This is a genomic window from Bacillus chungangensis (assembly GCF_030812995.1).
In the GTDB taxonomy this organism is placed as follows: domain Bacteria; phylum Bacillota; class Bacilli; order Bacillales; family Bacillaceae_C; genus Bacillus_CF; species Bacillus_CF chungangensis.
Map to the genome: position 1 here is coordinate 115,343 of NZ_JAUSTT010000006.1, position 81,648 is coordinate 196,990.

Annotated in this window: 64 protein-coding genes, 5 pseudogenes and 1 other annotated feature (1 of these 70 running past the window's edge); of the genes and pseudogenes, 28 read left to right on the forward strand and 41 right to left on the reverse strand. The window is 37.8% G+C overall.

Going from position 1 to position 81,648, the window contains the following annotated elements; translation table 11 throughout:
• Positions 1-18 (reverse strand) — a binding site (T-box leader); it reaches 246 nt to the left of the window's first position.
• A 642-nt stretch (positions 19-660) separates the two neighbouring features.
• From J2S08_RS06555 to J2S08_RS06580, 6 genes are all read right to left on the reverse strand, one after another.
• Positions 661-1,404, reverse strand: a complete 744-nt coding sequence (locus J2S08_RS06555) for an SIS domain-containing protein (protein ID WP_307227838.1) — start codon at positions 1,402-1,404, stop codon at positions 661-663.
• Between the two features lie 13 nt (positions 1,405-1,417).
• Positions 1,418-2,695, reverse strand: coding sequence for a PTS ascorbate transporter subunit IIC (locus tag J2S08_RS06560; protein WP_307227840.1), 1,278 nt, complete (start codon positions 2,693-2,695; stop codon positions 1,418-1,420).
• A 132-nt stretch (positions 2,696-2,827) separates the two neighbouring features.
• Positions 2,828-3,115 (reverse strand): PTS sugar transporter subunit IIB, encoded by a 288-nt coding sequence (locus J2S08_RS06565; RefSeq protein ID WP_307227842.1) that lies wholly within the window; start codon positions 3,113-3,115, stop codon positions 2,828-2,830.
• A 14-nt stretch (positions 3,116-3,129) separates the two neighbouring features.
• Positions 3,130-3,576 (reverse strand): PTS sugar transporter subunit IIA, encoded by a 447-nt coding sequence (locus J2S08_RS06570; RefSeq protein WP_307227844.1) that lies wholly within the window; start codon positions 3,574-3,576, stop codon positions 3,130-3,132.
• Positions 3,577-3,585: 9 nt separating this feature from the next.
• A complete protein-coding gene (locus J2S08_RS06575) occupies positions 3,586-5,796 on the reverse strand; it encodes a BglG family transcription antiterminator (RefSeq protein WP_307227846.1) in 2,211 nt (736 codons plus the stop codon).
• A gap of 15 nt (positions 5,797-5,811) precedes the next feature.
• Positions 5,812-7,272: a potassium/proton antiporter gene (locus tag J2S08_RS06580; protein WP_307227848.1), complete on the reverse strand. Its 1,461-nt coding sequence runs from the start codon at positions 7,270-7,272 to the stop codon at positions 5,812-5,814.
• Positions 7,273-7,731: 459 nt separating this feature from the next.
• Between J2S08_RS06580 and J2S08_RS06585 the strand changes: the two genes are divergently transcribed.
• Positions 7,732-7,971 carry a WYL domain-containing protein gene (locus J2S08_RS06585; protein ID WP_307227850.1) on the forward strand — a complete coding sequence of 80 codons (240 nt, stop codon included), beginning with the start codon at positions 7,732-7,734 and terminating at the stop codon, positions 7,969-7,971.
• A 65-nt stretch (positions 7,972-8,036) separates the two neighbouring features.
• The gene (locus tag J2S08_RS06590; RefSeq protein ID WP_307227852.1) at positions 8,037-8,156 is read left to right on the forward strand and encodes a DinB family protein; all 120 of its coding nucleotides are present in this window, start codon (positions 8,037-8,039) and stop codon (positions 8,154-8,156) included.
• Between the two features lie 283 nt (positions 8,157-8,439).
• On the opposite strand, the gene J2S08_RS06595 is transcribed toward J2S08_RS06590, so the two are convergent.
• Positions 8,440-9,432: a polysaccharide deacetylase family protein gene (locus J2S08_RS06595; RefSeq protein ID WP_307227853.1), complete on the reverse strand. Its 993-nt coding sequence runs from the start codon at positions 9,430-9,432 to the stop codon at positions 8,440-8,442.
• A 352-nt stretch (positions 9,433-9,784) separates the two neighbouring features.
• Between J2S08_RS06595 and J2S08_RS06600 the strand changes: the two genes are divergently transcribed.
• The 3 genes from J2S08_RS06600 to J2S08_RS06610 are packed head-to-tail and all read left to right on the forward strand — an operon-like array spanning position 9,785 to position 13,211.
• Positions 9,785-11,050, forward strand: a complete 1,266-nt coding sequence (locus J2S08_RS06600; RefSeq protein WP_307227855.1) for a hypothetical protein — start codon at positions 9,785-9,787, stop codon at positions 11,048-11,050.
• Between the two features lie 57 nt (positions 11,051-11,107).
• A complete protein-coding gene (locus J2S08_RS06605) occupies positions 11,108-11,806 on the forward strand; it encodes a response regulator transcription factor (RefSeq protein ID WP_307227857.1) in 699 nt (232 codons plus the stop codon).
• Positions 11,796-13,211 carry a sensor histidine kinase gene (locus J2S08_RS06610; RefSeq protein WP_307227858.1) on the forward strand — a complete coding sequence of 472 codons (1,416 nt, stop codon included), beginning with the start codon at positions 11,796-11,798 and terminating at the stop codon, positions 13,209-13,211. The genes J2S08_RS06605 and J2S08_RS06610 overlap by 11 nt, the downstream gene beginning before the upstream one ends.
• Before the next feature lie 824 nt (positions 13,212-14,035).
• On the opposite strand, the pseudogene J2S08_RS22735 reads toward J2S08_RS06610, so the two are convergent.
• Together J2S08_RS22735 and J2S08_RS06620 are read right to left on the reverse strand one after the other, a co-directional pair.
• Positions 14,036-14,314, reverse strand: a pseudogene (locus J2S08_RS22735) (MFS transporter); the annotation flags it as partial.
• On the reverse strand, positions 14,311-14,820 hold the full coding sequence (locus J2S08_RS06620; RefSeq protein ID WP_307227862.1) for an ArsR/SmtB family transcription factor: 510 nt from the start codon (positions 14,818-14,820) through the stop codon (positions 14,311-14,313). The gene J2S08_RS06620 and the pseudogene J2S08_RS22735, both read right to left, overlap by 4 nt.
• Before the next feature lie 833 nt (positions 14,821-15,653).
• Here J2S08_RS06620 and J2S08_RS06625 point away from each other — a divergent pair.
• The 3 genes and pseudogenes from J2S08_RS06625 to J2S08_RS22465 form a co-directional block, all read left to right on the forward strand.
• Positions 15,654-15,907, forward strand: a pseudogene (locus J2S08_RS06625) (ribonucleotide-diphosphate reductase subunit beta); the annotation flags it as partial.
• 662 nt (positions 15,908-16,569) lie between these two features.
• A pseudogene (locus J2S08_RS22460) lies at positions 16,570-17,334 on the forward strand (MCP four helix bundle domain-containing protein); the annotation flags it as partial.
• Positions 17,329-18,276, forward strand: coding sequence for a methyl-accepting chemotaxis protein (locus J2S08_RS22465; protein ID WP_370875644.1), 948 nt, complete (start codon positions 17,329-17,331; stop codon positions 18,274-18,276). The pseudogene J2S08_RS22460 and the gene J2S08_RS22465, both read left to right, overlap by 6 nt.
• A gap of 144 nt (positions 18,277-18,420) precedes the next feature.
• Here J2S08_RS22465 and thrB read toward each other — a convergent pair whose 3' ends face one another.
• The 3 genes from thrB to J2S08_RS06645 are packed head-to-tail and all read right to left on the reverse strand — an operon-like array spanning position 18,421 to position 21,700.
• Positions 18,421-19,344, reverse strand: a complete 924-nt coding sequence (gene thrB / locus J2S08_RS06635; RefSeq protein WP_307227866.1) for a homoserine kinase — start codon at positions 19,342-19,344, stop codon at positions 18,421-18,423.
• Positions 19,341-20,402: a threonine synthase gene (gene thrC / locus J2S08_RS06640; RefSeq protein ID WP_307227868.1), complete on the reverse strand. Its 1,062-nt coding sequence runs from the start codon at positions 20,400-20,402 to the stop codon at positions 19,341-19,343. Before thrC ends, thrB begins: the two co-directional genes overlap by 4 nt.
• Positions 20,399-21,700, reverse strand: coding sequence for a homoserine dehydrogenase (locus J2S08_RS06645; protein ID WP_307227870.1), 1,302 nt, complete (start codon positions 21,698-21,700; stop codon positions 20,399-20,401). Before J2S08_RS06645 ends, thrC begins: the two co-directional genes overlap by 4 nt.
• Positions 21,701-22,190: 490 nt before the next feature.
• On the opposite strand from J2S08_RS06645, the gene J2S08_RS06650 reads away from it, so the two are divergent.
• From J2S08_RS06650 to J2S08_RS06660, 3 genes and pseudogenes are all read left to right on the forward strand, one after another.
• Entirely contained in the window at positions 22,191-22,940 is a 750-nt protein-coding gene (locus tag J2S08_RS06650) for a CPBP family intramembrane glutamic endopeptidase (RefSeq protein WP_307227875.1), read from the forward strand.
• A gap of 225 nt (positions 22,941-23,165) precedes the next feature.
• Positions 23,166-23,264: pseudogene (locus J2S08_RS06655) on the forward strand (TrmB family transcriptional regulator); the annotation flags it as partial.
• Between the two features lie 205 nt (positions 23,265-23,469).
• Complete coding sequence (locus J2S08_RS06660; protein ID WP_307227877.1) at positions 23,470-24,300, forward strand: hypothetical protein; 831 nt, start codon at positions 23,470-23,472, stop codon at positions 24,298-24,300.
• A gap of 56 nt (positions 24,301-24,356) precedes the next feature.
• On the opposite strand, the gene J2S08_RS06665 is transcribed toward J2S08_RS06660, so the two are convergent.
• From J2S08_RS06665 to J2S08_RS06705, 9 genes are all read right to left on the reverse strand, one after another.
• Positions 24,357-26,405: a thioredoxin domain-containing protein gene (locus J2S08_RS06665; RefSeq protein WP_307227879.1), complete on the reverse strand. Its 2,049-nt coding sequence runs from the start codon at positions 26,403-26,405 to the stop codon at positions 24,357-24,359.
• 167 nt (positions 26,406-26,572) lie between these two features.
• Positions 26,573-27,295 (reverse strand): 7-carboxy-7-deazaguanine synthase QueE, encoded by a 723-nt coding sequence (gene queE / locus J2S08_RS06670; protein WP_307227881.1) that lies wholly within the window; start codon positions 27,293-27,295, stop codon positions 26,573-26,575.
• Positions 27,295-27,720, reverse strand: a complete 426-nt coding sequence (queD, locus tag J2S08_RS06675) for a 6-carboxytetrahydropterin synthase QueD (protein WP_307227883.1) — start codon at positions 27,718-27,720, stop codon at positions 27,295-27,297. Before queD ends, queE begins: the two co-directional genes overlap by 1 nt.
• Entirely contained in the window at positions 27,717-28,391 is a 675-nt protein-coding gene (queC, locus tag J2S08_RS06680) for a 7-cyano-7-deazaguanine synthase QueC (protein WP_307227885.1), read from the reverse strand. Before queC ends, queD begins: the two co-directional genes overlap by 4 nt.
• Before the next feature lie 620 nt (positions 28,392-29,011).
• Complete coding sequence (locus J2S08_RS06685) at positions 29,012-30,709, reverse strand: CotH kinase family protein (protein ID WP_307227887.1); 1,698 nt, start codon at positions 30,707-30,709, stop codon at positions 29,012-29,014.
• A gap of 16 nt (positions 30,710-30,725) precedes the next feature.
• Complete coding sequence (locus J2S08_RS06690; protein WP_307227888.1) at positions 30,726-31,418, reverse strand: DUF4956 domain-containing protein; 693 nt, start codon at positions 31,416-31,418, stop codon at positions 30,726-30,728.
• A complete protein-coding gene (locus J2S08_RS06695) occupies positions 31,418-32,131 on the reverse strand; it encodes a polyphosphate polymerase domain-containing protein (protein ID WP_307227890.1) in 714 nt (237 codons plus the stop codon). The genes J2S08_RS06690 and J2S08_RS06695 overlap by 1 nt, the downstream gene beginning before the upstream one ends.
• A 252-nt stretch (positions 32,132-32,383) precedes the next feature.
• Positions 32,384-33,853 (reverse strand): sensor histidine kinase, encoded by a 1,470-nt coding sequence (locus tag J2S08_RS06700; protein ID WP_307227892.1) that lies wholly within the window; start codon positions 33,851-33,853, stop codon positions 32,384-32,386.
• Positions 33,850-34,530: a response regulator transcription factor gene (locus J2S08_RS06705; protein ID WP_307227894.1), complete on the reverse strand. Its 681-nt coding sequence runs from the start codon at positions 34,528-34,530 to the stop codon at positions 33,850-33,852. Before J2S08_RS06705 ends, J2S08_RS06700 begins: the two co-directional genes overlap by 4 nt.
• 206 nt (positions 34,531-34,736) lie before the next feature.
• On the opposite strand from J2S08_RS06705, the gene J2S08_RS06710 reads away from it, so the two are divergent.
• The 3 genes from J2S08_RS06710 (at position 34,737) to J2S08_RS06720 (ending at position 37,318) form a co-directional block, all read left to right on the forward strand.
• Positions 34,737-35,561: a GNAT family N-acetyltransferase gene (locus J2S08_RS06710; RefSeq protein WP_307227895.1), complete on the forward strand. Its 825-nt coding sequence runs from the start codon at positions 34,737-34,739 to the stop codon at positions 35,559-35,561.
• Positions 35,562-35,796: 235 nt separating this feature from the next.
• On the forward strand, positions 35,797-36,576 hold the full coding sequence (locus J2S08_RS06715; RefSeq protein WP_307227897.1) for a helix-turn-helix domain-containing protein: 780 nt from the start codon (positions 35,797-35,799) through the stop codon (positions 36,574-36,576).
• Between the two features lie 40 nt (positions 36,577-36,616).
• Positions 36,617-37,318, forward strand: a complete 702-nt coding sequence (locus tag J2S08_RS06720) for a transglutaminase-like domain-containing protein (RefSeq protein WP_307227898.1) — start codon at positions 36,617-36,619, stop codon at positions 37,316-37,318.
• Positions 37,319-37,780: 462 nt separating this feature from the next.
• On the opposite strand, the gene J2S08_RS06725 is transcribed toward J2S08_RS06720, so the two are convergent.
• Together J2S08_RS06725 and J2S08_RS06730 are read right to left on the reverse strand one after the other, a co-directional pair.
• On the reverse strand, positions 37,781-38,671 hold the full coding sequence (locus tag J2S08_RS06725; protein ID WP_307227900.1) for an alpha/beta fold hydrolase: 891 nt from the start codon (positions 38,669-38,671) through the stop codon (positions 37,781-37,783).
• Positions 38,672-38,904: 233 nt separating this feature from the next.
• Positions 38,905-39,804 carry an SDR family oxidoreductase gene (locus J2S08_RS06730; protein ID WP_307227970.1) on the reverse strand — a complete coding sequence of 300 codons (900 nt, stop codon included), beginning with the start codon at positions 39,802-39,804 and terminating at the stop codon, positions 38,905-38,907.
• A gap of 491 nt (positions 39,805-40,295) precedes the next feature.
• Here J2S08_RS06730 and J2S08_RS06735 point away from each other — a divergent pair, with 491 nt between their 5' ends.
• Positions 40,296-43,466 (forward strand): bifunctional cytochrome P450/NADPH--P450 reductase, encoded by a 3,171-nt coding sequence (locus J2S08_RS06735; protein ID WP_307227902.1) that lies wholly within the window; start codon positions 40,296-40,298, stop codon positions 43,464-43,466.
• A 310-nt stretch (positions 43,467-43,776) separates the two neighbouring features.
• Here the strand turns inward: J2S08_RS06735 and J2S08_RS06740 are convergent, their stop codons facing one another.
• Positions 43,777-45,561, reverse strand: a complete 1,785-nt coding sequence (locus J2S08_RS06740) for a S9 family peptidase (protein ID WP_307227904.1) — start codon at positions 45,559-45,561, stop codon at positions 43,777-43,779.
• 175 nt (positions 45,562-45,736) lie between these two features.
• Positions 45,737-47,506 (reverse strand): M3 family metallopeptidase, encoded by a 1,770-nt coding sequence (locus tag J2S08_RS06745; protein ID WP_307227906.1) that lies wholly within the window; start codon positions 47,504-47,506, stop codon positions 45,737-45,739.
• Positions 47,507-47,982: 476 nt separating this feature from the next.
• Between J2S08_RS06745 and pssA the strand changes: the two genes are divergently transcribed.
• A complete protein-coding gene (pssA, locus tag J2S08_RS06750) occupies positions 47,983-48,498 on the forward strand; it encodes a CDP-diacylglycerol--serine O-phosphatidyltransferase (RefSeq protein ID WP_307227908.1) in 516 nt (171 codons plus the stop codon).
• A 77-nt stretch (positions 48,499-48,575) separates the two neighbouring features.
• On the opposite strand, the gene J2S08_RS06755 is transcribed toward pssA, so the two are convergent.
• On the reverse strand, positions 48,576-49,262 hold the full coding sequence (locus tag J2S08_RS06755; RefSeq protein ID WP_307227910.1) for a hypothetical protein: 687 nt from the start codon (positions 49,260-49,262) through the stop codon (positions 48,576-48,578).
• A gap of 1,591 nt (positions 49,263-50,853) precedes the next feature.
• On the opposite strand from J2S08_RS06755, the gene J2S08_RS06760 reads away from it, so the two are divergent.
• Together J2S08_RS06760 and fosM are read left to right on the forward strand one after the other, a co-directional pair.
• Complete coding sequence (locus J2S08_RS06760; protein ID WP_307227912.1) at positions 50,854-51,270, forward strand: NUDIX hydrolase; 417 nt, start codon at positions 50,854-50,856, stop codon at positions 51,268-51,270.
• A 167-nt stretch (positions 51,271-51,437) separates the two neighbouring features.
• Positions 51,438-51,860 carry a FosM family fosfomycin resistance protein gene (fosM, locus tag J2S08_RS06765; protein ID WP_307227914.1) on the forward strand — a complete coding sequence of 141 codons (423 nt, stop codon included), beginning with the start codon at positions 51,438-51,440 and terminating at the stop codon, positions 51,858-51,860.
• A 397-nt stretch (positions 51,861-52,257) separates the two neighbouring features.
• Here fosM and J2S08_RS06770 read toward each other — a convergent pair whose 3' ends face one another.
• Positions 52,258-55,458 (reverse strand): bifunctional cytochrome P450/NADPH--P450 reductase, encoded by a 3,201-nt coding sequence (locus J2S08_RS06770; protein WP_307227916.1) that lies wholly within the window; start codon positions 55,456-55,458, stop codon positions 52,258-52,260.
• 87 nt (positions 55,459-55,545) lie between these two features.
• On the reverse strand, positions 55,546-56,112 hold the full coding sequence (locus J2S08_RS06775; RefSeq protein WP_307227918.1) for a TetR/AcrR family transcriptional regulator: 567 nt from the start codon (positions 56,110-56,112) through the stop codon (positions 55,546-55,548).
• A 550-nt stretch (positions 56,113-56,662) separates the two neighbouring features.
• On the opposite strand from J2S08_RS06775, the gene J2S08_RS06780 reads away from it, so the two are divergent.
• The 3 genes from J2S08_RS06780 to J2S08_RS06790 all read left to right on the forward strand — a co-directional run bounded on the left by J2S08_RS06780 (position 56,663) and on the right by J2S08_RS06790 (position 59,782).
• Positions 56,663-56,935, forward strand: coding sequence for a CD3324 family protein (locus tag J2S08_RS06780; RefSeq protein ID WP_307227920.1), 273 nt, complete (start codon positions 56,663-56,665; stop codon positions 56,933-56,935).
• A 625-nt stretch (positions 56,936-57,560) separates the two neighbouring features.
• The gene (gene norA / locus J2S08_RS06785; protein WP_307227921.1) at positions 57,561-58,733 is read left to right on the forward strand and encodes a multidrug efflux MFS transporter NorA; all 1,173 of its coding nucleotides are present in this window, start codon (positions 57,561-57,563) and stop codon (positions 58,731-58,733) included.
• Between the two features lie 512 nt (positions 58,734-59,245).
• Positions 59,246-59,782 carry a GNAT family N-acetyltransferase gene (locus J2S08_RS06790; protein WP_307227924.1) on the forward strand — a complete coding sequence of 179 codons (537 nt, stop codon included), beginning with the start codon at positions 59,246-59,248 and terminating at the stop codon, positions 59,780-59,782.
• A gap of 380 nt (positions 59,783-60,162) precedes the next feature.
• On the opposite strand, the gene J2S08_RS06795 is transcribed toward J2S08_RS06790, so the two are convergent.
• Positions 60,163-60,369 (reverse strand): zinc ribbon domain-containing protein, encoded by a 207-nt coding sequence (locus J2S08_RS06795; protein WP_307227926.1) that lies wholly within the window; start codon positions 60,367-60,369, stop codon positions 60,163-60,165.
• A 345-nt stretch (positions 60,370-60,714) separates the two neighbouring features.
• Entirely contained in the window at positions 60,715-61,719 is a 1,005-nt protein-coding gene (locus tag J2S08_RS06800; RefSeq protein ID WP_307227928.1) for a stalk domain-containing protein, read from the reverse strand.
• A gap of 713 nt (positions 61,720-62,432) precedes the next feature.
• Between J2S08_RS06800 and J2S08_RS06805 the strand changes: the two genes are divergently transcribed.
• The gene (locus J2S08_RS06805; RefSeq protein WP_307227930.1) at positions 62,433-62,807 is read left to right on the forward strand and encodes a nucleoside 2-deoxyribosyltransferase; all 375 of its coding nucleotides are present in this window, start codon (positions 62,433-62,435) and stop codon (positions 62,805-62,807) included.
• Between the two features lie 12 nt (positions 62,808-62,819).
• On the opposite strand, the gene J2S08_RS06810 is transcribed toward J2S08_RS06805, so the two are convergent.
• Positions 62,820-63,155 carry a L,D-transpeptidase gene (locus J2S08_RS06810; protein WP_307227931.1) on the reverse strand — a complete coding sequence of 112 codons (336 nt, stop codon included), beginning with the start codon at positions 63,153-63,155 and terminating at the stop codon, positions 62,820-62,822.
• 85 nt (positions 63,156-63,240) lie between these two features.
• Here J2S08_RS06810 and J2S08_RS06815 point away from each other — a divergent pair, with 85 nt between their 5' ends.
• Positions 63,241-63,885 (forward strand): HD domain-containing protein, encoded by a 645-nt coding sequence (locus J2S08_RS06815; protein ID WP_307227933.1) that lies wholly within the window; start codon positions 63,241-63,243, stop codon positions 63,883-63,885.
• Between the two features lie 167 nt (positions 63,886-64,052).
• On the opposite strand, the gene J2S08_RS06820 is transcribed toward J2S08_RS06815, so the two are convergent.
• Together J2S08_RS06820 and J2S08_RS06825 are read right to left on the reverse strand one after the other, a co-directional pair.
• Entirely contained in the window at positions 64,053-64,724 is a 672-nt protein-coding gene (locus tag J2S08_RS06820) for a deoxynucleoside kinase (RefSeq protein WP_307227935.1), read from the reverse strand.
• A gap of 4 nt (positions 64,725-64,728) precedes the next feature.
• Positions 64,729-65,364: a deoxynucleoside kinase gene (locus tag J2S08_RS06825; protein WP_307227937.1), complete on the reverse strand. Its 636-nt coding sequence runs from the start codon at positions 65,362-65,364 to the stop codon at positions 64,729-64,731.
• A 293-nt stretch (positions 65,365-65,657) separates the two neighbouring features.
• Here J2S08_RS06825 and splB point away from each other — a divergent pair, with 293 nt between their 5' ends.
• Positions 65,658-66,683, forward strand: a complete 1,026-nt coding sequence (gene splB, locus J2S08_RS06830; RefSeq protein ID WP_307227938.1) for a spore photoproduct lyase — start codon at positions 65,658-65,660, stop codon at positions 66,681-66,683.
• Positions 66,684-66,916: 233 nt separating this feature from the next.
• Positions 66,917-67,282 (forward strand): carboxymuconolactone decarboxylase family protein, encoded by a 366-nt coding sequence (locus J2S08_RS06835; RefSeq protein WP_307227940.1) that lies wholly within the window; start codon positions 66,917-66,919, stop codon positions 67,280-67,282.
• Between the two features lie 206 nt (positions 67,283-67,488).
• Here J2S08_RS06835 and J2S08_RS06840 read toward each other — a convergent pair.
• A pseudogene (locus tag J2S08_RS06840) lies at positions 67,489-67,784 on the reverse strand (hypothetical protein); the annotation flags it as partial.
• Positions 67,785-68,309: 525 nt separating this feature from the next.
• Between J2S08_RS06840 and J2S08_RS06845 the strand changes: the two are divergent.
• From J2S08_RS06845 to J2S08_RS06855, 3 genes are all read left to right on the forward strand, one after another.
• Positions 68,310-69,122 carry a formate/nitrite transporter family protein gene (locus J2S08_RS06845; RefSeq protein WP_307227942.1) on the forward strand — a complete coding sequence of 271 codons (813 nt, stop codon included), beginning with the start codon at positions 68,310-68,312 and terminating at the stop codon, positions 69,120-69,122.
• Between the two features lie 223 nt (positions 69,123-69,345).
• Complete coding sequence (locus J2S08_RS06850) at positions 69,346-70,131, forward strand: enoyl-CoA hydratase-related protein (RefSeq protein WP_307227944.1); 786 nt, start codon at positions 69,346-69,348, stop codon at positions 70,129-70,131.
• A gap of 14 nt (positions 70,132-70,145) precedes the next feature.
• Positions 70,146-71,189: an enoyl-CoA hydratase/isomerase family protein gene (locus J2S08_RS06855; RefSeq protein ID WP_307227946.1), complete on the forward strand. Its 1,044-nt coding sequence runs from the start codon at positions 70,146-70,148 to the stop codon at positions 71,187-71,189.
• Between the two features lie 47 nt (positions 71,190-71,236).
• On the opposite strand, the gene J2S08_RS06860 is transcribed toward J2S08_RS06855, so the two are convergent.
• The 7 genes from J2S08_RS06860 to mmgD all read right to left on the reverse strand — a co-directional run bounded on the left by J2S08_RS06860 (position 71,237) and on the right by mmgD (position 80,956).
• Positions 71,237-72,682, reverse strand: a complete 1,446-nt coding sequence (locus J2S08_RS06860) for a CoA-acylating methylmalonate-semialdehyde dehydrogenase (RefSeq protein WP_307227947.1) — start codon at positions 72,680-72,682, stop codon at positions 71,237-71,239.
• Positions 72,683-73,567, reverse strand: a complete 885-nt coding sequence (locus tag J2S08_RS06865) for an NAD(P)-dependent oxidoreductase (protein ID WP_307227949.1) — start codon at positions 73,565-73,567, stop codon at positions 72,683-72,685.
• Between the two features lie 12 nt (positions 73,568-73,579).
• A complete protein-coding gene (locus J2S08_RS06870; RefSeq protein WP_370875643.1) occupies positions 73,580-75,280 on the reverse strand; it encodes an acyl-CoA dehydrogenase family protein in 1,701 nt (566 codons plus the stop codon).
• Positions 75,281-75,462: 182 nt separating this feature from the next.
• Positions 75,463-77,229 carry a sigma 54-interacting transcriptional regulator gene (locus J2S08_RS06875; protein WP_307227953.1) on the reverse strand — a complete coding sequence of 589 codons (1,767 nt, stop codon included), beginning with the start codon at positions 77,227-77,229 and terminating at the stop codon, positions 75,463-75,465.
• Between the two features lie 128 nt (positions 77,230-77,357).
• A complete protein-coding gene (gene prpB, locus J2S08_RS06880; protein WP_307227955.1) occupies positions 77,358-78,266 on the reverse strand; it encodes a methylisocitrate lyase in 909 nt (302 codons plus the stop codon).
• Positions 78,267-78,297: 31 nt separating this feature from the next.
• Positions 78,298-79,734, reverse strand: a complete 1,437-nt coding sequence (gene prpD, locus J2S08_RS06885) for a 2-methylcitrate dehydratase (protein WP_307227957.1) — start codon at positions 79,732-79,734, stop codon at positions 78,298-78,300.
• A gap of 103 nt (positions 79,735-79,837) precedes the next feature.
• Positions 79,838-80,956 (reverse strand): citrate synthase, encoded by a 1,119-nt coding sequence (gene mmgD / locus J2S08_RS06890; protein WP_307227959.1) that lies wholly within the window; start codon positions 80,954-80,956, stop codon positions 79,838-79,840.
• Positions 80,957-81,648 lie beyond the last annotated feature (692 nt).

Genomic DNA, 81,648 nt, shown 5'->3' on the forward strand with positions numbered 1-81,648 from the left:
TCTCATCATTGCTTTTGAAATGATTAAATTAATCCACTCAAATTTAATTTATTTTGTTTAGGAGTATATCACATATTGAACTGAATTTGTTCTAATTTTTAAAATAATAATTTATTTCAAGTTCTAAGCTTATTTTAGGCATAAAAACAACCTGATGTTGTTTTAAAATAAGTTTGATTAAAACAAAAGAACTGTAAGTGAGATTATCCCTTTAAGTAGACAGTGTAAAAAACCATTTCTTTAAGAATGGTGATACACTTTACTTGAAGGAGATTTTTTGATGGGGTGAACAAAAGAGCTGTCGAGGAAATTTATTATATAATTACAAGCGATTCCAAAAAAGACTAAGCAGCCACCTCGCACCGATTGAGTTTCGATGCCCGATGACTGCTTTGTCTTTTTATCTACTTGACAAGGGTAAGACCATTAGATTTAACTAGACATCATTTACGTGATGAACGAAAGAAAGCAGTCGAGTGATCAAACACATTTATTAATTTTTAGGCCAAATCAAACTATTTACCGCCTGAGAAAATCAATGTGAAAAAACGATACCACACTAAAAATGTCAAAAGAGTCAAAAAAAGGTAGAGAAAAACGTCCATTTTTCTCTACCTTTTTAATCTAGGGACCTATGAAACAGACCCAGGTTTTTTCGTTTTAAATATAGGTAATTCTATCCTTATATTCATTTATAATACGTTTATTAAATTCATCGCCGCCGTCAACATTGGCACTATGAAAAACGGGAGGAATAAAGCCCGATTTTATTAATTTTTCTACTGTTTCAATGACGATCGCATTTGCGATTACAGCGCCAGTTACTGTTGAAGTAGGGCCCGTTTTTTGTTCCATTCCTTCTACCTGAATAGCAGCATCTTCAAAATCACCTTGATTGTCAATGACGATATCCGCTATTTCGTACAATTTTTTTCCGCTTGTATGACGAGACGTTACTTGTGAAGAATAGGTCATATTTGTTAAGGCAATTACGGTAACACCTGCTTCTTTTGCTGCTAACGCCATATCGATCGCTGCCGCATTTCTGCCTGAAACAGAGTGGATAAGAATCGTATCGCCTTTTTTGGCATTCACGGAATCGAACATGACTTTTCCGAAGCCTTCTACTCTTTCAACCTGGGATGTTAAAGTAACAGGTTTTGTATTAAGCATCAACGTCGGATTAAAAATTGGATTAATAAGTGCAAGTCCCCCAGTTCGATAAAACATTTCTTCTGCAATTATTCCCGCATGCGACGCCCCAAATGCATATAATGTACCGCCATTTTTTATCGATTGAACAAATGCATCCGCAGCTTCTTCAATTTTAGCCATCTGACTTTCTTTTACTTGTTGAAGCATTGCCTCAACATGTTCAAAATACTGATTTGCGTATTTTCCCACTATTTACAGCTCCTTAACTAAATAATTGTCCAAAAAATCCTGAAATGATTGCCCATAATGATAAATCATTTCCACCAAACACGATGATCCAATCAGATACTGTACCTTGCAAGAATGGGATCGAGAACCCGACAAGAAGGATCATGACAACTCCAGCCACACTTGAGCCGATAATTGCTCCTCTTAATCCGCCGGTTCCGTTACCAATAACAGCGGCCGTTCCAATTTCAAAGAAACAAGTAATTGTAAGTGGAACGATGGCATATGCAAATAAGCCAGTCGCACCGACAATGAATAGTGTAATCGTTGAAGTCACCATTGAGACGAGAAATCCAATGATTACAGCGTTAGGAGCGAACGGAAAAATAATTGGACAGTCCAATGCCGGAACAGCATTTGGAATGATTTTATCTGAAATCCCTTTAAATGCAGGGATAATCTCAGCAAGCATCATTCTAACACCTTGCAATAAAATGGTTAATCCAGCACCAAACAGAACGCCCTGCATAAGAGCGAAAGTCACTAGACTTTTATCTTGTCCGAACACTTCTTTTGCTTGATCCATGCCAATTAATAAGCCCATACCAAGGTAAACTAAAAACATTACGAGAGAAGATGTAATCGTGATTTCTCTCAAAAAATCAATTTGTTTCGGAAATTTTAAATCTTCCGTAGATTTATTTTTATTGCCGAAAACCTTGCCGAGCCAACCTGATAATAGAGATAAGCCTATAGTAGGGTGGCCAAGTGTAAACGAATCGTCGCCAATAACCTTGCGTACAAATGGTTTGATTAATGCAGGAGCAACGATAATATAAATAGCTGTAAACAATGTAGCAAAAACAACAATCCCAGTCCCTGTCATCCCGCTTTCAACTGCAACCGCTGTAAAAATAAACGGGAACCAGAAGAGCATGTGACCAGTTAAAAATATGTTTTTTAATGGAGTAAAGCGAGCTACAAGTACGTTAATTAAAAATGCTAATAGCATCGCCAAACCAACCTGACTTCCGTAAGTACTGAGGAATTTGTCAGCTCCTATCGGATTTAGCTTCGTATCAGCAGGAATCTGATAGAACACATTAAAGGCCTCTGACAAAGGAAGGATCGAATTAACAAGGATATTCGTCCCTTGTGTTAAGATCACAACCCCGATAATCGTTTTAAATGTTCCACTGGCAATTTCTGAAAACGGCTTACGTTGAATAATTAGTCCGAGTGCAGCAATAATCCCAAGAAATAAAGCAGGTTCACGTAGTATTTGATTGATTATAAATTCCATTATTTGCATTTTTCATACCTCACTTTAGTTGAGATGTTTTGTAAAGAGGCTATTTAAACGAAGGACAAGAAAGGCAGCACCTCGTTTCGAGACTATCAACTGCCAACTGCTCTATTTGTCCTTCTTTCGGAACACACCCACTTAAAGGAGCTTTTCTACCTCTGGCAACCCTTTTTCTCTTATTTCATTTTTATCAACGAAGTTGTTGATGATTACTACTGGGACATCGACGCTAGCAGATAGCTTATCGCCAAGTTCATTTGACGTGAAAATGATATCTGCTGGGGTTGAGCTCGCAGATCCAACGTCGGCTGTTTGGACGTTAGCAGCAATATTGGCTTCTTTTAAAATTTCTTCGATTTTCATTTTTAATACCATTGAAGAACCGACTCCAAATCCACAGACTGCAATAATGTTTAATTTTTTCATGCAACATACACTCCTTATTTCTTTTTATTGTTTAACATTTCATATACTTCATGCTTGTTGCCACTCTCTGATATCTGCTTAATAAGATCTGCATTATCAAGCAGTTCAGCCAAGTCAGTCAATTGTTTTATATGACTATCACTTTCTTTTGCGCAAAATGAAAACACAATATGAACTGGGTCATTATGTTCGCTCCCGAAGTCAACGGGTTCTTTCAGCGTAATCAAGCTAATATCGTTCTTTAATACACTTTCTCCAGGTCGTGCATGTGCCAGCGCAATATGAGGAGCAATGACGATATAGGGGCCAAGGTTATGGATAGCTGCTACCATTTCATCGATATACGCTTCTGTTATACTATTGTTATCTAGCAGCAAAGCTCCTGACTTTCTAATCGCTTCTTCCCAATTTTGCACTTCAACCTTGACCTGTATATTTTCCTTTTTTATAAATGACGTCATATTTATCACCTAGCTGTCAGTATTTAATAAAAGAATATCTTTCTTGTTTTGAGCATTTTTTATTTTTTCTTGATTGGTAGACCTTTCAATAATTTGAATCAGTTTAAGAAAAAGCGATGACTCTGCTTCCATGGAACATATAACGAAAATGACTTTCACCATCACTTGTCCAGAGTCTCCAAACTTGATAGCATCACTTAACTGCAATAAGCTAATGCCATCACGTAACACTCCTTTTTTAGGAGACGCATGTACAACAGCGACTTCCGGAATGAAAACCATATATGGCCCCAGCTCTTCAACTGCTCTAATCATGTCATCCACATATTCATCTGAAATATATTGATTGTCTAATAGCGGTTTACTGGCAAGTTTAATTGCCTTCCTCCATTCGTCTATAGACTTGTTTAATTGAATATGCTCTTCTGGAATGATCATGGCCATTTCAAGATCATCATTTTTCATGCTTTCATGTTTCGTTAACGCTAATACTTGTTTCTGGTATGCTTTTTTGAAAGTCTCTGCTTGCAACTTAGCAATATCCTCAGAATCAAGCAATGGGTTTACTCTTAGTACTTTTCGATCTGATTCAATAGGAACAGTAGCCACAATAAAATCAATTGACTCGTCTAAATAATTTTTATAATTATTCGTATTAACTGGACCAACTGTTTTTATTTCCGGAAGCATTACTTTCATTCTCGTCGCTAAGAGCGATGAAGTCGCAAGACCTGATCCGCATACAATGAGAGCTGTTGGCATAAAGCCTGAAAAAGAGTAACGTTCATAACTAGCTCCTAAGTGCATGGCGATATACGCAACCTCTTCATCTGGAAAATACAAATGATACTTTTTTTCGATTGGAAGAAGGCTTTTGCGCGTAATTTCATAAATATAGCGGTATTTAAATTTTACTTGTTCTGTTAAAGAGTTTTCTATCTTTTGGTTATTTTTTAAGCGATGAAGCGCTACTTGCAAATGAATCATTAAACCATTTACAAATTCAAGATCTTTGGAAAAATCTATCCCAATCAGAAGCTTTACTTCATTAATGAAATCGTGAGTAATTCGATAAAAGCTTTCATTTTGGATGTCTTCATTTAAATCAAACACTTGTGTCAGACATGATGTTACTTTTGTACCTTTAATCTGCTTCGTTAAATAAGAAAGCTCATCCACATGAAGTGATACACAGAATACTGATTTGTACAATCTATTGATGAGCGAGGATTCTTGCGTTTCCAAAATCCCCTTTCTTTCCATAAATGGATATTGAACAAGTTGGCCCTTTTTTATTCGATTAAATTGAAAGCAAATGGACATCAATAACTCTTCCCTTGCATGATCACTAAAATACGTTTTTGTTTCCTCTTCATACAACCCGATGAAGACATCAGCATTTTTTGTTACATCTGAGGGAAAAAGCTGTTTAACATATTTTCTTAATAATGTAGAAGATGCGGCATCACTATAAAGCAAAGAAAAACAATTGCGAATATCAAGTTCATTGCCATCAATTGATAAGCCATGAGATGGTTTTTTCACTAACATAATTCCTGTACGCTTAAAAAACATTTCTGTTTCAGCCATCAGATGGTATACAGTTGATTTGCTTAATTCCAACCTGTCACTTAGCTCATCTAATGTTGTTTTATCTCTAATAAGCATTTCAAATGAGATAAGCAGGATATTCTCTTCTTTCGTGGCAATCGTGTTATCTAATAGTACTAATTTAGATTCTAATCTCGCTTTTTCTTCTGTTGATAATTTTAGGCAAACACCCTTTCTTGGTTTTCTGACAAGTCCAATATCAATTTCCTTTAGGAAGCCTTGTATAAAATCAAGGTCATACCTAATGGTTCTTTCTGATACTTTGAATTTCTTTGCCACTGATTGGATATTGATAAAATCTTGCTGCTTCAAAAGGAATGACAATATATCTAATTGACGATTTGTTAAAGAGATCAATTGATCACCCCTCTTTCTAATTTCAATTGTATCCGCTTTAACCGTTCCCGATAATAGTAAAAGCTGTCCACATATGCGGCAAGAAATCAAAGAAGCAGTCTTTATGGCGAAAACCTGCCTTGAATCAGCCGACTTTTTTAATCGGGCATCCGTATTTATTTGTTTATTTTGCACATTGATTTTACAATCTATAACTAGAACAAATGAAAGCACAAATAGAGCAACTGCCTTATGAGACAATTGCTCTATCATTTTCTCTACCCAATTTCATGAAACTTCTTGAGATTGCTCAGACTGAAATAGCCTTTTCACTTGTTCCCTTTGTGTTTTTGCTACCAATACATATAGAACGTCTTCAGAAAGAATACTCGTATCTCCCTTTGGAAAGATGAGCTTGTCTTTTCGGATAATGGCAGTAATTAATGAGTCATAAGGAAGTTCGATATCTTTTAACATTTTATTTGCAATCGGAGCTCCTTCCTCTACTGTCAATCCCATCATTTCGTTATTTGTTTTACCGATAGAAATTAATTCTAAGCTATGTGGAACAGCGGTTTTTGTACCTTCCGTTAGTCCTAAATAATTTGCAAGCGGAGATATAGTCGCCCCTTGTAAAAGTGCGGAAGTAAAGACGACGAAGAATACGACATTAAAAAGCAATTCGCTGTTTTCTATACCTGCAATCATTGGATAAGTAGCCAAAACAATTGGCACCGCCCCACGTAAACCCGCCCATGAAATGAGAATCTTTTCTTTCAAATCATATTTAGAGAAGATCATACTAATAAACACACCGAGCGGCCGTGCAACAATCATTAATAAGAATGACAGAAGCAGTCCTTGCCAAGCGATTTTAATTAATTGAGTTGGGAAGGAAAGAAGCCCTAGCAAAATAAACATTAAAATTTGCATCATCCAAGCAAATCCTTCGTTAAAACGAACAATTGAATATCGATATGTTAAGTCTGAATTTCCCACTAAGATCGCCATCACATAAACAGCTAGCAGTCCACTAGCATGTACGAATGACGTAACTGCAAAGGTTAATACGGCAAATGCAACAGAAAAAACAGGATACAGACCAGAGGAGTCCAAATTAATTTTGTTAATAGCCCATACGGTTATTTTTCCGAAGATTAAACCAAAAACAAGACCTATACCCATTTGCCAAAAAAAGTTCAGTATCATATTCATTACTGAAGCTTCTGGCACTTGTATTAATTGGATAAAAGAAACAGTTAAAAAAATTGCCATTGGATCATTTGAACCTGATTCTGCTTCCAACGTAGCTGTAAGTTTACTGCGGATATTTTTTTCACCTAAAGCAGCAAAAACTGCGGCAGCATCCGTTGATCCAACAATTGCACCAAATAAAAGCCCCTCTAACCATGAAAGACCTAGAATATATTTTGCGAAAAAACCGATTGTGAATGTCGTAATTAAAACCCCTATTGTAGCCAATGTAGCTGAAGGGGCAATCACTTTTCTCATGTTTTTCCACTTTGTATTTAAGCCGCCATCAAACAAAATGACAATAAGTGCAATTGTCCCAAATAACTGGGTCAGTTTTGCATTATCAAAGTATATGTATCGATTCAAAACCATACCAACAACAACAAAAAGCACTAACGATGGCAACCCAAGACGTGAAGAAAATTTGGCGGTTAGGACACCGGAAATTAATAAGATAGAAAAAAGTAAAATCGCTTGTTCAACACTAAACGTCAAATAAAATCACTCTTTCTATTTCGTATTTTCCCCCTTTTTTGTCATGCGAAGACTTTTAGGTCTACGATCACAAGGAGAATCCATTTTAAAACACCTCCTTCAGTTTTTTAAACTTTTCTTTGTCCGCAGCTAATCTCAGACAATGCTTATTTGATTAGTGCCAAGCATCAGAAAAAGTTTCATTAACCAGCACTGTTCAAAAAAGTGCCTTCTTTTTCGAGGATGTTGCGATCTTGCCTTTGTTCCACTTTTATCCATAGCTAATAGAAGTTTCACTATATATTTATTATATATATATTTGCCTGGAATTCATAATTTTTATAACTGTTATGATGCCATCATTACTCGAAAAAAATAGGCCGAAACAGATATGATGAGTACATATAAAAGAGGATAACATTTTCCTCCTGTAGAGGATGAACTGTATATGGAAATTCTATTTTATTGGGGGAGTCCAAGGTGTCCAAGACACAGCGCTTAATTGAACTAATGATGACAGTCAATGCAAAGAATTCGGACGGATTAACAAAGAGAGTGATTCAGCCAATAGGCCTGTACAGCTGCAGCGGCTTTTGGTATTGCCCTGCATATTGCTTTAAACGCAAAACTTTTCGTTTGTTCCGAGCGGATCGCATCCATCATGCAGAGCGGACGATAGACGAACAAAAAAAAAGACATACATTATCAATCTGTTATTGATTGGATTACGATGTCTGAGAAGGATTGTTCAGATGCAGTTCCATTAATAGTAGAATTAACAGAGTTTGACGCAAGCAAGGTGGCTAACGGAAACAGTTACCCATCTCTTCCATCACCGTACTCAATTTTTTACATATTTAAAGCAAACTGGACGCGATGTCAGCATGGATAACCTTTATGTATGAAAAAATGACATTCATTTCCTTTGTATCGTCTACAATGCTAATCACCCTGACTGAAATAAAAGCTGGTGGGATTTTACAGCTGCTAAGAAGGAATATCGTGCACAATATGGCTATCCTTCAACAAGACCTGCTCTTCCTTAGCATGAGGGGAAAAACATATAAAATTTAATAAAGTGATTGAAGAATATGGAGTAAACGAAAAGGAAGTTTTTACCCTTTTTTCAACGTTCTTAAAGTATAAATCAAGCCAGCTTCTCTCAGAATGAGAGCATGGCTTGATTTATCAAAATTGTACTGGAGGCATCGATTCTGTAATTTTTTTCATTTCATAGCCGTTTTCGGAATAATATTTCAACAGTTGTTCAAGGTGTGCGAGCGTCGTCTCTTTTTCATGCAGCAAGATGACTAGCTCATCCTTTTGAGCAGTTTCCTGATCATGAATCACTTTATTAACATATTCCTCATTTCGATATTTCCAATCAAGAGAATCAAGATTCCAATCCCACATTTTGAATCCAGCTTGATTGACTGCGTCCAGATAATGATCTTTCATGTGTGGTTTTGATCCATAAGGAACTCGAATTAAATTTGTCTTCACTCCTGTTAATGCCTCGATTTCTGATTGTCCAGCAAGCATTTCGTCTACGACCGTTTGTGGAGATTGATAAATTTGTTTGACGTCGTGAGTTACTCCATGCATTCCTACAGCGTGGCCATCGTCAACCATTTGTTTTACTGCGTCTGGGTATTTTTTAATATTTGGGGCAAGCATGAAAAATGTTGCTTCGGCATTATATTTTTGTAATAATTTTAAAATCCCTGTTGAATTAGCAAATGGCCCATCATCAAAAGTTAAATAGACGATTTTTTGCTCAGCTGTTTGTTCAGTGGCCTTATTATTGTCACTTCCTGCTGCTTGCTTTCTTTCATTAGCAATACCTGCTTGATTCTTTTGTTCATTTTGCTTCCTTGCAAAATGAAGCTTTTGGCCAAGACCGGCATCGATTTTTTCTCCTTCTACAAGCAATGCTGCCTTCTTAGTATTAGAGGAGATAGATAGTATTGTTCCAAGAGACCATCTTGGCATTGTAAATGGTATGTTTTCAGGATGAAGATCGTTTTGTTCCGTTTCTTTTTTCGATTTTTCCGCACTCGTATTTGCATTTGCTACATTCGGGTCTTCCGGCTTTGAGTACATTGTCCAAGCAAATAAAAGCAATAAGAGAAGGACAACTCCTATCAATGCTTTTTCATAGATGTTTATTTTTTTACGCATAGAGTCCCTTTTCAACTTTTTTCATCCCTTCAAACTATATGTCATCAGTATTTACTTAGGACTGTGATGTCCACTTCTCTAAAGCGTGCAAGCTCCATTTAATAACATTATATTTTCATAGAAAAAATTGGATACTGGATTCATATTACAAATATGTAACAATGAACTTTCCACTCTAATAGATTTGGTAAACTGATGCTGTCAAAATATATCGTAACGTGTCACAGCTAAAAAAGGGTTACATGTTGGTAACAATTTTTGCAGAAGAATTGTAACTAATTTGTTACACACTTTGACACCCTTCTTTTATAATAAGACTTACAGGATTTTTCCTCAAGGAGAAGATATTAGAATGAGAAAAAAGGTTTACGTCTTTATCTATCAACTATTTTTAATCTTGCTCTTATCTGGTTGTTCTTTATTTGAAGGCCACTCATCACTTCTGACACCGCCTTCGTTAAATGATCAGCAGGCAGAATTAAAAACAGTTATTTCGAAATATTTGCCAGATCAGGCCGAAATGCTTACTCCCTTAGACATGAAAGAAGCTCAATCTATTTTTCTAGAAGATCTTGATGGTGATGGTCAAGAAGAAATGATCGTATTTTACAAAATGACGAATCGTGCTGAATCGATGAAAGGGATCGTTCTAAAGAAAAAAGATAAAGTTTGGAAAAAGATAGCTGAATTTGACGGAACAGGGTTTTTTTTAAGTGAAGTGCAATTTGTTGATTTAAACAACAATGGTCGAAAGGAGATTGTTGCAGGATTTCGTTTTAGTGAAGAATTAGATGATAAAGGCTTGCTTGTATACGATATTTTTAGTGATGATTCTCCAAAATTGTTGTTAGATAAACCATATACCTATGTAGTGATTGACGATTTTCAGCAGCAAAAAAACAATGAACTCGTTTTAATTAAATTTGACAGAAATAGTTTAAATAAAATGGTGCTCTATCGCTATGCCCATGAGCAGATGACTGAAATTGCAACACTAGAGTTAGACCCTTATGTAGATGGCTACTTACAGGCTATTAGCGGACTTATTACAAAGAATCAAAAGGGAATCTTCCTGGATGGCTACATAGGTGCACATTCTGGCTTTACAAATGTTATAACGATAAACAATGATACACTAACAAACGTCTTTGATTCAGAATCAGAAGTAACCTTTAAACCATATGCCACGAAAAGTGAAGATATCAATGGAGATGGGATCTTGGAAATCTCACTTCCAACAAAGCCAATTTCTAAAAAAGAACGTTCCTATGCTGAGACACCATATTATGAAACTTATTACCAATTAACAGATCAATTTGATTTACAAGCAATTGCACGGCGTTTTTTCAATTATGAATTTTTGTATGAAATCCAGATTCCTGCTACTTGGCCAGACCAGATTAATATAGAACGCTCGGAGGATAATCGATACATTAAATTTATTGATGTATTGACGAATGAAGTACTGTTTGATATTTATGCAACTGAAAAAGAAAAAGAACCAATTGGAAGCGAGTGGCATGTATTAACCGAAACTTCTTCTTATCTCTATATATCAAAAACAGCAAATAAAGACACGAAACAACTGTTTCAATTATATCATCCATATGATCAATAGTTTCGTAGATACTCGTCAGCGTACTCTCGATTTTGACAAATAGGAGTGTTATAAAAAATGGATACCATTTTAATTGTTGAAGATGAAGAAAATATTCGCGGATTTCTTCATGTAAATCTGAAAAGGTCTGGATTCAATGTACTCCAAGCTGCTAATGGCGAAGATGGTGTGGAGATGGCAAAGAAGCATCAAGATATTGCTGTCATCCTTTTAGATATTATGCTGCCTGGCATAGACGGTTACGAAGTGTGCAGCTTGATTAGAGCGGTTAACACAAAAGTCGGCATTATTATGCTTACAGCTAAAACACAAGAAACGGATAAAATCCAAGGGTTGTTGGATGGAGCAGATGATTATGTAACAAAGCCTTTTAGTCCAAATGAACTTATTGCTAGGATTCAATCGCTATTAAGACGCATTAAAAATGAGCAATCAAACGAACCAGCAGCAGATGACATGATTTTAGATATCAGGAGAAAACTAGTTCAAAAGAATGGGGAAATGATTGAGTTAACCCCAACGGAAGCGGCACTTCTAGCTTACTTTATTCAAGCTGAGGGAATGCCTATTAGTAGAAATGATTTACTCGATGAAGTATGGGGATTCCAATTTGCTGGCGATCCTAAAATCGTCGATGTGAATATTCGCCGTTTGCGTCAAAAGATTGAGGATAATCCTTCTGACCCACGGTTGATTGAAACAATTTGGGGTTATGGATATTGTTGGAAAGGTAAAGGGAGTATGAATGAGTATTAAAAAGAAGCTCCTCCTTCAACATTTACTTATTGTGTCGTTAACAGTTGTTTTATTGGAGACTGTTTTTTTTCTCGGTTTAATTACCTATTATTACACGGGGGCAGCAGATATGTTAAAAAATCATGCTGTCAGCTCTGCTCATTTTGCTAATCGTTATTTAGAGTTATCAGGTACACCGCTCCAACAGTCTTTGCCGAAATTAAAGGAACATTTTCAAATTCCACAGGCAGAAATGCAAGTACTGTCTCCTAATGGCAATATTCTGTATTCGACCGTTGGCTTCTCACAGCATGATCAGATTAAGACACCTGACATGAAACAACTTGATGCATCCCAAGCTAATAGTTGGATTGGGAAGGATGAAATGACTCATGAGCGAATTTTAGCTGTTGCAATCCCCTTGGAGGATCAAGGGTATCCCGTAGGCATTTTAAGATACGTTGCATCATTAAAAAATGTTGATGCGATGGTAATAAAGCTCTGTACGTTTGCCGTCTTGATAGGAATTTCCATTATCCTGATTGTGATGCTGCTCAGCATCACTTTAGCCAATTCCCTTACAAAACCGCTTCTTGAAGTCACAAATGCTTCTAAACAACTTGCTAAAGGTCATTTAGAAACAAGAATGAATGAACACTATCGTGGTGAATTCGGGGTTTTGGCCAAATCATTTAACGAAATGGGCAGCGAGCTGCTGCGGCATGAAAAAATGAAAAATGAATTTATATCTTCCATTTCCCATGAACTCCGTACTCCGCTGACGAGTATCAAGGGCTGGAGTGAAACAATCATGACTGGCAATCTAGAAAAAAAAGAAGAAACAAAATCTGGCTTACAAATCATCTTGACAGAAACCGACCGTCTTATTGAAATGGTTGAGGAGCTGCTTGACTTTTCTCGTTTTACAAATGAAACAATGAAGATTCAACGCCAAACTTTTCTAGCAGCGCCGCTTCTTCATTCTGTCACCAAACAGTTTGAAAAACAGCTTCTTGCTAAAAAACAAAAGATTGAACTGCAAATAGATGATGCTCTTGAGCTCTATGCAGATCGAAATCGAATCAAACAAGTATTTATTAATATAATCGATAATGCCATTAAATATAGTGAACAGCCAGGAACCATTACCATTACATGCCGACAAGTAAAACAAGCTTTTGTCTGTGATTGTACTGATCAGGGGATAGGGATCAAAACTAGTGACTTAGGAAACATTCAAAAAATGTTTTATAAAGTCAATGAGAACTCTCCGGGAGCAGGGCTGGGCCTTGCAATATGCCAGCATATTCTTCAGCTTCACCATGGCAAATTGACGATTACAAGTTCATATGGGAAGGGAACAACGATTTCTTTTACCATCCCCCTCCTCTCTTCTTCTTTTAAATCGAGTGGAGGGAGTGATTAGCTCCCGTCTCCGGGTAGAAAAGCCGCCGATTTGGCGACTTCCCCCCACACAGAACCCGACGTGCGGATTTCCCGCACCGGGCTCTTAAGAAATTGCTTCACAGTATTGCGTATATTATATGGAATTGAAAGACGCTTTAAGAGGAAAATGCACTTAATCTTATTAAACTTTTCCATGTTATATAGCTCTTTCGACTTCTACTACTTAGCATTCTTTCCCAATAGCGCTCTTAGGTATCCCCCGAAGATTACCAGCTATTCCATAAAATTATAGTGACTTCTAAGAATTTGATTTATCTTTTCAGTTTGGTCTTTTATTAACTAATGTCTGGTTCCCGAAGTACTTCTTGATTTTACCTACACTTTTCATAAATCTGGTCTTTTCGATTTTCCTACCTACCATGAAATTTTCTTTTTGAATGAAGCTTATGTTTCCCTGTCTCAGAGTACTATCAGTTAGTAAGAATTCCATTAAGCCATCGAGCTTATTCGGGATTCTATATGATTTGTTATTCTCCTTTAAGATTAAATTGAGAATTGTAAATATTTTTTACACTTTGGGTTATTTGTCTAATTAACTTCAAGACTAGAAAATTGTTTAACAAATGTTGATTCGGTTATATCCTCCGTCTTCGGTAAACTACGAGTAGTCTTGTCAACCACCCAAAATATACCCACAAGGAAAACAACAATTCCGCTAAGCGAAATAACGAATATACTGCCAATCATTACTCCTAAACTCCCTCCTATCAAGGAACCAATTGGCATAGCAGTCCCGCTTAAACTAAATGATGCAGAAAAAACCCTACCTAATAAATGTTTTGAATAATGTGCTATGGGAATGAATAATAAGAGTATCGATTGAATACTTTGCGTAATAATTAGCAACGGACGAATAGGTAATCGATCAATTAATGGTCCAGATATAAACTGAATAAACCTAGGTAAAATCGTAAGGAAACCAGCAAGCCCTGTATAAAACGTAGATCCTCCCAAATCATAAACAAGCCACATAGCCGCCACTGTGTATAAACTATCACCAATATTTGAAATGACTCTTCCGAAAAACATAAATGAAAAATTTTTGTTTAAAAAGATTTTCATGTAGTCCCCCCCTCTTTATCATCATTCTTAGTCGAAACAATTTTTACTCCGATACTATACTCCCGGTATTCTGTTTTTTCTCGACTTACTGAGGATTTTTGTATCCATTTCTCGAGAAAGGATTTGAACTCCTCCGTCATTTGTTCCTTTTGATCAGAAGAAAGATATAAGCGAATACTTAGTGCTGTTGATTCGCTAGCATTAAATCCCTCTTTTAAAACTGGATCAATAGTTTCTGAATGAATTGAATTAAACCATTTTCCTCTTGATTTGTAGTATTTTTCAGTTACTCCACCCACTTTTTTTTCTTCTACAAGTTCTAGTAGGCCACCTTCGTATAACTTTTTTATGTGATAATGAATATTTCCACCTGATTGACCTAACAATACCGCAACTTGTTTTGCGGTTTTAGGACTGTCTATTAGTTTGCTAATAATTTTTATTCTAAGTGCATTTCCCAGAAGTTTCGCTTGTTCAATTGAAATATTCATTCGTTTATCGTTCATTGATCTTTCACTCCTTTATTGATCTAAAAAAACAGATCAACAATCTAAATTATTAGATTGTAATGATATAAAAAAAAGACATACATTTATTTAGAGAACCCAGCAGAAAATTAAGTTTATTACACTTAACTCATATATGCTTAAATTTCACCGTTTCCTCCATTAGGAAGGTTTTCATGTTTCTACTTCACCAAGTGTTATGTACGCAAAGTGGCAAATCTCCTTAAATAATTCAGCCATTCTTGGACGTTCTAGAAGTAGCAAATACTATGGCTTTTGTTGACTTCTGACAGTTCAATAAAAGCTCAAACATTTGCTCACGGTAAGTGTATCGTATATCTATCAGACCTTCAAGGGGTAAAAACATATTCTTTTCCCCATGTCCTCGTTTCATCTACTCTATGCCCCTTTGGCAGTAAGGACTTTGTTGTATCGCAGTCTCATCCAAGGGAATCTAGTCTAATATGAAGTTCGTGTTCCTCGCTACTGAAATTTGCTACTGCCTTTCCTTCAGATTCTAAGTCGCCCTAGACACCCTTGTCTTAAGTTAACGGTTACTACGTTCGGGACTTGAACCTTATAGAATGTGTACATGCCTAGCACACAAAGAAAAAGCGTGATAAATCTATCACGCTTTTTCCACAAGGTAAAAGGGGGCATGACTCATTTTATATTGTAAGAGGGGGTAATGAGTCATTTTCTTTATTGATAATGATTTTCAATTTCATTATACAAATTCCATTTCCTCCTGTCAACCCCTTTTAAAAAAGTTATTTTATCATTTTGTATTTATTTGTTTAATCTAATTGAGACTATTTAAACAGATTCTATTCTTGAATGCTTTAATGATTATGCTCGCACAGCAGGAAGTAATTCATTACCATTCTTACTCCTATGTTCTATCCAGCCTTGTTTCGCTTCAAGAGCAAGAAGAAGTATTTTCTTACTGGAAAGCAGAACCGATACTTGAAAAACGAAACCAATTTATAACGAACGGCTACAAGCTTTTGCATTAGAGCCAAATGTAGAAAATCTAATTAAATCTATTGTGTATAACGTTGTGTTAGAAGGACGCTTTTTTTACTCTAATTCCCAAGGTGGCGGAATAAAAGATAATTTCTATGATCCACCTAACTGGCTGTATCGTCTCCCCATCAAGTAAGAGGTTGGAAGTGCGTATTATCTCTTCTAACCTCTCAAAGACTTCGGTATTCGCTAGATGCTTTTTTTAGATCCCTCTCATGATGTGTAATCTTTTTTTGAGAATAAAGAAATCGAAAGACATAGGCAAAAATAGCTATAAAAACCCGTTTATTTTGTTACATTTATGATTTTTTAACAAAATGTACTTGGCCACAAGAATTAAACAAGGTAAGATAGTAATAGGATCGCATTTATTATATTAATATAATTAGGAATTTCTTCTCAGAAGCGTTTGACAAAAAATAGCACCCATTAAGTTTTTATCGTTTCCTGTGTCAAAATGATCATTTTTCACATGCCATTAAGGAGGAGAGATCACCATCATTCTTCTTATAAAAAATAAAATAAGAATACTTTAAGACGATAAATAAAGTGAAGCATTTGGGTTTTCCCTTGCCTTCCTGGGATCAGAGTAGAACAGAGGATTAGATCGCTGCTGCCTAGCTTTCCTTGTCCTGATGCAGCACCTTTGTGATCTACTTTATAAGCTTCAATCAGTAGAATGAAAGAGAAAGTACATAGCATTTATCACAGAGTGGAGGAATTGTGTTGAAAGTAAAAAGTAAAATAAGTGTCGCTAGCAAGCTGATATGTGGCTTTGGAATGGTGCTATTATTATTAATCATTATTTCAGTATTCTCAGTCATGCAAATTATGAAGATCAATACGAACTATACTAAATTAATAGATGACCGTTTCACGAAGCTCGTGCAAGTAGAAGAGATCAGAGAAGAGGTAATCAAGCAATCGAATGCGATTCGCGGATATTTGTTAACTGGTGAGCAATTGTATTTAGATAACTATAATGAATCGATCGAAACATATCAAGATACTTTAGAGGCATTCTCAACGTCAATATATTCTGACAAAGGACGAAAATTACTCGTTGAACTTGAAAATGCGCAACAAGAATATGAAACTCGCCTTAAAGAAGCTGTTGCTTTTAAGAAAACAAATAATCGAGAAGCATATATAGGCCTTGTCCAGAATGAGATTAGAGATGGGATTGCACGTTTTACTGAATCTGCAGACAATTTGGTTCTCTTTCAAGCTGAGATTTTAGAGAAAGTCGTAGCAGAAGAAACAGCAAGAACAAACACTGTTAAAACGACGGTTATCATGATAAGTATTGCTGCAATTGTAATCGGACTAGTATTGGCTCTTCTGATTAGCCGGCAAATTTCTATTCCTGTTGTAAAAGTATCAAATGCCATGAAGAGAATGGCAACTGGGGATCTTACAATTGAAAAAATTAAAGTTAAAAATCGTGATGAGATAGGTGAGCTTGCTTCTTCTCTTCATTCCATGGCTAAAGATTTACGCAGCGTTGTCAAACAAGTTGCGAATTCAAGCAGCCACGTAGCAGCCGCTAGTGAAGAACTCTCAGCTGCTTCAGAGCAAAGCAATTCAGCAGCAGAACAGGTCGCAATTATTTCACAAAAAAGTGCAACTGGCTCAGAAGTACAAATTCAAGAATTTAATATGGCTACCACTTCTATACAAGAAGTAGTCTCTGGCATCGAACATATATCAAAAGCAAGTGAAGATATGCTTGATTCGACTGTTGATGCTTTAGATACATCTAACAAAGGAGAAGCAGCGATTGAAAAGGTCTTTCACCAGATGAATGCCATCCACTATTCAGTAGAGCAAACAACTGATATTGTTCGTTCTCTTGACGAACATTCACGAAATATTAGCAGTATTATTTCCTTGATTACTGATATTTCGGATCAAACAAATCTGCTTGCTCTCAACGCTGCTATTGAAGCTGCACGCGCTGGAGAGCATGGTAAAGGTTTTGCAGTCGTTGCTGAGGAAGTAAGAAAGCTAGCAGAACAATCTCGCCATTCTGCTGACCAAGTCATTAAGACTATTGTTCTCATTCAAGAGGAAACAGAAAAGGCCGTTCAACTTATGGAAAAGGATAGTCAACAAGTCCAACTAGGCATGACAGATACAAGTGAAGCAAGAGATTCCTTTAACGACGTCGGAAATGCTATTAAATCCGTAACAAATAAAGTCCAGGAAGTTTCTGCTTCAGTCGAGGAAATCAATGCATTAACAGTGCAATTAATGGGAAATATGCAACAAGTAAACGAAATTGCTCAAAATGGACAGCAGAACGCTCAAGAAAGCTCTGCTGCTGCAGAGGAGCAATTGGCAACGACGGAAGAAATTTCTGCTTCAGCACAATCCCTAGCTCAATTAGCAGAGCAATTGCAATCAGTTATTTCACGTTTCAAAATTTAATATGGAAAGCATTCGTCTTTTATTTCGGGCGAATGCTTTTTGCAATAGAAACTTGATTTGTAACTTCAGCAATTAAGAATGCCCAGTTCGGCATCACAATGAACTGGGCTTACAAATTAGCGTCTTTTTAAGATGATAAAAATATTAGCTGAATCGCTCGTTAGTCGCAAACACTTCAACATGTGTCCCTTTCGTGTCAATCGTTAGAAAATTGACTTGACAGGCTGGAAATGCTGCACGAATTGCTTCTGCCAACGACTGTCCATGTCCTTTGGCGGCAAATGTTAAAATAGTTGGACCTGCTCCACTGATCGCACTGCCATATGCCCCATTTTCCTTTGCGAATGCTTTCACGTCCAGCAATTCAGGAATAAGCTGTGTCCGATAAGGCTCATGATAAAGATCACTTTCCATCATTTTCCCTGCAGTCTCAAAGTCTCCTTGCATAAGTGCAGCAATCAACACATTAGCAATAGCACTTCCAGCAATTGCGTCACCGTAGGCAATGTTCTCCGGCAAAACCTTCCTCGCATCTTCAGTCTTCAGCTCATAGGCTGGTATTGAGACAACGACATCTAAATTTATTGAAGGAACTTGTATTAAATGCAATTTTTCCTCTGCGCTTGCATGGTAGTTACCAATCACCATCCCACCTAATAAGGATGCGCAAATATTATCAGGGTGCCCCTCAATTTCCGTCCCTAACAATAATTTTTCCTGCATTGTTAAAGACAAACCACAAACCGTGTTGACAAGCTCAATGCCCGCAGCAATCGCAGCTGCACTACTGCCAAGTCCCCTTGCTAATGGGATGTCACTATATAATACTACTTTGCAAGCAGGCAATGTCACATCATAGCGATCAGCTGCTAGTTTAGCAACTTGATAGATTAAATGCTTCTTTCCCGAAGGCAAACCTACTAATACTGGCGATTGATGATGAAAAGACCATTCATCGGCAAGTGTAACATCGATTGTCAAGTACTTGCTCAAAGCAAGGCCAATCGAATCAAATCCTGGCCCAAGATTGGCAGAGCTTGCTGGGGCTGTTATTCTCCATGCGTTCAAGAGTGAACAACCCCTTTAATATAATCAAAGACGGCTTCTTCATCATTTGGTAAAAGAATCGGCTCTGTTTTAATTTGTTCTATTGCCGTTTGTGGATCTTTCAGTCCGTTCCCAGTTAAAACTGCAGCTACTACACTTCCAGGAGAGATATCTCCATTTCGCCGTTTTTTAATCACACCTGCGATCGATGCACAGGAAGCCGGCTCTGCAAAGACACCATCTTTTTGGGCAACTAGACGAAACGCTGCTAAAATTTCTTCGTCCGTAACAGAATCAATTTTTCCTTCCGATTCTACACTAGCCGCCACCGCTTGTTTCCAACTTGCAGGATTGCCGATCCGAATCGCCGTTGCAATTGTTTCAGGAGTAGAAATGATTTCATTTTTTACAATCGCAGCCGATCCTTCTGCTTCAAAACCAAACATGCGCGGCAGACCGGTTTGCTTTTTATCATGATATTCTTTAAAGCCTTTCCAGTAGGCAGTAATGTTCCCAGCATTTCCAACTGGTATTGCCAACACATCTGGTGCTTTTCCTAGCTGATCACAAACTTCAAATGCAGCCGTTTTCTGCCCTTCGATTCGATAAGGATTAACCGAATTTACTAACGTAACAGGCGCTGTTTCACTTAGTTTACGAACCATGGCCAGTGCATCATCAAAGTTCCCTTCAATCGACACAATTTCTGCCCCATATATCATCGCTTGAGCTAACTTTCCAAGGGCAACTTTTCCATGCGGTATGACAATAACTGCCCGTATGCCTGCGCGAGCAGCAAATGCTGCTGCTGCTGCTGACGTATTTCCAGTAGAAGCGCAAATCACCGTTTTGCTCCCTTCCTCTACTGCCTTTGCAACTGCCATCACCATGCCGCGGTCTTTAAATGAACCTGTCGGGTTGGCTCCTTCCACTTTTGCATATAATTCAATATCCAGCATCTTCGAAAGATTTTCCAAGTAAATAAGTGGAGTGTTGCCTTCATTTAAAGTTAATAAAGGTGTTTGATCCGTTATTGGCAAAAATTCTCGATATGTTTGAAGCAATCCGTTCCATTTCATGATTGACTGGCTCCTTCCACGCGATAGCAACTTTTTAATTCAGTCACAACATCTAAATCGTTTAATTGTTGAAAAATGACATCGAAATCACCTTGTGCTGCCCGATGTGTCACTATAATAATTTCAGCTAATTCTTCTCCTTTTAATGGAAGCTGTAATATTTTTTCAAAGCTTACGTTATTCGCTGCAAATAATTGCGTAATTTCTGCTAAAGCACCGACTTTTTCTTTCACATGCAAGCCAATATAATATTTCGCATACTTTTCATCCGACTGTTTAAGCTTCTTTTCAAATTGCGGCAAAATAGCATTACGTCCATTAACACCAAGGCGCATATTTTTTAGCACCTTCACGACATCCGAAACAACAGCGGTTGCCGTTGGCATACTGCCTGCACCAGGTCCGTAGAACATTGTTTCGCCAACCGCTTGACCATATACATAGACAGCATTAAATTCGTTTTGCACGGAAGCTAGTGGATGCGATTCTGGTAGAAATGCCGGCTGTACACTAATCTCTGCCCCATCTTCATCACGATCTGCAAAGCCGATTAATTTCATCGTATAGCCAAGCATTTTTCCATATTGCAAATCTGTTTTTGTCACCTTACTAATTCCCTTTACTACGACATCTTCTAAATCGATGTCCATGGAGAATGCAAGGCGAGCAAGAATCGTCATTTTCCGCGCTGCGTCTAAACCTTCAACATCAGCAGTTGGATCTGCCTCCGCAAACCCTAGCTCTTGTGCATTGCGAAGCGCAGTATCATATGAAAGACCTTCTTGATCCATTTTTGTTAAAATATAGTTTGTTGTTCCGTTTACGATCCCCATGACTGTTGTAATATGGTCTGAACCAAGTCCATCCGCCAAGCCTCCCAACACTGGAATGCCGCCAGCTACACTTGCTTCATATAAGAGATCGCAGCCGTTTCTACTCGCAATTTCCTCCAGCTCAGAACCGTATAGAGCAATTAAGTCTTTATTTGCAGTCACAACGTGTTTCCTTGCCTTTAATGCATCAATGATATAGGTGCGTGCTTCCTCTACACCGCCCATCACTTCTACAATGACATCTACATCAGCATCGTGGATGACATCATTTGCATCTTGAGTTAGAACCGTATCGTCAATCTCCACATCTCTTTTTTTATCCGTATCACGAATTAATACCTTTTTTATGTTGACTGGACAGCCAACTTGATGTACTAAACGTTCCTGATGATTTTGAATCAGCTTCACAACCCCTGATCCTACTGTTCCTAAACCAAGCAGGCCAATCGAAATTTTTTCTTTCAAAGCCTCTCACCCCTGTGTATTTTTAGAAAAGACAATTGTTTTTATATAAAGGACATTATAAACTACTTTGAATACTGATACAATAGTTATTTTACATGTAAGCGATTTTGTAATATAGGATTGTCCAAAGGTGAGAGATTAGTAGTGTAACGTGCTATCATTCATACCTCTGATTTCTTGAAGGATAGCGTCCTAAAAACAAAAGAAAATAGTACCCTTCTTTTTAAAAACGTTGGGGTGGCATTCTACTAAAAATATTGGCTAATCAATATTAAAGCTTAGTAAAAAAGAGGCATTCTTTCATTGTGTGGCTTTTTTTGCTCAAATTTAATGTTATTGATTCATGTTTTCACATCCAATAGACAATGATTACTTTTATACCATAAGAAATAAGTTTGAAAAATCCACTTGATCTTGACGCTGCGTTAAGAAGTATGCTTTGTTTAGCACAGCTGTGGCAAAGTATATTTTTAAGGAGTGTCGCATTCTAATGGAAATTAGTTTTTGGTTATTTATTGTATTTTTAATATTATTTGAGCCGATAATTGGTTATTTTATTTTTAAGAGATTTAAAAGAAATGTAAAAACAAGTCCGGGATTAAGAATAAAATATTATTTTTATATAATAAAAGGACTATGGATACCGACCGTTTTTATTTTCTCTTTGGTTGCTTTTACTGACTTAAAATTACATCACATAGGACTTGCCTTACCTACAATTAATACAGATACATTAGGGACTTTAACCACTTACATAGGATTTAGCGTCGGAATTCTCTACCTTTTACTTCTTTTATATTATGGAATTAGCTATAAATATAGTAAAAAAGCAAGAGAAAAAATCAATCAAGCAAATCAAAAGCAGAAAAACGAAGTAGCCTATGCGGAGATTTTTCCGGTAACACCAAAAGAAAAAAAGGTGTGGAACTATGTTTCTTTAACAGCTGGAATTACAGAGGAGATTATCTACCGGGGATTTTTAATATATGCCATTCTATTCCTGTTTCCTGATATGAATATATGGCTTGCTATACTCATCTCTTCCGTTTTATTTGGACTTGCACATTCATATCAAGGGTTTACAGGTGTGATAAAAACAACAATTATTGGGTTGTTTTTTACAATTATTTATATAGGATTAGGCTCCATCCTGCCATTAATCTTGTTTCATTTTTGTATTGATTATATAGCGAAATTTGGAGAACATGATCAAAATAACGCTACAAAAACCGTTCAATAAGTTGAACGGTTTTTTACTATGGACAAAGCGGAAGATTCGTTAATCGTTATTTGCTGATAGTTTTTAATATAATTTCATATAAATTCTTTTTTCCACTTGTATCGAGTATTTTCTCTAAATAGACGGTCAATATTATTATCCTTCATATAACCAAGAGAGTACATTCTAAAAATACAAATAATTCTTTATTTTAAATTAGAGTCTAACTTTATTTCAGGAGACATGATGTTACAAAAATTTGGATTCTCACAATATGAAAGCCAAACATTTGAAGCTGCACTCTCAAGCAATGAACCACTTGATGCAACAACAATTGTTAAATATGGTAAAAATGTATAGCCTTTTACAGCCAGATAGTTTCAATCAAAAAATTCCATTAAGGTTTATTCCATACAAATTGAAAAAGATGATAATAAGCAATCAATATCATTTTAAAAAATCCGATAAATAAAATGAACGAATTCAATTACTCTTTATATGAGGGTAGTGAATTAAGTTTAATAAAAAATAGGTTAAGGAGGTGTAAATTATGTATGTATCCTTTTCAGCGAAAAATGCTTCATCCTTTATAACCAATGACAAGCATGTATTCACACGTCATCAAACAAAAGCAGTAAGTCCACAAGCGAACAACAACAAACAAGATAAAGTCATCATTAGCAGCTTCGCACTTAAGAGCTTTGGCAAAAAAACGAATAATATGATGCTTAAACGTTTAATGGAGCAAAAGCAAGCTTTAATGGAGAAGCGTCATCAATTAAATGAGGATGATATAAGCCCAGAAATATTAAAAGAGAAAATCGAAGCTATTAATGAACAAATTCGTTCCTTGGAAAATGAAATGCAAAAAATACAATTAGAGGAACAACGAAAAGCTTTGGGTGTAGATGAAGAAAGCAATAAAGAAAAACAACAGCAGCAGATAAAAAACGAAGACAACAGCCCAAATGAGAATAAAACGTCAAAAACAGATTTCTTTGTTTCTCAAACAATGAATGCTATTGTTTCAGCAAATAGCGAAATGGCAAAAATCGACGGTGTCAAAAAGGCGCAACATACACTCCGATCGGAAGCAAAAAGCTCGGGTGGCCAATCTAAGGATCTTGATAATGCCGATGAATTAAATGCTAAAATAATGGAAATATGCAGTGACGCTAACAAAAAGTTATCAGAGAATATAAAAACACTAGAAAAGACAAATGACGAACCTCCCGAAAACAATCCAACAGAGGCAAACGATTCTACTGAAAAAATGGCCGGAGACCAGAAGCATCAATCTAGACAAAAACAGTATTTATACAAAGATATCTTGAAAGATAACGTCGTTTCAGTTGGAACAAAGGTTCATTTTTCTGCTTAATAAAAAGTTTAGGGGCTGAACCAAATCAACCTTGGGACAGCTCCTACATTTTTACGTTAAGAAGATTGTAATGCGTCTATTGCTGCCTGCAGTGAAGCATGCGGTTGTTGGCACATATAATGCTCACAAATGTAAACAACAAATGGCTTATCCATCGTGATTTGATCATGCCAATAAAAAGATTGATTATCCTGCCTGCTTTCGGCTGTCGCTTCGATCCAAACTGCAAACGGTTGATATTGTGCATGAAGTTCATTTAGAAAAGTCTGCCGCTTTGTTTGATCGTAGCCAGTTACAACGATTTCCTTTCCCTCCGCATAAGTAGCCATTAACGCTTCCATCAAGGAAAGCAAGCCGCTTGGATATGCATCCAATTCCTGTTGAAAAGCACCAAACAGTTGCTTTAAACTTCCCTTTGGCGTTTCCTCTCCAGTTAATTTAGATAAGCGCCATAATTGAAGGGCAGCAACATTATTTCCAGATGGCATCGCATCATCAAAGCTTTGTTTCTCGCGTGTAATAAGGACTTCAGCTTCTTTATCTGTAAAGAAAAAACCGCCGCGTTCATCATCCCAAAAGCGTGAAAATAACTGTTCTCTTAATTGAAGCGCTTTTTGTAAATGGCCGATAGACCCAGTTGCTTCATACAACTCTATATAGCCCCATAGCAAAAAGGCATAATCATCGACATAGCCATGAAATTTTGCTTCCCCATCACGATAGCGAGCAAAAAGCTGGCCCTCCTTCCAAAGCTCCTTTTCAATAAAAGCAGCTGCCTTCTCAGCAGCATCAATGAAGTCTGGCGCTTGAAACACTGCTCCGGCTTTGGCAATTGCTCCAATCATTAGTCCATTCCAAGCTGTTAAGATTTTATCATCCAAGTGCGGATACACTCGTTTCTCTCTAGCCTTCAGCAATTGATGCTTTACTACTTCGAGTTTGTCTTTCAAATTGTCATCATGAATTTGGGTATAAATGAGATTAGGAATATTTTTCCCTTCAAAATTTCCTTCCTCGGTGATATCGTATACATCAGCAAACAATTCCCCATCTTCATCCCCAAGAATCTCAACGACTTCTGCTTTCGACCAAACGTAGTATTTCCCTTCCACTCCTTCACTATCAGCATCTATAGCAGAATAGAAGGCGCCCTCTGGACTCATCATTTCTCGCTTAATAAAAGCAATTACTTCAAACGCAATTTTTTTCCAGCGCGGCTCTCTTGTTAATTGGTATGCTTCTGTTAAAACATGAAGCAACAATGCATTATCATAGAGCATTTTTTCAAAATGGGGCACAAGCCATTGTTCATCTGTTGCATAGCGGGCAAAACCACCGCCAATATGATCATAAATCCCACCATTCACCATGGAGTGAAGTGTTTTCTCCACCATTGTCAGGGCCAGTTCTGTTCCTGTCCAATGGTGATAGCGAAGTAAAAACAATAGTTTGTGCGGCGTTGGAAATTTTGGTGCTTGGCCAAATCCTCCATAAATGCTATCAAACTGCTGCGCCACTTGCTGGTAAGCTTGATGGATCACTTTTTCAGGAATTTCAGCAGCTGTCGTTCCTTTACTCTGTTCTGTTAACGAACTTGTGATTTTATCAGCGAAGGCTGCAATTTTTTCCTTTTCCTGCTCGTATTTTTCGTGAAGCTGGGTAAGCACATCCATCATTCCAGGTCTTCCATATTGACTATGCTTAGGAAAATACGTTCCTGCATAAAACGGTTTTTGCTCTGGCGTTAAAAACACCGTTAAAGGCCATCCGCCTTGGCCAGTAAGCATTTGGCAAACAGTCATATAAATAGAATCGATATCGGGGCGCTCCTCTCGATCAACTTTAATCGCAACAAAATGTTTATTTAAGAGCTCGGCTACTTCTTCGTCCTCGAAGGATTCTTTTTCCATAACATGGCACCAGTGGCAAGTACTGTAGCCAATGCTTAGAAATATTGGTTTATTTTCTTTTTTTGCTTTTTCAAATGCTTCGGATTCCCATTCGTACCATTGAACAGGATTATAAGCGTGTTGAATTAAATATGGGGATTTCGAATTAATTAGGTGATTTGCTTTCCGATCCTGTTTATCAAAGAATTCTTTCATCAGGAAGCACCCTTTCGTGGTTAAATTAGGTAAATTCATCTTTTACCTTCATTATACCCTTCTATTCAAACGAAATTCCAACGAGGATCGTTTTGTGACAATTGGTTATAAAACAAGCTTAACAAATCAATAATAGAGTCAATATACTCGTTAGATCCAATCATTTTTTAAACTCCTCTTTTATTCCCCCATACTAAAGTATGTAGTTGAGGTAGAACTTTACTATCATTCATTTCTTTACAGTTCAAAGTCTTTTCTATTAACCATTGATATTTTTTTAAAAGATAAGGAATAAGCTTATCATTATCTTTTGTGTTCACATATCCATTTCCTACTTGAAGATAAAATGGTACTGAGGGAAATAGAATATGAATATTTTTTGCATATGAAAAGTCTTCATCATTAAATACTACTACCTTTAAATTTACATTTTCTCTATTATCCAATTTCCGGATTATCTCCGATAACTTTTCATAATTTGTTCTCATTCCAGAACTTGGCGGTTTAGGAGATATCGTAATATCATCAATACTGTATAACCAATCTTGCCATTTACTCCCTTGCGTCTCTATAGCTATTCGATATCCATGTATTTTTAACAAATGAACTAAATGCCCCATTTGAGGAAGTAAAACAGGATTTCCTCCTGAGATAGTAACATGAGAAAAATTATCTCCCCCAATTTCTTTTATCTTCTTAAATATATGTTCTGAGGTCATCATTTTTATATATTCTTTACCTGAACCATCCCACGTAAATGAAGAATCACACCAATCACATGAATAGTCACAACCAGCAGTCCTAATAAACATGGTTTTTACACCAATTACGGCTCCTTCACCTTGGATAGTTGGGCCAAATATTTCAAGAACAGGTATAAGCTTCTGCATTAATTAACACCCTTTTTAGGTCTATAAACAACATAACTAGTAGGGGTTTCTCTGACAATAACCTGTATACATTTAGGCTTATTAGATTCTTGATCTAGATAATCTTGTATTGATTTCCATATTACTCGTGCTACAACTTCAGTAGATGGATAGTTTAATTTATTAAATTCCGGGAAATCGTTCAATAGCTGATGATCATATTTTTTATGTACGATCTCCTTTATTTTTTTAAAATCAACTAAAAAACCTGTATGGTTTAAATCATTGCCAACTATAGTTAAATTAAGAAAATAAGTATGCCCATGGACATTTTTACACTTCTTGGCATCGTCGTGAGGAATATAGTGTGCAGCTGCAAAATGAAAATCTTTGTTTAACTCGTATTGAAATTGATGGATGGGTTGAGGATAAAATTGCTGTATCATATAAAATCCCCTTTCTTCATCATAAAATCTTCATATCCTTTTTTTCTTAGTTCGCAAGATGGACATTGACCACACCCTTCTCCCTTTATCCCTTCATAACAAGTAAGAGTTTTATCTTTCACATATTCCAGCCTTCCTAATTGCTCTGCTAGTTTCCATGTTTCTGCTTTATTTAACCACATCAAAGGTGTGTGAATAACAAACTGATTATCCATTGATAAATTTAGAGTTACATTTAAAGATTTTATAAAAATATCTTTACAATCAGGATAACCGCTAAAATCTGTTTCACAAACTCCTGTAACGATATGATTAGCGTCTAATTGTCTTCCTAAAATTGCAGCGTAAGATATGAAAAGTAGATTTCGTCCTTCAACAAAAGTTGAAGGTAACCCATTCTCACTCTTTGAGACTATCATTTCTCTTCTTGTTAGGGCATTCGGTGATAATTCATTTAACTCATGTAAATTTATAACTCGATGATTAATTCTTAAGTCTTTTGCGATTTCCTCGGCACAGCTTATTTCATCAATATGTCTTTGTCCATAATTAAAAGTAACTGCCGTTACATCATTGAAATGTTCTAGTGCCCAAAATAGACATGTTGTACTATCTTGTCCTCCACTGAAAACTACAATAGCATTCCTTCTCTTATTGCTGTGAGCAGTCAAAAAATCAACTCCCTTAAATAGTTATTTTACTAGAAGGAACTTTCAGATAAATAATATTAGTATATTTTAACATTAATAGTAATAATTTCATTATAGATTAATTCCAATTTTTGTTCAATATTAATTTTATACTAATAACCTTAATGATGAAAACAAGTTACATAGATAAAGTGAAACTTCCATGAGTGGGGGTTTTCTCTCATCCCCCACTCATAAGAAGTAGAACAAAGGCTAAGGTCGCAACGTCCTCGAAAAGGAAACCGCTTTTCTTCGTGCGATGTATCGCTGCCGAAGCTTTCCTTGTCCTGTTGCAACGCCTTTGTGACCTACATCCTCGAAAAAGAAGAGCACTTTTTCTTCGTGCGATGCTGATTCAAGGAGCTTTCCTTATCCTGTCGGCCCGAACCAATTGGACATTTGACTTTCAGTTATCCTCCACCTAGCGCTTCTGATTCCTCTTACTCTTGAGGTGGAGGTCTTACTGCCAGTTAGATGTTGGATAAAAATACTGAAAACGAAATCACAATATATCCGCGACAATGTCGTTGCATCTGTGGTAGAAAAGCGTTTAAAGGACGGGCTGTCCCAATAAGCAAGTCCCTTAAACGCTCAGATTATTTTCAAATACTTCTTTTTTTATAAGTGTTCACAAAAATAATCGCACCGATCAGCAAAGTAAGCATGATGCCCGTGATGACCGCTTCTTTTGCACTATTTTCAACTGCCTGGGCATCCATCTCATTTCTGTTTCCAGGCCCTTTCCCATTGAAGTCTGGCCTCCCTCCTTCTCCAGGATTCGGCAGCTCCCCATCTTCAAAGTTTGGTCGCTCTTTACTTTCGAAGTTTGACTGCTCTTCGTCTCCGAAGTCTGGCCTCTCTTTATTTTCGAAGTTCGACTGCTCCCCGTCTTCGAAGTCTGGTCTCTCTCTATTTTCGAAACTTGGCTGTTCTCCGTCTCCAAAGTCTGGTTTTTCTCCGTTTTCGAGGTTCGGCTGTTCTTCTTTCCTGACGTTTTGCATGCCAGCAGGTCCCCCAAAGGAACCTTTTACTCCTTCGCCGTTTGCATAAGAAGGCAATGTTCCATCTAATTGTTGTTGCAGATTTTCCACCCGATCCCGAACAAATGAAACAAGGCCGGGTATCCTTTGAACATCATCAGATAAAGATTGTTTAAATTCCTCATAAGTGTAAAATTTGGTCGGGTCCTGTTCGACCGAAGTGTCTATCATTGCAGCAATCTCATCAACCCTTGACTCAAACCGCTCAGGGGAAAGATAGCCTTCGACAATCTGTTTGATGTAATCATGGTACTTTTCCTTATATGTTTCATTTTCGAGCAACTTTTTAACTAAAGGATAGTTAGAAACGGAGCCTATTGTCGGTTCGTCTATTAACATAGCGATAAGATCCTCCTTGCTGCCCCCGAATCCCCCGAAGGACATGTTTAAGTCCCATGGTATCATAGAGAAAACTCCATCCTCTTCATAAAGATAATAATTGTGATGAAAGTTTCCTTGATAGCTATCCAGGTTGGCTGTTGCTGTATTAACGGCAAGATAGCGCAGCACACTGTCTACATTTAAATATTTTTCGTAGTCTGATCCATTATTGAGTTCATTTATCATCTCCAGAATATTATCATTGCTGGAAGATTTTGATTTTTGATTAAGGCCGGTATATTCATTGATATCGTCTCCTTGCCACAGAAGATCACTACCCTCTCCATCCGGCTTGTAAAGAGCGCCATACGAGGTCTCGAAATTTCTGTTAAGAAAGGATTCGTTAATTTGTTCTACAGCTAGATAAAGCCCAGCCAAATTGTCATTAATATACACGTTGACAAAAGAATATTCCGGAGTAGGAAGCCCCATTTCCTCCATTAACTCGTAGGTTAAATACTCTCTCATGAATGATGGATCGCTGAAATTGTTATTCAGATTAATGGTGGTAAGACCAAAAAGATTTTGGCTGGAAATATACTCGTCAAAAGATATTTTCAAACTATATCTGTCCGATTCCGAATTAGCAACACTCGTCAAACTAGAATTTCCCTTCGTTCGAATGCCGACATTCGTTAATTCTTCGTTATTGTAGCGAACAGAAGCTGCTTTATATTCTTCTTCTAAAGGATTATCTAGCATGTCCTGATAGTCCTTCTCGTCTATCGTTATGCTTACATCGATTACTTTATCCTTTGGAAAAATGGTCTCTGTAATAGTTGTGACGTTCATTTCGGAGTCTTTACTGCATCCCACTAAGAGAATCGTCCAAATAAAAATGAGAACCCCAATCTGAACGATTGATTTACCCTTCATCATTTTTTATACCTCCAGTTTAGGATACATAATCACCATTGTAGCTGATTAATACCGCATTTTTCACTCCGGCTATTTCTGAAATATGATTTACAAAACGCGGTTCATTATTTGTTAGTCGGAGTTCTAACGTAATTTCGATATCGTCATGAGTCACTGTTTTCTGTTTCACACTGTGTCTCTTCACCATATTATTTATATTTTCATACAGTTCTTTTTCTGCTTGATCGCCTTCACAATGGACAACGAGCAAATAAGGTGTTTCAAAAGATGCTTTTTTCATAAAAATAAATAACACTAAACCGATGACGATTGAACTAAGAATGGCTAACGTATAAAATCCTGCTCCGGTCACAATTCCTACAGCAACCGACCAGAATAAAAATATCAAATCAGTCGGGTCTTTGATCGGCGTTCTGAAACGTACAATACTTAAAGCGCCAACCATCCCCAAAGATAAAATCAGATTCGAGTTGATCGCCATAATCATGAGCGACGTAATTAACGAAAGGCCAACCAGTGAAATATTAAAGCTTTTTGAATACAGAACCCCGCTGAAAATACGTTTGTAAAGCACGTATATAAAAACGCCGATGGCAAAAGCTAATGCTAATGTAATAACCATTTGCAACAAACTGATATCTGATTGAAAATTTTCTAGAAAACTGTTTTTTATCATATCTGAAAAGCTTATTTTCGTATTGCTATCCATTATTGATCCTCCCATATATTTGATTTCGTAAACTTTCTGCAAATAACATATTTTGATGCAGATTGCCTTTTCAAACCTTCAAGCTGTAAGGCCGCTCTAATGTATTCAGGAATATATTCATCATACTTTACTTCCATAATAATAAAATTTTCATCAAGCGCTTGGATGACCACGAAATCATGATGCAACATATCTGTTGCATTTAACCCTGTTTGTAAATTCTTATCAAACGTAATTCTCACATTCCCGGTCCAGGCTACATAGGCTTCTCTTTCATAATCAACAATTACTTTCGGTCGTAAAAGACGGTGCTTCATTTCAAGATACATCTCAAATAACAATGGTTTTTCTGGAATATTGAACACCTCGATATCGCCATTCAATAAAGAATAGAGCATGTCTTTAGAAATCTCTTCTTTCACTTTAGCGATACAATTGTCTTTTTTGATTTTTTTTTCTAATTGAATGAAATGATCCTGCAAATTATATATTCGTATTCGCCACTTCACCCTGTTTCTTACACCTCCCAACTTGTCATGAAGCGCTTTGTTGTTGATATCGTCAAAGTATAAACTACGTATATGGTATTGACCTGATAAGCCAGCGTGCTTATCATGCTGCATTAAGCGTCTCAGACGTTGACGAATAATGAAATATTGGTGGGTGTTCATATAAAATTTCAATTCTTGACGGTATTGAAGCTTTTTTTGCAATTTCTTCACCTTCCTTTTGTCTTTCTAAGGACAGTATAGAAAGACGAGATGAATTTACAGTGAAGGCAGAGTGAATTTTAAGAGAAAGATAGTGTAGGGGATCTCTTACCCGTAATAGAGGGGATTTCAAGCATAGGGCGCAACGTCCTTGAAAAATGTATTGTCGGTCGTCCCGATTCAATCGGACGCTTCTTTATTGAAAAGATGCATGAACTCGAAAGCATATTAAAAAAAGACCTGGTTATCAGGTCTTTACGTAAAGTAAATTTCAAACAGCACACCTTCCGGCACATTTCGAATCGCGTATTGCAGTTTGTGCATATCGAGAATTTTTTTGACAATATACAAGCCGAGCCCACTGCCTCCCGTTTTTCGATTTCTTGATTTTTCGACTCGATAAAAGGGCTGGAAAATCTGCTCAAGCTGGGAAGGATCGATGTGCGCCCCGGTGTTCAAAATTTGAAGTAGTTTTACTCGATTAATTTGCTGCAAAGATATGCTGACCGTTTCCCGTTCTCCTGAGTACTTGACTGCATTGCTTAATATGTTTGCTATTGCACGGGAGATTAACTTTTCATCCGCTTGAACATAAAGATTCGGCTCGACGTCTATGATAAACTCCAGGTTCTTAATATCACGGAAATATAGAAAAGTCTCTAAATGATGATGAATCACCGAAGATAAATTTACGTTCTGTATCTGCGGCTTAAAATCAAAGCTTTCTAGCTGAGAGATGTTCAGTATTTCGTGAACCAACTTTTCCATCTCCCTCATAATTTCATAAGATTGCTGCAAATATTTATCCCGATCCTTATAAGTCCCGACTTCGTATATCATCCCCTCAAGCTGTCCGGATACAGCGGTTATTGGTGTTTTTAATTCATGAGAAATGGTCGCAATAAACTCACGCCGCTTTGCCTCTTGCTCCCGCTCTTTCTGGATGTCATCCTTTAGCTGCTTGTTTGCTTGCTTTAGTTCACTCATACTTTTTTGCAAGTTGCCCGCTAGTATGTTCAAATTGTCGGATAGCTCCCCTAATTCATCTTTTGAACGAATGTTCGATTGTATGGAGAAATTAAGCTTCGCCATTTTTCTAGCGATTTGGTTCAGATGTATGAGTGGTTTTGAGAGCAATTTAGAATAAATCCAAGCTCCGATCATGGCAATAACGATGATAACAATCGACATATACGGCAAAAACATCAGGATTACCTTGGAAGCTTCATCAATAGGCTGTACAGGTGAATATACAAAAAGCATGTATTCCGATGATTGATCAGCAAATTGAATCGTTTCTGTAATTGAAATAAAATCCAGTCTGTTCGATTCATTATTAGCAGGTTCCTCTTGTCTTTCCGGGCCGTCCGGTTGGAAAGGAGCACCTCCAGGAGGTTTGGGAACGGGCATCATTTCGTCGATAAACGCTCGATCCATAGGCGTTGAATGAGAAGGATAAATCATTTCTCCTTCATGATTACGCATGACGACACGCACGTTATTTGTAAATTCAAACTCCGTTAAAAACGTTGCCGCGTTTTCCAGATCCTCATCTGCTCCGTCTTTAATCAGCGTCTGAACCTTGTCATGCAAATTCGCTTCCTTGTATTTATAGTAATAATGAGGCAGAAGAAAATATAGGGTAAGGTAAAGGATAAGTGCGGATACAATAAGCAATGCTGACGTAATGCAAAATATTTTAAAGGCAATTCCTTTTTTAATCATCCGTTCTCCCTTTCTATCATATACCCTAATCCTTTCACCGTTTTAATATAAGGAAGACTAAGTTTTTTACGTATATTTTTGATATGAGCATCGACAATCCTGCTATCCCCGTAATAGTCATACCCCCATATTCTTTCCAACAGCATTTCTCTCGTCATCACTCTGCCTATGTTTTCCAGCAACGCCTGCAAAATTTCAAACTCTTTCACAGTCACATCGATTAATTCATCTTTAACATAAGCTTTATAGCTATCCAGTTCGAGTCTGAGCTTTTCAAAAACGATTTCATTCAGCGGATTGACAATGTTTCCGCTCTTGGTTCTCCTCAGCACCGCCTCAACACGCTTTACCAAGACATTGAATGAGAACGGCTTGGAAATAAAATCATCAGCCTCCAGCTCAAACGCTTTTAATTGATCCTTCTCCTCGCTTAAAGCAGTCAATATAATGACCGGAACGGATGATTTTTTGCGAATCATGTGACATAACGAAAAACCGTCAATATTAGGAATCATGATGTCTAGAATGACTAAATCATAATCAGTTTGCTCAAGCATTTGCCATGCTTGCAAGCCTTGATCCGCCACATCCACCTGATAAGAATGGGAGGCAAGAAATTCTTTAATCAGTTCCTGAATATACACGTCATCCTCTACAACAAGAATACGGTATGACATGGTTTGGACCCTTCCTTCTGCTTTTATCATCTTTGTTGGTGCAAACATATTCCTTTTTATGATGGTTGCCTGCCGTCTGAACAATTATACAAAAGCAATATGAAGTATATATGAATTGAGGGAAAATCTTTTTTATTTAATAGAGGATTTGCTAATGATCTTATAGAAATAGTCATAGGTGATTTTATTTTTGGGAGTTGTTATTGATGATTTGTGAGTTGAGAAAGAATGAATTTTGTAAATGCAAACCACTTGTCAATGAATATGGTCATTTAGAAGTGAAAGCGATTGTAGAAGGAAACAATCCAGGTAGAATATTCGTTGATAACGAAGCCGCTCCAAAAACAGGGCTTATATGGTTTGGAAATTTAGATGGATTTGTTTTTATCGGGGATCCAAACAACGAATCCTTTCATCAATATATCAATCGTTATATTGACGATGTCATTGCACCTGATGCAAAAAAACTAGGGTTAGAGTGGTTTGAAGGGTTTGGGAATGATCAATCTTGGAATAAGACCATTGAAAAATTATTTAAACATCGTCAATTTGACGTCTCTAATCAGAATGTTTATACACTTCAAAAAGAAAAATATCGATTTGAAAATGAGCCGTTTATCAGCGATAAATACGAAATTAAAAAAATAACAAAAGAAATGATTGCATCTCCATACATCCATAACCTAGATTTTCTAGACAGGAAATTAGTAGCATTTTGGGCTTCTCCTCAAGCCTTTTTCGAAAAAGGAATTGGCTATTGCATTATGTATCAGAATGAAATTGTCAGCAGTTGTTTCTCGGGATTTACTGCAGATAATGTTCACGGGATTGACATCGAGACTGTAAAAGAGCATCGGGGTAAAAAGCTCGCTCAAAAGCTCGCTCATGTATTTGTAAAGGATTGTATTCAACATTCTTTCGTTCCATATTGGGACTGCATGGAAGTAAATATACCATCTAATACCGTTGCAGAAAAGATAGGCTTTTCGAATTTATTTCATTATAAAGTATATGAATTCCCTTTTAAATAGATTTGTTTCTTAATTTGTATGAAGTCGCTTTTTTGCGACTTTTTTCTTTTCTATTATCACTCCGATAGAACGCTCTAAGAATGACCAATTATATAAGGTTTTCTTCACGTATCGCTTTTATAAAACTCTTCAGGAGGCCATGATAGGGCTTTACTTCTCTTCTTAATGTTTGTATAATTCGGGTCGATGCAAAGTTTACTACTTAGAGACGGTTTAAAGGAGGCTATTCGCTTCAATGATTCATTCTCCATACGAACTCATTCTATTTTCTTGCAAGGATCACATTTCGTTCCTCACAAACAAAGTAGATACAGGATATCATAACCATCATTATATTCAAATAACGATAGGGCTTGAAAAAAATTTTGACATTACAATTGAGGAAGTATCCTTTATGGTAGACGGTATCATTCTTGACTCCAACAAAAGTCATAAATTACACGGTCAAAAGGAGTGGCAATTGTATCTTTTAGTCAATCCGGAATCTATCTTTGGTGAATTATTAAAGCGGACGTTCTTGCAAGAAAATCATTATTATATATTAGAAAAAAAACAAGCAAATCAAGTACAGCAACTAGCAGCTCAAATGCTGTTCTCGATAACAAGTCCTATTGAATACTACAAATTTATAACAAAATGTAAACAAATATTAGGCCTTACCGATTTTGGAATCGAACATATGCTAGATGACCGTATTCAAGACGTGCTTACTTACATCGAAAAGCATCCATTACATAGATTGTCTGTTAAAGACCTCAGCAAGATGATTTATTTATCAGAAAGCAGGTTGTCTCACCTGTTTAAAGAAGAAATGGGGATTGCCTTATCAAGCTATATTCTCCATCATAAATTAGAAATGGCTTTTCACTTTATTTTTAGCGGCTTCTCCATTACTGCGGCAGCGCTCGAGGCTGGCTTTAACAGTTCCTCACATTTTACGCGCAGTGTGCGAGACAAGTTAGGGATGCCGCCGCGTATCATTACACAGAATAGCAGATATTTGCAAGTAAAATAACGCTGTTGCCCTTATATTTAATTTAAAAAGGGTGATTGGAATGAAACGATATTTGCAAGCGACGAAATTGGTAGATTTTAATCATCAATCTATTCAGTATTTGATTGCAGAGAAACAATGGAAACAAATCAAGGACGATGAAAAAATCAGACAAATATATGATTATGTACGTAATGAAATTAAGTTTGGCTATAATAGACGTGATGATATTTCTGCTTCAGAGGTTTTAAAAGACGGATATGGACAGTGCAACACAAAAAGCATTCTTTTGATGGCTCTATTACGGGGAGCAGGCATTCCTTGCAGAATTCATGGGTTTTATATTGACAAGAGAATGCAAAAAGGAGCGCTTACTGGAATCACTTATTTATTTGCTCCAAAGAAAATTGTCCATGCATGGACAGAGGTTTATTTCAACCATGAATGGCAGGCACTAGAAGGTGTAATCATTGACGATTCCTTTCTCGATCAAGTAAAAGACAAGCTCTGCAGTTTTAACGATGGACACATTGGCTACGGTATTTCGATAAAAAACAAAGAACAGATCAATCTTTGCTGGCAAGGTGAAAGTACGTATATTCAAAGCTTTTCGATTACAGATGATCTCGGTTATTATGATAATCCAGATGATTTTTTTGCAAACTATCACAATACGAATGGGTTTATCAAACAGTATCTTTTTAATTTTATGCGCAAAAGAATCAATAAGAGACTCGATTTGATTCGAGACGGTAAATGGTAAAAGAAATGCGACGTAATGAATGACATCCTTTAAAATAAAAGGGAGGAAACAGGAAATAATGTATGAAGAGCTGTTGAGGAATTCACGAGATTATAGTCTCATCTTTTTCGTTTGTAAAATGAACTCCCGAAGCTTCTCTCTACTTGCCGATAAGTGGGGACTCTCATCCCCCACTTATGTTTGCTGAACCAATCAGATCTTCCGCTTGCGATTCTAACTCTTTAAATTAGGAGCATATTGCTAGTTAGATTGGGATAAAAGCAGAGCGGAATGTATTGTAAAGTTCATTGTTTTCACCATCGATTTCAATATCCATTTCTTGTTTTTATCAGAGCGATTTCTGATTCTTTAATCTCTCCATCCTTTTCTTTTTTCGGAATTTTAAAAGAAACTTCATCAATATTACCGTTTGATCAATCTCTCTTCCCTCTTTGTTTTAAATGCTGAATAGAAACAGTAACTTCACCGTTCTTTTATAAAATCTGTTACAACCTCCCTATATCGGTCTGGCTCCTCGCTATGAAGCATATGGCCGCATCCTTTAAATTCTACTATTTTTCCTTTTTTAACCTGATTATATTCGTTTATGTGCTTATCACATGTAACAGGATCGTATTCTCCAACGAGCAGCAATGAGGGCACATGTAGCTCGGATAAATATGGAATAATAGATTCGAACATTCGACCTTCCTCTCGTAATTTTCTTAGGTGTACATCTGTCCTTTCAGAGAACGCTTCCCATTCTTCATCTGTATAAACAGAATCGTCTGTCGCTACTTGATTAGGTGAATATATTTTTTCTTTTTCATCTCCCAATATTTCTCCTAATCGCAAGTAATGATCAAAAAGTTCTTCTGTACGATAGAAGCCATTTGCATATTCTTCGCATTCATGGAAATGTTTCTTATCACCCTTAGAGAGAAACAACTTCCCTGCACATTTCAATAGATTTCGAGCAGTCCATTCAAAATCAAATGTAGGATTCTCAAAGACTACTTTTGAAACAGACTGAGGATAATATTTCGTGTAGACTAAAGCCAAATAACCACCAAAAGAATGGCCAATAATCGCCCACTCTTTTATTCCAAGTTGAAGCCTAATATCTTCACAGTCTTCGATAATATCCATCATTCCGAATGATTCATCATCACCTATTCTTTCAGAGCGCAAAACCCCTCGCTGATCAATTGCGATCACTTTTAATTCTTTTGAAAGCCTGCGTGCTTGATAGTAAACAAACTCATAGCAGCTTTCTCCAGGACCTCCATGCAAGAACAATACCGCTGGCAAATGATTTTGGCCAAATATCTCTACATGTATTTTCTTTCCTCGAACAATAAGATGACTAGTCATGTACTCTACCTCTTTTAAAAATTTTATTTCCTTCAACAATATTAAGTATAACCGATCAGTAAGAAATTTCGCTGCTTTTCATTATTAATAAAATAGAGGACTTCCAACATACAAAACAGGATGCCAATAAACAAATAAAAGTAGATAATAACCCTCAAAATTACCAATATGCAAGTCCCTCTATAGCAATTTCACATAAGCAAAGAACGATAAAACAGATGTATCCATTCTTATTAAGTTTCTGTCATGATACCGCCATTCACATGCAGTACTTGACCAGTCACATATGACGAATCATCAGATGCCAAGTAAATATAAGTAGGAGCAAGCTCAAACGGCTGGCCGGCTCTTTTCATCGGAGTGTCCCATCCAAATGTTTTTACATACTCAGCGGAATAGCTCGATACAATTAACGGCGTCCAGATTGGTCCAGGCGCTACTGCATTCACCCGTATTCCTTGTTCCACTAATTGAAGAGACAACGAACGGGTAAAGGACACGACAGCACCCTTGGTTGAGGAATAATCTACTAACAAAGGTGCGCCGGCATATGCTGTAACGGAAGCAGTGCTAATAATGGAGCTTCCCGGCTTCAAATATGGAAGCGCAGCTTTCGTCATAAAGAAAAGCGGGTAAATATTGGTGCGGTACGTGTTTTCCAATTGTTCGGTCGTGATATCCAAGATGCTCTCTTGGGGAAATTGTACGCCCTGATTTAAGACGAGAATGTCAATTTTTCCGAAACATTGCAGCGTCTTCTCCACTACTTCATATGAAAATTGCTCATTTCTAAGGTCACCCGCTATTAACAAACAGCGCCGGCCATAGCTTGAAACCATTTGCCTTGTCGTTTCAGCATCTTGATGCTCATATAAATAGGCGATCACTACATCTGCACCCTCTTTTGCAAAACCAATTGCCACCGCCCGGCCAATACCACTATCCCCACCTGTAATAATCGCAACCTTGCCATCCAATTTTCCGCTGCCTTTATATAGCGGATTATCAGAGATCGGCTTCGGCACCATCAAGTACTCGAGACCAGGCTGTCTTTCTTGATGCTGCGGCGGGAAGGTAACAGGTATGTTCTTACACTTTTTCTCATAACCATAATAAGGATACAATGGGATCATCATCAACATTCCTTTTTTAATACCAAAGATATGCACCCAGAAATGAAAGGTTCTTGGAGACGTCTGTAAGAAACGATGAGACGTTTAGGGCAGCCTCGTTTTAAAACGAAAGGAGGTTTTATTGCTGCGGACAAAAAGTATAATTGAAAGAAGTTATCTGCCATCTCGTTCTTTGATTACCCATCACTTTTAGGTAATGGGTAACTGACTGGATGTCAGTTTCTTCTTTTTAAAGCAATAAAAAAGGATCATTCAACCTTTACCGCTCAAAATATGAATAATAATTGCATTTGAAGAAAAGTTGAAGATTAAACATATTATACTATCTTTTTTCGGAATGATTGTCATAATAGACTTTCCAACACTCAGTAAGTGGGGTCTTACTGCCAGTTAATAGGAGAAATAATCCTATTTTAAATGATACATCTAATGATTTCATACATAAATGAAAAATAGCTTAGAATAGGAACTTTTTGAAAGGATGTTTTTTAATGAAAAAAGACTGCAATATTCCAAAGCCAAAAACGTTTGGTCCACTTGGCCATTTGCCTTTAATAGACAAGGATAGGCCAAGTCTTTCACTTTGTAGACTTGCAAATGAGTACGGTCCGATTTTTCGTTTTGAAACTCCTGTTGGTGATAGTGTGATTATTTCTGGTCATGAATTAGTTGCTGAAGTTTGTGATGAATCTCGTTTTGCCAAAAGTATTAAAGGTCCTCTAGAAAGAGTTCGCGCCTTTGCAGGCGACGGATTATTCACAAGTTGGACGCACGAGTTCAACTGGCAAAAAGCCCATCATATCCTTCTTCCAACATTTAGCCAACAGGCCATGAAAGGATACCATTCTATGATGGTTGATATTGCCTCGCAACTCATTCAGAAGTGGGCGCGGCTTAATCCTAATGAGAGTATTGATGTACCAGAGGATATGACTCGACTTACACTTGACACGATTGGTTTATGTGGGTTTAATTATCGTTTTAACAGTTATTACAGAGAGACCCCTCACCCTTTTATTACCAGCATGGGACGGACACTCGATGAAGCGATGCGTCAAGGCCAACGTTTAGATTTCCAAGACAAACTAATGGTGAGAACAAAACGACAATTTAAGCACGACATTCAATCGATGTTTTCATTAGTGGATAATATTATTGCAGAACGAAAGCTACATGAAAATCAAGGTGAACATGATCTCCTTTCACTTATGTTAACTGGAGAAGATCCAGAAACAGGCGAAAAACTAGACGATGAAAATATTCGTTATCAAATTATCACTTTTTTAATAGCTGGACACGAAACGACAAGTGGTTTACTATCGTTCGCTATCTATTTTTTATTAAAAAACCGTGATAAGCTGGAAAAAGCTTATCAAGAAGTCGATCAAGTTTTAACAGATTCCATCCCTACTTATAAACAAGTGCTTAAACTTAAATATATACGTATGATTTTAAATGAATCTTTGCGCTTATGGCCAACAGCTCCAGGTTTTGCTCTTTATGCGAAAGAAGATACGTTGATTGGTGGCAAGTTTGCGATAAATAAAGAGGAACGCATTGGAATCCTTATACCGCAGCTTCATCGAGATAAAGATGCATGGGGAGATGATGCAGAAGATTTCCGTCCTGAGCGGTTTGAAGATCCTAGTAAAATTCCTCATCATGCTTACAAACCATTTGGAAATGGTGTTAGAGCTTGTATTGGTATGCAGTTTGCTCTTCATGAAGCAACTTTAGTAATTGGAATGATACTCCAACATTTCGAACTAATTGATTATACAAACTATCAGTTAGATATAAAACAAACGTTAACGTTAAAACCAAATGAATTTAAGATACGCGTTCAACCACGAAATAGACCAATCACCCATACACTTCATCCAGAAACAGAAAAAGAGGAGAACTTAAAACAAGATGCTAAACCAATGGTTGATTCTCATCAAACGCCATTGCTTGTACTTTATGGATCGAATCTCGGTACCGCTGAAGGGATTGCGAGAGATCTTGCAGAACGCGCTAGATATTTAGGATTTCAAAGTAAAGTGGCGGCACTCGATCAATATGTCGGAAAGCTTCCTAATACTGGAGCTGTACTAGTGGTTGCCCCCTCTTACAACGGATACCCACCTGACAATGCTGTAGAATTCGTTCAATGGCTTGAAAATATAGAAGGTGGAGAATTGAATGGTGTGATGTTTTCTGTATTTGGATGCGGGAATCGCAACTGGGCGAGCACATATCAACGTATTCCTCGATTGATCGATGAACAATTGGCTGCAAAAGGAGCAACACGTATTTCCCCAATTGGTGAGGGTGATGCCAACGATGATTTTGAAGAGCACCTTGATGAATGGAAAAATCGTCTATGGAAAGAGGCTATAAACATTTTTCATTTAAAAGTCAATGAAGACAAAGAGCAAAAAGTAAGTACTCTTACCGTTCAATATGTAAGCGGACCAGTTGGCACCCCTATTGTCCAAACATATGATGCTTTTTTAGCACGAGTTGTTGAAAATAAAGAACTTCAGACAGAAAAAAGCAATCGCAGCACCCGTCATATTGAGATTGCTCTGCCAGAAACCATTGAATACCATGAAGGTGATCATTTAGGTGTTATTCCGCGGAATCGAGAAGAATTAGTCAATCGTATTTTATCTCGATTTAAATTAAATAAGAACGATCATTTAATTCTTAATGGCGGTGGCCGTAATGTCGCCCATCTTCCAATAGGATATCCGGTCAGTGTTTATGATCTACTTGCCAACCATGTTGAATTACAAGAAGCCGTAACTCGTGCGCAACTTCGTGAACTAGCATCATTTACAGTTTGTCCGCCTCATAAGAAAGAATTGGAAGCTTTATTAGAAGATAAGACGTACAAGGATGATGTTTTGCGAAAACGTGTTACAATGATTGATTTACTTGAACAATACCCAGCCTGTGAATTGCCTTTTGAACGTTTTTTAGAGCTCCTTCCGTCTTTAAAACCACGCTATTATTCTATTTCCAGTTCACCGCATGCTGCAGCAGATCGTCTTAGCATTACAGTTGCGATTGTACATGCGCCTGCTTGGAGTGGGCATGGTGAATACGAAGGGGTTGCTTCAAATTATTTAGCTCAATGTCAAGAAGGAGATGATATTGCTTGTTTTGTTCGTCATCCACAATCTGGATTTCAGTTGCCGGACAATCCTGAAACACCGATGATTATGATAGGACCAGGAACAGGAATTGCACCATTTCGAGGCTTTTTGCAAGCTAGACATTTTCAGAAAAAACAAGGAATGAAACTAGGAGAAGCTCACCTTTATTTTGGATGCCGCCACCCGAAACAAGATTATCTCTACCAAGCAGAACTAGATCAGGCAGAAAAAGAAGGAATTGTAACAGTTCATACAGCGTTTTCTCGTTTAGAAGAACACCCTAAGACATATGTTCAAGATTTAATGAAAAAAGATGGCAGTCATTTGATTCATTTACTGGACGAAGGGGCTCGGCTCTATATATGTGGCGATGGAAGCCGGATGGCTCCAGATGTGGAGGAAGCATTGTGCAGCGCTTATCAAGAAGTCCATACAGCTAGTGATCATGAAGCAAGAAATTGGCTAGCTGATCTACAGCATAAAGGACAATATACAAAGGATGTTTGGGCTGGGATATAACGCTTCGATACAGTGAAACTTCCATGAGTGGGGATTTTCTTTCATCCCCACTCATAAGAAATAGAACAAAGACTAAGGTCAAAAGCGTTCTCGAAAAAGGAAACCGCTTTTTCTTCGTTTGATGCTGATTCAAGAAGCTTTCCTTATTCTATCGTACCCGAACAATTGGGCATTTGCATTTCAGTTATCCCCCGCCTAGCGTTTCTAATTCCTCTGATTCTTTAGATAGAGATCTCGGGATAAACATACTATATGTTTTAAATTAAAAAAGAGTAGAATGCGATATAGACATTCTACTCTTACAATTTGCTTACTGATGTTTCTCCAAGAATTCTAACATTTGTTGATATACTTTGATTTCATTCTCTTTTTTCGAGAAGCCATGGCCTTCATCTTCCAACACTAAGTATGATACATCTCTGCCTTTTTCACGTAAAGCTGCGACAATTTGATCTGACTCCTCCTTTACGACCCGTGGGTCGTTTGCACCTTGTATAACGAACATTGGTTTCACCATTTGATCTAAATAGGTGATTGGAGAGTCTTTCGTTAACCTTTCTTTGTCGCGTTCAGGATGCCCAAGCCATTGTTCCATCATCGGCTTCCAATGGTCTGGCACCGATTCAATGAATGTAAACAAATTAGATGGGCCAAAGATATCGACACATGCTTTAAAGTATTCAGGATGACGGCCAGCCAGTAATAGTGTCATATAGCCTCCATAGCTGCCGCCGACTAAAAATAAGTGATCTCGGTCGGTAATTTTTTGCTCAAATAGCCACTCAATTCCAGCAACACAATCGAGACGCGGCCCTTCTCCCCAGTCTCTCTCTACTAGTTTCGTAAAGGCAGCTCCATACCCTGTACTTCCTCTAAAGTTTGGAGCAAAAATGGAGTAGCCTCTATTTAAGAAGCATTGAAACATCGAACGAAAGAACTTTCTTTCCCCGTATTGTGGACCTCCATGCGGCCAGAAAATCATATGGCCGTTGTCATAATCTGGCTTCGCCTTGAATAAAAGCGCTTCTATTTCCATTCCATCAAAAGAGGAATACGTAACAACTTCGGGTTCTACCATCTCATCTCGTGACACGCCAAGCACTTGATTATTCGTTAGCTGTTCCCAAGATTTACTATCTTGTGTACGGAAAATATTGACTGGAATCGTTGCACTTTTACCTAATATGTATACTGTACTTGAATCGGCCACTTGGATTTTATCAATAATATCAATTGGGCTGGATAGCTTCTCCAATTGTTTCGTTTTTACCTCATAGCGATATAGCTCGTCTTGTACACCGTTTTCCGTAACAAGATAGAAAATTTCCTTCTGTTTGTCCCACTCAATAGCCTTGATGCTTTGCTTATCAACGGAAACGACTCGGGAAATTGAACGTTTCTCAAGATCATATTTGGCAAGATAATCGAACTCTTCTTCATAGTTTGTAACGAAAAAAATCGTCGTTTCATCTACGAAGACAGGGTTAGAAACAACATGCACTTTTTCAGGGTCAGGAGTTAAAGACAGCCATTCTTCCCCGCTTTTTACATGAGCAGTCATATAAGTGTTTGCAAATATTTGCATAAAAACGTGATGATTTCCTTCATCAGATACAGCTAGTAAATAAGTAGTCCTTTTTTCTCCTTCATGAAGAAGTATATCTTCGCCTGTCTCTAAATCTCTCACTCTCGTATTTAAAAACGATGGATTATCTTTTGACGTCATGTAATAAAGTTTTTTTCCATCTTTCGTCAGCTTTGCAAAATAAAACTTATCTGTTTTATCTCCAGTGATTAGCGGCTGAGGAATTCCACCTTCTGGAGGAAGCGCGTATATTTGATAATTTTCGTCCCCATCATGATCAAAGCCCGCTAGAACGAAACGATTTTCAGGGTCCATTTTTATAAAGTTGCAGTTCTCTTCTTTATGAGAAAATTGATACGGGTAATTGTTTGGAAAATCAATTGCCCATAAGTTCATGCTGCCATTCAGGTTAGAACTAAATATCAGGCGTTTTTCATCCTTGCTAATGGTAAAATCACCAATATTATACGTTCTAAAATACTGCTCAACTGTTGGTTTTGGAAATTGCATCGTTTTTCCCCCTTCTCATTTTTATTAAATTCTGACAAACACATGAAAACAGGTCTGTTTTTTTTTACATACCAGTCGCATGATTTAAGTTAAAAGCTTTCCCATATATATGAACTAGCACGATGGATAATACTAGATTATACTAATTCATTTTTTATTTCTATTGAAAAGTGCGTTATACAAGGTCATCGCTTAATGCAAGAAACTGGTGAACATTAGCATATAAGCGCTCTAATGTCTGTTCCCAAAAGATAGGCTCTTGAAGATTAACAGCAAAGTATTTTTCCCCTAACGCTTCTATAGTTAGTTGTGATGCGTCTTTGAATATCGTTTTTAATTGTTCACTGCGATTATTTTTATTTTTTAAAAAATCATATATTCCTATGCTTAATAAATGAGCAACTGTATATGGATAGTGAACAAAAGGCATCCGTGTCATATAAAAATGACGAAGAGCAGCCCAAAATGCAGGTTCAAAATTGTCAAGAATGCCGCCATATGCTTCTTTTTGTGCTTGTACCATCAGCTCATTTAATTGTGCAACAGCAACAATCTTTTCTTGACGCTTTTGATAAAAGGAACGCTCAAATAAATAGCGGACATGTCCATTTAAAAGAATTCCAACATCCCGTATTAGCAGATTATTTAATATTTGTAATTTTTCTTCTACACTTTCAACTTTTTGCAGAGCAGCATCCATAACAATCGTTTCTGTTAGAGTAGAAGAAATTTCAGCTATCGTAGGCGGGATATTTTGCAAAAACATCGGCAATTCATATAAATGAAAGTAATGATAAGCATGGCCAAGCTCATGGGCAAGCACACCTGTACTTGCTAAGTCATGTTGAAAAGTCATCATGATTCGCGGCTCTTTCCACTTTGGAAAAGATGCACAGAAAGCGCCAATTGTTTTGTTTTCTTTACTTCCCGCATCAATCCAATTTGATTGATAGGTATGCTCAACAAAATCTGCCATCTCTGGAGAGAATGACTGAAGCTGCTGTTGTATAAATCCTATTGCTTCTTGGAAAGAAAGCTCTGTGTTATTTTTATTTGCGATTGGGAGAGGTGCGAATTGATCAGACCAACAAATAGAATCTGCGCGCAAAAGTTGTTTTTTTCTTCGCAAATAGGCTAAAAGTGGCTCTCTTTTAGCTGAAAATGTATCCCACATCACTTCAACCGTTTTTTCTTCAATTCGATTTTGTAGAAAGCTATCTTCCATTATAGCGGTTGAGTTTCTTGTGTTCTGTACTTGTAAACGGAAGCCAGCGATATGATTTAACGCTTTAGCACAAAGATCAGCTTGCTCCTCCCAGCCTTCCTTCCATTTCTGAAAATAAACAAGCCGTTCCTTGCGATCAGCACCGTAATAAACTGTTTTTACGCCTTTTGCAGCAGGAATTGTTTGTCCATCTACATGAAGGACTACTTTACTTGCAATCGCTGTATAAAGATCACCCCATGCATGTAATCCATCGCCTTCAACCATTTTAAAAGCATGCTCTGCTTCAAGATTGCCTTTTTTCGCTTGCTGCTGTAAACGCATTTGAATGATCGGTGCAACTGGAATCATCTCTTCATCTTGCAATACTTCCTCTACTAACTTACTAGAAAGTTGAACAAGAATATCTAAAGCAGTTTGACAATTTTGTTCCAATCCAGCTAATATGTTGATTTCTCCTAAAAGCTGACGAGCTTGTTCATCTGCAGTATCATACGATGTTAGACAAATAGCGACTTCATAAGCTTGGTACCATTCTTTTAATAGCGCTTGACTTTCTAAGATGAGTGTCTTTATTTCTTCGACTGTAACCGTTTCAAGTCTTTGCTTTGCTTCTTTCAAAGCTGCTTCCAGTTTCTTTGCTGACACGACTGCACGTTTCACATCATCATGTAGAGAATGGTATTGAACTTTTTCTTGTAAATCCCATTGATCCCCCATCTTCATGCTCCCTTCAATAAAGTTTGACTATCGAAACATCTTTTAGTCTGTTTATTCACATATAATGAGCTTAAATATGCAGTTTGAGAACAGATCATGTCTTCGTTCTTTTTAACTATTTTGATTATGACATAAATGTTCCTCTAATGAAACTTATTGCTTATCAATTCGTATATAAAGAGAAACTTTCAAAATATGGACAGTAAATGCGGTATAGACATCACGAAATACAGAAAAATGGATTTATGTCCAACTCTACTGGAGGTTGAGCAATCATTGTTTCTCTCATCATTAACTGATTGTTGGGGTTAAAAACAACCTCGTACATACTAATTCTGCCGAGCTGAACAAATTGGACATTTACTAGTTTTGAAGTGAGAAGTAAAAGTCAAAGGCAAGAGCGGCTCATTTCTCACTTCTAGGACAGTTTGATGTGGGATACATATGTCATATAATAATACGGAGGATAATGACCAATGATAGCAAAATGTTTGCCCTCTTTTTTTACGATTGGAAATCTATTTGCAGGGATTGTCTCCATTCTTTTTATTTATAATGGCAAAATGAGACAAGCAGTCCTACTCATCATATTGGCAATGGTAATGGATAGTGTAGATGGTTATGCAGCAAGAAGGTTGAATGCAGAAAGTGAGTTTGGAAAAGTATTAGACTCACTATCCGATCTCGTCTCTTTTGGCATAGCGCCAGCGTTTCTTATGTATGTAACGATCATTCATGAACTGCATACGGCAGGAATCCTGTTAACTGCTCTTTTTCCAGTGTGTGGAGCATTGCGTCTGGCACGTTTTCATACACAGGAAAGTGCGCCTAATACCTTTATTGGAATGCCTATCCCAGCAGCAGGATGCATATTAGCCATAGTTGCTCTCTTTACGCCTATGATACATAAATGGGAACCGATTCTTTTTATTCTCCTCCTCTCTTATCTCATGATAAGCAAACTTACTTTTGTCAAATTAATTAAGGAATAGATGAGGATGGGAAATTCTCGCCAGGTGGGAACATAGCTCCACCTGGCAATACTCATGTAACAAGGCTTACATATGCTCTAACTTTTCTCAAATACAGTCTCTATGCTAATACGTCCGTTATCATCCAATGCTATTTCGAACTTATCATCAACGATCACTTGAAGAGGAAACGGTTTTGATATAAGATCGGAAAAAATCCAGCGTCTTCTTAGGGGCGCTACAATCAAATAAACCCCGTTTTTCCCCATAAAGTTCAACTGTTTATCCACTATTTCTTCATTATTTATAACCGGTATCCCATGACGAACTAGCTCCTCTGCGGTGTCAACAACATGTTCAGTCGGGATGCCGATTTCACTTATTCCTAGACAAGCTTCAGCGGTATAAGCAGCAAAACGATCATTTTGCAAATCGTGGCGTGCGATAAATTCCATGATGTTCCCAGCTGGATCTAAAAAATAAAGAGAATGAGCTTGTAATTCCTGAAAAAAAACTTCGTCTTCTCCATCTTCCACTTGTAATGAAACATATTGTTTTATCCATTTCTTCGCTTCTTGGAACTGATTTTGGGGAATATTGATTGCCACATGATAGTAAGGATCTCCATAAGCTAAAGTTTGTTCAAAGATAAGCTTGCTCTCACCAATTGGTATCATAAGCTGCTTATCTCCTATTTCCTTGCATGAAAAACCTAATAATTCACCATAAAACTCTTTTAAAGCTTCCAGCCGTTTTGTCTTTAATCTTAATTCTTTGATGATCATATTCATCACTCCTCGTAATGATGTTATTTCTTTCATTTTAAAAAAGTCGAAAGTAGATAACATTAGACAAAAGGCTGAATCACCATCATTCTTTAGATTCGGATACAAATCAGTTTATTGAATAAGGGCAACATGATCGATCGTTAAAATTCTTATCGCAAGTCCGTTTACAATACTTGGCGATGACACGGGAGAAGTTCTAACCAGCAGCTTATTAACAATTGAAAAATAGAAGATAAAAGTGATAAAAATGGAGTTTGATTAAAACTTCAGTAGTAAATGAATGGAGAGAAATATATAAGACAAAAACACTAATGATCATAAACTTTTCTTGATCAGGAGATCATGCAAGTATGCAGTAAAAAGTATTGAAGCATAGAAGTTCAATACCAAATTACTGCTAGCTTCCTTCAAAATGTTAGTAATTTTTGGCCGGTGAAATAAATACCATTTGCAAGATCGCTAATTTTCGTTTTAACTTCTTTTAACAATCAGGATACTTACATATTTTGTATTACGAACTCATTCGAAACGTTTTTTACTTGGTGCTTCAGTTTTTTTCTTCATACAGATAGCAATTATAAAATTGACCCTATTATAAATTATATTACCAATAATAACATATAAAGGATTACCTTTATTAAGAATAAAAGCAAATATGGGACTCCATTTTGTTGTATGGTCACTAAGAAACTACCAAAAAAATCCTAAAGGGCTGATTAATTTGATTATTTTTTTAGAAAACATAAAGGATTTATCCTTTTTGTTAATATTTATTTCTTGCTTTGTTTATCGTAGGCAACTCAAACTAGCTAGGTGGGAAAGAAAACTTTCTAAAAGTGAAATGATAATATATATAATCACTTCGATTGCACTTCCTGTTTACGCAGTTGCTTATCTTACTCTTCTTTTGGGAACGTAGAATACATCTCTCTACGTAATATTAGAGCGACTTAAAGTACAAGAAAAACATGTAAATGCTTGTGGTTTCATTTAATTGATATACGTTTTACCAAAAATATCCTATCTTTCTATGATATATTAATTGAAATAAGCTTTTGGAAGTGTTTATTATGTCTATTACGGATTCGAGAAGATTTAGAGAAATAACGAATAATTGTTATAAACTGTAAAGGAAAATTTATTTATTTTTAATGGGGTGAAAATAATGATTTATAGTAAAACAGAAAAAACAAAGGTACTCTAAAAGATTATGTTTATAAAAACGACTCTTTTGAAGATCTTGTTTGCTATGGTATTATTAATCCAATGAAATAAGTTGTGCTGACAGGGACTTTAGCTTCATAAATAAAGGAACCTCCTCGAGACGAGGTTCCTTTATTTTTATTCTAGAAATCAAAATATTTAAACTTAGCGAAAAAATAAATTGTATTTAATAAGCGCTTTTATAACTCGTTAGGCTTTTTGCAATTATTATATTTTATCGAAGGCTCCTTTTCTAAAAAATTGTTCCTTATAATAGGAAACTGTTACTCTATCTATTGATTCGACATAAACGAAAAGACAGGATAATTTGATAACATTGTCGAATATTGTATAACCAAATGAAGAATAAGGAGATCAGATGATCATGCAAGGGTATAATGTTCTGATGATATACAGTAAAGATATGGATCGGTTGCTAATGTGCAAACGATTAAAGAACCCTTATAAAGGATTAAGCAATCTGGTTGGCGGAAAAATCGAAAGTGGAGAAACTGGGATTGAAGCTGCTTACAGAGAACTATTTGAAGAAACAAACATTTCAAGAGAAAATGTTACTTTGTATCATCTAATGGATTTTAAATACTATATGCAGCATTGCTATGTTGAAGTTTATGTCGGCAAATTGAAGTGTAATGTCGCCATTTCAGGGGATGAAAATGAATTATATTGGTCTGATTTAAATCAAGATTTTTTTGATATGACCCTATTTGCAGGTGAAGGTAATATTGGGCATATGATTGAACAAGTGAAGATGAGCAAAAGTATATTTCTAACTGATTAAATACTTTCCTTATTAAGGATGGACCAATAGTTCAATATAAAACCGCCTTTTCTACAGGGCGGTTTTATATTGAATAGAATCATATTTTTATGTTTTCCTACTCCTCATATAATTTTGACAGTACAAAACGTTTATGTTATGCTCTCATCAAAAAGGCGTGATAACGGTTGAAAATAAACGGAATAAACCATTTGCTTTTTTCAGTGTCCGATTTAGATAAATCAATATCATTTTATCAGCAAGTTTTTGGTGCAAAACTGCTAGTGAAAGGAAATAAGACGGCATATTTTGATCTTAACGGCCTTTGGATTGCCTTAAACGTAGAAAAAGACATTCCTAGAAATGAGATACATCAATCTTACACGCATATTGCTTTTACCATTGAAGGGGAGCATTTTGATGAAGTGTATCATACATTAAAGGCGTTAGATGTGCACATTTTATCAGGACGTCCTCGTGATGAACGCGATAAAAAATCAATTTATTTTACCGATCCAGATGGCCATAAATTTGAGTTTCATACCGGTACACTGCAAGATCGTTTGCATTATTATAAACAAGACAAAATGCATATGACTTTCTATGATTAATTCGGCCAACACGAGATCTTCTTGCTAGCTAGTTGAAGTCCTACCGACTTATAGCTCCTAGATACAGAGCATACTTTCAGCTACATTTCTTCTATAGCCTAGACTATTCTACGATTGTTGAATATGTAGGCTAGGTTTCTCAGAGCTTCCGTAATCGAAGAGGGCTTTGCCTGGTCTTCAAAAATTAACAGATGATGAACTTTGTCGAGTGGGAATCGTTCTCTTAGTCATTGTGATGGCGCCTATTTTGTTGAAAGAAAAACTACTTTCACTTAAAAAAGTGATAGTGATATTTATCTGTAGATAGCAATACGAACTTCATATCTTAAAGGTCGCTTTAAAAAGCGCCCTTCAATATATAATATTATGGTAAGTCAACAATTCAATCACTTGCAAATTATTCATCCATAGAAACAAGCTTTCCCCCTGCCCAAACATCTTTGACGTATCGTCCTTCGACCTCGAGACGATCCAGCCATGTTTTGGCTTCTGCTTCACTAACACCATAAACAGCTTGATAAGATCTTTGCAAGGTTGCCTCTACATCTGGAGCCATCTTACTTCCGTCTCCACACACATAGAATCGTCCCCCCTTGTCCAGGATTCGAATTAATTCTTGCTCCTGTTGATGCATCAGATGTTGAACATAAGTCTTCGAGTGACCTTTTCGTGAGTACGCTTTGTATACGGTTGCAATCCCCTCTTGTTGAAACTGTTCTAGTTCCGCACGGTAGATATCATCCGCTTCGTTGCGGCAGCCGAAATAGAGGTGTGCGGTGCCAAGTTGAACGCCTTCACGCTTAAGTTCCCGGCGTGCCTGGAGAAACCCGCGGAACGGCGCGATCCCCACTCCCGGTCCTACCATAATAATTGGAGTTCCCGGATCTTCAGGAAGCTGGAAACCAGACTCTGGCGTACGAATAAACATCACGATGGAATCTCCCGGTTGTATGTCAGCAAGATAGTTGGAAGCAACTCCCCTGTATTCATTTAGGCCGCTCCATGCAGGTGCGCGCACCACGCTAACTGTAACGCTCACCTGTTTCGGCTGTAATCGTGGAGAACTAGAAATCGAATAGTATCGAACTTTAAGAGGCGGTAAAAGCTCCAAAAAGCGTTCGAATGATAGTTCGCAGGCCTCGTATTTTTCTAACAAATCAAGCATCGAAATTCGTTTCTGAAGGATATTCAACTTGTATGCTGTTTCCTCCAGCAAAGCTGTAAGCTCCTGCTGATGGGGAGGGCATTCGGTCAATGCTGCAAGCTCCCGTATCTGTGCTCGAGTTGCGACCCCCTGCAATTCCACGCTGCGGCTCAGCAGATCGTATAGCTTTACGGGACGATCCAGCGGCAGATGGGCTGTACTCAGGCGAGACGCTTTTAAAATGACTTGGTCGTTGCTATTCAATTCAAATCGTTTCAAGACACGTTCAACGAGCTCCTTCCGATTTAGAGGAAAAACCCCTAAATGATCCCCCTCTCGATACGATATGCCTTCCGGAAGTTTCACTTCTATATGGCGCGTACTGCGCCCGCTCCCTTCTTGTTGAAGCTCGCGGTTGTCAAGCACCTTGGCATAAAGAGCATCGTACGTTTCGGCAAGTGGCGTTTCGCTCGCACTACTGACATAGTGCATGGACAGAGCAGGGCTTTTTGATGTTGTCTTCTCACTGAGGCTCAGTCCTAATGCGTCCATGACCGTAGGCCATAGCTGCTCCTGCCAGGTCTCCACCTCTGTCTCGAAATCACCGCTGACATCCCCCTCGCCAAGCGTAAATAATCTCTGGGCTCCTTTGGCTGTCAACTGCTCATCAATCCATTTTGGAACACTCTGATACGTACTGGCCCAGTTGCGATCGCCGCAGCCAAAGACACAATAACGAATACCTTCTAATTCACCTGGCTTTATTTCATGCAGCCACTGAACGAAAGCGCGTGCATTATTTGGCGGTGTGCCATTATAGGACGCCGTGACAATATAAATAACGCCCTCTGCAGGCAAGTTGCCTGCATAATCATTCAGTGGCGCTACCTTGCTTCGGAAGCCTTGGAAACGTGCTGTATCTGCCAGCTCGCGAGCAATCCCTTCCGCCGTTCCAAGATCGGATCCGTAAAGCACCAGCAAAGGGGTATCATGACGTTCCACCAGATTCAATGCGTCTCGCTCAACCGCTTTGTTCTCCTCTGTTTGCGTTTTCCTCCCGTTTCCTGACGTGAAGAAATAGCCTTTCTGCATATTGCGAGGACGGATTTGCATGGTGAATCCATCTGGCTTTAACGTAAGCGTTTCCATTATTTTCAGTTTATAATTCGTATGATCAATGATTTCAAAATTTTTCAGAATCAGTCCCAACATCAGTGTTGCCTCTTGAAGAGCAAACTGCTGGCCAATACATGCTCGTTGACCGATTCCAAATGGTTTATAAGCATCATGGGGGATTAGACTCGGATTTTCAAATCTTTCCGGCTTGAATTCTTCAGCATCCTCTCCCCACGCAGACACATCTCGATGCAACTGTGGAATCAACACTACGATTCGTTCCCCTTTTTTCAATGCGTATTTCCCTGCTACCGTGGTATCCTCTTTCACTTGTAAATTGAAAGCCGGCGCAGTAGGCCACAGACGCAGCGCCTCATCAAGAATCATCCGAATATATTTCAAGTTTTTGACCTGAGCATAAGATGGAACCGAATCCGTTAGAACACGATCCACTTCCTCATACCCCTTTTGAAGCTTATCGCGGTTGTTCAAAAGAAAATACAGTGCAAAAGATAGTAATCCACTCGTTGTCTCGTGTCCGGCAATCAGAAACGTAATGATCTGATAACGAATATTTGCAACATCCAACGCTTCTCCCGTCTCCGGGTCTTTTCCTTTCAACATATGGGCTAACAAGTCAGACCCCTCCTGATGATCATGGGCCTTGCGGTCAGCGATAATTTTATCTACCATTGAAAACATAAATTCTATATCTTCTTTAAACTGGCGCCGAGACTTAACCATAATGATATCTTGAATTCCAATCCGCTGGGCTTGGCTCATTGCTTCACTCAAAGCTCGAACCATACTGGCGACGAATGGATGTGAATCTTCGCGGTAAAAACTATTAAATCGATAATTGAAACCGCATAACCCAATCGTATCTAATGCCAGCCGCGTCATGTCTTCCGGCACGTCTACACATTCATCAGGATTCAGACGCGACCACTTTTGAATAAGCTGCATCGCCAAATCCAACATCATATCAAAATATCCACGCATCGCCGTTCGGCTAAAGCTCGGGAGTAAAATATTGTGGGCTTTCCTCCAATTCATCTCTTCTGTTTCGGACGTGAACAAGCCATCCCCTAAAAAGGCTCGGACCTTTTCTAATATTGTTTTATCAACGACTTTGTCAAAACGTGATGAGTCGCTAAGCTCTTTTACCAATTCATATCCCGAAACAATCAACAAATCTCCAAAAGGCAATTTCATGCGGAAAATATCACCTAATTCATTTGCGAGTTTAATAAACGATTGGACAGGTTTTTCCGTATTTATGTGGGGTATGTTTCCAAGCGGGCCATACGTTTTAGGCTGTGGAATTGCAATAGTCATTCTCCTTCTCCTCCTCTTTGTTATCATTATTTCCTATTTTATCTAGGAATGAACGTTCATTCCTATTGTGCTTTAAAAACGATCGAGTCAATGGACTCTGATCGCATTCCAACAACATTCCTCCACGTCTGCAAGAAGTTCGTCTGTTTCCTCCAACACTCCTGATCTAATTGTTTCAAATAGTTTTACAAGCGCGCCATAGAAAATAGAAATCAACGCGTTAGGCGGCAATGAGGAAATAATGCCTTGCTGCTGTCCTTGAACTAAAAAATGACGAATAAAATCCATACATGCTTCGAACAATTTTAGGCTTTTTTCGTCCAGTAATCGAGGATTTAAGTGCGAGTCAATGAACGAAAACGCTTCCCTGTTCCCTTTTGCAAAGTGGATTGTTTGAAAAAAAATGTGATGAAATTGCTGGCGTACTGATTCGGATTCTGGAAAACCTTGTGTAATCGTTTGGAAAAATCGCTCTACACATTCCTGAAACAATGAATTTAACAGAACCTCTTTATTTTCGAAATATCGATAGATGGTTCCGGCCCCTACTTTCGCAGTGTCCGCTATCATGGGTACGGTTGTCGCATCAAAGCCGCGTTCTGTAAATAGTTTTAAAGCTGCCAGCAAAATATCTTCTCTCTTATTAGTAGCCATCAAACTCACCCTTCATGCGGAATGAACTTTCATTCCCCTGTATATTATACTAATGATTCCCAAAATTCAAGGGTTAAATATATTCCATAAATACCCTTATGATATAGTTTCATCGAAAAAAAGATAGACGATAAAATCAAACGACTATGAAAATCTAAGAAAACAAGAGAAATCGAGAGATTTCACTTTGTATATTGAGGGAATTGAATGAAGAAATAACATTGTTTAAATTACCTTTTCATGCTTAAATAGAATTTGTTTTGTGTTTTGTCTGATCTTTTTATGTTCGTCTATAGAAAGAACATCTAAGCTAAAACAGTTCATTCAATATAACAGATTTCATTATGAATAGAAATTAAAAGGAGGTGCTTACAGATGAAGAATCACTTAAGATTATCCGGAACAACTTCTTCCACTCATGCAAAGCCTATTATTGGAAAGGCGATACTTTGCATGGGGCGAAACATGTAGTTTTATCGCTGAACAAGCTTTTCTAATATTTTGGCTTTGCACCTTATTTATTTAATATCAAAATAAGGAGCGGGCAAAATTGAAGTATATAAATGCAACCAAAGTTTTACCTGAAAAGCTAATATTGGAAATTCAAAAATATGTTCAAGGGGAAACCCTTTACATTCCTAAGCAGGAAACCAATTATCAGAAATGGGGAACTACAAGTGGCGGAAGACGGCTACTTGATCGTCGTAATGCCGCTATCAAAGCGTCATTTATCAGCGGCAGCAGTATCCAGCAACTGGCTGAGGAATATTACCTCTCAACCGAAACCATTAAAAAAATTGTTTATTCACATAAAAAGTACTAGTGCTTGAGTATTTAATTACACTAACGGGTAAGGAGCATCAAAATAATCAAACTTTTTTATAAAAGCAAAAGCAAGCTATCGTTTTGATCTATCTTTATTTAAAACGACAGCTTTTTATATGCTGTAATATCAAGAGTTTAGAGTGATTTTTAATCAAACTTTATTCTAAACCAACAAATACGTCAAATAATGAACTGTCAGAAGAAGTCTGTTGATTATACATATCAATCATCTCCTTTTGAAAAGGAAATTCAATTTTCTGGAAACTACACATGATTATTTTGAAAAATATTGATTAATATGAAGAAAGCTGAGTTTTTATAGATGTTTTAATCCAATTAGTACTCAGTGTCTATTATCCTGCCTTTTTTCATTTCTCCAAGAAACCAACTATAATAAAGTGAAACTTCCATCAGTAGGGATTTTCTGTTATCCCCCACTGATAAGAATCGGACATTTGACTTTCAGTTTCCCCCCCACCTAACGCTTCTGATTCCTCTTACTCCCCGAGGTGAGGGTCTTACTGCCAGTTAGATGTGGGATAAAGTCAAGTGAGCGATCAAGTGTATAGTTACTATAGGGTTTACCCTAAGTGAAGCAATTTAGTATATAAGGAGTTGTACAAATGGGTAAGAAACAAGGAATGACACTGACCATCTTACTGATGAACTTATTTATTGCCTTTTTAGGAATCGGCTTGGTCATACCAGTATTACCAACGATTATGAATGAGTTAGACATCAGTGGCACAGTTGTCGGTTATTTAACAGCAGCATTTGCGTTAACACAATTAATTATTTCGCCATTCTCGGGAAAAGCCGCCGATAAATTTGGGCGTAAAATTATGATCGTGCTAGGTTTATTTATTTTCGGTTTCTCGGAATTATTATTCGGAATGGGGAAAACGATTGAGGTATTATTTTCATCACGTATTTTAGGTGGTGTTAGTGGGGCGTTTATCATGCCTGCTGTGACGGCATTTATTGCCGATATTACGACTATGGAAAAACGTCCAAAGATGCTGGGCTATATGTCTGCAGCAATTAGCACCGGCTTGATTATCGGGCCTGGCATCGGTGGTTTCTTAGCGGAAATCGGCACGCGTGTCCCATTCTATTCGGCGGCGGTGCTTGGATTTATCGCTGCGATTTCATCGATTATTTTACTTCGTGAGCCAGAGCGTCAGCAGGAGGAAACGGCAGACAAATCACCGATAGCGGGGAAGAACGGCTTGAAGAAGGTATTTATGCCAATGTTCTTAATTGCCTTTGTGGTGATTTTCGTATCATCCTTCGGTTTAGCAGCGTTTGAGTCGTTCTTCAGCTTATACGTTGATCATAAATTCGCATTTACTCCGTCGGATATTGCCATTGCGATTACAGGTGGTGCAATTATAGGTGCTATTTGTCAGATCGTGCTATTTGAACCATTAATGAAACATATGGGCGAAATCAATTTAATTCGTTGGGCATTAGTACTCTCTGCTATTTTAGTGTTCGCGATGACATTAGTGAGCTCCTACTGGACAATTATGGCGGTGACATTTACGGTATTCATGGGCTTTGACCTCATTCGTCCAGCCGTGACAACATATTTATCACGCATCGCCGGCAACGAGCAAGGCTTCGTTGGTGGCATGAACTCTTTTTTCACCTCACTAGCCAACGTATTCGGTCCAATCTTAGGTGGTATCCTGTTTGATATTGATATTAACTATCCATATTATTTCAGTGCGGTTGTTATTGTTATTGGCTTAGCAATGGCGATGTTTTGGAAAGAGCCGTTGAAGGCGAACTAATAGTAATGAGTTTTATATTTAACTTAGAGAAAAATTCCAATAGGTTTATCTCAGGTAAGTGTATATATGATATGTACTTAAAGTAAAGGTTAGTGAAAAATATTTTTTTGATTAGAACATCTTTACACAATTCGTGATCTTTAAAAGTAGAATGAAAAGTAATAATAACAGCATAAATTGAGAAAATATTTGGTGGTGCATTTTGTTATGTATAAAACAATTATTAATTGTTTTAGGTATAGCATAGCATAATAGTTTTATGTAATATCGAAGTAGGATTCATTTTTTAAGTATTACATAAAATAACGATTTGGAGAAGATTTTATATGATTAAAGGAGAGAGTCTGTATACTTACCTGTTGCTTTAAAACAAAGTTGAACTGTCTTAAAACACCGTTTTTAAGACAGTTTAACCGTTTATAAAAAAGATGTAGTGAAATAAAATTCCCATTCGATTAAGGTTAAGAATATTTATACATATGAATACTATCATCATGAAGGAGAAAGTTAAAATGAAATTAGAGAGTGAGAGAATTTATTTAAGACCTCTTTGCGATTTAGATGCACCCATTATGTTAGAAAATACATTGGATAAAGAAATACGTTATATGACTGGAACCAAGCCTAAATTTACATTGGAGCAAATTAAGACACATATAAATAATATAGATAACGATCCGAGTCGCTATGATTTCGCCATCTGTTTAAAAGATACTGACGAAACGATTGGGGAACTATCGATTTTCGATATTAATGAGGAAGACAGAAAAGCAGGATTTAGAATATCAATGAAGTCCATTGCATTAACTGGAAAAGGATACGGAACTGAAGCTATCAAAATAGTTTTACGTTTTGTTTTTGAACAACTAAAATTAAATCGTTTACAATTAGAAGTGTTTAGCCATAATTTACGTGGAATTAGAGCGTATGAGAAGGTTGGATTTGTAAAAGAAGGAGTCCTACGTCAATCTTTATATTATAATGATACGTACTCGGATGAAATTATTATGGCAATACTTAAAAGTGACTATAAAAATATGCTACTATAATACTTCCCCATATGGGGCAATGAAATGAAAGGTATATTTTTAAATATGATGATGATGGTGCCTTTGGGTTTCTTATTTCCAATAATGAAGTAAAAAGGTGCTTTAAATACAGTTGTTATCTCTTCTCTTTAGTTTAACATTGAAAGTATGATGAACCGACTTTTCTAGCTATACTTCATTAACTAACATTGTTTACATATGATTCCTTTTCACTTTTTTTACTTAAGGTTATTAGTATGTGATATACATCACAAAGAGGAATACGAGCTTCATATTTGTATTCCTCTTTCCATGCACAAACAGAATAATAAAGTGTTTTTTAAACACGTTGACATGTAGTAGGAGTAGTGCCAAATATACTTAAGATCCATTAAAATGTTTTATCCGCCAAAGAAAAAGTCCAGTACGTTAGAAGCAGTTGAAGATTGTTTATGATAAAACTCAGAATAACCACAATTTTTACAATAAACAACAAGAAATTGATTATGTTGTATATCAAACATTTTGGACAAACCTGTTCCAGTCATTGCTACTTCTTTTTTTGCAGCATTTCTACTTCCACATTTGATGCAGCCTCTTTCACTCATAATAGCTTATGCTCCTTTCTCTTTATCACTTTATACGATTTATTAGCTATTTTGTTTCAAAAGAGAAAAATTATTTTAACCTTTAGTAAATAATTAGAAATCTCAATCTAAAAACGAGACATCTCTGGCATAAAGAGTATTTTTTGTGCTGGATATTTTGTATTCTAATGAAACTCGGAGAAAGGGTATTGTTATGATTTGTATAGGTTGGCAGAGCATATAGAACATTGTTCAAAACAACTGCCTCTTTTTAGCCTGACTTTTTAAAACAGGAGCAGCGAAGCTAAATAGTTAACTTCGCTGTGAGATTTCAATCTCTTTCTACAGAGGAACTAAAAATACTTTTTAAAAAATATCAGAAAGAATGGAATAGGAACTACCTGAGAGATGCCTAGTAATATACCAACCTTCTTTCCCATTTATAAACAGCTTTTCTACTAGAAAAGTTTCGGAACCGATTGTTGAACCAGCTGAAGTTATTTCAGGATACGTGATCGTATATTCGACTGCCTGATCACTATGTTTTATTTCCTTTGCTATCGTAATCTGTCCAATCCATGGACTAGACATACCAGTTACCCAACTAGACTGATTTTGCTCCATCGCCGCTTTCTTCAGCTCAGGAGAAAGCGCCGCATACTGTAATGCTCCACTTCTCGTTTGCTCTCCTCTTCCCCATAGTTTCACCGTATCTTCTGGTGTCGAAGAGATGAGCGCTTCCTCGATCATATGAAGACAGGTTTCAATTTCTTCACGATTAAAAGATCGAATAGAAAGTTTATGATTTTGCTGATCATACGTCACTTCCGCCTTAAATAATTGCTGAAGCCAGTCTGCAAGCACATAAATACGATCATCATACATTTCAAAATCATTGACTGCATAAGGATCATCATTCACAGAAAATGTAATCGGTTTTTTTGTTCCGGATGATCGATCCTGCCCCTCTAAGTTCAGTGTTAAAACCCGATTAGGCAAAGTTGGCAACACGATTTTTTTTGCACTTTCCGTTAGTGGGAGTCTTTCTGCCTCCTTCTCTTCTGAGCGCAATGTAAGACCATTAATATACGAAGATAGTTTCATATATTGATCAATGCTTTCATCTGTTTTCATCAAGACTGTTCTCGTATCAGAGTCCCATTTTATCGATTGGACACCAAGTTGTTCTGCAGCCCAGCGAATCGGGATCATTACCTCACCTTGAACGATATGTACCCCAACGGGAGTAGGTACGACTGCATCGTTCACTTCAATCTTTAAAGGTTCCGCTTTAGATGCATCTGCAGATGGGACGTTCCATGCAATGATTGTCAAAAAAATACTTAATCCAATCATCCATACTTTTTTCATCAAACCAACCTTTCTATTTTCATTTGCCAATGTTCATGCATCACTCATTTCGTGTTTTTATCGTATCATAATTTTCCATTTAATGTGTATGATAAAAAATTTTTTAAGATTTAATTAAGATGTCAGTCCCTCTTGCGTAAAATAAAGTGAAACTTCCATCAGTGGGGGTTTTCTCTCATCCCCCACTGGACAAGAAGTAGAACAAAGGCTAAGATCGCAACGTCCTGTTGCAACGCCTTTGTGACCTACGTTCTGTAGGCCCGAACCAATCGGACATTTACTGGCCGTTATCACCCACCTAGACTGCTTCGATTTCTCTCACTCTTAAGGTGGGGGTTTTACTGCCAGTTATATGTGGGATAAAGATGTGATAACACTCGTTTTTAGAAAAAAATCTGAGCCTACAGAGACTGGAATTTTTCATCCTGTGACACTCATTGTCTAGCGAATGGGACATGCTGATCTAATAATCTTCTTTACGTATGATAAAATGTAAGAAAAAGATGGAAGGGAGAATGAATAGGTTGAAATTTTACATTGCTTCAAGTTTTCGAAATAAAGTGAAACTTCCATGAGTGGGGATTTTCTCTCATCCCCTACTCATGGTTAGTTGAACCAATCGGACATTTACTGGCAGTTATCCCCACCTAGACTTCTTCGATTCCTCTTACTTTTGAGATGGGGGTCTTACTGCCAGTTAGATGTGGGATAAAGTGTCTGTTAAAAAAATGGCGGAATTTTTTAAACTCAATGGCTTTGAACATACATATGATTGGACAAAAAACGATAGACTTAAAAGTTTAAAAGATCTTCGTACAGTCGGAGAAAAAGAAAAAAATGCAGTGAAACAATCAGATTTCTTTATCATGATGTTGCCGGCTGGGAAAGGCAGCCACATTGAATACGGAATTGCGCTCGGACTTGGAAAAAGAATATATCTTTACTCTCCTGATCAAGATATCTATGACTTTGAAAAAACTTCTACTTTTTATCATCTTGAAAAAGTAACAGCATTTGTCGGAACAATGGAAACATTTCTTGACGAAGTGATCATACTTGAAAAAAAGCATGCTCATATCACTTTATGATGATCCATCCCTTTATGGATGAATATGCACTGGCGTCCCAATTGGTACAAGTTTAGAGAGTTCTAAAACATCCTTGTTATACATCCGTATACATCCACGGGAAACGTCTTTTCCAATTGATGAAGGACGATTTGTTCCATGGATTCCATAATGTGGTTTAGAAAGCCCCATCCACATGACCCCAAATGGTCCTCCAGGATTAGGCGCTTTATTTACTATTGTATAGGTTCCAACTGGAGTCGGGGTTAGCATTTTTCCAACACCGATTGGATATTGCTTTACTACACGCCCATCTTTCAAAAGCGTCAACGTATGCTTTAAGACAGAAACATCAATTGTATATGCCAAACAAACCACCTCCCTAGCGTATTTTATGTAGAATATATGATGAAGTGAAAATTGAATTTCGGCGGCAAGGAAAGGATTGATCAATTTGCAAAAAGAAGTTGTTATTTTAAAAACGAAACAGTTTGTTTTTCAAGAATTAAATGAGGAGGCAAGCGGTCACGATTGGTGGCATATCGTCCGAGTAGCGAAAATGGCAAAAACCATTGCCCTTAAAGAAGGAGCAGATCTTTTTATCTGTGAAATGGCAGCATTGCTTCACGATATTGCAGATGAAAAATTGAATGAAAGTGAAGAGGCAGGCTTGCAAAAGGTTGAAAAATGGTTGGAACCTTTTCAGCTGGAAGCAGCTGTTAAAGTACAAATCATGACAATTATTGCTACTATCTCCTTTAAGGGCGGCGAAGAACTTCCAGTTGAATCGTTGGAAGCAAAAGTGGTTCAAGATGCTGATCGTCTCGATGCAATCGGCGCCATCGGCATTGCTCGAACATTCGCCTTTGCCGGTGCAAATAAACAACTCATCTATGATCCTCAAATTGAGCTGAAAACAACAATCACAAAAGAAGCATACCGAAAAAGAAATTCAACAGCCATTCATCACTTTTATGAAAAACTGTTAAAGCTAAAAGACTTGATGAATACAGATTATGCAAAAAAAGTCGCAGCCGAAAGACATCAACGTATGGAAAGCTTTCTAGAGGATTTTTTTAACGAATGGGAAGGTAAATGAGCTGCAAAAAAATTGGCTGTTACATATTCTAAACAATGCAATATATAGCTATCTTCTTTTTATTTATTCTAAAGCTAAGGAAATATAAGCCGAAGAAAGTTGCTACTACCTACATCCGAAAAATCGCAAAAATAAAGGTCTGTCCACTAGACATGGACAGACCTATTTTACTTTTTTCTTAGTTTCTCTGACTGTGTAAGAAAATAGCCAATTTTTTCGATGATCGGTTCAATATCTTGTTCATTTTTCATTAAATCATAGTCTTGAATATTTAATCGTAAGACTGGACAAGCGTTAAAAGAATTGATCCATTTTTCATAGCGGTTATACATTTCTTCCCAATAGGCGCTTGGCGTTGCTTGTTCCATCGGTCTTCCTCGCTCTTGGATGCGCTTTATGATCACATCTAATGATCCTTCTAAATAAATAAGAAGATCTGGATGCGGAAAATATGGCGTCATGACCATTGCTTCAAATAGATTGCTGTATGTATCATAATCAACTTTAGACATCGTGCCTTTTTCTACATGCATGCGAGCAAATATGCCCGTATCTTCATAAATGGAACGGTCTTGGACAAAACCGCCACCATATTCAAATATACGCTTTTGTTCTTTAAAACGCTCTGCAAGAAAATAGATTTGCAAATGGAAACTCCATTTTGTAAAGTCTTGATAAAATTTATCTAAATAAGGATTTTCGTCCACTTTCTCAAAAGATGTTCGAAAATCCAATGCTTTTGCAAGACATTTTGTCATTGTGGATTTGCCAACTCCAACTGTTCCAGCAATCGTAATGACCGCATGCTTTGGAATGTTATATGTTTCACGAAGGTTCATTGCTTCACGTACTCCTTTTATCTAATGCTGCTTCAATCGATGCAATCACTTTTTGCAAATCACACTTGTTTTGAACAAAATCAAGCTCATCTCCATTAAAGTGCACAACTGGAACTGCCGGCTCTTTTTTAGAAAAATTAGTAAAAAACGTTTCATAATCTGCTGATAATTGCTCTAAATAATGTGGGTTCATATCCTTCTCAAATTCTCTGCCTCGTAAAGCAATCCGTTCTTGCAAAGTATCTATACTCGCATAAAGATAGACAATTAAATTTGGGCTAGGCAAGTCGGCTGTTAAAATCTCATAAATCTGCAAGTACTTCCTATACTCTTCCATCTCTAACGTTCGTTTTGCAAAAAGCAAATTTTTGAAAATATGATAGTCAGCGACAACACCCTTATTTTGTGCCAAAACATGTTGCTTTAAATCACGTAATTGCTTGTACCGATTGCAAAGAAAAAACATTTCTGTTTGGAAGCTCCACTCATCAATGTTTTCATAAAATTTATCTAGAAAAGGATTTTCATCGACAATTTCTTGTAATAAGTGATATCCAAAATGTTTGGATAATATGGTCGCAAGGGCTGTTTTTCCAACGCCGATCGGCCCCTCAACAGTAATAAAAGGAATCGTTGTCATCGCTTGGCACCTCCCTCTCTTTTCATCTGAAACTTTCCTCTATATAGGTTTAAAAAGTGCCTATGCAAAAGTCTTCGCACACTAATATGAACATAACAGATAGATTCTACAAAGTGATCATTGATATTTTACCATAAAAAGTACAGCTGGATGAGCAAAATATCCACAAATATGCAACGAAAAAAGAGCATGGCAATGCAGTGATATATGGATATATTTACCCAAAAAAGTACCATTGTTTTAGAGTATTTCTTTACCTCCTAGGAAATATTATTGAAGAGGTGAATTTGCCATTGAAGCCATTTGTTCCACAACTCGTTTATATTGAACCGCGTGCACTGGCTTATCCTTTAGGAAAAGAATTACTTGAAAAATTTCAAAAAATGAACATAGAAATTCGTGAAACGACTTCACATAATCAAATTAGAAATTTACCAGGTGAACATGAACTGCAAAAGTATCGTATTGCTAAATCAACAATGGTGATTGGAGTAAGAAAGACACTGAAATTCGACACATCCAAACCTTCAGCAGAATATGCGATTCCATTGGCAACTGGTTGTATGGGGCACTGCCATTATTGTTATTTACAAACAACTTTAGGGGCAAAACCATACATTAGAACGTATGTCAACTTGGAAGAGATTTTTGAACAAACGAATCATTATATAAAGGAACGCAGCCCAGAAATAACCCGTTTTGAAGCATCGTGTACATCCGATATTGTCGGAATTGATCATTTAACCCATTCTTTAAAGAAAGCGATAGAATTTTTTGGTGCAACAGAGCTCGGCCGTCTCCGCTTTACAACGAAATACGAGCATGTCGATCACTTGCTTGATGCGAAGCATAATGGCAACACGAGATTTCGTTTTAGCCTTAATTCTGCCTATGTAAAGAAATACTTTGAAGCTGGAACCTCTACAATGACTGAAAGAATACAAGCAGCAGTCAAAGTACACAACGCTGGCTACCCGTTAGGCTTTGTGTTAGCACCTCTTTATATCTATGAGAATTGGCAGATGGAATATAAAGAACTTTTTCTTGAATTAGAAGCAGCCTTTTCAACAGCAAAGAAAAATAATATCACCTTTGAGCTCATTCAGCATCGCTTTACAAAACCAGCAAAGAGAGTCATTGAAAAAAGATATCCAAAGTCGAAGCTGGAAATGAATGAGGAGGAAAGAAAATATAAATGGGGACGCTATGGAATCGGCAAGTATGTATACCAAAATGACCAAGCTCAAGAATTGCGTGAAACGATCGAGGGTTACATACATGCTTTCTTTCCAGGAGCTACTATTGAATATTTTACTTAGGAATACATCCCACACTAATAAGAAGTAGACAAAGGCTAAAATCGAGAGCATCCTCGAAAAAGGAAATCGCTTTTTCGTCGCGCATGTATTGCTGCCTATACTCTCATCATCCTATTGCAGCACTTTTGTGACCTATGTTCCATTGGTTTCGGTTGACCAGTAATGTGGGATAAAGACTTAAAAAACGAGGTTTTAGTTGCGTTGAACAACCAATTTAAAGGAGTGATTTATAAATGGAAACAGAAAATTTTGCTGAGTTGGCAATACATGAGTATAAGGAAGGCATGGGGCTTTTTACAACTAAAATGCCGCATATTGGGGAAGCTTTTCATGCATTTACGAAGGCTTGCTTTGAAGAAGGTCATTTAAGCCAAAAACAGAAGCAATTAATCGCGTTAGGGATAAGTATTTATTCACAAGATGAATATTGTATTATTTACCATACGAATGCTTGTTTGGATGAAGGATGTTCCGAAGAGGAAATCTTAGAAGCAATTGGTGTTACAGGAGCTTTCGGCGGTGGAGCCGCAATGAGTCAAGCTGTTACGCTCGTTCAACAGACAATAGAGGAACTTCAGCATAAAAAACAGAAACATTAACTCATTCACCCCATCAGCGGCCGTCTTTCCACTTTATTTTGGAATATCGGAATAAATGTTGCAAATAGATGTTCTTGATCTTTTCTAAAAAAATCAAGTTGTTTCGCATATTTTATATTGCCTGGCAAAAAGAACAGCGTCAAAAGGGTCGTCAAATAACGGCACTTTTGACACTGCTTTTCTATATTTTTTGAAAAAATGTCATTTGTTTTGGCTGTTCCTTCTACACGGGAAAAAGCAGTGTAAAGAGTAACGATGCCGACTCTTTCATCTTGTTCAAACTCTTCTCGATAAATAAAATCAGATTCGTTCCTACATCCGAAGTAAAGATGTGCTTCACCAAACATTTTCCCCTTCTTGCTTCATTGCGTTGCGTACCTTAAAAACCTCGAAAAGAGGGGCAGCTCCACGATATTCGCCTTCTGCTCCAAGCAGAATCATGTTCAACGCCTACCGTAATACTGGCCTGTTCGCTGTTGGATCGACGAGAACTTTTGAAAGACATAACGATTGCATCCTAAGATGTTAAAGAAAATGATTTACGGACATACCGATCCGCTTTACCTCACGACTAATCACACAAAAACATTTATAGGAATTTTGTTGCCTATAATCTGGCTCAAGAAAGCAGAAAAAATAGCCGGGCTGAAATAGATGTTTTGCCCCAGCTGATCTTTTAAAATACGGTTCTTTTTTTCTAGAAGGAGCCCCTTTAACTAGATTTATCAGCTGATAGGATATTCCTCCTCCGATGTCAGAATATTCTTCCATGAATTGACAAATTCATTGTAGTTATGTAAGATAGTATATGTTCACTACTTCACAAATAGAACATTTTATTTTTTCCTTGTACGAAACAACATATGTCATGAACTAGCATGATTATCTCCCAAGAACGGGCAGTACGACCCTCATCTCATTGCGAGGTAGCAACAAAGGGGGATGTCTGCTCGTTCTTGTTCATTGATAAGGATAGATAAAGAAAACGCCTGTTTTCTTATTAGTGACATTAACTGGAGGGATTATCATGTCTATTTATACACCACAAGAAATTGCTCAATTGGCCGCCAAATCAGGACAAAAAAAAGCGCAACTGCCATTATTATCGATATTTATTCTTGGCACTTTTGGAGGAGCTTTTGTAGCATTAGGATATTTGCTTGATATCCACGTAGTTGCAGCAGCTCCAGAATCTTGGGGAGGGATTGCACATTTTCTAGGGGCAGCCGTTTTCCCAATTGGTCTTATTTTAGTTATTCTTGCTGGCGGTGAATTGGTTACTAGCAATATGATGGCTGTATCAATGGCATGCTTTGCTAAAAAGGTTGCTTTCCCTAAGCTAGTGAAAAATATAACGCTTGTTACATGTTTTAATTTTCTTGGAGCACTATTCGTAGCTTACTTCTTCGGACACATCGTTGGCTTAACAGAAGGGAAATTCTTAACAAAAACCGTTGCGATTGCGCAAGCGAAATTAAACGATCCCTTCTTCAAAGCATTTATTTCTGGAATCGGCTGTAACTGGCTCGTTGGCTTGGCTTATTGGTTGAGCTTAGCTAGCAAAGATTTTACTGGCAAGGTTATCGGCATTTGGTTCCCTGTGATGACTTTTGTTGCGATTGGGTTCCAGCACGTTGTCGCCAATATGTTTGTCATTCCAGCAGCCATCTTTGCAGGGCAGGCAACATGGATGGAATTCTTTCCAAATATGATCGTCGTCTTTTTAGGAAATTTAGTAGGCGGTGTTATCTTTGTTGCTCTACCATATTTTTTAGCCTATCGACAACATCCACAGCCGCAAACTGAAATGAATGTAAAGAAGCCGTCTGCATCCGCTTAAAAGCATTCAGCGAAAATACGAAAAGAGAGCTTTTATAGAAGAAAAAATCATATAGAATTTGTAACATTTTTCACGTTTTTAAAAACTGTCAAACTGTCTATACAATTATACACATAGACACTTCAATTCTCTCTAAGATGCCGTATTTTCCGGCTGGCATAGAATTTGCATTGATATTTAAGGTAGTACATGTGTAAACATTGTATCTAAGGAGGAACTGAAAATGGGAGAACAGCGAATAAACGTAACGAAAGAAAACTATATTGCAACAGTACAAATTAATAACCCACCAGCAAATACATTATCAAGTGCTTGTATTGCAGAATTACGAAATGTGTTTTGTGATTTAGCGGTGGATAAGGAAACGAGAGCAATTGTGTTAACTGGTGCAGGCCGTTTTTTTGTTGCTGGAGCTGATATAAAAGAATTTGTAGATGCATTAGGAAATGAAAAAAAAGGGATGGAAATGGCTGCGGCAGGCCAAGCACTTTGTAATGAAATTGAAGCAATGAAAAAACCAGTCATTGCAGCGATTAACGGCCCTTGTCTTGGTGGAGGCATGGAATTAGCAATGGGTTGCCATTACAGAATTGCAGCGCCTGATGCGATCCTCGGTCTCCCTGAATTAAAGCTCGGGTTGCTTCCTTCCTTTGGTGGTACGCAGCGGCTTAGTCGAATAACAAGTCCAGCAACAGCCTTAGAACTTATATTACAAAGCAAGCAGCTTAGTGGAACAGAAGCAGCTCAATTAGGTATTGTACAGCAAGTTGTTTCTAAGGAAGAACTTCTTCCTACTGCTATTTCTCTTGCTAAATCATTTATTGATGGGAAAAGTATGACAAGTGTAACGAGAGTTATCGAATGTATTACAATGGGAAGCAAAGAATCGCTGGAAACAGGACTTGAGCGTGAACGACAATACTTTGGCGAACTCTTTTTAACCGATGATGCAAAAGAGGGCATCAACGCCTTTATTGAAAAGCGGCAACCATCGTTCAAACATTCATAAGGGGTGTGGAAAATATGTCTAATGAAATCCTCATTGAGATCAATGAAAATGGTGTAGCAATCATTATATTAAACCGCCCTCAAGTACTTAATTCTCTTTCCTATAAAATGGTAAAAGACATTAGAAAAACATTAACGGAATGGAAAGAAAATGACAACATTAAAGTTGTTGTCATAAAAGGTGCTGGCGATAAAGGCTTGTGTGCTGGCGGTGATATTAAAACACTTTATGAAGCACGTAACCAAGGCGCAAGCGCAGAAAAAGCACGACAATTTTTTACCGAAGAATATCAAACAGACCTTGCAATTGCCCAGTTTCCAAAACCGATTATTGCTTGTTTAGATGGAATTGTGATGGGCGGCGGTGTTGGCCTTACATATGGTGCAAGCCACCGCATTGTTACTGAGCGGACAAAATGGGCAATGCCAGAAATGAATATCGGATTTTTCCCAGATGTCGGTGCGGCTTTCTTTTTAAACAGAGCTCCTGGTTTTACAGGCCGTTATCTAGCGTTGACTGCCTCTATTATTAAAGCGGCAGATGTTCTGTACATAAAAGGAGCAGACATCTATATGGAACAGAAAAAAATGAACCAGTTTCTGACCCGCCTTGAAGAAGTCAATTGGCTCCAATCGGACGTAGATGCTAAACTTGAATCTTTAATCGCTTCCTTTGCTGCTTCTCCTTCAGCAGAAAGTGAGCTTGCCGGTTTACAAACTTCCATTGATGAGCATTTTTCGCATCAGTCAGTGGAAGAAATCATCTCATCTCTTGAAAAAGATCAAAGTGTATTCGCTGTAGAAACAAAGGATCTTCTTCTCTCAAAAGCACCAGTATCTTTGAAGGTAGCGCTGCAGCAATTGCAAAATGGTGAAGACAAATCGTTAGAGGAATGCCTTGCAGTCGATTTAGTGCTTGCGAAAAACTTTCTTCTACATGACGATTTTTATGAAGGTGTTCGCTCAGTTCTTATTGATAAGGATCGGAATCCGCAATACAAATATAAAAGCTTAGCAGATGTTTCGCCAGAATTAGTTCAACGTTTTTTTAATGGATGAACATAAATAAACAGCCTAATCCTTATATAGGATTAGGCTGTTTATTATTAAAACCAGCGTTCTGTTACAACTTTCTTGCGGGTATAAAATTGTACACCATCTTTCCCATTAGTGCCTAAATCCCCAAAGAAGGAAGCTTTATTGCCGGCAAAGCTAAAGAATGCCATTGGTGCTGGTACATTCACATTCACACCTATCATTCCTGCGTCAATTTTATCTCGAAATTGCTGAACGTGCTTGCCGCTTGCTGTGTAGATAACAGCGCCATTTGCAAATCGAGATTGATTCGTTAATGAAATCCCTTCATCTAAATCTTTTACACGGACAATGCTTAGAACAGGTGCAAATATTTCTTCTTGCCAAATCTTCATCTTAGGATCAACATGATCAAATATCGTTGCTCCTAAGTAGTAGCCATCTCCAAGCCCGTCATCCAATTTGCGCCCATCAACAAGCAGTGTAGCACCATCAGCAATGCCGCTATCAATATATTGAAGTACCCTCTCCTTATGCGATGCGCGAATTAAAGGCCCGACAAAATTCTCTTCAAAACGCCCATCCCCTACTTTTAGCTTGCGTGTTTCAGCTACAAGCAGCTCGAGGAATGCATCAGCAATTTCATCGACAACTGCGACAACTGAACAAGCCATGCAGCGTTCTCCACTGCTGCCAAAAGCAGCGCCAATGACACCTTGAACAGTCTTTTCTAAATGACAATCAGGCATAACGATCGCATGATTTTTCGCACCAGCTAGAGCTTGAACTCGCTTTCCATTTGCCGTTGCTGTTTCATATACATACTTTGCAACTGGCTCAGAACCGACAAAAGAAACAGCTTGAATAGTTGGATTTGTTAAAAAACGGTTCACAACTTCCTTTCCTCCATGAACAAGGTTTAATACACCTTTTGGAAACCCAGCTTCATGAAACAATTCGACAAGCTTGCCAGCAAGGATCGGCGTGCGCTCAGACGGTTTTAATACAAACGTATTGCCGCAAGCAATCGCAAGTGGAAACATCCAAAGGGGAACCATCATTGGAAAATTAAAAGGCGTAATACCGGCAACAACACCAAGTGGGTAGCGCCAAATGGAGCCGTCAATGCCTGTTGCAATCCCAGGCAATGCTTCACCCATCATCAAAGTAGGAGCTGCCGTTGCAAGTTCTACTACTTCAATCCCACGTTGTACTTCTCCCCGTGCATCTGTTAAGGTTTTCCCATTTTCCATCGTAATAATTTGTGCCAATTCTTCCTTATTTGCAACCAGCAAGTGTAAATATTGTTGTAAAAGGCGGGCGCGATTCGGAACAGGAACGGTGCACCATGTTTCATAAGCATGATGAGCAACTGCTACTGCTTCGTCTACTTCTTTTGCTGTCGAAAGGGGAACAGATGCGATTGTCTCTCCTGTCGCTGGATTAGGTACCATTTCTTGCTCCACATCTCGCATTTCTATCCATTCTCCGTTTATCCAATTTTTTATTTGCTGCATTTAATATACTCCCTTCTTTTCGTTTACTCGTTCGTAGAAGACTGCCATATCTTTTTCTCCTAGCCCTTCCTGTTCTGCCGCTTGATAAGCAGCAAATAATGTATTGCTGATTGGCAGATTTACTTGATTTTCGTTTGCTAGTTCTAAAGCAAAACCAAGATCCTTTCTTAACAGCTTTAAAGCAAAGCCGGGCTCATAATCATCCTGCGCGATAAAACTTTTATAATTGCGTTCATAAATGCGGCTTTGGCCATAACTTACATTCAACATTTCAAATAGGTAGTTGAGATCTATTCCGCTTTCCTTCGCTAGTGTAAGGGCCTCACTTACCCCAGCAGTATAAAATCCAATCAGTAAATTGTTGATAAGCTTCACAATTGTTCCGCTTTCAATTCGTTCCTCTACATGGAAAATATTCCCACCAAGTGTTTGAATAACAGGCAACGCTTTTTCATAAGCAGTTTTGGAACCACCAATCATAAACGTAAGTGTTCTATTCACCGCACCAATAACACCTCCGCTGACAGGAGCAGCTAAAAAAGCAATGCCTTTCTGTTTTGCCTCCTCATCAATTGTTTTATTGAGTGCAGGTGAAACAGTACTTGTGTCAACAAGAATCGTATTTGAGCGACAATGATGCAGCAAGCCACCTTCTCCAGTATACACTGCTTTAACGGCATCATTGGACGGGAGACTAGTAAAGATAAGCGAACAGTTTGCAGTCAACTCATGGAGTGAATAGCCTGTTTTTCCTCCAGCCGCTTGCAATGCCTTTTCCGCTTCTTTATTTACATCCATCCCATATACAATAAACTTTGATTCTACTAAATTTTTAGCCATAGGAAGTCCCATATTTCCCAAGCCAATAAAACCGATCTTTTCCAATTTTATCTCCCCCTAACTTCTATAACGTGCAGTTTCTGTAATAGCCTTTGCAATCTCACGCTTTTTCTTAAATAGATTTGTATAAATCGGTACTGTAAGATGCTGAATGGCATCAAGCTCCATTCTTCTTTGTTCTTGATCAGTGATTGCTGCTGACAACAGCGAAATTCCAGCAGCTTGCACTTGGCGATAACCCTCTTCACAAAGCACATCTGTCATCAAACTTTTTAAGGAGGCATGATCGGCGCCATTAGCAGCAATGATTTTTTTGGTTCGTAAAAATGCTGATTCCATCACATTTATATTTTTAACCATATCTGCTAGAAGTCTTGCATATTCTTGTTCATTTTCAAGTTTTTGTCTATCAAAATGCGAAATCGCTTTCAATGATTGTTTAAGTATTTGTTTTGCTTGTTGTATATAGTGATCATTGCGCCCATTTGGCTGTCGATTTTCACCTGAAAGAGGCGGTTTCATTTGGAGCAGCATTTTAGCAATCGTTAAACGATTGATTTCGTTTGTTCCTTCAAAAATACGATTAATCCTCGCATCACGATATAGACGTTCTACTTCGTACTCCTGCATATAGCCATAGCCGCCATGAATTTGCACTGCCTCATCTACAATATAATCAAGCACTTCCGAACAATTCACTTTGTTTAAAGCACAATCAATGACAAACGGAGACATCTTTGTCATCAGTTCATTACCAGTTTCTACGTCAAGAAGTTCCTCATCGATAAGAGATGCAGTGCGATATGCTGCACTTTCTGCACCATAAATCAAAACTACCATATTTGCAATTTTCTCTTGAATCATCGTGAAATCTACTAAAGCCGTTTGAAACTGTTTTCGTTCTTTACCATACTGAACAGCGAGCTGCAGCGCTCGTTTCGATGCACCAATATTAGAAAATGCAAGCTTCAAACGTGCCATATTTAAAATATGCAAAGCAACGCGATGTCCTTTTCCAACCTCACCAAGCACATTTTCGACTGGTATTTCTACATCTTCTAAAATGAGCGTCGCTGTAGAAGAATCATGAATGCCCATTTTTTTCTCTTCCGATCCGACGGATACGCCTTCATAGCTGCGCTCTACGATAAAAGCAGTGATCCCTTCCTTGGTTCTTGCAAACACAACATATACATCTGCTAAATGTGCATTTGTTATCCATTGTTTTTCTCCATTAAGAAGCCATGCTGTTCCTGATTCATTCAACACCGCCCGCGTCTGGCAATGAAGTGCATCAGAACCAGCATTAGGTTCCGTTAATGCATAAGCGCCGATCCATTCACCGGTAAGCAGCTTCGGCAAATATGTTTGCTTTTGACTCTCTGTTCCAAAATAAACATACGGAAGTGTACCTACACCTACATGAATATTATAAGAAACGCTAAAGATGCCGCCAAAGCCAATTTTTTCAGCAACAAGACCAGAAACTTTTTTCCCCAATGAAAAGCCGCCATACTTTTCTGGAATCTCAATTCCTAGTAATCCAAGCTCTCCAGCTTTTTCAAACAGACTGCGCACCATTTGCCGACGGTTGTCATCTGTCTCCTCGATAAGAGGCAGAATCTCTTGTCTCACAAACTGATCTGTTGTTTTCGCGATAAGCGTTTCCTCATTAGAAAAATCTTCTGGTATAAATACCTCCCCACTGCTGGAACAACGTGAAAAAAAAGTGTGATGTTGAACGGATGTTTGCTTCATTCTCATTCCCCCTATCTTTTTACCATGATCCATCTGTCATGGGAATATAATTGCAAGAAGCATGCCAATTGTTATTAAGGAAAGACGAGAATCAGCAAGGCGTTGACAAACTTTACGATAGGAAAAAGTGTCTTACTGTATAGACAGTTTTACATATCAGTGCCTCATGGAATTTCACTGTATCAATGTAATGATTCATTAAAACGAGAAAGCTTATTATAAAGTGTAGCTCTTGAGATTCCGAGTTTCTTAGCAGCCTTTGATTTGTTTCCTTTTACTTCTTTCAACACATTTTCGATTAATCCTCTCTCCTCTTCATTTTGTATGAGCCGAAGCGCTTCGTTACGATCATGCAACTTTTGATAGACTGGGTAGACAGGCATTTCTTTTTTGATTAAAAATTCTTCTGGCAAATCGCTTTTTTGTAAATGTGTTCGATCTACTAATGCAAATAGCCTTTCTAGCAAATTAATTAATTCTCGAACATTCCCTGGCCAATCATATTGTAAAAAGAGCCTCATTACCTCTTTGTCTATCGTTTTTTCTCGTATTTGATATTTTTTGCAAAGTTTTGGTATAAGATGTGCAATAATGACTGGGATATCTTCTTTGCGCTGGCGAAGCGGCGGGATGTGCAATGGAATAACATAAAGGCGATAGTAAAGATCTTCTCTAAACTTTCCTTCCTTTACTAGCTGCTTTAACGGTTGATTAGTTGCTGCAATTAATCGAAAATGAACAGGGATCGGCTTCGTTCCCCCAACTCGTTCTACTTCTTTTTCTTGCAGTACGCGTAATATCTTCACTTGGGTTGAAAGCGGCATATCACCAATCTCATCAAGGAATAAAGTCCCATTATGAGCTAGCTCAAATTTACCTGGCTTTCCTTCTTTTTTTGATCCTGTAAAAGCGCCCTCTGCGTAGCCAAATAATTCTGACTCTAATAGATTTTCTGGAATAGCAGCACAATTAAGCGCAATAAAATGACCATTTTTCCCTTCTCCCATCTCATGGATCGCACGAGCAAACAGCTCTTTTCCAACTCCGCTTTCTCCTGTAATGAGAACAGCTGCCTTTGATTGTGCCGCTCTTCGGGCTATTTTTTTCGATCGAGCAATTGCTTGGCTTTCACCTATAATTTCTTCTAAACCAACCATTTGTCCGAATCCATCTTTTTTAGCTGCTAGCTTTTTTTCTTGTTTATATGTAATATTTAATTGCTCAATCTTTTCCATCATTCGATATATTTCAGATAATCCTTCGTAAGTTAACATTCCTACAGCTCCGATCACTTCGCCATTTTTCCAAATAGGAAGCCGGTGAACAATCATTCTTTGCCCTTGAAGTTGATGAATTTGATTTTGTTCTGGAATACCTGTTTTTAACACGACAGGAAGACGTGTATTTTCAATCACTTTTTCCACTGGCAGTCCGATTGCTTCTTCTTTTGTCACCTCTACAAAACGGCTATATGTTTCATTAAACATTTGGATTACGCCGTTCTCATCCACTACTGCCAATCCCTCATAAGCAGTATCGAAGCATAATTGATACCATTCAAGCTGTCGATTTTTTTGCGCTAAAGTTTGTTGTAAGGCACGATGGTATGCCTGTAGTTCTTTTTTGCCAAATACCCCTGCGAAGGTATCAGTTGTTTTGTCAATGACATACAGGGGCCATTCATGAAGTTCCTGTAAGGAAAAATGAGCATGTACTGTTCTAGAAGTAGGAGTAATAAGAGTGGAGAGTGGTTCGTGCCATTTTAAACCTTTCGTTAACCATTGAATACAATCATGTAGCTTTACAACACCAAGAAAGCGCTTATTTTCTACTACAGGAAGCTCAGAAGACTCTGATTCAGCCAGCTTTGATAAAGCGTCTTGAATCGATTCGCCTTTTGTCAGCGTTATTGCATCGCTCTGCGCCCAAAATCCAATAGCTTCATTCATTATTGATTTCATCCCCTTCTAAAGAAAATCGTTAGATGCAAATAATTTTCCGAAAGGTCAAAGAATAATAGTTGGAAAAAGCGATGATTCTGGCTGCTAATAGCAGATGAATACATCGCCTTTCTCCTTTACTGACCTTTTGATAATACGGTTTTTGCTATCGACTGATCCAAATTTTCAAATGCATCATAGCTGATTGTATCATATAGTTCACTTCGAGTTTGCATATCGGAGAGTCCATCTTGCTGTGAACCTTCCTCTTTAATAAGCTTGAATATTCGCTCGTAAGCCTTAGCTGCTACTCGCAGGGAAGTAACAGGATAAATGACCATTTGAAAGCCCATTTTTGCAAAATCAGCTGCATGATAATAAGGAGTTTTACCAAATTCAGTCATATTTGCAAGCAAAGGAATGTCAATTGTTTGGGCAAAGTGTTCAAACTCTGTTTCCGATTGCAGTGCTTCTGGGAAAATTGCATCTGCTCCTGCTTCCTTGTATGCTTGAGCCCTTTCAACCGCCTTTTCTAAGCCTTCAACGGCACGGGCATCAGTTCGTGCAACGACAATGAGAGATGGTGCTACTTGTTTGATTGTTTGAATCTTTTGTACCATTTCTGTCGTAGAAACGAGTTGTTTGCCATTTAAATGTCCGCATTTTTTAGGCAGCTGCTGATCTTCTATTTGTACAGCAGCAACATTTGCTTCAACCATTTCGCGGGCGGTGCGTGCAACATTTAATACGCCTCCAAACCCAGTATCAATGTCTACAAGCACCGGCAAGTCCGTTGCACGTACAAGGTCGCGCGCCCGTTCAGCAGCCTCAGTCGAGGTGACAATACCTAAATCGGGCAGTCCGCGGCTTGCCGTATAGGCAGCTCCAGAAAGGTAAAGAGCAGAAAATCCTGCTTGCTTTGCAACAAGTGCAGCCATTGCATCGTGTGCTCCTGGAATTTGTAAGATTTCCGGAGCAGTCATCAATGCCTGAAAGCGTGCGGCAAGCTCTGCTTGCGATGATTGTTTGTCAACAATCCAAGCCATCAATACCTTCCTCCCTTCTATCTAAATATATTTAAATAAGGAATAAATCTACAAATTCATTTACTGTCATTGCAGCCAATTTTTTGTCGTCACCACATGCTTCTTCAATTTGTTGCTGTTGTTTTAATGGAAAATGAGTAGCTACATTCGCAGAAAATTTCTCCCAAATTTTTGGAATTGCTTCATCTCTCCGGAAGCGATGTCCCAATGGATACTCACACTCTACTTTTTCTGTAGAGGTTCCATCCTTGAAATGAACCTGTACCGCATTGGCGATTGAGCGCTTGTTCGGATCAAGGTAATCTTCACTGTACTGCTTGTTTTCAACAACTTCCATAAGGCCGCGCAAACGATCTACCCATCGTTCTGCAGCAGTTTCATCTTCATAATGATCCGCAACGATATCACCTTTAAGAAGTGCAATAGCAGTAATATATTGGAGACAGTGATCACGATCTGCTGGATTATGCAAAGGACCAACTTTATCAATAATTCGGATAGCTGATTCATGGGTAGTAATTGTTATTTTATCAATTGCGTCTAATCGATCTTTTACCTGTGGATGCAGTTTTACTGCACATTCCGCAGCTGTTTGTGCATGAAACTCTGCTGGATAAGAGACTTTAAATAGGACATTTTCCATTACATAAGCATCTAAAGGGCGTGCTAGCTTCAATGATTGTTGTTTAAATAATACATCTTGAAAGCCCCATCCTGGAGCAGACAGTGCAGAAGGATACCCCATTTCTCCTGTCATTGCCATCATTGCGAGATGAACGCCTCTGCTTGTTGCATCACCAGCAGCCCAAGATTTTCTCGAACCTGTATTCGGCGCATGTCGATACGTGCGCAAGCTGGCATTGTCAATCCATGCATTCGAAAGGGCATTGTTAATTTCATCTCGTCCGCCCCCGAGCAGTTTTGTCACAACTGCTGTCGTTGCTATTTTTACAAATAGCACATGATCCAATCCAACGCGATTTAAACTATTTTCTAACGCTAATACGCCTTGAATTTCATGGGCTTTTATCATTGCTTCTAAACAATCGTGAACAGTTAACGGTTCCTTTCCAGCTGCTATCCGCACTCGGCTGACATAGTCGGCTACTGCTAAAATACCACCGAGATTATCAGATGGGTGTCCCCATTCAGCCGCCAGCCACGTATCATTATAATCAAGCCATCTGATTATGCAGCCAATATTAAAAGCGGCACGGACTGGATCAAGAACATAAGAAGTTCCAGGAACACGAGCGCCATTCGGAACTACTGTCCCAGGTACAATTGGTCCGAGCAGCTTTGTACATTCTGGATAGTTCAAGGCCAAAATGCCGCATCCCAATGTGTCGATCAAAACATGCCGAGCAGTAGCAAAAGCCTCATCACTCGTGATTTCCTTGTTTAATACATAATCTGTTATTTCTTCTAAAAGTACATCTGTTTTCTGTTTTTCATTGACCTTTAACAAGTTATCCTTCCTTTCTCAGCCGAAATTGTTTATCATGATTAATGGGTGTCGGTAAACATCCTATGTGGCGAGCGTTTGCAAGTGGCAACTCCCCAGTTGTACTTCATCCACTGTAAACATGACGCTCGCCGATATAATGGACGCGAGGGCGAAATAGCCGATTGTTTTCATGCTGTTCAATGACATGAGCGCACAATCCAACCGTTCTCGCACTGAAAAAGATCGGTGTGTACAGTTGAATTGGAATTCCAAGCATCCAGTAAACAGGTGCTGCGTAGTAATCTAGATTTGGGTAAATACCTTTCTCCCTCTCCATTATTTTTTCACCAGCTTCACACATCTGGTATAGAAGGTCATCTCCTGCATTCTCACACAACTGTTTCAATGCTTTCTTCATGATGAGTGCTCTCGGATCCATCTTCTTCATGTAGACACGGTGCCCAAAGCCCATAATTTTTTCTTTCTGCGCTAACTTTTTCTCTAGCAAACTTTCAAATCTTTCTACAGTTTTAGCTTCTTGCAGCATATACATGACCGCTTCATTTGCTCCGCCATGGAGACTTCCTTTCAACGAGGCAACAGCCCCTGTCAAAGCTCCATACATATCAGACTGTGTCGAGGCAATAACTCTAGCAGTAAAAGTAGAATTAGGCATCTCATGCTCGCTGTAGAGGACGAGCGATTGATCGAAAATCTGTTCTTCTAATTCAGATGGAACTTTCTCAGTAATCATATATAGAAAATTAGCACTATACGATAATTCAGACATCGGCTGCACCGTAGGTTTCTGCTTCAACGTTCGATAACTATTCGCTACAATATTCGGTACTTTTCCTAAAAGTTGATATGCCCGCTGTTTATTTATTTCAAACGTGCGGTCTTCAACCTGGGAATCATAGCCGGCTAATACTGAAATGCCTGTTCGCAAGCCATCCATTGGATGTGTTTGTTCCGGAAGCATTTTAAAAACCTGCAGGACGCCATTAGGCACTTCATACTCTTTTTTCAAGCGTTTCTCGACAGTATTTTTTTCATCGTGATTAGGCAACGCTCCTTCTAATAATAAATGAACAATATCTAAATAGCTTTTTGTCTTCGAAAGATCAATCAAATCATAGCCATGGATCACAATTTCACCAAGCTCTGTATCAAGGAAAGATATTTTTGTTTCCGCTGCGATTACGCCATCTAGACCTGGAAAAAATTTCTCCTCATTCCCCATAACATCAACCCCCAATTTGTAAGCACTTTCAATATTTTTTTTCATAAACAACTTCTTAGGAAGTTGAGAAAGCATGCATTATCCTTAGTGGATAGGCAATCGTCATGTTTGCCGCTGCACGAAACACCTCCTAAATCGTAGATCATGATGTGCGAGCAACCTATTCAAGACAGCAAGAAATCTTTTCTTACTGCTGTAAAAAATACATTGGAATAAGTTCACTCATCAAAATAGGCATAACAGGCTTGATCATCGCTCTCTCCTGTACTTCATGGAAAATCAGCTTCCGTTTTAATGTTTTCCTTTTGGCAGAAAAGAGACAATCATTTCCTACACCTATTTTTACATCTATACCATTTTCTTCTTAACTATATCATAATAGTTTTTAAAATTCCAATTATTTGTGCTTTCAATAATCATTCATTAATTGCAAATAACCTGTCTAATGAATGATTCTGTTGTTCACCGTAAAGTAAATTTTACAATTTATCCCACATCTAACTGGCAGTAGACCCCCACCTCAAGAGTAAGAGGAATCCGAAGAAGTCTAGGTGGGGGATAACTGAAAGTCAAATGTCCGATTGGTTCGGGCCGACAGGATGTCGGTCACAAAGGCGTTGCAACAGGATAAGGAAAGCTTCGGCAGCGATACATCGCACGAAGAAAAGCGGTTTCCTTTTCGAGGACGTTGC

What these genes read in the sequence shown, in the direction of transcription:
- mmgD (WP_307227959.1), bottom strand. Translation starts at nt 80,956, where the DNA reads ATGGGGAATGAGGAGAAATTTTTTCCAGGTCTAGATGGCGTAATCGCA.
- J2S08_RS06595 (WP_307227853.1), bottom strand. Translation starts at nt 9,432, where the DNA reads ATGCGTAAAAAAATAAACATCTATGAAAAAGCATTGATAGGAGTTGTC.
- J2S08_RS06770 (WP_307227916.1), bottom strand. Translation starts at nt 55,458, where the DNA reads ATGACTATTGCAATTCCACAGCCTAAAACGTATGGCCCGCTTGGAAAC.
- J2S08_RS06565 (WP_307227842.1), bottom strand. Translation starts at nt 3,115, where the DNA reads ATGAAAAAATTAAACATTATTGCAGTCTGTGGATTTGGAGTCGGTTCT.
- J2S08_RS06775 (WP_307227918.1), bottom strand. Translation starts at nt 56,112, where the DNA reads ATGGCTACTAATAAGAGAGAAGATATTTTGCTGGCAGCTTTAAAACTA.
- J2S08_RS06800 (WP_307227928.1), bottom strand. Translation starts at nt 61,719, where the DNA reads ATGAAAAAAGTATGGATGATTGGATTAAGTATTTTTTTGACAATCATT.
- J2S08_RS06685 (WP_307227887.1), bottom strand. Translation starts at nt 30,709, where the DNA reads ATGATGAAGGGTAAATCAATCGTTCAGATTGGGGTTCTCATTTTTATT.
- J2S08_RS06795 (WP_307227926.1), bottom strand. Translation starts at nt 60,369, where the DNA reads ATGAGTGAAAGAGGCTGCATCAAATGTGGAAGTAGAAATGCTGCAAAA.
- J2S08_RS06710 (WP_307227895.1), top strand. Translation starts at nt 34,737, where the DNA reads ATGATTTGTGAGTTGAGAAAGAATGAATTTTGTAAATGCAAACCACTT.
- queD (WP_307227883.1), bottom strand. Translation starts at nt 27,720, where the DNA reads ATGATACAGCAATTTTATCCTCAACCCATCCATCAATTTCAATACGAG.
- pssA (WP_307227908.1), top strand. Translation starts at nt 47,983, where the DNA reads ATGATAGCAAAATGTTTGCCCTCTTTTTTTACGATTGGAAATCTATTT.
- J2S08_RS06835 (WP_307227940.1), top strand. Translation starts at nt 66,917, where the DNA reads ATGGAAACAGAAAATTTTGCTGAGTTGGCAATACATGAGTATAAGGAA.
- J2S08_RS22465 (WP_370875644.1), top strand. Translation starts at nt 17,329, where the DNA reads ATGGCTAAAGATTTACGCAGCGTTGTCAAACAAGTTGCGAATTCAAGC.
- J2S08_RS06715 (WP_307227897.1), top strand. Translation starts at nt 35,797, where the DNA reads ATGATTCATTCTCCATACGAACTCATTCTATTTTCTTGCAAGGATCAC.
- J2S08_RS06735 (WP_307227902.1), top strand. Translation starts at nt 40,296, where the DNA reads ATGAAAAAAGACTGCAATATTCCAAAGCCAAAAACGTTTGGTCCACTT.
- J2S08_RS06725 (WP_307227900.1), bottom strand. Translation starts at nt 38,671, where the DNA reads ATGACTAGTCATCTTATTGTTCGAGGAAAGAAAATACATGTAGAGATA.
- J2S08_RS06855 (WP_307227946.1), top strand. Translation starts at nt 70,146, where the DNA reads ATGTCTAATGAAATCCTCATTGAGATCAATGAAAATGGTGTAGCAATC.
- J2S08_RS06720 (WP_307227898.1), top strand. Translation starts at nt 36,617, where the DNA reads ATGAAACGATATTTGCAAGCGACGAAATTGGTAGATTTTAATCATCAA.
- J2S08_RS06605 (WP_307227857.1), top strand. Translation starts at nt 11,108, where the DNA reads ATGGATACCATTTTAATTGTTGAAGATGAAGAAAATATTCGCGGATTT.
- J2S08_RS06660 (WP_307227877.1), top strand. Translation starts at nt 23,470, where the DNA reads ATGTATGTATCCTTTTCAGCGAAAAATGCTTCATCCTTTATAACCAAT.
- J2S08_RS06760 (WP_307227912.1), top strand. Translation starts at nt 50,854, where the DNA reads ATGCAAGGGTATAATGTTCTGATGATATACAGTAAAGATATGGATCGG.
- J2S08_RS06875 (WP_307227953.1), bottom strand. Translation starts at nt 77,229, where the DNA reads ATGAATGAAGCTATTGGATTTTGGGCGCAGAGCGATGCAATAACGCTG.
- norA (WP_307227921.1), top strand. Translation starts at nt 57,561, where the DNA reads ATGGGTAAGAAACAAGGAATGACACTGACCATCTTACTGATGAACTTA.
- J2S08_RS06690 (WP_307227888.1), bottom strand. Translation starts at nt 31,418, where the DNA reads ATGGATAGCAATACGAAAATAAGCTTTTCAGATATGATAAAAAACAGT.
- prpB (WP_307227955.1), bottom strand. Translation starts at nt 78,266, where the DNA reads ATGGCTTGGATTGTTGACAAACAATCATCGCAAGCAGAGCTTGCCGCA.
- J2S08_RS06870 (WP_370875643.1), bottom strand. Translation starts at nt 75,280, where the DNA reads ATGAAGCAAACATCCGTTCAACATCACACTTTTTTTTCACGTTGTTCC.
- J2S08_RS06610 (WP_307227858.1), top strand. Translation starts at nt 11,796, where the DNA reads ATGAGTATTAAAAAGAAGCTCCTCCTTCAACATTTACTTATTGTGTCG.
- J2S08_RS06755 (WP_307227910.1), bottom strand. Translation starts at nt 49,262, where the DNA reads ATGATCATCAAAGAATTAAGATTAAAGACAAAACGGCTGGAAGCTTTA.
- J2S08_RS06860 (WP_307227947.1), bottom strand. Translation starts at nt 72,682, where the DNA reads ATGCAGCAAATAAAAAATTGGATAAACGGAGAATGGATAGAAATGCGA.
- J2S08_RS06845 (WP_307227942.1), top strand. Translation starts at nt 68,310, where the DNA reads ATGTCTATTTATACACCACAAGAAATTGCTCAATTGGCCGCCAAATCA.
- J2S08_RS06820 (WP_307227935.1), bottom strand. Translation starts at nt 64,724, where the DNA reads ATGAACCTTCGTGAAACATATAACATTCCAAAGCATGCGGTCATTACG.
- J2S08_RS06600 (WP_307227855.1), top strand. Translation starts at nt 9,785, where the DNA reads ATGAGAAAAAAGGTTTACGTCTTTATCTATCAACTATTTTTAATCTTG.
- J2S08_RS06570 (WP_307227844.1), bottom strand. Translation starts at nt 3,576, where the DNA reads ATGACGTCATTTATAAAAAAGGAAAATATACAGGTCAAGGTTGAAGTG.
- J2S08_RS06620 (WP_307227862.1), bottom strand. Translation starts at nt 14,820, where the DNA reads ATGAACGATAAACGAATGAATATTTCAATTGAACAAGCGAAACTTCTG.
- J2S08_RS06825 (WP_307227937.1), bottom strand. Translation starts at nt 65,364, where the DNA reads ATGACAACGATTCCTTTTATTACTGTTGAGGGGCCGATCGGCGTTGGA.
- J2S08_RS06665 (WP_307227879.1), bottom strand. Translation starts at nt 26,405, where the DNA reads ATGAAAGAATTCTTTGATAAACAGGATCGGAAAGCAAATCACCTAATT.
- thrC (WP_307227868.1), bottom strand. Translation starts at nt 20,402, where the DNA reads ATGAAATGGAACGGATTGCTTCAAACATATCGAGAATTTTTGCCAATA.
- J2S08_RS06705 (WP_307227894.1), bottom strand. Translation starts at nt 34,530, where the DNA reads ATGTCATACCGTATTCTTGTTGTAGAGGATGACGTGTATATTCAGGAA.
- J2S08_RS06745 (WP_307227906.1), bottom strand. Translation starts at nt 47,506, where the DNA reads ATGGGGGATCAATGGGATTTACAAGAAAAAGTTCAATACCATTCTCTA.
- J2S08_RS06700 (WP_307227892.1), bottom strand. Translation starts at nt 33,853, where the DNA reads ATGATTAAAAAAGGAATTGCCTTTAAAATATTTTGCATTACGTCAGCA.
- J2S08_RS06560 (WP_307227840.1), bottom strand. Translation starts at nt 2,695, where the DNA reads ATGCAAATAATGGAATTTATAATCAATCAAATACTACGTGAACCTGCT.
- queE (WP_307227881.1), bottom strand. Translation starts at nt 27,295, where the DNA reads ATGCAGAAGCTTATACCTGTTCTTGAAATATTTGGCCCAACTATCCAA.
- J2S08_RS06650 (WP_307227875.1), top strand. Translation starts at nt 22,191, where the DNA reads ATGGAAATTAGTTTTTGGTTATTTATTGTATTTTTAATATTATTTGAG.
- J2S08_RS06730 (WP_307227970.1), bottom strand. Translation starts at nt 39,804, where the DNA reads ATGATCCCATTGTATCCTTATTATGGTTATGAGAAAAAGTGTAAGAAC.
- J2S08_RS06740 (WP_307227904.1), bottom strand. Translation starts at nt 45,561, where the DNA reads ATGCAATTTCCAAAACCAACAGTTGAGCAGTATTTTAGAACGTATAAT.
- J2S08_RS06850 (WP_307227944.1), top strand. Translation starts at nt 69,346, where the DNA reads ATGGGAGAACAGCGAATAAACGTAACGAAAGAAAACTATATTGCAACA.
- J2S08_RS06790 (WP_307227924.1), top strand. Translation starts at nt 59,246, where the DNA reads ATGAAATTAGAGAGTGAGAGAATTTATTTAAGACCTCTTTGCGATTTA.
- J2S08_RS06575 (WP_307227846.1), bottom strand. Translation starts at nt 5,796, where the DNA reads ATGATAGAGCAATTGTCTCATAAGGCAGTTGCTCTATTTGTGCTTTCA.